At 71.6% G+C, this 95,056-nt stretch carries 83 protein-coding genes, 1 tRNA gene and 2 pseudogenes; 51 read left to right on the top strand and 35 right to left on the bottom strand.

Annotated elements, in window-relative coordinates:
• Positions 1-1,032 precede the first annotated feature (1,032 nt).
• The 3 genes from D3A59_RS13160 to D3A59_RS13150 all read left to right on the top strand — a co-directional run bounded on the left by D3A59_RS13160 (position 1,033) and on the right by D3A59_RS13150 (position 5,259).
• The gene (locus D3A59_RS13160) at positions 1,033-1,710 is read left to right on the top strand and encodes a nucleotide-binding protein (protein ID WP_119155391.1); all 678 of its coding nucleotides are present in this window, start codon (positions 1,033-1,035) and stop codon (positions 1,708-1,710) included.
• On the top strand, positions 1,707-2,741 hold the full coding sequence (locus D3A59_RS13155; protein WP_119155390.1) for a ParB/RepB/Spo0J family partition protein: 1,035 nt from the start codon (positions 1,707-1,709) through the stop codon (positions 2,739-2,741). The genes D3A59_RS13160 and D3A59_RS13155 overlap by 4 nt, the downstream gene beginning before the upstream one ends.
• A gap of 1,162 nt (positions 2,742-3,903) precedes the next feature.
• Complete coding sequence (locus tag D3A59_RS13150) at positions 3,904-5,259, top strand: replication initiation protein (protein ID WP_119155389.1); 1,356 nt, start codon at positions 3,904-3,906, stop codon at positions 5,257-5,259.
• A 71-nt stretch (positions 5,260-5,330) separates the two neighbouring features.
• On the opposite strand, the gene D3A59_RS13145 is transcribed toward D3A59_RS13150, so the two are convergent.
• On the bottom strand, positions 5,331-6,797 hold the full coding sequence (locus D3A59_RS13145) for a sensor histidine kinase (RefSeq protein WP_240636048.1): 1,467 nt from the start codon (positions 6,795-6,797) through the stop codon (positions 5,331-5,333).
• Complete coding sequence (locus D3A59_RS13140; RefSeq protein ID WP_119155388.1) at positions 6,794-7,477, bottom strand: response regulator transcription factor; 684 nt, start codon at positions 7,475-7,477, stop codon at positions 6,794-6,796. Before D3A59_RS13140 ends, D3A59_RS13145 begins: the two co-directional genes overlap by 4 nt.
• 201 nt (positions 7,478-7,678) lie before the next feature.
• Between D3A59_RS13140 and D3A59_RS13135 the strand changes: the two genes are divergently transcribed.
• The 3 genes from D3A59_RS13135 (at position 7,679) to D3A59_RS13125 (ending at position 10,733) form a co-directional block, all read left to right on the top strand.
• Complete coding sequence (locus tag D3A59_RS13135) at positions 7,679-8,638, top strand: Bug family tripartite tricarboxylate transporter substrate binding protein (RefSeq protein ID WP_119155387.1); 960 nt, start codon at positions 7,679-7,681, stop codon at positions 8,636-8,638.
• Between the two features lie 77 nt (positions 8,639-8,715).
• A complete protein-coding gene (locus D3A59_RS13130; protein ID WP_119155386.1) occupies positions 8,716-9,204 on the top strand; it encodes a tripartite tricarboxylate transporter TctB family protein in 489 nt (162 codons plus the stop codon).
• 35 nt (positions 9,205-9,239) lie between these two features.
• Entirely contained in the window at positions 9,240-10,733 is a 1,494-nt protein-coding gene (locus tag D3A59_RS13125; protein ID WP_119155385.1) for a tripartite tricarboxylate transporter permease, read from the top strand.
• 55 nt (positions 10,734-10,788) lie between these two features.
• Here the strand turns inward: D3A59_RS13125 and D3A59_RS13120 are convergent, their stop codons facing one another.
• Positions 10,789-14,118 (bottom strand): EAL domain-containing protein, encoded by a 3,330-nt coding sequence (locus tag D3A59_RS13120; RefSeq protein WP_170162344.1) that lies wholly within the window; start codon positions 14,116-14,118, stop codon positions 10,789-10,791.
• 217 nt (positions 14,119-14,335) lie between these two features.
• On the opposite strand from D3A59_RS13120, the gene D3A59_RS13115 reads away from it, so the two are divergent.
• Positions 14,336-14,545 carry an oxidoreductase-like domain-containing protein gene (locus tag D3A59_RS13115; protein ID WP_119155383.1) on the top strand — a complete coding sequence of 70 codons (210 nt, stop codon included), beginning with the start codon at positions 14,336-14,338 and terminating at the stop codon, positions 14,543-14,545.
• Between the two features lie 96 nt (positions 14,546-14,641).
• Here D3A59_RS13115 and D3A59_RS13110 read toward each other — a convergent pair whose 3' ends face one another.
• Positions 14,642-15,076 carry an Hsp20/alpha crystallin family protein gene (locus tag D3A59_RS13110; protein WP_119155399.1) on the bottom strand — a complete coding sequence of 145 codons (435 nt, stop codon included), beginning with the start codon at positions 15,074-15,076 and terminating at the stop codon, positions 14,642-14,644.
• Positions 15,077-15,108: 32 nt separating this feature from the next.
• Complete coding sequence (locus D3A59_RS13105) at positions 15,109-15,573, bottom strand: Hsp20/alpha crystallin family protein (protein ID WP_119155382.1); 465 nt, start codon at positions 15,571-15,573, stop codon at positions 15,109-15,111.
• A gap of 203 nt (positions 15,574-15,776) precedes the next feature.
• On the opposite strand from D3A59_RS13105, the gene D3A59_RS13100 reads away from it, so the two are divergent.
• Positions 15,777-16,094 carry a hypothetical protein gene (locus D3A59_RS13100; protein ID WP_119155381.1) on the top strand — a complete coding sequence of 106 codons (318 nt, stop codon included), beginning with the start codon at positions 15,777-15,779 and terminating at the stop codon, positions 16,092-16,094.
• 123 nt (positions 16,095-16,217) lie between these two features.
• Positions 16,218-16,436 carry a hypothetical protein gene (locus tag D3A59_RS13095; RefSeq protein WP_119155380.1) on the top strand — a complete coding sequence of 73 codons (219 nt, stop codon included), beginning with the start codon at positions 16,218-16,220 and terminating at the stop codon, positions 16,434-16,436.
• A 49-nt stretch (positions 16,437-16,485) separates the two neighbouring features.
• On the opposite strand, the gene D3A59_RS13090 is transcribed toward D3A59_RS13095, so the two are convergent.
• Complete coding sequence (locus D3A59_RS13090; RefSeq protein ID WP_119155379.1) at positions 16,486-16,989, bottom strand: Lrp/AsnC family transcriptional regulator; 504 nt, start codon at positions 16,987-16,989, stop codon at positions 16,486-16,488.
• Positions 16,990-17,119: 130 nt separating this feature from the next.
• Between D3A59_RS13090 and D3A59_RS13085 the strand changes: the two genes are divergently transcribed.
• The 4 genes from D3A59_RS13085 (at position 17,120) to D3A59_RS13070 (ending at position 25,832) form a co-directional block, all read left to right on the top strand.
• Positions 17,120-20,704, top strand: a complete 3,585-nt coding sequence (locus tag D3A59_RS13085; RefSeq protein WP_119155378.1) for an indolepyruvate ferredoxin oxidoreductase family protein — start codon at positions 17,120-17,122, stop codon at positions 20,702-20,704.
• 207 nt (positions 20,705-20,911) lie between these two features.
• Complete coding sequence (locus tag D3A59_RS13080; RefSeq protein WP_205665192.1) at positions 20,912-22,300, top strand: glycosyltransferase family 2 protein; 1,389 nt, start codon at positions 20,912-20,914, stop codon at positions 22,298-22,300.
• The gene (locus D3A59_RS13075) at positions 22,297-23,199 is read left to right on the top strand and encodes a hypothetical protein (protein ID WP_119155377.1); all 903 of its coding nucleotides are present in this window, start codon (positions 22,297-22,299) and stop codon (positions 23,197-23,199) included. The genes D3A59_RS13080 and D3A59_RS13075 overlap by 4 nt, the downstream gene beginning before the upstream one ends.
• Before the next feature lie 134 nt (positions 23,200-23,333).
• Positions 23,334-25,832 carry a hybrid sensor histidine kinase/response regulator gene (locus D3A59_RS13070; protein ID WP_119155376.1) on the top strand — a complete coding sequence of 833 codons (2,499 nt, stop codon included), beginning with the start codon at positions 23,334-23,336 and terminating at the stop codon, positions 25,830-25,832.
• A gap of 7 nt (positions 25,833-25,839) precedes the next feature.
• Here D3A59_RS13070 and D3A59_RS13065 read toward each other — a convergent pair whose 3' ends face one another.
• From D3A59_RS13065 to D3A59_RS13050, 4 genes are all read right to left on the bottom strand, one after another.
• On the bottom strand, positions 25,840-26,445 hold the full coding sequence (locus tag D3A59_RS13065) for a peroxidase-related enzyme (RefSeq protein ID WP_119155375.1): 606 nt from the start codon (positions 26,443-26,445) through the stop codon (positions 25,840-25,842).
• A 394-nt stretch (positions 26,446-26,839) separates the two neighbouring features.
• Positions 26,840-27,247 (bottom strand): hypothetical protein, encoded by a 408-nt coding sequence (locus D3A59_RS13060; protein ID WP_119155374.1) that lies wholly within the window; start codon positions 27,245-27,247, stop codon positions 26,840-26,842.
• Between the two features lie 53 nt (positions 27,248-27,300).
• Complete coding sequence (locus tag D3A59_RS13055) at positions 27,301-28,263, bottom strand: Bug family tripartite tricarboxylate transporter substrate binding protein (protein ID WP_119155373.1); 963 nt, start codon at positions 28,261-28,263, stop codon at positions 27,301-27,303.
• A 23-nt stretch (positions 28,264-28,286) separates the two neighbouring features.
• The gene (locus tag D3A59_RS13050; RefSeq protein ID WP_119155372.1) at positions 28,287-29,138 is read right to left on the bottom strand and encodes a helix-turn-helix transcriptional regulator; all 852 of its coding nucleotides are present in this window, start codon (positions 29,136-29,138) and stop codon (positions 28,287-28,289) included.
• Positions 29,139-29,254: 116 nt separating this feature from the next.
• Here D3A59_RS13050 and D3A59_RS13045 point away from each other — a divergent pair, with 116 nt between their 5' ends.
• Positions 29,255-29,743 (top strand): DUF3237 domain-containing protein, encoded by a 489-nt coding sequence (locus D3A59_RS13045; protein ID WP_119155371.1) that lies wholly within the window; start codon positions 29,255-29,257, stop codon positions 29,741-29,743.
• Between the two features lie 17 nt (positions 29,744-29,760).
• On the opposite strand, the gene sugE is transcribed toward D3A59_RS13045, so the two are convergent.
• Positions 29,761-30,081 carry a quaternary ammonium compound efflux SMR transporter SugE gene (gene sugE / locus D3A59_RS13040; RefSeq protein ID WP_119155370.1) on the bottom strand — a complete coding sequence of 107 codons (321 nt, stop codon included), beginning with the start codon at positions 30,079-30,081 and terminating at the stop codon, positions 29,761-29,763.
• Positions 30,082-30,283: 202 nt separating this feature from the next.
• Complete coding sequence (gene fdhA / locus D3A59_RS13035; protein ID WP_119155369.1) at positions 30,284-31,486, bottom strand: formaldehyde dehydrogenase, glutathione-independent; 1,203 nt, start codon at positions 31,484-31,486, stop codon at positions 30,284-30,286.
• A 238-nt stretch (positions 31,487-31,724) separates the two neighbouring features.
• Here fdhA and D3A59_RS13030 point away from each other — a divergent pair, with 238 nt between their 5' ends.
• Positions 31,725-32,585, top strand: coding sequence for a pirin family protein (locus tag D3A59_RS13030; RefSeq protein ID WP_119155368.1), 861 nt, complete (start codon positions 31,725-31,727; stop codon positions 32,583-32,585).
• A 96-nt stretch (positions 32,586-32,681) separates the two neighbouring features.
• Entirely contained in the window at positions 32,682-32,942 is a 261-nt protein-coding gene (locus D3A59_RS13025; protein ID WP_119155367.1) for a hypothetical protein, read from the top strand.
• Between the two features lie 130 nt (positions 32,943-33,072).
• On the opposite strand, the gene D3A59_RS13020 is transcribed toward D3A59_RS13025, so the two are convergent.
• Both D3A59_RS13020 and D3A59_RS26785 read right to left on the bottom strand, forming a co-directional pair.
• Positions 33,073-33,534, bottom strand: a complete 462-nt coding sequence (locus D3A59_RS13020) for a LysR substrate-binding domain-containing protein (protein ID WP_336470418.1) — start codon at positions 33,532-33,534, stop codon at positions 33,073-33,075.
• Between the two features lie 47 nt (positions 33,535-33,581).
• Positions 33,582-33,698, bottom strand: a complete 117-nt coding sequence (locus tag D3A59_RS26785) for a helix-turn-helix domain-containing protein (protein ID WP_336470417.1) — start codon at positions 33,696-33,698, stop codon at positions 33,582-33,584.
• A 454-nt stretch (positions 33,699-34,152) separates the two neighbouring features.
• Here D3A59_RS26785 and D3A59_RS26365 point away from each other — a divergent pair.
• Positions 34,153-34,263: pseudogene (locus D3A59_RS26365) on the top strand (transposase); the annotation flags it as partial.
• Positions 34,264-34,292: 29 nt separating this feature from the next.
• Here D3A59_RS26365 and D3A59_RS25405 read toward each other — a convergent pair.
• From D3A59_RS25405 to D3A59_RS13005, 3 genes are all read right to left on the bottom strand, one after another.
• A complete protein-coding gene (locus D3A59_RS25405) occupies positions 34,293-34,901 on the bottom strand; it encodes a hypothetical protein (RefSeq protein ID WP_157991523.1) in 609 nt (202 codons plus the stop codon).
• 218 nt (positions 34,902-35,119) lie between these two features.
• Positions 35,120-35,527, bottom strand: a complete 408-nt coding sequence (locus D3A59_RS13010) for a TRAP transporter small permease (protein WP_119155365.1) — start codon at positions 35,525-35,527, stop codon at positions 35,120-35,122.
• Between the two features lie 156 nt (positions 35,528-35,683).
• Entirely contained in the window at positions 35,684-36,571 is an 888-nt protein-coding gene (locus D3A59_RS13005; RefSeq protein ID WP_119155364.1) for a LysR substrate-binding domain-containing protein, read from the bottom strand.
• Positions 36,572-36,709: 138 nt separating this feature from the next.
• On the opposite strand from D3A59_RS13005, the gene D3A59_RS13000 reads away from it, so the two are divergent.
• From D3A59_RS13000 to D3A59_RS12965, 8 genes are all read left to right on the top strand, one after another.
• Positions 36,710-37,729, top strand: a complete 1,020-nt coding sequence (locus tag D3A59_RS13000) for a Bug family tripartite tricarboxylate transporter substrate binding protein (RefSeq protein ID WP_119155363.1) — start codon at positions 36,710-36,712, stop codon at positions 37,727-37,729.
• A 67-nt stretch (positions 37,730-37,796) separates the two neighbouring features.
• A complete protein-coding gene (locus tag D3A59_RS12995; RefSeq protein WP_119155362.1) occupies positions 37,797-38,558 on the top strand; it encodes an SDR family NAD(P)-dependent oxidoreductase in 762 nt (253 codons plus the stop codon).
• Positions 38,559-38,575: 17 nt separating this feature from the next.
• Positions 38,576-40,219: a (2,3-dihydroxybenzoyl)adenylate synthase gene (locus D3A59_RS12990; protein WP_119155361.1), complete on the top strand. Its 1,644-nt coding sequence runs from the start codon at positions 38,576-38,578 to the stop codon at positions 40,217-40,219.
• 38 nt (positions 40,220-40,257) lie between these two features.
• Positions 40,258-41,100, top strand: coding sequence for an amidohydrolase family protein (locus D3A59_RS12985; protein WP_119155360.1), 843 nt, complete (start codon positions 40,258-40,260; stop codon positions 41,098-41,100).
• A gap of 10 nt (positions 41,101-41,110) precedes the next feature.
• On the top strand, positions 41,111-42,319 hold the full coding sequence (gene pcaF / locus D3A59_RS12980; protein WP_119155359.1) for a 3-oxoadipyl-CoA thiolase: 1,209 nt from the start codon (positions 41,111-41,113) through the stop codon (positions 42,317-42,319).
• Positions 42,320-42,336: 17 nt separating this feature from the next.
• Positions 42,337-43,158, top strand: a complete 822-nt coding sequence (locus D3A59_RS12975) for a crotonase/enoyl-CoA hydratase family protein (RefSeq protein ID WP_119155358.1) — start codon at positions 42,337-42,339, stop codon at positions 43,156-43,158.
• Positions 43,155-43,964, top strand: coding sequence for an enoyl-CoA hydratase-related protein (locus tag D3A59_RS12970; RefSeq protein WP_205665191.1), 810 nt, complete (start codon positions 43,155-43,157; stop codon positions 43,962-43,964). Before D3A59_RS12975 ends, D3A59_RS12970 begins: the two co-directional genes overlap by 4 nt.
• 100 nt (positions 43,965-44,064) lie before the next feature.
• Positions 44,065-45,741 (top strand): putative bifunctional diguanylate cyclase/phosphodiesterase, encoded by a 1,677-nt coding sequence (locus D3A59_RS12965; RefSeq protein ID WP_170162343.1) that lies wholly within the window; start codon positions 44,065-44,067, stop codon positions 45,739-45,741.
• Between the two features lie 19 nt (positions 45,742-45,760).
• Here the strand turns inward: D3A59_RS12965 and D3A59_RS12960 are convergent, their stop codons facing one another.
• From D3A59_RS12960 to D3A59_RS12940, 5 genes are all read right to left on the bottom strand, one after another.
• Positions 45,761-46,675, bottom strand: a complete 915-nt coding sequence (locus tag D3A59_RS12960; RefSeq protein WP_119155356.1) for an AEC family transporter — start codon at positions 46,673-46,675, stop codon at positions 45,761-45,763.
• Between the two features lie 240 nt (positions 46,676-46,915).
• On the bottom strand, positions 46,916-47,833 hold the full coding sequence (locus tag D3A59_RS12955; RefSeq protein ID WP_119155355.1) for a dihydrodipicolinate synthase family protein: 918 nt from the start codon (positions 47,831-47,833) through the stop codon (positions 46,916-46,918).
• A 10-nt stretch (positions 47,834-47,843) separates the two neighbouring features.
• The gene (locus D3A59_RS12950; RefSeq protein ID WP_119155354.1) at positions 47,844-49,040 is read right to left on the bottom strand and encodes an L-rhamnonate dehydratase; all 1,197 of its coding nucleotides are present in this window, start codon (positions 49,038-49,040) and stop codon (positions 47,844-47,846) included.
• Positions 49,041-49,170: 130 nt separating this feature from the next.
• On the bottom strand, positions 49,171-50,205 hold the full coding sequence (locus D3A59_RS12945; protein ID WP_119155353.1) for a 4-hydroxythreonine-4-phosphate dehydrogenase PdxA: 1,035 nt from the start codon (positions 50,203-50,205) through the stop codon (positions 49,171-49,173).
• A 45-nt stretch (positions 50,206-50,250) separates the two neighbouring features.
• Positions 50,251-51,210 carry a Bug family tripartite tricarboxylate transporter substrate binding protein gene (locus tag D3A59_RS12940; RefSeq protein ID WP_119155352.1) on the bottom strand — a complete coding sequence of 320 codons (960 nt, stop codon included), beginning with the start codon at positions 51,208-51,210 and terminating at the stop codon, positions 50,251-50,253.
• Positions 51,211-51,316: 106 nt separating this feature from the next.
• Here D3A59_RS12940 and D3A59_RS12935 point away from each other — a divergent pair, with 106 nt between their 5' ends.
• From D3A59_RS12935 to D3A59_RS12890, 10 genes are all read left to right on the top strand, one after another.
• A complete protein-coding gene (locus D3A59_RS12935; protein ID WP_119155351.1) occupies positions 51,317-52,321 on the top strand; it encodes a LysR family transcriptional regulator in 1,005 nt (334 codons plus the stop codon).
• A gap of 304 nt (positions 52,322-52,625) precedes the next feature.
• On the top strand, positions 52,626-53,051 hold the full coding sequence (locus tag D3A59_RS12930) for a GlcG/HbpS family heme-binding protein (protein ID WP_119155350.1): 426 nt from the start codon (positions 52,626-52,628) through the stop codon (positions 53,049-53,051).
• A gap of 15 nt (positions 53,052-53,066) precedes the next feature.
• Complete coding sequence (locus D3A59_RS12925; RefSeq protein ID WP_119155349.1) at positions 53,067-54,095, top strand: amidohydrolase family protein; 1,029 nt, start codon at positions 53,067-53,069, stop codon at positions 54,093-54,095.
• Positions 54,096-54,118: 23 nt separating this feature from the next.
• Entirely contained in the window at positions 54,119-55,024 is a 906-nt protein-coding gene (locus tag D3A59_RS12920; RefSeq protein ID WP_119155348.1) for a VOC family protein, read from the top strand.
• 39 nt (positions 55,025-55,063) lie between these two features.
• Complete coding sequence (locus D3A59_RS12915) at positions 55,064-55,930, top strand: fumarylacetoacetate hydrolase family protein (RefSeq protein ID WP_119155347.1); 867 nt, start codon at positions 55,064-55,066, stop codon at positions 55,928-55,930.
• Positions 55,931-55,950: 20 nt separating this feature from the next.
• Positions 55,951-57,498, top strand: a complete 1,548-nt coding sequence (mhpA, locus tag D3A59_RS12910; protein ID WP_119155346.1) for a bifunctional 3-(3-hydroxy-phenyl)propionate/3-hydroxycinnamic acid hydroxylase MhpA — start codon at positions 55,951-55,953, stop codon at positions 57,496-57,498.
• Between the two features lie 114 nt (positions 57,499-57,612).
• A complete protein-coding gene (locus tag D3A59_RS12905; protein WP_119155345.1) occupies positions 57,613-58,596 on the top strand; it encodes a Bug family tripartite tricarboxylate transporter substrate binding protein in 984 nt (327 codons plus the stop codon).
• Positions 58,593-59,246, top strand: a complete 654-nt coding sequence (locus D3A59_RS12900; RefSeq protein WP_119155344.1) for a glutathione S-transferase family protein — start codon at positions 58,593-58,595, stop codon at positions 59,244-59,246. The genes D3A59_RS12905 and D3A59_RS12900 overlap by 4 nt, the downstream gene beginning before the upstream one ends.
• A 46-nt stretch (positions 59,247-59,292) precedes the next feature.
• Entirely contained in the window at positions 59,293-60,525 is a 1,233-nt protein-coding gene (locus D3A59_RS12895; protein WP_119155343.1) for an amidohydrolase family protein, read from the top strand.
• Entirely contained in the window at positions 60,522-61,508 is a 987-nt protein-coding gene (locus tag D3A59_RS12890; protein ID WP_240636047.1) for an alpha/beta hydrolase, read from the top strand. Before D3A59_RS12895 ends, D3A59_RS12890 begins: the two co-directional genes overlap by 4 nt.
• Before the next feature lie 26 nt (positions 61,509-61,534).
• Here D3A59_RS12890 and D3A59_RS12885 read toward each other — a convergent pair whose 3' ends face one another.
• The 7 genes from D3A59_RS12885 to D3A59_RS12855 all read right to left on the bottom strand — a co-directional run bounded on the left by D3A59_RS12885 (position 61,535) and on the right by D3A59_RS12855 (position 68,496).
• Complete coding sequence (locus tag D3A59_RS12885) at positions 61,535-62,470, bottom strand: LysR family transcriptional regulator (protein WP_119155342.1); 936 nt, start codon at positions 62,468-62,470, stop codon at positions 61,535-61,537.
• Between the two features lie 426 nt (positions 62,471-62,896).
• Complete coding sequence (cynS, locus tag D3A59_RS12880; protein ID WP_119155341.1) at positions 62,897-63,340, bottom strand: cyanase; 444 nt, start codon at positions 63,338-63,340, stop codon at positions 62,897-62,899.
• Entirely contained in the window at positions 63,337-64,227 is an 891-nt protein-coding gene (locus tag D3A59_RS12875) for an ABC transporter ATP-binding protein (RefSeq protein WP_119155340.1), read from the bottom strand. The genes cynS and D3A59_RS12875 overlap by 4 nt, the downstream gene beginning before the upstream one ends.
• Positions 64,217-65,110 (bottom strand): nitrate ABC transporter permease, encoded by an 894-nt coding sequence (gene ntrB, locus D3A59_RS12870; protein ID WP_119155339.1) that lies wholly within the window; start codon positions 65,108-65,110, stop codon positions 64,217-64,219. Before ntrB ends, D3A59_RS12875 begins: the two co-directional genes overlap by 11 nt.
• A 3-nt stretch (positions 65,111-65,113) precedes the next feature.
• Positions 65,114-66,529, bottom strand: coding sequence for a CmpA/NrtA family ABC transporter substrate-binding protein (locus D3A59_RS12865; RefSeq protein WP_119155338.1), 1,416 nt, complete (start codon positions 66,527-66,529; stop codon positions 65,114-65,116).
• Positions 66,530-66,685: 156 nt separating this feature from the next.
• The gene (locus tag D3A59_RS12860) at positions 66,686-67,354 is read right to left on the bottom strand and encodes a response regulator (RefSeq protein ID WP_119155337.1); all 669 of its coding nucleotides are present in this window, start codon (positions 67,352-67,354) and stop codon (positions 66,686-66,688) included.
• Positions 67,351-68,496: a PAS domain-containing sensor histidine kinase gene (locus tag D3A59_RS12855; RefSeq protein WP_119155395.1), complete on the bottom strand. Its 1,146-nt coding sequence runs from the start codon at positions 68,494-68,496 to the stop codon at positions 67,351-67,353. The genes D3A59_RS12860 and D3A59_RS12855 overlap by 4 nt, the downstream gene beginning before the upstream one ends.
• 630 nt (positions 68,497-69,126) lie before the next feature.
• Here D3A59_RS12855 and nirB point away from each other — a divergent pair.
• The 4 genes from nirB (at position 69,127) to D3A59_RS12835 (ending at position 74,648) form a co-directional block, all read left to right on the top strand.
• Positions 69,127-71,643 (top strand): nitrite reductase large subunit NirB, encoded by a 2,517-nt coding sequence (gene nirB / locus D3A59_RS12850; protein ID WP_119155336.1) that lies wholly within the window; start codon positions 69,127-69,129, stop codon positions 71,641-71,643.
• Positions 71,644-71,654: 11 nt separating this feature from the next.
• Entirely contained in the window at positions 71,655-72,002 is a 348-nt protein-coding gene (nirD, locus tag D3A59_RS12845; RefSeq protein WP_119155335.1) for a nitrite reductase small subunit NirD, read from the top strand.
• Positions 72,003-72,040: 38 nt separating this feature from the next.
• On the top strand, positions 72,041-72,853 hold the full coding sequence (locus D3A59_RS12840) for a formate/nitrite transporter family protein (protein ID WP_119155334.1): 813 nt from the start codon (positions 72,041-72,043) through the stop codon (positions 72,851-72,853).
• 61 nt (positions 72,854-72,914) lie between these two features.
• Positions 72,915-74,648 carry a bifunctional protein-serine/threonine kinase/phosphatase gene (locus D3A59_RS12835; RefSeq protein WP_119155333.1) on the top strand — a complete coding sequence of 578 codons (1,734 nt, stop codon included), beginning with the start codon at positions 72,915-72,917 and terminating at the stop codon, positions 74,646-74,648.
• A gap of 18 nt (positions 74,649-74,666) precedes the next feature.
• Here the strand turns inward: D3A59_RS12835 and norR are convergent, their stop codons facing one another.
• Positions 74,667-76,199 (bottom strand): nitric oxide reductase transcriptional regulator NorR, encoded by a 1,533-nt coding sequence (gene norR, locus D3A59_RS12830; protein ID WP_119155332.1) that lies wholly within the window; start codon positions 76,197-76,199, stop codon positions 74,667-74,669.
• 161 nt (positions 76,200-76,360) lie between these two features.
• Between norR and hmpA the strand changes: the two genes are divergently transcribed.
• The 8 genes from hmpA (at position 76,361) to D3A59_RS12790 (ending at position 84,866) form a co-directional block, all read left to right on the top strand.
• The gene (gene hmpA / locus D3A59_RS12825; RefSeq protein WP_205665190.1) at positions 76,361-77,554 is read left to right on the top strand and encodes an NO-inducible flavohemoprotein; all 1,194 of its coding nucleotides are present in this window, start codon (positions 76,361-76,363) and stop codon (positions 77,552-77,554) included.
• Entirely contained in the window at positions 77,551-78,753 is a 1,203-nt protein-coding gene (locus tag D3A59_RS12820) for an HPP family protein (protein ID WP_419187256.1), read from the top strand. The genes hmpA and D3A59_RS12820 overlap by 4 nt, the downstream gene beginning before the upstream one ends.
• A 260-nt stretch (positions 78,754-79,013) precedes the next feature.
• On the top strand, positions 79,014-79,307 hold the full coding sequence (locus D3A59_RS12815) for a DUF2249 domain-containing protein (RefSeq protein WP_119155331.1): 294 nt from the start codon (positions 79,014-79,016) through the stop codon (positions 79,305-79,307).
• Between the two features lie 36 nt (positions 79,308-79,343).
• On the top strand, positions 79,344-81,620 hold the full coding sequence (locus tag D3A59_RS12810; RefSeq protein ID WP_119155330.1) for a nitric-oxide reductase large subunit: 2,277 nt from the start codon (positions 79,344-79,346) through the stop codon (positions 81,618-81,620).
• 31 nt (positions 81,621-81,651) lie between these two features.
• On the top strand, positions 81,652-82,137 hold the full coding sequence (locus D3A59_RS12805) for an Rrf2 family transcriptional regulator (protein ID WP_119155329.1): 486 nt from the start codon (positions 81,652-81,654) through the stop codon (positions 82,135-82,137).
• 73 nt (positions 82,138-82,210) lie between these two features.
• Entirely contained in the window at positions 82,211-82,552 is a 342-nt protein-coding gene (locus tag D3A59_RS12800) for a metal-sulfur cluster assembly factor (RefSeq protein ID WP_119155328.1), read from the top strand.
• 5 nt (positions 82,553-82,557) lie between these two features.
• Positions 82,558-83,670: a hypothetical protein gene (locus D3A59_RS12795; protein WP_119155392.1), complete on the top strand. Its 1,113-nt coding sequence runs from the start codon at positions 82,558-82,560 to the stop codon at positions 83,668-83,670.
• Positions 83,670-84,866, top strand: a complete 1,197-nt coding sequence (locus D3A59_RS12790; RefSeq protein WP_119155327.1) for an NnrS family protein — start codon at positions 83,670-83,672, stop codon at positions 84,864-84,866. The genes D3A59_RS12795 and D3A59_RS12790 overlap by 1 nt, the downstream gene beginning before the upstream one ends.
• A gap of 59 nt (positions 84,867-84,925) precedes the next feature.
• Here the strand turns inward: D3A59_RS12790 and D3A59_RS12785 are convergent.
• The 3 genes from D3A59_RS12785 to D3A59_RS12775 form a co-directional block, all read right to left on the bottom strand.
• A tRNA-Gly gene (locus D3A59_RS12785) sits at positions 84,926-85,001 on the bottom strand.
• 260 nt (positions 85,002-85,261) lie between these two features.
• A complete protein-coding gene (locus D3A59_RS12780; protein ID WP_119155326.1) occupies positions 85,262-85,534 on the bottom strand; it encodes a hypothetical protein in 273 nt (90 codons plus the stop codon).
• Positions 85,535-85,719: 185 nt separating this feature from the next.
• A complete protein-coding gene (locus D3A59_RS12775; RefSeq protein ID WP_119155325.1) occupies positions 85,720-86,745 on the bottom strand; it encodes a LacI family DNA-binding transcriptional regulator in 1,026 nt (341 codons plus the stop codon).
• A gap of 219 nt (positions 86,746-86,964) precedes the next feature.
• Between D3A59_RS12775 and ptsP the strand changes: the two genes are divergently transcribed.
• Genes ptsP through D3A59_RS12760 form a run of 3 tightly spaced genes read left to right on the top strand, consistent with a single transcriptional unit; the run spans position 86,965 to position 92,333 of the window.
• Positions 86,965-89,535, top strand: a complete 2,571-nt coding sequence (gene ptsP, locus D3A59_RS12770) for a phosphoenolpyruvate--protein phosphotransferase (RefSeq protein ID WP_119155324.1) — start codon at positions 86,965-86,967, stop codon at positions 89,533-89,535.
• Between the two features lie 17 nt (positions 89,536-89,552).
• Complete coding sequence (locus D3A59_RS12765) at positions 89,553-90,524, top strand: 1-phosphofructokinase family hexose kinase (RefSeq protein WP_119155323.1); 972 nt, start codon at positions 89,553-89,555, stop codon at positions 90,522-90,524.
• A 42-nt stretch (positions 90,525-90,566) separates the two neighbouring features.
• The gene (locus D3A59_RS12760; protein WP_119155322.1) at positions 90,567-92,333 is read left to right on the top strand and encodes a fructose-specific PTS transporter subunit EIIC; all 1,767 of its coding nucleotides are present in this window, start codon (positions 90,567-90,569) and stop codon (positions 92,331-92,333) included.
• A 66-nt stretch (positions 92,334-92,399) separates the two neighbouring features.
• Here D3A59_RS12760 and D3A59_RS12755 read toward each other — a convergent pair whose 3' ends face one another.
• Positions 92,400-93,770 (bottom strand): esterase-like activity of phytase family protein, encoded by a 1,371-nt coding sequence (locus tag D3A59_RS12755; protein ID WP_119155321.1) that lies wholly within the window; start codon positions 93,768-93,770, stop codon positions 92,400-92,402.
• Positions 93,771-94,099: 329 nt separating this feature from the next.
• On the opposite strand from D3A59_RS12755, the pseudogene D3A59_RS26360 reads away from it, so the two are divergent.
• A pseudogene (locus D3A59_RS26360) lies at positions 94,100-94,441 on the top strand (transposase); the annotation flags it as partial.
• A gap of 9 nt (positions 94,442-94,450) precedes the next feature.
• Here the strand turns inward: D3A59_RS26360 and D3A59_RS12745 are convergent.
• A partial coding sequence (locus D3A59_RS12745; protein ID WP_157991522.1) for an ATP-binding response regulator occupies positions 94,451-95,056 on the bottom strand: 606 nt, incomplete at its 5' end.

Here is a 95,056-nt window from a genome sequence, read left to right as displayed (position 1 = left end):
CTGTCTCCCTCACCTGTCTCCCTCACCTGTCTCCCTCACCTGTCTCCCTCACCTGTCTCGAACAAGTCTGCATTTGCTCCTTGTCGCTGCATCCGACCTTGCCGGCGACATCGAACGAACATGGGCGGCGGCCTTTCTCGCTCGGCAAGCGTGCGCTCCATCGCCGGGCCCGCAAGTCGCGGCCAAGGGCTACACAGTCCGGGATCGCGCGACTGATGAAGAAGGTTGCACCTGAGCCCCGTTCCTCGCGCCCGACAGGACCCTGCCGCCCAGACGAAAGCTGCCGCGCAGGCGCCGCCTTCCCGGGCCACGGCCAGCCCCGGATTCAATCTGCACCCGAACGGTGGCGGTGCGATGGGGCGCATGCGTCGACCCGGGACCGACCGCCCTGCCTGGAGCATGCACCCCGAGGCCAAGGAGCATGCCTACTCGGACCCAAACAGGGCCGCGATCCCGGCTGATCCGCGCCACTGACGACAGGCGCCCTCGGCATGCGAGCTGCAAGCCCAACTCCTTCGCCTCCGCAGAACGGCGCCTACCTGCCGCCCCCACCTCATCCGAACACCTCACGCCCGAGCCCCCTCGACCCGCGAGTCGCCCCCATGTTGCCCCGCGGTATGCCTTGACACCCACTGCCGAAGCCGAGGACCCGTCAACCTCCGCCACCCACCGGGAGAGCGTCGCCCCAAGCGACGTCGGCCCTCCCAAAGACGGTGCAGCAGCCAGACCCCCGAACTCGCTTGGCGATCGGGCAATGCGCTCGGACCAGCCCGGCATGCGGGGGCGCAAACGACCGTGACGAATCCGAACGGAACCCACCCCTCCGCGTCACTGTCAGGCGGAAAGTTCAACGCGTTGAACTCCCCCAATCCTCAAGACCTCCCTGTCAGAAGTCCGAAAAGCACCACGCGGGAATCTCCCACAAAAACAGCAATTCAATCGATATTTACTCGCAAGTCGACGTTGATATGTCATCCGGAATCAAAGATAATCCCTGTTTCATTCTTATCTAGGCAAGGCGAAGAACATCCTATGATCATCGTCGTCGGACACGAGAAAGGCGGGGTGGGCAAGTCCATGCTGGCCGTGAACCTCGCCTGGCGCATCCGCCAGGAGGGCGCGAGCGTGATGCTGGTGGACACCGACTCCACCGGCACCTCCTCCGGGTGGTACGCGATCCGTCAGGCCCACGGCGTCGAGCCGCAGATCCCGGTGATCAAGGCCCCGGACAATCCGGGCCCGGTGATCGTCGACCTGGCAGGAAAGTACGACGCGGTGATCATCGACGTCGGCGCACGCGACTACGGCAAGCTCGGGCAACTCGCGCGCGTGGTCGACTTCTGGCTCGCGCCGACCCAGGTCTCGCAGGGCGACCTCGACTCGACGCTCGGGCTGCACGCGGCGGTGCGCGCCACCGACAAGTTCCACAAGAACGGGCGCGTGCCCTTCTACGTGGTGCTCAACCGCACGCCGAGCGGCTGGAACTCCAGCGAGGACCAGGATGCGCGCGAGTACCTCGAGGAGCTCGCCCCCGGCATCGAGATCCTGCGCACCGGGCTGAAGGACCGCAAGAGCTGGCGCGACGTCGGCAAGACGGGCAAGAGCCTGTTCGAGCTGCCGCGACGCGACGCGGTCAAGGCCGTCGAGGAGTTCGAGGACGTCTACCAGGAAATCGTCGAGCGCCTCGAGGCGAAGGCGGCAGTGCAATGAGCAGCAAGGTCAAGCCCGCACGGGTCTTCCAGCGCACCGATGCGGCGGATGCCGACAAGCTCGCCCGCGCGCTGCTCGGCGCCGTCCCCGACGCCCGGCCGCCCGCGCCCGGCATGCCGACCGCAGCCGCGGCGGCCGCGCCCGCGATCGCCCCTTCGGCCCCCCCTTCCGAGAACGTCGCCGACTACCCGGTGGGCAGCACGGTGCAGGTGCCGCTGCACCTGATCGGCGAGAACCCCTTCAACGCGCGGGTGTTCTACGTCGCCTCCGAGATCGACGACATGGCGCTGAGCCTGCAGGCGCACGGCCAGGACGTCAGCGCCGAGGGCTGGGTCGAGGATGGCCGCGTGCTGCTGATCGACGGCGGCAAGCGGCTGCGCGGCGCCCGCGCCGCCGGCCTGCCGTCGCTGCGCGTGGAGATCAAGCGCAAGCCCGCGAACTCGCGCGACCTCTACCTCGCGTCGCGCCGCATCAACCTCGAGCGCAGCGCGCACACGGTGCTCGACGACGCGGTGCGCTTCCAGGCGCTGCTGAAGGCCGGGGTGTTCGAGAGCCAGGACGAGATCGCGCAGCGGCTGCAGATCTCGAAGTCGGCGGTGTCGCAGGTCATGGCGATCAACCTGATCCCCGAGCGGCTGCTCGCCCGCATGAAGGAGCATCCGCAGACCTCCTCGCACGGCGCCGCCTACGAGCTCAGCCGCATCTTCGTGGCCGAGCTCGCCAGGACCGACCCAGACCGCGCCGAGCAGCTCGCCGCCGAGGTGATCGACGAGGTGGTGCGCAAGGAGATGACGCGCCAGCAGGTGCGCGCGCTGATCGAATCGCGCCTGCAGGGCCCGCAGCGCCGCGTGCGCTCGGAGATCCGCGAGCTTCGGCTCGGCGCCGCGAAGGGCCAGCTCAAGGTGGTCGAGGAGCGGGGCCAGCTCGAGTTCTCGATCCGCGCGCTGCCCGCGGAAGACCTGCAGCGTCTGGTCGCGGCGGTCGAGCGCCTGTTCCACGCCGACGCCGCGCCGGCCAGCACCGAAAGGTGAGCCGCATTGGGAGAGCGGCCCGCCCGCCCTCCCGATCGCGGCCTGCCCGCCCCCCTGCCGCCTGTCCGCCCTCCCCCCCGGGACTCCCAATCGCCCTCACCTTTGCGCCCCCTGCAGGGGGAATTCCGGGCAGGAATCCCAAACCGGCTCACCGAAGCTCCCGTCCCACCCGGCAATGCGACCGGCGAGAGGCCCGGCGAGCGCCTGCCCGGCCCCCCACCTCCCAAAGCTCCTCACCTTTGCCCCCGCCCGGCCGTGCCCGACACCGTGCACGGCGCGCCACCGCACCACGACCCCTCCCAAAACCGCTCACCGATGCCCGCAGCGCGGCCACCGCGGCAAGGTGAGCCTCTCTGGGAAAGCCCGGGATGCCGGCCGACCGGCCTCGAGGTGAGCCCGATTGGGAGACTTTCGGTGAGCGCGATTGGGAAGCGGCAGGGTTCAGGTGAGCGGGATTGGGATTTCCCCCGGCCGCCCCGCCTGCGGTGAGCTTTCTTGGGAGAGCAGGGCCTCTTTTCCCGGCGGCGCGTCCCCAACTCGAGCCGCAAACGTGAGCCGGATTGGGAGAGGGAGGCGGCGCGGGCGGCAAAAGGTGAGCCCGGTTGGGAGACGGCGCGCCGAAATGCGCGGCAAACCGCTGCCGTAACACTCGGAAGCCCGTCCAGTCCGAGTCCCGCAGGCCCTCAGGTGAGACGAATTGGGAAAAGCAGGCCGGATCGCAGCGTCTTCGCCGGCCCCGCACCCGCTCCGGCGGGTGAGTTCTCCTGGGAAACCCCATATCCACTCACCCGGAATCCCAATCCCGCTCACCCCGAAATGGGTCGGCCTCCCATATCCACTCACCGCGCCTCCCAGCACCGCTCACCAACTGTCCCAAAAGCGCTCACGCAACCGATCGCAAGTCCTTGTCGCACAACGACTTTTCGGAGTGTTAATGTAATTCAAATGTTTTAAACAGCGTTCCTCAAACACTCTCAACGCGCACCCGAGAGCCGGCTGCAACAGCCTCCGCCCGCTTCGCTTCGAAGGTGAGCCGATATGGGAAACCCGGGTGAGAACCCGCTCGTTCGCCCCGAAACGGGCGGTGAGACCACGAAGGTGAGCTTCGATGGGAAAGGTGATTGCCAACGCTCACCTCAGCCCTTAGGATGGCGCCCGAATCATGCCTCCGACCTCGAAAAAGCCCGTCCGGAGCCTCGCCACCGTCCCCTCGGCCAAGGACAGCCAGGAGATGCGCAAGGCCGTGGAGGCCATCGCCGTCACGCCGCGCTCCGGCCGCATCACGCTGCTCGCGCGGCGGGTCTTCAACATCCTGCTCTACCACGCTCAGCTGCAGGGTGCGCACCGCGAGACCTACCGGCTGCCGCTGAGCCAGCTGCTCACCGACAGCCGCTTCGAGTCGAACAACACCGAGATCCTCAAGGAGCACCTGCGGCAGATGGTGGCGACCAACGTCGAGTGGCACAGCCCGGGCCGCAGCTGGGAGGTGGCCTCGCTGCTCGCGTCGGCGAAGCTCGAGAAGGGCGAGGACGGGCACAGCGTCTGGATCGAGTGGGCCTACGCGCCGACGATCCGCGACAAGCTGGTGAAACCCGAGGTCTACACGCGCATGACGCTCGAGATGATCACGCTGCTGCGGACCTACGCCGGCGCGGCGCTCTACGAGATCGCGCTGCGCTACCGCACCAGCCCGCAGGGCTACACGATGCGCGAGGACTGGCAGTGGTGGGTGCCGGTGCTCACCGGCAACCCGGACATCGACACCGACCGCCTCGAGTACAAGTACTTCAAGCGCGACATCATCAACCCCGCGATCAGCGAGGTGAACACGCTGCAGGACGAGCTCAAGGTCACCCTGCTCGAGCACAAGGAAGGCCGCCGCGTCAAGCAGCTGCAGTTCCACATCGCCGCGAACTCGCAGCCCTCGCTCGCGCTCGGCGCGGGCGGCCCAGTCGACGACCTGATCGACATGCAGCTGCTCGGCCGCATGATGAAGCTCGGGCTGCCGCAGGAGGACGCCCAGCAGCTCTACGTCAAGCACGACGAGAACCTGCTGCGCAGCGCGCTCGACCACGTCGAGCAGCGCATGGCCGACGGCTCGCTGCAGCCGCTGAACAACCCGGTCGCCTACTTCCGCGACGCGCTGCGCAAGGGCTACGCGCGCAAGCCCGCGGCCGCGAAGAAGCCGGCGCTCGCCGCGGCGCCGCCGGTCTCGGCCAAGGACCACATGCAGCGCATCCGCGACGCCTACGCCGACCACCAGCTCGCGATGGCGCGCGATCTGTTCAACGAGCAGGACGCCGCGGCGCGCGAGCGCGACGTGCGCCGCTTCGAGGAAGGCCCCTTCCGCGAGCTCGCGCCGGCGATCGCCAAGCACTGGCGCGCCAAGCGCCTGGACAGCAAGCCGGCCGCGACGGTGTTCTTCCGCTGGCTCGCGAGCGAGACCTGGCCGGAGCCGCCGACCGACGCGGAGCTGCTGACCTTCGCGCTCGAGAAGGGCCTGCTGAAGGCCGGCTGAACCGCCACGGGCAGGCGGCAGCCCCGCGGCCCGTCCCTGCGGTTCGCAGCGACGCCGCGCCGGGCGCGGCCTCAGCGCATCGTGCCGCCTTCCGTTCCCGTCGTCTCGTCCACGAGCGGCATCGTCACCACCGCGTCCAGCCCGGCGACGCGCCCCCCGTCGTCGAGTCTGTCGAGCAGCTCGAGCCTCGCGCCGAGCCTCTCGCAGGCCTCGCGGCAGATCGCCAGGCCGAGCCCGGTGCCCGAGCTGGGGTGCCCGGTGTGGAAGGGCTCGAACAGGCGCTCGCGCTGCGCCGGGGCCAGCCCCGGGCCGCTGTCGCGCACGAGCAGGCGCGCCAGCGGCGCGCTGCCTGCGCCTTGCGGCAGGACATCGACCGCGAGCGTCAGCGGTGCGCCGGCCGGCGTCTCGCGCACCGCGTTGTGCAGCAGGTTGCGCGTCACCTCGCGCAGCATCCAGTCGTGACCGAGCACGCGCACCGGCGTGTCCGCGACGAGCTCGAAGTCGATGCCCTTGTCGGCGATCAGCGGCGCGAGGTCGAGCGCGACCTCGCGGGTCAGCCCGGCGAGGTCCAGCGGCTGCGGCTCGTCCTGGTGGTGCACCTGCTCGAGCTTGGCGAGCGCGAGCATCTGGTTCGCGAGGCGCACCGCGCGCTCGATCGTGTCGTGCATCCGCTCGAGCGTCTCGCGCGGCGGCGCATGCCCCGACAGGCCGTTCTGCGCCTGCGTCTTCAGCACCGCCAGCGGCGTGCGCAACTGGTGCGAGGCGTCGCGCACGAACTGGCGCTGGTGGCCGATCAGGTGCCCGAGGCGCTGCATCAGCTCGTTGACCGCGGCCTCGACCGGCTGCAGCTCCGCCGGCAGCCCCGGCGTCGCCACCGGCGACAGGTCGCGCTCGTTGCGCGCCGACAGCGCGCTGCGCAGGCCCTCGAGCGGCCGCAGCGCATGCGCCACCACCACGGTGACGACGAGCAGCACCACGCCGAGCATCGCGGCGCGGCGCAGCAGCATCTCGACGAGCAGCCGCCGCGTGTGCCGCTCGCGGATCCCGAGCGTCTCTGCGACCTGGATCAGCGCGACGCCGCGCACCTGCGCTCCCGCCACCGGCTGGTAGAGCGCCGCCATGCGCACGCGCTCGCCGCGGTACTCGCCGTCGTAGAAGTCCACCAGCGCCGCGTAGTCGCTACGCCGCGGCAGGGCCCGCGTGTAGGCCGGCAGGTCCTCGTAGCCCGACAGGAACTCGCCGTCGAAGCCGTTGATGCGGTAGTAGATGCGGCCCTCGTTGCCGGCATCGAAGACCTCGAGCGCGGCGTAGGGCACCTCCACCCGCAGCCGCCCGCCCGCGGGCTGCAGCAGCTCGCCGATCGAGCGCGCGGAGGCCAGCAGCGAGCGGTCGTAAGCGGTGTTGATCGACGCGAGCGCGCTGCGGTAGGTGCTCGCCGCGTCGAAGGCGACGAACAGCGCGATCGGCAGCACGATGCCCGCGACCAGCCGCCAGCGCAGCGAGCGCGGTGCCGGCAGCCCGGGCGCCGCGCGGCTCACGGCAACGGCGCCGTGTCGGCGCGCAGCAGGTAGCCGAGCCCGCGCAGCGTGATCAGCGACACGCCGGCGCCGGCGAGCTTCTTGCGCAGCCGGTAGGCGACCACCTCGATCGCCTCGAACTGGATGTGCTCCTCCATCGGGAACACGACGCGGAACAGCTTCTCCTTCGGCACCGCGTGGCCGGGTCGCGCGATCAGCGCCTTGAGCAGCGCGTGCTCGCGCGGCGGCAGCTCGAGCAGCGCGTCGCCGAGCTGGAAGGCGCCCGACTCGCGGTCGAGCCGCAGCGGCCCGCAGGCGATCGGCGCCTCGGCCTCGCGGCCGTGGCGGCGGCGCAGCAGCGCGCGCACCCGCGCCTCGAGCTCGTCGAGATCGAAGGGCTTGGACAGGTAGTCGTCCGCGCCAGCGTTGAGCCCCAGCACCCGGTCGCCGACCGCGCCTCGCGCGGTCAGCACCAGCACCGGCACCGCGATGTGCTCCGCGCGCAGCCGGTGCAGCACCTGCAGCCCGTCCATGCCCGGCAGCGTCAGGTCCAGCAGCGCGGCGTCCGGCGGCGTGTGCCGCAGCCGCGCCAGCGCCTGCGCGCCGTCGCCGCAGTGATCCACCTCGAAGCCGCGACGCTCCAGCGCCAGGCGCAGCGCCTGCGCCATCGCCGCGTCGTCTTCCACCAACAGCAGTTTCATGAGGCCGCAGTGTGCACCCCGGCGCGCACCCCTCGGGTCCCGGGGGGACCCGCCCCGACAGCCGTCTGACAGCCTCGCGAGCCGCGTTGACAGCAGATTGACAGCTTCGGCGCACCGATCAGGGTTGCCCCCCAGGCCGGGCGCCGGCTCGCGGCGGCACCATCGCGCACCTTGATTCAAGTCATTCGAAGGAGACCTCCCATGCGTCGTCAAGCCCTCAAGCTGCTGGCCCTGCCCGTGCTGCTCGCCGCCCTCGGCACCGGGCCCGTCCAGGCCGCGGAGAACTTCAAGATCATGGCGCCGGCCAACCCGGGCGGCGGCTACGACCAGGCCGCGCGGGCGCTCGGCAAGGCGCTGCAGGAGGCGGGCATCGCGGGCAACGTCAACTACGAGAACAAGGGCGGCGCCGGCGGCACGATCGGCCTCGCGCAGTTCGTCAACTCGTCCAAGGGCGACCCGAACGCGCTGATCGTCGTCGGCGGCGTGATGATCGGCGCGATCGTGCAGAACAAGCCCCCGGTGACGCTCGCGAACGCGACGCCGGTGGCGCGCCTGATGGCCGAGTACAACGTCTTCGTGGTGCCGGCCGCCTCGCCGATCAAGACCTTCAAGGACGTGGTCGCGCAGATGAAGAGGGACCCCGGGAGCGTCAAGTGGGGCGGCGGCTCCAAGGGCTCGATCGACCACATCAGCGTCGCGATGATCGCGCGCGAGACGGGCGTGGACGTCGCCAAGGTCAACTACGTGCCCTTCAAGGGCGGCGGCGAGGCCACCGCCGCGGTGCTCGGCGGCCATGTCACGGTCGGCACCAGCGGCTGGGGCGAGCTGCAGGAGTTCGTGACGAGCGGCAAGCTGCGCGCGATCGCGATCACGGCGCCCTCGCGCGTGCCGGGCGTCAACGTGCCGACGCTGAAGGAGGAGGGCGTGGCGGTGGACATCGGCAACTGGCGCGGCGTCTACGGGGCGCCCGGCATCTCGCCCGAGCAGCGCAAGGCGCTGGCCGACGCGGTGGTGAAGGCGACCAAGACCAAGAGCTGGGCCGAGACGCTGCAGAAGAACAACTGGACCGGCAGCGTGCTCACCGGCGCCGAGTTCGAGCGCTTCGTCGAGGACGACCTCGCCCGCACCCGCGCGCTGATGGTCAAGCTCGGGATGCTGTGATGGCGGCGCGGCTCCGTGCGCTCGAATCGTCCCGGGAGGCCGCGCCGGGTGCGGCCCCCGCCGCGGAGGGCCAGTCCATGAAGAACCGCGGCTTCGCGGCGATCGGTGCCGGCGTGCTGGCGATCGCCGCCCTGATGGCGCTCGGCGCCGCGCAGATCGGCGGTGATGCCGGCTACGGCGGCGTCGGCCCCGCCTTCCTGCCCTGGCTGGTGTCGGGGGCGCTCGCCGTGCTCGGCGCGGCGCTGATCGTCTCGGCACTGCGCCACGCGGCGCCGCTGGTGGAGGCGCCCGCGTTCCCGCCGCGCTGGCGCGCGATGGCCTGGGTCTCGCTCGGGCTGCTGGCCAACGCGGCGCTGATCGAGCACGTCGGCTTCGTCGCCTCCTGCGCGCTGCTGTTTGCGCTCGGCGCGCGGGGCTTCCGCATCGGGCAGGACCAGACGCCGTCCCGGACCGTGACGCTGCGCGACGCGGCGCTCGGCGCGGCGATCAGCGCGCCGGTGTTCTGGATATTCACCAAGGTCCTCGGCCTGACGCTGCCCGCGCTCACGCGCGGCGGCTGGATCTGACAGAAGACGGATAGAGAAGAAAAGGAGCCGGGACGATGGATGTCTGGCAATCCCTGATGGGCGGCTTCGCCGCCGCCCTCACGCCGATGAACCTGCTGTGGGCGCTGCTCGGCTGCACGATCGGCACCGCGGTCGGCGTGCTGCCCGGCATCGGCCCGGCGCTGACGGTGGCGATGCTGCTGCCGCTGACCACGCAGGTCGACGTGACCGCGTCGATGATCCTCTTCTCGGGCATCTACTACGGCGCGATGTACGGCGGCTCGACCACCTCGATCCTGCTGAACACGCCCGGCGAGACCGCGACGATGGTCACCGCGATGGAGGGCAACCTGATGGCCAAGAACGGCCGCGCCGGTGCGGCGCTGGCCACCGCGGCGATCGGCTCCTTCGTCGCCGGCACCATCGCCACCGTGCTGCTGACGCTGTTCGCGCCCTGGCTCGCGGACGTGGCGCTGCAGTTCGGCCCGCCCGAGTACTTCGCGCTGATGGTGCTGGCCTTCATCACGGTGGCCGCGGTGCTCGGCAGCAGCGTGCTGCGCGGGCTCACGGCGCTGTTCATCGGCCTGGCGATCGGCCTGATCGGCATGGACGAGATCTCGGGCCAGGCGCGCTACACGCTCGGCGTGCCGGAGCTGGTCGACCGCATCGAGGTGACGCTGATCGCGGTGGGCCTGTTCGCGGTCGGCGAGGCGCTCTTCTACGCGCTCTACGAGGGCCGCGTGAAGGAGACGGCCAACAGGATGAGCAGCACGCACATGACGCGCCTGGAGTGGAAGCGCTCCTGGCCGGCGTGGCTGCGCGGCACCTTCCTCGGCTTCCCCTTCGGCACCGTGCCGGCCGGCGGCACCGAGGTCCCGACCTTCCTGTCCTACGCGATGGAGAAGCGGCTGTCCAAGCACAAGGAGGAGTTCGGCACCACCGGCGCGATCGAGGGCGTCGCCGGCCCCGAGGCCGCCAACAACGCCACCGCCTCGGGCGTGCTCGTGCCGCTGCTCACGCTCGGCATCCCGACCTCGACCACCGCCGCGGTGCTGCTGTCGGCCTTCCAGAACTACGGCATCACCACCGGCCCGCAGCTGTTCCAGAGCTCGGGGCCGATGGTGTGGGCGCTGATCGCCTCGCTCTACATCGGCAACGTGATGCTGCTGGTGCTGAACCTGCCGCTGGTGGGCCTGTGGGTGAAGCTGCTGAAGGTGCCCCGCCACTGGCTCTACGCCGGCATCCTGGTGTTCTCGACCGTCGGCGTCTACGGCATGCGCCAGTCGAGCTTCGACCTGTTCCTGCTCTACGGCATCGGCCTGATGGGCATGCTGATGCGCCGCTACGACTTCCCGACCGCGCCGGTGATCGTCGGCATGATCCTCGGGCCGATGGCCGAGGCGCAGTTCCGCAACGCGATGTCGATCGGCGAGGGCAATCCGGCCGTGTTCTTCGAGCGCCCGCTCGCGGCCGCGGTGCTCGCGGTCTGCGCGCTCGCGGTGATCGTGCCGCCGCTGCTGAGGCGGCGCGGCCGGCCGGCCGCCGCGTAAGCGAAGCGAGCCTCCCGCCGGGAGGCTTTCTTTCGCCTTCGCCGGCCGCGGCTGGCTAGCGCTCGTCTGCCTTCCGGCGGTACCACGCCGCGAACTCCTGCGGCGGCAGCGGGCGGCTGAACAGGTAGCCCTGGCCCTGCTCGCAGCCGTGCTCGCACAGGTAGGCGCGCGCGCTGTCCGACTCGATCCCCTCGCCCACCACCTCCATGTCGAGCGTGCGGCCGAGCGCGATCACCGCGTCGGTGATCGCGCGGCTGGCACGGTCGTGCTCGAGGCGCCTGACGAAGGACTGGTCGACCTTGAGCTTGTCCAGCGGCAGCTGGCTCAGGTGGCTCAGGCTCGAGTAACCGGTGCCGAAGTCGTCGAGCGCGACGCGGATGCCGGCGGACTTCAGCGCCTGCAGCGTCTCGATCGCCTCGGGCACGCTGTCCATCACCGTGCTCTCGGTCACCTCGACCTGGAAGCAGGCCGGGTCGATGCCGTGCTCGCGCACGATCGCCACCAGCCGCTGCGCGAAGGCGCGCTGGCGGAACTGCAGCGGCGAGACGTTGATCGCGATCGTGACCGGCGGCAGCCCCTCGGCGCGCCAGGCCGCGTGCTGCCGGCAGGCCTCGGCCGCCACCCACTCGCCGAGCGGGCCGATCAGGCCTGCCGCCTCGGCCACCGGGATGAAGCGGTCCGGCCCAACGGGTGCCGAGTCCCCGTCGGCGATGCGCAGCAGCGCCTCGGCGCCGGTGGGCCGACCGCTCCTCATGTTCACCACCGGCTGGTAGTGCAGCACCAGCTCGCGGCGCTGCAGTGCCCGCTTGAGCCTCGCCTCGAGCGAGGACATGCGGTCCGCCTGCAGCGCGAGCTCGGGCGTGTAGATCTCGTAGCTGCCGGCACCCCCCTGCTTGGCACGGTACATCGCCAGGTCGGCGGCATGGACCAGCGCATCGGCATCCAGCCCGTGCTGCGGGAAGCAGCTGATGCCCACCGAGGGCGTGACCGACACGCTCAGCTCGCGGATGCGTACCGGCTGCGAGATCCGGTCGATCACGTGGTGCGCGACGGCGGCGGCGTGGTGCGCCGCGTCGAGGTGCGGCAGCACGATCAGGAACTCGTCGCCGCCGAGCCGCCCGACCAGGTCCTCGTGGCGCACGCAGCCGAGCAGGCGGCGCGCGACCTCCTCGAGCAGCCGGTCGCCGACCTCGTGGCCGTAGAGGTCGTTGATCGGCTTGAAGCGGTCGAGGTCGATGAACAGGAAGGCGCCCTGGCGGTGGTGGCGCGAGGCTGCGGCGAGCACGTGCTCGGCGTACTCGAACACCAGGCGGCGGTTCGGCAGCCGCGTCAGCGGGTCGTGCAGCGCGGCGTCGCGGGCGCGCTGCTCGGCCTCGCGGTGGGCGGTGATGTCCTCGACGATCGAGACGTTGTACTTGAAGCAGCCGGTGTGCGGGTCGGACACCGCCGACGCGGTGATGCGCACCCAGATGAGCGCCTGGTCGCGCCGCCGGTAGCGCTTCTCGGCGGTGAAGGCCGCGATCTCGCCGGCCACCATGAGGCGGAAGTCCTCGAGGCCCGCGTCGCGGTCCGTCTCCGGCGTCAGGTCGAGGAAGCGCATCGCGCGCAGCTCCTGCGCCGAGTAGCCGGTCATCTCGCAGAACTTGCTGTTGGCACGCAGGAAGCGGCCGTCGGCGCCGACGTGGACGATGCCGACCGCGGCCTGCTCGAAGGTCGCGCGCAGGCTGGCCTCGCTGTCGCGCAGCGCGGTCTCGACCTGCTTCTGCATCGTCACGTCGCTGAAGAGCGCGATCACCTCGCCGCGCTTGGGGCTGTAGGCGTAGATCGACAGCCACTGACGCGTCGGCGGGTAGTAGACCTCGAAGCTGCCCTCGCCGGTCTCGAGCGCGACGCGGCCGAACTCGGCGATGAAGTCGAACTCGAGCTCGCGGATGCCCGCGAACACCTCGGTGACGCGCCGGCCCTCGACGCGGTCGCGGCGCACGCCGGCCATGCGCTCGTAGGTCTGGTTGACCTTCTCGATCACGTAGTCGACGGGCCTTCCCTGCGCGTCGCAGAGGATGCGGTGGTGGGCGATCGCCGTGGTCTGGTTCGCGAACAACGCCTCGTAGTGCTGCTGGCTGTCGCGCAGCGCGAGCTCGGCCTGCTTGCGCTCGGTGATGTCCTGCACGATGCCGAAGCCCGAGCGCAGCCGCCCTTGCGCGTCGAACTCCAGCTCCGCCTTCTCGCGCACCCACTTGACCCCGTCGCCCACCAGGATGCGGTGCTCGATGTCGTAGGCCGGGCCGCCTGCCAGCGCCGCCTGCCAGCGCCGCTCCACCTCGGCGCGGTCCTGCGGATGCACGCAGGCCAGGAACGCCTCGTAGTCGATGACGGCGCCCGGGAGCCGCCCGAAGATCCGGTACACCTCCTCCGACCACGCCAGGCTCTGCCGCTGCAGGTCCAGGCGCCAGCTGCCCACTCGCGACATCGCCTGCGCGCGCTTCATGTCCTCGGCGGCCTCGTGCAGCGCCTGCTCGATGCGCTTGCGCTCGGTGATGTCGGCCGTGGTACCCACACACACCCGCCGCGGCCCGGCGTCGCCCGACTCGAGGAAGACCTTGGCCTCGATCGACAGCCAGCGCACGCTGCCGTCCGGGTGGATCACGCGGTACTCGATGCCGCGGACCTGCTCGCCGGGCTGCATCCGGTTCACCACCGCGATCTCCGCCTCCAGGCGGGGGATGTCCTCCGGGTGGACCCGGTCGACCTGCGCCTGCGAGGGCACGCTCTCGGTGTCGAAGCCGAAATGGGCCTGCGCACGCAGGTCCATGTGGAACTCGTCGGTCTCGAGGTCGCGCCGCCAGGTGCCGAGCCGCCCGGCGTCGAGCGCGAGACGGTGCTGCTCCTCGCGCCGGCGCAGCGCCCGCTCGGTGCGCAGCCGCTCCCAGGCGAGCGCGATGAAATGGCTCAGCATCTGCAGCAGCCGGACGTCCTCCGGCGTGAAGTCGCTGCGCCGTGTGCTGGCGAGCGAGAAGGTGCCGAGCAGCTGCCCCTCCCCGTTCAGCAAGGGATGGCTGGCATAGGCACGTATCCCGAGCAGGTGCATCGGCGAGTCCGGCGCCTCCGCGGCAATCTGCACCGCGTCTGCCACGAGGCGCTTGCGGCTCGCCGCCACGAGACCGCAGTAGGCCTGGCCGGGCACGAGCCGCTGGACCGCCTGCCGGTGCTCCGCAGGGATGCCGAAGCCTGCCAGCAGGCTCAGCTCGCCGGTCTGCGGGTCGGCCCGGTAGTTGAAGCAGAGGTCGGCGTCGAGGTAGGGGCCGACCTTCTCGAACGCCAGCCGCGCGAGCGTCTGCTCGTCCTGCCCGTCCTGCATCAGGCTGCGCGTGAGGTCGAGCAGCACGGCCTGGTGCCCGGCATGGCGTGGTAGCGGATCCGATCGGTCCGCATCGTGCCGCAAGCCTGACGGCATGCCGTTCATGGTGTCCTGAGGGCGAGAGAGGATCCCGCGGGCGCTGCAAGCGGCGTGCCTCCCGGGCGGCGCACAAACCCCCGGGCGCGGCGGGCGCCCGCCCGCGGCCCTATGCTCCCGGTCCCTGCCTGCCGCCGTCTCGCCCCCCATGGACCTGCCCCTCACCGACCGCGCCTCCGCCCACGCCCTCTTCAGCCGGCTGCAGCAGCGCGCGCTCGAGCAGGGCGTGGAGCTGCGGCCGCCGCCGCCCGATCCGGTGGGCTGCTGTGGCCGGGGCTGCAACGGCTGCGTCTGGGAAGGCTGGTTCGCCGCGGTGGCCTACTGGCGCGACGAGGCGCTGCTGCGGCTGGCGGACTGAAAGCGAAAGCGCCGCGGGGCGGGGCCCGCCGAACAGGACCCGCCCCGCGGCAGGCAAGGCCGGCGGACCGCGACGGTCCGCGCGGGTCTCGCGGCCTCAGCCGAGCTGCACCTGGATGCGGCGCGGCTGCGCGTGCTCCTGCTTCGGGATGCGCAGGCTCAGCACGCCGTCCCTCAGCTGCGCGTCGATGCGCTCGGCGTCGAGCTCGCGGCTGAGCGTGAAGGCGCGGCGGTAGCGCGGCACGCGCACCTCGGCATAGACCGGCTCGAGCTGCCCGGGCGTCAGCGGCGCGATCGTGCCCTCGATCGTCAGCGTGTCGCCCTCGACGCGCAACTCCAGCGCATCCCGGGGCACGCCCGGCAGGTCGGCCAGCAGCGTGATGCCGGTCTCGTCCTCCAGCACGTCGACGCGCGGCAGCAGCGCGCGCTGGCTGTCCTGCGTCTGGGCCTGGGCCGGCTGCGAGCCCTTGGCCTGCAGCTCCTGGCGGCGGCCGTCCTGCGGGGTGGTCTGGACCTGTTGCCTGTCGTTCATGATGTCGTCCTCCTTTGCGTCGTCCGTGGACTTCACTGGATCGCGATGCGGCGCGGCTGGGCCGAGGCGCGGCGCGGGATGCTCACCCGCAGCACGCCGTCGCGGTAGCTCGCCTGCACCTGCGCCGTGTCGAGGTCCTCGGGCAGGCTCACCGCGCGCCGGAAGCTGCCGCCGCTGCGCTCGCGGCTGTAGACATTGACCTTGCCGTCCTGGCCGTCCTTGTCGTTCGGCAGCACCGAGGGCCGCTCGCCGGCGATCGTCAGCACGCCGCGGTCGACCGTGACGTCGATCTTCGACGGGTCGAGCCCCGGCGCGAAGGCGTAGATCTCGACGCTCGACGGGGTGTTGCCGATGTTGAGCGCGGGGAAGGTGCCCGGTGCCACCGAGCGGATGCTCGCCGGCAGGCCGGCCTGGCCGAAGAAGTCGTCGAATTCGCGGCGCAGGCGCTCGAGGTCGCCGAACACGCTGTCCGGAAAGTTCAGCAGGGATCCGTACATGGCTGTTCCTCCTGGTTCGATTCCGGGCCCTCCGCCACCCCGCCTTGCACCGGGCGGCGCTCGGGCCCTCAGACCCGAGATAGTGGCCGGCGCGAGCGAGTTCAAGAGGCGCGCGCGCCTGGGCCGCGCGCGGATTTCGCCGCCCGGCCTGCGCCCGGCCCCCCCGCGGGCTACGATGCGCGGCTTCGCCTCCGCGCCCCGCCATGTCCGACGACTACCAGATCCACATCCCGCCCTCGTTCTTCGCGCTCTACACCGACGCGCGGCAGCGGCTGACCGAGCCGCTGGCGCTGGTGCGGCAGCGCTACGAGGTCTGCGAGGACCTCGCGAACCACCTCGTGGATCACGTGATGAACCGCACCTTCCACGTGCAGGGCTCCGAGCCCGACCTGCTGTGGCGCTACCACCAGGGGCTGCGCTCGCCCGACTCCGGCGTGTCGCCGGCGGAGGCCACCTGGGTGGTGCGGCGCCTGGCCGAGCTGCTCGGCTGGGACTGCCCGGCGCTCGACGAGGGCGAGTAGCGGGCCGCGCCGGCGGCCGCGCGCCGCGCCCGCCGGCGGGCACCCGGATTGCCGCGTCCCTAGCGAAAGCGGCGGGCCCTGCGTTGCGCCGTACACGATGGCAAACCTTCGAAAGGACGCACGATGATCTGGTCGCTGTTTCACTCGCTCAGGCGGTACGACCGCAGCCGCCGCGGCTTTGCCGGGGAGCACCTCGGCACCGCCGGGCTCGGGCTGACGCTGTTGCGCTCGGCGGGGCGCCGCCGCTCGATGTTCGGCCGCCTGCTCTCGATGCTCGCCGGCGGGGCGCTGCTCTACCGCGCGGCGAGCGGCCGCAAGGGCGTGCGGCGCTTCATGCGCTGAGCCGCCCGGGCGCGCCCGTCCCCGGCCTGCCCCCGCCGGGGCGGCCGCCTCAGCGCCGCCGCCCCCGGCCCTCCGCCGGGTCCGCCGCCGCCTCGATCGGCAGCCGCACCTCGGCCTTGACCTCCTTGAGCACCACGCTCGAGCGCACGTGCGTCACGCCCGGCAGCCGGAAGGCGGTCTCGTGCAGGAACTGCTCGTAGCCCTTGATGTCGGGCACCAGCACCTTGATCACGTAGTCGGCCTGGCCGGTGGTGGCCCAGCAGCTGACGATCTGCGGCGCGTCCATCACCGCCTGCTCGAAGCGCCCGACGTCGTCGCCGCTGTGGCGCGTCAGGTTCAGTTCCGCGATCACGCACAACTGCAGCCCCACCTTCTCGCGGTCGACCAGCGCGGTGTAGCCGCGGATCACGCCCGCCGCCTCCATCTCCTTGACCCGCTTCCAGCAGGGCGTGCCCGAGAGCCCGACGCGCTCGGCGAGCTGCTGCACGGTCTGGCGGGCGTCGCGCTGGAGCTCGTTGAGCAGCGCGACATCGTGTCGATCGAGCGATTCCATTCGCGTTGTCTCCTGTTTGCTAGAACAGTTTTCTGTTGGACTGTTTGATGTGGAGAAAAGAAGAAGCACATTCTCGCACTGCAGGCGTACGATTTCCCGCATACCAGAGCAGCCCGACCAGGAGCGCGCCATGCAAGAGACAAGCACTTCCTCCCCGGTGGTCCGCCCGGACTACCGCCTCTCCGACAGCCTGTGGGCCCGCGACGGCCAGGTCTTCCTGACCGGCACGCAGGCGCTGGTGCGACTGCTCGTGATGCAGCGCCAGCGCGACGCGGCCGCGGGCCTCGACACCCGCGGCTTCATCAGCGGCTACCGCGGCTCGCCGCTCGGCATGGTCGACCAGGCGCTGTGGAAGGCCGGCAAGAAGCTGGACGAGTCAGGCATCCGCTTCCTGCCCGCGATCAACGAGGAGCTGGGTGCGACCGCGGTGCTCGGCACGCAGCGCGTCGAGGCCGACCCGGAACGCACCACGCAGGGCGTGTTCGCGATGTGGTACGGCAAGGGCCCCGGCGTGGACCGCGCCGGCGACGCGCTCAAGCACGGCAACGCCTATGGCGCCTCGCCGCACGGCGGCGTGCTGATGGTCGCGGGCGACGACCACGGCTGCGTGTCCTCGTCGATGCCGCACCAGAGCGACCAGGCGTTTCAATCGTGGCACGCGCCGGTCGTCTCGCCGGCGAGCGTCGCCGAGTACCTGGAGTTCGGGCTCTACGGCTGGGCGCTGTCGCGCTTCTCGGGCAACTGGGTCGGCTTCACCGCGCTGTCCGAGGTGGTCGAGAGCGGCTCGACGGTCGACCTCGACCTCGTCAACGCGCGCGTCGCGGCCTGGGCAGACGCCGACACCGTGCGCCGCATCACTGGCTACGAGCCGCCGCCCGACGGCCTGCACTACCGCTGGCCGGACCTGCCCTCGCTGAAGATCGAGGAGCGGCTGCACGCCAAGCTCGAGGCGGTGCGCGCTTTTGCGCGCGTCAACAGCATCGACCGGCACGTGGTCGAGAGCCCGCAGGCGACGATCGGCATCGTCACCGCCGGCAAGGCCCACCTCGACTTCATGGAGGTGCTGCGGCGCCTGGACGTCTCGCCGGAGACGCTGGCGCGGCACGGCGTGCGCATCTACAAGCTCGGGCTGACCTATCCCCTGGAGCCGACGCGCATGGCCGAGTTCGCGCGCGGCCTGAAGGAAATCCTCGTCATCGAGGAGAAGGGGCCGGTGGTCGAGCAGCAGATGCGCGACCTGTTCTACAACGCCGCCGAGCGTCCCGCGATCGTCGGCAAGCGCGACGCGGCAGGCGTGCCGCTCGTGAGCGAGCTCGGCGAGCTGCGGCCCTCGCGGCTGATCGCGCTCGTCGCCGACTGGCTGGCGAATCACTTCCCCGACCTCGACCGGCGCCACCTGGTGCGCGATTTCACGCCGCCGGAGCTGCTGAGCAATGCCGCCGACGCGGTGAAGCGCCTGCCCTACTTCTGCGCCGGCTGCCCGCACAACACCAGCACCAAGGTGCCCGAGGGCTCGCACGCGCAGGCGGGCATCGGCTGCCACTTCATGGCGAGCTGGATGAACCGCGACACCGAGGGCCTGATCCAGATGGGCGGCGAGGGCGTGGACTGGGTCTCGCACGCGATGTTCACCAACGTGCCGCACGTGTTCCAGAACCTCGGCGACGGCACCTACTACCACTCGGGCTACCTCGCGATCCGCCAGGCCGTGGCCGCGAAGGCGACGCTCACCTACAAGATCCTCTTCAACGACGCGGTGGCGATGACGGGCGGCCAGCCGGTCGACGGCATCATCACGGTGGACGCGATCGCGCGCCAGGTCGAGGCCGAGGGGGTGAAGCAGGTGGTGGTGCTGAGCGACGACATCGCCAAGTACGACGCGATCAGGAACCGCTTTCCCGCCGGCACCGAGTTCCACGACCGCGACGCGCTCGACGCGGTGCAGCGCCGCCTGCGCGAGATGCCGGGCGTGACCGTGCTGATCTACGAGCAGACCTGTGCTGCTGAAAAACGGCGTCGCCGCAAGAAGGGCGAGATGGCGGACCCGGCGCGGCGGCTCTTCATCAACGAGGCGGTCTGCGAAGGCTGCGGCGACTGCACCGTGCAGTCCAACTGCGTCGCGGTGCAGCCGCTCGAGACGCCGCTCGGGCGCAAGAGGAAGATCGACCAGAGCAGCTGCAACAAGGACTACTCCTGCGCCAAGGGCTTCTGCCCGAGCTTCGTCGGCGTCGTCGGCGGCAAGCCGCGCAAGCAGGCCGGCGCGCTCGCGGGCGGAGCCGGGGACTTCATGCGCCGTGTCGACGCCCTGCCCGCACCGGCGCTGCACCACTGGAGCGGCCCCTACGACCTGCTCGTCACCGGCGTCGGCGGCACCGGCGTGGTCACGGTCGGCGCGCTCGTCGCGATGGCCGCGCACCTGGAGGGCAAGTCCGCGAGCGTGCTGGACTTCATGGGCTTCGCGCAGAAGGGCGGCGCAGTGCTCAGCCACGTGCGCCTGGCCGACATCCCGGCTCGGCTGAACCAGGTGCGCATCGACACGCAGCAGGCCGACGTGCTGCTCGCCTGCGACCTCGTCGTCGGCGCCTCGCCGGACGCGCTGCAGACGGTGCGGCACGGGCGCACGCGGGTGCTGGCCAACACGCACCAGGTGCCGGTGGCCGAGTCGCTGCGCAACCCGGACGCGAGCCTGAAGGTGCCGCAGCTGCTCGAGAAGCTGCGCTTCGCGGCCGGCGCGGAGCGCGTCGCGACGCTCGACGCGCAGGCGCTCGGCGAGGGCTTCCTCGGCGACTCGATCGTCTCGAACATCGTGGCGCTCGGCTGCGCCTGGCAGCATGGGCTGGTGCCGCTGAGCCTCGCGGCGATGCTGCGCGCGATCGAGCTCAACGGCGTCGCGGTCGACGACAACAAGCTCGCCTTCGCCATCGGGCGGCTCGCCGCCGCGGAGCCGGCGACGATCGCGAGGCTGCTCGCCGAGCACGAGGGCGGCGCGACGACCGGGGCGGACGACTCGCTCGACGCGCTCGTCGCGCGCGGCACGGAGTTCCTCACCGCCTACCAGGACGCGGCCTATGCGGCGCGCTACGCCGCGGTGGTCGATGCGGCGCGGCGGCGCGAGGCCTCGCTCGGCGCCGACCCGGCACTGCCCTTCAGCCGCGCGGTGGCGCGCAGCCTGCTGAAGCTGATGGCCTACAAGGACGAGTACGAGGTCGCGCGGCTCTACACCGACGGCCGCTTCGCCGAGAGATTGAAGCAGCAGTTCGACGGCGACTTCGCGCTCGAGTTCTACATGGCGCCGCCGCTGCTGTCGCGCGCGAAGGACGGCGCCGCGCCGCGCAAGCTGCGCCTGGGAGCCTGGATGCTGCCGGCGATGCGCCTGCTCGCGAAGGGCCGCATGCTGCGCGGCACCGCCCTCGACCGGTTCGGGCGCACCGCCGAGCGGCGCATGGAGCGCGAGCTGGTCGAGCGCTACGTGCAGCGCATCGAGTCGCTGCTGCCGGAGCTCGATGTCGCGCGGCTCGCGCTCGCAACCGAGATCGCGGCGCTGCCGCTGTCGATGCGCGGCTTCGGTCACGTGAAGATCGCCAACGTGGCGCTGGCCCGTGCCCGCGAGGCCGAGCTGCTGCACCGCTTCGACCCGGCGCGCCATCCGCGCCCGCCCGTGTCGCGCGAGGCCGGCCAGATCCGCGGCATCCGCGTCAGCGCCGTCTCGCGCTGAGCCCGGCGGCGCCGTCCTCCCTGCCCGTCCGGGCAAGGACCCGGCCCGCTTCGCGGGCAGGGCGTCACATTCGCGTACCCGTGCCCCCCGGATGGGGGTCGCGAGACGCCCGCATCCGCGGGGGGTGCTGCCGCCCGTTTCTCATTTCAAGTTCTTACACTGTTTCCACTGGTACAACTTCCGTACGGGTGGACACAAGTGCGACGCTTGAGCGAGTTCGTGGGCCGGAATGTGCAGCCCTTCGTCGCGCAGGCGCCTGCTGCACCGCCGGGAGTGATCGGCGAGCAGCGCTCCGGCCTCTATCTCCCCGTGCGCTGGAAGTTCGGCATCGCCACGACGGCCGGCCTGCTGTGGGCCGCCTTCGCGCTGCTCGGCGCCCGGCTCTGGATCGAGGAGCTGTCGGGCGTCACGGGACCGGTGCTCGCTCACATCGTGATCTTCGGCATCGCGGTGATGCCGGGCTTCATGAACGCCTTCCTGATCGTCAGCCTCGCGCTCGACCGCCGCCCGGGCCTGAGATCGACGGCCCAGTCGCTGCCGGGCCTCACGATCCTCGTGGCCGCCTACAACGAGCAGGACAGCATCGCCTCCACGGTGGAGAGCATCGCGCGGCAGAACTACCCGGGCGCGCTGCAGGTCGTCGTGATCAACGACGGCTCCACCGACGCCACCGCCGCGCGGCTCGCGGCGCTGGACTACCCGTGGCTGGAGGTGCTGAACCTCGAGCGCAACGGCGGCAAGGCGCGCGCGCTCAACCTAGGCCTCGAGCGGGCGCGCTTTCGCCTCACGCTCACCGTCGACGGCGACTCCTGCCTCTACCGCAACGCGCTGCGCAACCTTGTGGGCCGCTACCTGAGCGACCCCGGCTCGACCAAGGCGGTGGCCGGTGCGGTGCTGGTGCGCAACTCGCGCAGCAAGCTGCTGACGCGCGCGCAGGAGTGGGACTACTTCCACGGCATCGCGGCGATCAAGCGCGTGCAGAGCCTCTACCACGGCACGCTCGTCGCGCAGGGCGCCTTCTCGCTGTACGAGACCGAGCTGTTGCGCCGACTCGGTGGCTGGCCGGAGACGGTCGGCGAGGACATCGTGCTGACCTGGAGGATCCTCGAGCAGGGCCACCGCGTCGGCTATGCCGAGAACGCCTGCCTGTTCACCAATGCGCCGGACACCTGGCGCCAGTTCATCCGCCAGCGCCAGCGCTGGTCGCGCGGACTGATCGAGGCCTTCAAGGCGCACTGGCGGCTGCTGTTCCGGCTCGAGATGCGGACCATGTTCATCTGGTGGAACCTGTTCTTTCCCTACCTCGACCTCGTCTACACCTTCGCATTCCTGCCGGGGCTGCTGCTCGCCTGCTTCGGCATCTACTGGATCGCCGGGCCGATGACGCTGCTGGTGCTGCCGCTGGCGATGGTGGTCAACGCAGTGATGTACCGGGTCCAGTCGCGCATGTTCGAGCAGCAGGGGCTCAAGGTGCGGCGCAACCGCGTCGGCTTCGTCTTCTACGCGCTGTTCTACAGCCTCGTGCTGCAGCCGGCCTGCGTGGTGGGCTACATGGAGGAGATCCTCAACCGTCGCAAGCGCTGGGGCACCAAATGACGCGAAACAGGCACTTCCGCACCGGCGCGCTGCTGCTCGGGCTCTGCGGCGCGGCGCACGCGACGCTCGACGCCGAGTTACGCGTCACCCGCGACTCGGACGACTTCTCCGAGCGCATGCAAGCGCTCGAGTGGCGGGCCGCGGACAGCGGCTTCGGCCTGCGCGTCGGCGCCCTCCGCTACGAGGCCCCGGGCTGGCGCGCCGACGGGCGGCTGCTCGCGGGCGTCCTCGAGCGGCGCGGCGAGCGCTCCCGGCTGCGCGCGAGCGCCGGCGTCCTCGATCTCGAGGGCCGCACGCATGGCGTCGGGGCCCTCGACTACCTGTGGCAGGTATCGGAGGGCAGCGCGCTCGGCGTGAGCGCGGAGCGCAGCCACGTCGGCGCGGTCAGAAGCATCGAGCGCGGCATCACTTTCGATCATCTCGCGCTCGTCGGCGAGCACCGCTTCGGCCCGCGCTTCGAGGTCGGCGTGGCGGCCGGCGTGGCGCGCTTCTCGAACGACAACACCCGGCGGCAGTTGCGCACGCGCTGGACCCGCGCGCTCGCCGGGGACGGCGGCCTGCATCTCTACCTCAAGACCCGCAACCACTGGAACTCCGATCCCTACCGGCCCGAGTACTTCTCGCCCGATCGCCTGCACGAGGCCTCGCTCGGGCTGTCCTCGCGCCTGCGGCTCGGACCCTCGGTGGTGTTCTCGGCCGAGGCGGACGCGGGGCGGCAGCGCACCGAGCTCAGCTCGAAGCCGCTCTGGGGCTACTCGGTCGGACTGGCCTCGCCGCACACGAGCCGCGTGAGCTGGCGCGTCGCGCTGCAGGCCACCAACGCCGCCGCCTCCTCGTCCGCCAGCGCCGACGGCTACCGCCATGCGGGGCTGACGGCGCGGCTGAGCCTGCCCTTCTGAACCCGGCGGCAGGCCGTTTCGCCGCGGCCCCGCGCAGGGCGCCACGATTGCAGCGCAGCATCCCGATGGCGGGAATGCGTCGTGCAGGTTAGAGTTTTCTTCTGGAAACATTTCTAACCGTCAGGACAGAGTGCATGATCGCTGAGCACCGTGAGCCGGCCGAGCCGATCGCCAAGGGGGAGGGGGGCCCGGGCCGGGGGCTTTCGCGCGCTGCCGGACTGCAGGCGCTGCTGCTCGATGTCGGCCGCCGCCTGCTGCGCGCCGCGCCCGACGAGGCCGCGAGTGCGCTCGGGATCCTCGAGCGGCTGGCCGAGCCGCTCGGCGTCGATCTCTGCCTGCACTACCGTCACGAGCCGGCGTCGGGACGGCTCGAGCAGGTGGCCGCCGTCGGCGTGCCGCCGGCGCTCGCCGGGGGACTGCGGCGGCTGGACAGCGGCAGCGCCCGCGGCGCGCAGGCGCTCGTGGACGCGCAGCAGGCGGCGCTGGCCGGGCTCGGCCTGCTCGGTCCCGGGGGCCTGCTGCAGGGCTGGGCCTGCCATGCGCTCGAGGACGCCGAAGGACGCGTGACCGGCACCTTCGCGCTCGGTCGCCGCCATGGCGGCGCGTTCGCCGAGGACGAGGCCGGGTTCATCCGCTCGCTGTGCGAGTGGGTCGCGCTCGAGTGGGAGCGGGCCGGCGCCGAGCGGGCGCTGGCACGGCGCGAGGCGCAGTTGCGCGTCGCGCTCGACGCCGGGCGGCTCGGCACCTGGTGGCGCGACCTGGAGACCGGCGAGTTCCACATGGACGAGCGCGCGCGGCTGCATTTCGGCTTCGACGTCGCGTCAGTGAGCCTGCAAGAGCAGCTCGCCCGCGTGCACCCGCTCGATGCGCCCCGGCTCGAGGCCGAGGTCGCCGCGGTCGAGCGCATGGCGCCCGGTGCACAGCTGCGCGGCATCGAGTACCGGGTGCTGCGGCCCGACGGCGGCGTGCGCTGGCTGTCGGTCGAGGCCAAGGTCTTCCTGCAGCCCGGCAGCGGCAGCCGGCGGATGTGCGTCGGCACCAGCGCCGACATCACCGGGCGCAAGCGCATCGAGCGGGCGCTGCGGGAGACCGCCGACGACCTGGAGCGGGCCCAGGCGGTGGCGAGCATCGGCAGCTGGCGCTTCTATGCGCCGAGCGGCCGGCTCTACTGGACCACCGAGGTCTACCGCATCTTCGGCCTGCCCCTGGGCACGGAGGTCGATTACGAGCGTTTCCTGGCTGCCGTGCACCCGGAGGACCGGGCGATGATCGACGAGCACTGGCAGGCGGCGCTCGCCAGCGGCGGGCCCTACGAGGTGGAGCACCGCATCGTCGTCGGCAGCGAGGTGAAATGGGTCAGCGAGCGGGCCGAGCTCGAGTTCGGCCCCGAGGGGCAGTTCCTGTCCGGTTTCGGCACCGTGCAGGACATCACCGCCCGCAAGGCGCAGGAGGCGGCGCTGCGCCGCATCGCCGAGGAGCTCGCCGAGGCCGACCGGCGCAAGGACGAGTTCCTCGCCACGCTCGCGCACGAGTTGCGCAACCCGCTCGGGCCGCTGCGCAACGCGGCGCAGCTGCTGCGCATGGAGGCCGGCGACCCGGCGCTGCTGCAGCGCACCGGCGCGGTCGTCGAGCGGCAGGTGAGTCATCTCGCACGGCTGATCGACGACCTGCTCGACGTCAGCCGCATCACCCGCGGCAAGCTCGAGCTGCGCTGCCAGGGCGTCACGTTGCGCGAGATCGTCGACGGCGCGCTCGAGGGCAGCCTGGCGCTGATCGAGAGCCACCGGCACGCGCTGACGGTCCACCTGCCCGCGGAGGAGCTGCCGCTCGAGGGCGACCCGGTGCGGCTGGTGCAGGTGTTCCAGAACCTGCTGGACAACGCCGCGAAGTACACCCCGGCGGGCGGGCGCATCGTGCTGTCGGCCCGCGTCGACGGCACCTGCGTGGAAGTGAGCGTGCGCGACAACGGCATCGGCATCCCGCTGGCGAGCATCGGGCGGCTCTTCGAGCTGTTCTACCAGGTCGACCGCTCGATCGAGCGCGCGCGTAGCGGCCTGGGCATCGGCCTGACGCTGGTGGAGCGGCTGGTGCGCATGCACGGCGGCACGGTCGAGGCGCGCAGCGCGGGCAGCGAGCTGGGCAGCGAATTCCTCGTGCGGCTGCCGCTCGCGGAGCCGCCTTCCGCAACACGGACCGCGCAGCCGGGCGCAATGGCGGCGCCGGCATCGGCTCACCGCATCCTGGTGGCCGACGACAACGTCGACTCCGCCGAGAGCATGGCGCTGCTGCTGCAGCTCTCCGGCCACGAGGTGCATGTCGCCTACGACGGGCAGCAGGCGCTGCAGATGGCCGAGCGGCTGCGGCCGACGATGCTGCTGGTCGACATCGGCATGCCCCGGCTCAACGGCTACGAGGTCGCCCGGCGCATCCGCGCGAGCGACTGGGGCCGCTCGGCGCGGCTCGTCGCGCAGACCGGCTGGGGCCAGCAGGAGGACATGCGGCGCTCGCGCGAGGCGGGATTCGACGCGCACCTGACCAAACCCGTGGACATCGACGCGCTGATGCGGCTGCTGGCGCAGGCACCCGCGCCCGGCCCGCTCGCCACGCAGGCCCTGCCTGCGAGCGAGCCCTGAGGCGGGCTCAGGCCTTCGGCAGCCGCCCGAGCAGGTAGAACTCCTCGTTCGGCGCGAGGCCCGTCAGGTTCGCGAGCCGGTTGCTCATCGCGAAGAAGGCGGTGATCGCGCCGATGTCCCAGATCTCCTCGTCGCCGAAGCCCTGCGCGCGCAGGGCCGCGAGCTCGGCCTCGTCCACCTCGGCGGGGCGCTGCGCGAGCTTCAGCGCGAAGTCGAGCATCGCGCGCTGGCGCGGCGTGATCTCGGCGCGGCGGAGGTTGGTGGCGAGCTGGTCGGCCAGGCGCGGGTTCTTCGCGCGGATGCGCAGGATCGCGCCGTGCGCGACCACGCAGTACAGGCAGCCGTTGGCCGCGGAGGTGGCAACGACGATCATCTCGCGCTCGGCCTTCGTCAGCCCGCCTTCCTTCTCCATCAGCGCATGGTGGTAGGCGAAGAAGGCGCGGAACTCGTCGGGCCGGCGCGCGAGCAGCAGGAACACGTTCGGCACGAAGCCGGACTTCTCCTGCACCGCGAGGATGCGCTCGCGGATGTCCGCGGGCAGGTCCTGCAGCGCAGGCAGCGGGAAGCGGGCGAGCGGGCGCTGCGCGGCGTCGCCGGCCTTCGGGGTCTCCATCGTCGTTCTCCTCGTCGCGGGAATCGCCCGATTGTGGGTGCGCGGCGCTGCCTGCGGACCCGGGAAAGGCCGGATCGTGCCAGGCGAGCGGGGCCACCGGGAGCTCCCGCCCGCGTCCCCGGGGATCGACGCGCCCCTGCGGTGCCTCCCGAACGCGAAGCGGCGCGCGCTGCGCGAGCAGGGAGCCGGCTCCCCGCGGACAGGGGGGGACGGTCATCCCCGCGCAGACCGAGTTATCCACCGAAGTGGTGGGCAAGCTTGTGGACAACTTGGGCGCAAGCAGGGCAAGTCCTTGTCCCGCGGGGAAAAACACCCGCTGCTGCATCTCCGCACGATATTGCCGTGAAGACGCGCACCGGGCACCGGCGTGGTGCGCCTGCGGCACGGCAGCTGCTCAGGCGCCCGGGGCCTCGCGGACCAGCAGTTCGGGCGCCAGCTCGCGGATGCGCGGCTCGACGTAGTAGCCACCGTACTCGGTGTAGCGCAGGAAGGCGCGTGCGCATTGCACGCACTGCCAGACTTCGCAGCGGTTGTACGGGAAATGCCGGGGGGCGATCGGTGCGTCGGGCGACCAGAAGCGGGTGCCTGCGGGGTGGTATTCGTCGAGCGTCGGCTCGTCGTCGCCTTCGGCCTGCAGCGTGCCGAGCGGCCGCAGCCGGGAGGCGTCGAAGCTGCTCGGCAGCGCCTCCCAGCCGCGGCAGGCGAGGCCGGCGCAGGAGGGGCAGGGGGCACGGGCCGCCGACTCGAGGGCGAGCCGTTCGAGCTCGTCATCGGACAGGCGGGGCAGGGGGGATGCGTTCATCCCCCGAGTGTGTCACGGCGCCGCGCGGAAGGCGGCGCACCCTCGGGGAGGTTTCAGTCGCCGCGGAAGCCGCTGGCCTTGACGATCGCGGCCCAGCGCGGCGCCTCCGCCTTCACCATCCGCTCGGCGTCGGCGCGGGAGCTGCCGAGCACCGTGAAGCCGGCGTCCTGGAGCTTCTGCTTCACGTCGCTCGACTGCATCGCGGCGACAACGTGGCGGTTGAGCGTGTCGAGCGCCGCGGCCGGCGTGCCGGCCGGCGCGAACACCCCGAACCAGGCCGAGAAGTCCACCTTCGGCCAGCCGGCCTCGGCGAAGGTCGGCACGTCGGGCAGCAGCGGCGAGCGCGTCTGCGCGGTGGTCGCGAGCGCGCGCATCTTGCCGCTCTTGAGCTGCGGCACGGCGAGCGCGGTCGAGACGAAGGCCCCGTGCATGTCGCCCGCGATCAGCGCGGTGATCGCGTCGCCGGTGGCGCGGTAGTGCACCGGCTCGACCTTGAAGCCGGCCTGCTCGGCGAACACCTCGGCGCCGAAGTGGCCGGGCGTGCCGGCGCCGAAGGTCGCGAAGTTCAGCCGGTCGCGCTGCGCGCGGGCGTGTTCGACGAAGCCCTTCACGTCGCGCGCGGGCGAGGTGGCGGGCACGACCAGCACGAAGTCCGAGCGCACCACCTCCGACACCGGCACCAGCTCCTTGGCCGGGTCGTAGGGCAGGCGGCTGTAGGCGGCCGGCGCGATGCTGATCGAGCCGACCTCGCCGAGCAGCAGCGAGTAGCCGTCGGCCGGGCTCTTGGCCACGGTCTGCGCGGCGATCTGGCCGCCAGCGCCGGCGCGGTTGTCGACCACCACCGACTGCTTCGCGAGCTGCTCGATCTTCTGCCCGAGCACGCGCGCGACGATGTCGGGGCCGGTGCCGGGCGGAAAGCCCACCGTGAGCTTCAGGGGCCGGTCGGGATAGGACTGGGCCAGCGCGAGGAGCGGGGCGGCGAGCAGCGTGGCGGCGAGCAGCGTGCGGCGAAGCATGTCGGTGTCTCCGGAAAGGATGGTTATGGCGCCGAGTGTCTGCGCCGCGGCGTGGCGCCGCTGTCATCCGAGAGGTGGACAGCGTCCGCCGGCGTGGCGACGAAGCTCGCGAACAGCTCGCTCTTGAAATGGATGCCGAGCCGCTCGAAGGCGCGGCCGCGGTAGGTCTTCACGGTCGCCACGCTCAGGCCCATGTCCGCGGCGATGCCGTCGTAGCTCATGCCCCGCAGCAGCCGCTCGAGCACGTCGAGCTCGCGGCTTGTCAGCGCCGGGCAGCGCCGGCGCAGCGCCGCGCGGTGGTCGGGCGCGGGCGGGGGCTCGCCCGACTGCCATTCGAGGTGGCGCGCGACGCCGGCGAGCAGCAGCGGCGCGAGCTCGGCGAAGTGCGCGAGCTCGCCCTCGCCGAAGCGGCCCTGGTGCGCATGGTGGTAGAGGTTCACCGCGAGCAGCGAGCCGTCCGCCTCGAGCCGCGCCACCGACAGCCGCTCGAGCACGCCGTGGCGCAGGTAGATCGCCTCGCGATGGTCGGCGTTCGGCGCCTCGCTCGCGCTCATGCGCAGCATCACCGCGTGGCCCGGGCGCGGCAGCGCGCGCACCGCGTCGAAGCTGTGGTCGCGCCGGTACAGGCCGCGGTCGCGGTAGGCGGCGAAGCAGTCCGAGGTGGTGTCGGGAACGCCGTGGCTCGCCGATAGGTGCAGCACCGGCGGTCGGTCGTGCCAAAGCCGGTAGACCGACCAGGAGCCGGCGGCCAGCGCCCCGTTGAGGTGGCCGAGCGCCCGCGCGGCGAAGCCCGGGCGGCCGACGGCGTCGATCACGCCCGCGAGGCTGCCTTGCGTGGCGCGCTCTCCGGGCGACTGCAAAGCCCAGGTGTCCATGCTTGTCTCCTGTGCACCGGCGCGTCATCCTCTGGGATGACGCCGGCGCCTGCCTTGTCGGACTAATGTGGACGGATCGTAGCGGCGGCTGCTCCGCCGCGCAGCCCGTGGATGCCATGACCCAGCAGAACGACACCTTCTCCCTGCCCCCGCCGCCCGCGCTCGTGCCGATGACGCGCGTCGTCTGCGAGGTGGGTGCCCTCGTCACCCTCGGCCTGGCCAAGCACGGCGAGCGGCGCTACGTGCCGCTCGGCGGCGGCACCGTGCAGGGGCCCGAGCTCAACGGCCGCATCGTCGAGGGCGGCGTGGACTGGCAGGTCCAGCGCAGCGACGGCGTGCTCGAGATCGCGGCGCACTACGTGATCCGCGCCGACGACGGCGCGCTGATCGAGGTGCAGAGCGAGGGCCTGCGCCACGGGCCGGCAGAGGTGATGGCGCGACTCGCACGCGGCGAGGCGGTGCCGCGCGAGGCCTATTTCTTCCGCACGCTGATGCGTTTCACGACCGGCGCCGAGGCCTGGCTGCACCTGAACAAGGTGATGGCGATCGCCTGCGGCACGAGGGAGGCGGGCCGCGTGCTGCTCGACGTCTACCGGTTGACCTGAGGCGGCCGCGGCCCGCGTCAGGCCGGCGTCACGAGCTTGAGCCCGACCACGCCGGCGAGGATCAGCCCGACGCAGGCGAGCCGCGCCGCAGTGGCCGGCTCGCCGAACAGCGCGATGCCGAGCAGCACGGTGCCGGCCGCGCCGATGCCGACCCACACCGCGTAGGCGGTGCCGACCGGCAGGCTGCGCATCGCGATGCCGAGCAGCAGCACGCTGGCGACCATCGCCGCGACGGTGGCGACGGTGGGCAGCGGGCGGGTGAATCCTTCGGTGTACTTCAGGCCGATCGCCCAACCAATCTCGAGCAGGCCGGCGAGCACGAGCAGCAGCCAGGGCATTGCCGCATCTCCAGGGCAGTGCGGGGCCGTCCCCGCATCGACAAGGCGCCGGTCGCAGTCGTCTGCGCCGCGCGCACCGCGCCTCGTGTCGATGGGGCGGGTGCGGGCGGCAGTCTAGGCCATGGAGGTGCGCGCCGGCAGGCGCCGGCGCGCAGGCCCGCCGCGGCATGCGGTCATCGCCCCGCCGCGCCGCGCTGCGGCTTCAGGCCGCCTTGCGCAGCAGGTCGTGCGGGTCGAGCACGAACTTGCGCGGCGCGCCGGCGTCGAACTCGGCGTAGCCCTGCGCCGCGTCGGCGAGCGGGATCACCTCGACGCCGACGATCTCGGCGACGTTGATGCGGTCCCACAGGATCGCCTGCATCAGCTGGCGGTTGTACTTCATCACCGGGGTCTGGCCGGTGAAGAAGCTGTGCGACTTGGCCCAGCCGAGGCCGAAGCGGATGCTGAGGCTGCCGCGCTTGGCCGCGGCATCGACCGCGCCCGGGTCCTCGGTCACGTAGAGGCCGGGGATGCCGATCCTGCCGGCCGCCCGGGTGATCTCCATCAGCGAGTTCAGCACGGTGGCCGGCGCCTCGTGCTGCGCGCCCTCGTGGCCGTGGCCGCGCGCCTCGAAGCCCACCGCGTCGACCGCGCAGTCCACCTCGGGCGTGCCCAGCGTCTGCGCGATCTGCTCGGCGAGGCTCGCGTCGAGCGACAGGTCGGCGGTGTGGAAGCCGACCTTGCGCGCGTGCTCGAGCCGCTTCGGGTTGACGTCGCCGACGATCATGACCGCGGCGCCGAGCAGCCGCGCCGAGGCCGCGGCGGCGAGGCCGACCGGGCCGGCGCCGGCGATGTAGACGGTGCTGCCGGGCCCGACGCCCGCGGTGACGGCGCCGTGGTAGCCGGTGGGCAGGATGTCGGACAGGCAGGTCAGGTCCCGGATCTTCTCCATCGCCTGCGCCTTGTCCGGGAACTTCAGCAGGTTGAAGTCGGCGTAGGGGACCATCACGTACTCGGCCTGCCCGCCGATCCAGCCGCCCATGTCGACGTAGCCGTAGGCGCCGCCGGCGCGCGAGGGGTTGACGTTCAGGCACACGCCGGTGTGCTGCTCCTTGCAGGTGCGGCAGCGCCCGCAGGCGACATTGAAGGGCACCGACACCAGGTCGCCGACCGCGAGCGTCTCGACGTCGGCGCCGGCCTCGATCACCTCGCCGGTGATCTCGTGGCCGAGCACGAGGCCCGCCGGGGCGGTGGTGCGGCCACGCACCATGTGCTGGTCCGAACCGCAGATGTTGGTCGAGACGACCTTGAGGATCACGCCGTGCTCGATCTTGCGGCCGCGCGGGTCGACCATCCCCGGCGCGTCGATCGCCTGCACCTCCACCTTGCCCGGACCGATGTACACCACGCCTCGATTGCTCGCCATGCCGTGTCTCCTGTCTTTCAGTGAGGGAAGGGCGCCGTGCGGGCGCCCCGCGGAATAGCCCTTCACGTTAGAACGAAGCCTGGCGCCTGGAAAGCGGGGTCGCGGCGATTCGCGCGACGCAGATGTAAGGGACTGTGCCGGCGCGGCCCGGGTGCCGCGCCGCGACGAGCAGGGCCGGCGCCGCGCCGCTAGAGTGGGGATGGGGCCGCGCGCAGGCGCGGCGACACGAAGGAGCGAGATGAGCGAGAGAACCTTGCGCCGGCTGCACCCGGCATTGCGCGACGACATCGGCGACCTGCAGACGCGCCGCCCGCTGCCCGGGCCGCAGCTCGAGCTGCTGGGGCCCTTCCTGTTCCTGAACCGCCACGGCCCGCAGGTCTATCCCCCCGGCAACCGCGGCCTGCCCTTCGGGCCGCACCCGCACCGCGGCTTCGAGACCGTCACCTTCATCCTGGACGGCGAGCTCGCGCACCGCGACACCGGCGGCCACGAGAGCGTGATCCGCGCCGGCGGCGTGCAGTGGATGACGGCCGGGCGGGGCTTGGTCCATGCGGAGCTGTCGCCCGAGGACTTCAAGCGCCGCGGCGGGCCGCTCGAGATCCTGCAGCTCTGGGTCAACCTGCCGTCGCGGCTGAAGATGAGCGAGCCGCGCTACGTCGGGCTGCAGCGCGAGCAGATTCCGGAGATCGCCACCGCCGACGGGCGCGGCCGCGTGCAGCTGATCGCGGGCCGCTGGCAGGGCCGGGACGGGCCGGTCGACTCGCTCACCGGGGCGTTCATGTCCGTCGTGACGCTGTCCGCGGGCGGGCGGGTCGGCTTCGACGGGCTGGGCGGCCGGGTGGTGTTCCTCTACGTGGTGCGCGGTGCGATCCGCGCCGGCGGCGGCGAGGTGCCGGCCTTCACGCTGGCCGAGCTCGGCGACGAGGGCGACGCGCTGCAGATCGAGGCGAGCGAGGACGCGGTGCTGCTGTTCGGCCACGGCGAGCCGATCGACGAGCCGGTGGTCGCGCACGGGCCCTTCGTGATGACGACGCGCGACGAGATCGTGCAGGCGATCCGCGACTACCAGTCCGGGGCCTTCGGCGCGATGCCCGATTGACGGAGCAGCCGCCCGCCGGCGCGCTTTCACGCTGCTGTCACGGCCGCTCCCTACGCTGCGCGGATCGTGTTTTTACGAACGCAGCGAGGTTCTCACATGGTCACGACGGGCAACATTGCGGAGATCAGCCGTTGCGCCGGGCGCGTCGGCGTGCGGCTCAGCGGCGGGCGCTACGCGGTATGCCGGCTGCTCGACGGCCGGCGCGGCGAGATCCGGCTCGGCGAGCCGGTGGCAGGGGCGCTCGAGCGCACTGGCGCCGGCATGATGGAGACGCCCAGCTCCGGCGCCCGCTCCCGGGTGCTGGTGCTTGCGCTCTACGACAGCGCGGAGGCGGTGCGCGAGATGGTGCACAACTGAGGCCGACCGCGGACGCTGCCGGGGCGTGGCCGACCTGCCGATGCCGCTGCGCGCCGCGACCCCGTCCGGGCGCCGGTGACCCGGCCCTCCGCCCGCCGGGGCAGGGCTGAGTCCCGGCACCGCCCGGGGCTCAGCGCGTGCCTGCGTCCGCCTCCCACGGGGGTGTGCGGAAGACCTGGCTCAGGTAGTCGACGAAGGCGCGCACGCGCGGCACCAGCCGGCGTTCGGGCATGAACAGCACATGGATCGCGGTGTCGTCGGTCGCCTGATCGTCGACCAGCAGCGGCACGAGCACCTCGCTGCGGATCGCCGGCAAGGCCAGGTGCTCCGCCAGTCGCATGATGCCGACGCCGGCCACGCACATCTGGAACAGCGAGGTGCGGTCGCTGCTGCAAAAGCCGCCGCGCACCAGGATGTCCTGCCGCTGGCCGCCGATCATGAAGGGCCAGCGGTTCAGGTGATCCATCGGCGGCTGCCACAGCAGGCAGTCGTGGCGGTCCAGCCCCTGCAGCGTGACCGGCACCCCGTGCCGTTCGATGTACTTCGGTGCCGCGACGACGATGCGCTGCAGGTTGCAGAGCTTGCGGCTCATCAGCGAGGAGTCCTGCAGCCGCACCTCCAGGCGCCGCTCCAGGTTGGTCAGCGTCTGGCTGACAAGGACTGGCTCACGCCCAGCTGGTGCGCCGCCGCGGTGAAGCCGCCGGCCTCGGCCACCGCGCGGAACACGCGCATCTCGAGCAGTCGGTTGTCCTTCATCGGGCGCGGCGCAGCGGCTGCCGGGACGGGGGGCCGGACTCGTCGGGACGCCGCGCGGGAGGCGTCAGCCCGGCGCCGGCGAACCGCCGCCGATCGCGTCGACGCAGTCGGGACGGGATCTCGGCGAGGGATGCAGGCATGAGAGCGACTTCGTGGGTGGCCCGGCGACCCGCGCGTCGCGGTCGGTCCCGGCATCCGTTGGCGAAGGCGGGTGCCGCCATCGCCGGGCAGCACCGGCAGGCCGGGACGCGCTCCGCGCCGTCCCCGGGGCGGACACCGGAGGACACGGGTGTCTTGCGGCACTCGCGGGACCTCTCCTGCCAGGGGGCGGGAGACTTCGCCATGGTGAATTCATTGAATCCACCGCACAGCCTGCCGAATGCGGCCCCGGCTCGTGCGGGCCGCTGCCGGTTTATGGGCACCTCGTGAAGGTGGGGGATGAGACCGGAGGTGGCTGCCGGGATCGAGACGGCGGTTCAGCCGCGACGTCAAGCGTGAGGCGGTCGCGTCGGTGAAGGGGCAGGGCGTGGCAGTCGCGCGAGCGGCCCGCGACCCGGGCGTGCACGCGGGCAGTCCGTTTCGGCGGCGGCTTTCTCAACCCTTAGACGGCCCCTGTTCGTCTGCCGCTCCGGATGGCGAAGGATTGGCGGAGAGGGGGCGCGCCGCACGCGTGACGCTCTGATGCGCCTGCCACCGGCCGAAGTCGAGCTGGCGGCGCATCTGACCGGCCTGGTAATCGTAGCGCAGTGCCGGCGCGGAGTCGATGAACTCGAACAGTACGCGCCCGCCGTCCACGCGCACCTTGGGAGTCATGCGGCAGTTGCCGAGGTCCCAGAGCGCGGGCTGGGAGCCTTGGACCGCGAGCACGAGCGTCCGGTGAGGGCACAGCCGGGTCCCGGCATCCAGCACGGCGATCGTGCGGCCCTGGACCTGGCGCGTCTCCTGGATGCGCACGCGGGTCAGGTTGCCGAGATCAATGATCCTGCCGGTGTTGTGCAGCTTGACCGAGTGGCGACCGTTGTGGAATCGCAGGCTGGCGGAGGAGCCGTCGGCCAGGGGGAAGTTGCCGAGTTGAACGCCCTGGATCGCCCCCCAGTCGAGGAGGGGGCCGCGGGAATCGTTCTGGGTTGCGCATCCGGCAAGCAGCGCCAGCGTGACTGCGGCGGTGACTGGGGCGTGATGCAAGGCATGGAGTTTGGGCATGGGACTGCTGATGACTCGACTCGACGACCAAGCAAAGGCCAATCTACGCGCAGGCAGTGGGAGGCGAGCCTTGTGCCAGCAACTTCTCGCTCCCGCAGTCAGGGGTGTTTTCGCGCACGCCTTGTCTCGCGCACCGGTCGCACGCACGAAAAAAACCGCCCGGCACGCCGCGGTGTCGGCCACCGCCGAGCCGGAGAGCGCCGCCATCAGGCAGGCCGCTAGGACAGCACCCCGGCACCGTAGAGCACCGCGACCGGAAAGCCGGTGACCGGCGACTTCACCTGCAGGTTGATGAGGGCCTGGTGCCAGCTCTCCTGCAGGAACAGCAGGGTGGCGCCGAGCATCAGCAGGTGGCCTGCGACGAAGCAGGCCTTGCGGGCGGCGTGCGGCAGGCGCCGCACCACCATATCGGTGCCCAGGTGCAGGCGCTCGCGCATCGCTACGATCGCGCCGCAGAAGCTCAGGTAGACGAAGAACAGGCGGGCCAGCTCCTCGGAGACCGTGATGCCGGAGTTGAAGCCGTAGCGCAGCAAGACCTTGCCGAACACCAGCACCACCAAGGCGGCGAGGCACAGCACCGTGACGATCTTCAGCGCACGGAAATAGGCTTGCGCGATTCTCTTCAAGCTTTTCTCCTCCGCACAGGTCGCCGCCCTGCCGGGAGGCGCCCGCGTCTGTCGGGGTTCGGGCCGCGGGGCCGGCCAGAGGGGCGTTTGCCCACCCGGACGACGGGGGGCGGCGGGCCGGACGCCGGCCGTCGGCCGTGCCCGGCGGGCGTCGCTTCAGGGCAGGCGGCGGCGCAGCAGGTCGCCGAAATGTTCGGCCGCGGGCGTCAGCGGCAGGTCGGGGCGGCGGATCATCACGATGCCGGGGGCGGCCAGCACCTCCTTCACCGGGATCTCCTGCAGCGCCTCGCGCATCAGCGCGAGGTCGCGCCACTGCACCGGCAGCAGCGCCAGCAGATCGGTGTGGGTCAGCGCGACGATCAGCGACATCGCCGAGCGCACCTTCAGCATCACGCGCGGCGCGTCGAGGCCCTGGCGCCCGAACAGCCGCCCCAGGTCCTCCTCGCTGTTGTAGTCCACCGAGGTGGTGGCCCATTCCGCGTCGGCGAGCTCCTTCAGCGAGCCGGCCCGCCCGAGCGGGTGGCCGCGGCGGGCGACCACCGCGCGGGTGTTCTCGAACAGCGGCTCGACGACCAGGCCCGGCGCCGGCGGCGCCGATGGCGAGGCGCCGAGGTAGAAGTCGATCTCGCCGCTGCGCAGCGCGCCCTCGACGTCGGGGAACAGGCCCTCGATGATCTGCAGCCGCACCTTCGGGTAGCGGCGCCGGAAGGCCGGCAGCGCGTAGGGCAGCATGCCCACGTGCGGCATGATCGACAGCGCCACGGCCACCGTGCCGCTGCCGTCCCCCGCGCTCTGCGCGATGTCGTCGTGCGCGCGCCGGATCTCGTTGACCACCGCGCAGGCGCGCTGGTGGAAGAGCCTTCCCGCCGCGGTCAGCGTCATGCCCCGCGCGTCGCGCTCGAACAGCGGCACGCCCAGCTCCTTCTCCAGAGTGCGCACGCTGCGCGTGAGCAGCGGCTGCGCCACGTCGAGGTGGCGCGCGGCGGCGCGCAGGCTGCCGTGCTCCACGATCGCCACCAGGTCCCTGAGTTGGTTCAGCTTCATAGGGGGATATCAAAAGCGTATCGCTTCGACGATTCTGGCATCTTCTGCGAATCACTTCACCTCTCTACATTGGTCCACGTCCGCCCCCTGCGGGCGCACACCACCGGGTCCCACGAGGCCCATCGAGAGGAGACAACGATGCAGATCCTGTTCCGCCGCCGCCCGGCGCGGCCCTTCTTGCCGCTCCTGCAACTGCTGGCCGCGCTGCTCGCGCTGCTCGCGCTGCTGGCCCTGCTGCCCTCCCCACTGCGCGCCGCATCCCCCTGGCCGGCGCAGCCGGTGAAGATGGTGGTGCCCTTCCCGCCCGGCGCCGCGCCCGACGTGGTGGCGCGCCTGGTGGCCGAACGGCTCCAGAAAGCCTGGGGGCAGACCGTCCTGGTCGAGAACCGGCCCGGCGCCGGCGGCATCGTCGGCATGTCGGCGCTGACGCGCGCCACCGCCGACGGCCACACCATCGGCTTCGTGCCGGCGGCGGTCGCGACGCTCACGCCCCACCTCTACAAGAACCCGCAGTTCAACCTCGACACCGACGTCGTGCCGGTCGCCGCGATCGGCACCAGCCCGATGATGGTGGTCGTCAACGCGAAGTCCGACATCCGCTCGCTCGCCGACCTGGTGCGCCATGCGAAGGCCAATCCCGGCAAGGCCAACTTCGCCGCCGCGCAGCCGAACTCGGTGCCGCACCTGACCGGCGAGATGCTCAGCCGCGCCGCCGGCCTCGGCCTCTTCGTCGTGCCCTACTCGGGCTCGCAGACGGCGGTGACCGCGGTGCTGTCCGGCGACGCGCTGCTGACGGTCGACGGCCTGCCGGCGCTGGTCGAGCACGTGAAGGCCGGCAAGCTGCGCGCGCTCGCCGTCACTTCCGACAAGCGCCTGCCCGGCTTCGAGGACGTGCCCACCGTGGCCGAGAGCTATCCCGGCTTCGAGTCGATCGGCTGGTTCGCGGTCTTCGTGCCCAAGGGCGTGCCGCCGGCGGTGGTCGAGCAGCTCAACCGCGACGTCAACAGGATGCTGCAGGAGCCGGCGCTGGTCGCGCGCCTGGCCGAGCTCGGCGTCTACCCGCGCACCGGCTCCCCCGCCGCGATGAACGACTTCCTGCAGCAGCAGCGCGCGGCCTTCAGGAAGGTCGTCAACGAGCTCGGGCTGCAGCCCCAGTGAACCCGCGGCCCGCGCCGCCGCGGGCCGCCCCCTCATCACGACATCCCATTCCATCAGGAGACAGCAAATGACGGATCGAAAGAAGGCCCTGGTCACCGGCGGCGCCACCGGCATCGGCCGTAGCGCGGTGCTCGCGCTGGCGAAGGCCGGCTACGACGTGGCGATCAACTACGGCTCGAGCGCCCAGGCGGCGCAGGCCACCGCCGAGGAGGCGCAGGCGCTCGGTGCGCGCACGCTGCTGGTGCAGTGCGACGTCAGCGACGATGCGGCGGTGCGCGCGATGATGCGCCAGGTCGACGAGGCCTTCGGCCGGCTCGACGCGCTGGTCAACAACGCCGGCACCACCGCGACCTGGAAGGTCAAGGATCTCGAGAGCCTCGACATGGCCGAGTGGGACCGCACCTTCGCGGTCAACGTGCGCGGCACCTTCCAGGTGACGCGCGCGGCCGTGCCGCTGCTGAGGAAGGGCCAGGCGCCCGCGATCGTCAACACTGCGAGCATCGTCGGCCTGCGCCCCGGGCCGCAGCCGCTGCCCTATGCGGCGAGCAAGGCCGCGGTCGTGAACCTCACCAAGACGCTGGCCTGGAACCTCGGGCCCGACATCCGCGTCAACGCGGTCGCGCCGGGCTGGATGGAGGGCGACTGGATGGAGCGCATGCTCGGCGACAGGTACGAGGACCTGATGGGCAAGCGCGCGAAGCAGACGCCGCTGCGCCGCTGCGTCACGGCCGACGACGTGGCCGAGACGATGCTGAACCTGCTGCAGTCCAACCGTTTCGTGACCGGCGAGATCGTCGTGATCGACGGCGGCTTCACGAGCTCGACCTGAGGCGGGGGAGGACCATCATGCTCGAAGGCTTCGTCCCCTTTCCCCCCGAGTTCGCGCAGCGCTACCGCGAGCGCGGCTACTGGCAGGACCGCTCGCTGGCGCAGGAGTTCTCCGTCGTGTTCGAGCGCTTCGCCGAGCGCGTGGCGCTCGTCGACGGCGAGCGCAGCTACACCTATGCCGAGGTCGACCGGCTGAGCGACAACCTCGCGCTCAACCTGCTGGACCTCGGGCTGCGACCGCTGGACCGCGTCGTGCCGACGCTGCCCAACGTCGCCGAGTTCGTGCTGCTGTACTTCGCGCTGCAGAAGATCGGCTGCATCCCGATCGCGGCGCTGGTCACGCACCGCTACCAGGAGATCCGCCAGTTCGTCGCGCTGTCGCAGGCGCGGGCCTGCGTCTACCCGGCGAAGTCGGGCGATTTTCGTTTTGCACCGGTGATCGAACGCATCCAGGCCGAGCAGCCGAGCCTGACGCTGCGTCTGGTGCTCGGCGAGGCGGGCCCCGGCGAGCACTCGCTGCAGGCGCTGATCGAGCGCCCGGCGCGCCAGAGCCGCGCGGCGCTCGACGCGATCCGCATCGAGCCCACCGACCCCTGCATCTTCCAGCTCTCGGGCGGCACCACCGGCATCCCCAAGCTGATCCCGCGCACCAACAACGACTACGCCTACAACTCCAAGGTCGCGGCCGACGTCGCGCAGGTGGACGCCGACTCGGTGCTGCTGCTGGTGCTGCCGATCGCGCACAACCTGCCGCTGGCCTGCCCCGGCATCCAGGGCTTCATGGTCCGCGGCGCCAAGGTGGTGCTGCACGCCAACACCCGGCCGGCCGAGATGTTCGCGCTGATCCAGAAGCACCGCGTCACGCACCTGAAGGTCGTGCCGGCGCTGCTGATCCGCCTGATCAACGACCCGGCGGTGCGAGACTTCGACCTGGGCTCGATCCGCCAGATCCAGAGCGGCGGCCAGCGCATGCAGCCCGAGGTGCGGCTGAGGACGCGCGAGCTGTTCACCTCGGCCTTCGTGCAGGAGAACTTCGGCATGTCCGAGGGCCTGCTGATGTTCGTGCGCCACGGCGACCCGGAGGAGGTGCAACTGGAAACCTGCGGCCGCCCGGTGTGCGCGGACGACGAGGTGCGGCTGATCGACGACGAGGGCCGCGAGGTGCCCGACGGCGAGGTCGGCGAGCTGGCCTGCCGCGGCCCCTACACGCTGCGCGGCTACTTCGGCGTGCCCGAGTACAACGCGCGCCAGTTCACGCCCGACGGCTTCTACCGCTCCGGCGACCTGATGCGCCGCCACCCCTCGGGCAACTACATCGTCGAGGGCCGCAAGAAGGACCTGATCAACCGCGGTGGCGAGAAGATCAGCGCCGAGGAGGTCGAGAACCTGATCCTGATGCACCCGGCGGTGCAGAACGTCGCCTGCGTGCCGATGCCCGACGCGGCGATGGGCGAGAAGATGTGCGCCTGCGTGGTGCTCAAGCCCGGGCGCGCGCTGACGCTCGCGGAGCTCGTCGCCTTCCTGCACACGCACGAGATCGCCAAGTTCAAGCTGCCCGAGCGGCTCGAGCTGCTGCCGGACTTCCCGGTCTCGACCTTCGGCAAGGTCTCCAAGAAGGCGCTCGGCGAGATGGTCGCCGCCCGACTCCCGGCCGCCGCCTGAGCGCGGCCTGCCTCCCGACTCTCCCAAGGAATCTCACCATGCGCATCATCGACCTGCACTGCTACCCCGGCACCCAGACCTGGATCGACGCCCAGGGCCCCTATCCCGCGGAACTCGCCCGCTACTGGAAGCGCGACTGGGTCGCGAAGAGCGAGGAGGACGTGATCAAGGAGTTCGAGGGCGCCGGCGTCGAGGCCTGCCTCGTCGCGCTGGACCTCGAGACCACCGTCGCAACGCCCCCCTGCACCAACGAATACGTGCACGCCATGTGGAAGCGCCACCCGGACCGCATCCTGCAGTGCTGGGGCGCGGTGGAGCCGGCCAAGGGCGAGATCGCGATCCGCCAGGTGAAGAAGGCGGTACAGGAGCTGGGCTTCATCGGCTTCCACTTCCACCCGATCATGCAGCACTTCGCCGTCAACGACCGGCGCTACTACCCGCTGTTCGAGGAGATCGACGCCTTGGGCGCGGCGGTGATGATCGACGTCGGCACCACCGGCATGGGCGCCGGGATGCCGGGCGGCAACGGCGCGCGCATCCGCCATGCGCACCCCGGCGCGATCGACGACCTCGCGGCCGATTTCCCGAACCTGAAGATCATCATGGCCCACCCCGGCTGGCCCTGGGTGGACGAGACCACCGCGGTCGCGCTGCACAAGGGCAACGTCTACTGGGAGATGTCGGGCTGGGCGCCCAAGCACTTCCCCGGCAACCTGAAGGTGGACATCCGCGGGCGGCTGCAGGACAAGATCATGTTCGGCAGCGACTATCCGAGCCTGCCCTACGAGCGCATCCTTCGCGAGTGGAGCGAGCTCGGCTACTCGGATGCCGTGATGGAGAAGGTCATGCACGGCAACGCCGAGCGCGTGCTGGGACTGTGAGGCTCGCGCGATGAACCACGCATTCATCTGCGACGGCGTGCGCACGCCGATCGGCCGCTACGGCGGCGCGCTCTCCGGCGTGCGCGCCGACGACCTCGGCGCCGTGCCGCTGCAGGCCCTGATGGCGCGCCATCCCGGCCTGGACTGGGAGCGCGTCGAGGAGGTCTATTACGGCTGCGTCAACCAGGCCGGCGAGGACAACCGCAACGTCGCGCGCATGTCGGCGCTGCTCGCGGGCCTGCCGGTGACGGTTGCTGCGGCGACCGTGAACCGGCTGTGCGGCTCGGGGCTGGAGGCGCTGGCCAGCGCGGCGCGCGGCCTCGGTCTCGGCCAGCTCGACCTCGCCATCGCCGGGGGCGTCGAGAGCATGAGCCGCGCGCCGCTGGTGATGCCCAAGGCGACCAGCGCCTTCTCACGCCACGCCGAGATCCACGACTCGACCATCGGCTGGCGCTTCGTCAACCCGCGCATGGCGGAGCTGCACGGCGTCGACACGATGGGCGAGACCGCCGAGAACGTCGCCGCCGAGCACGGCATCTCGCGCGCCGACCAGGACGCCTTCGCCTGGCGCAGCCAGCAGCGCGCGGCGCGTGCGCAAGGGGAAGGCTTGTTCGCCGAGGAGATCGTGCCGGTCAGGGTCACCGGAGCGAAGAAGGGCGCCGTGGTCGAGGTGGCGATGGACGAGCATCCGCGCGCCGACACGACGCTGGAGTCGCTCGCGCGGCTGAAACCGAGCTTTCGCGCCGGCGGCAGCGTCACCGCGGGCAACTCCTCGGGCGTCAACGACGGCGCCGCGGCGCTGCTGCTCGCGAGCGAGGCGGGCGCGGCGCGACACGGGCTCGTGCCGCTGGCGCGCGTGATCGGCGTCGCCACCGCCGGCGTCGCGCCGCGCGTGATGGGCATCGGGCCGGTGCCCGCGGTGCGCAAGCTCCTCGCGCAGACGGGCCTCACGATCGGCGACTTCGACGTGATCGAGCTCAACGAGGCCTTCGCCGCGCAGGGACTCGCGGTGCTGCGCGCGCTCGGGCTGCCCGACGACGGCGAGCACGTCAACCCGAACGGCGGCGCGATCGCGCTCGGCCATCCGCTCGGCATGTCGGGCGCGCGGCTCGCGCTGACCGCGATCCGCCAACTGCACCGCACCGGCGGCCGGCGCGCGCTGTGCACGATGTGCGTCGGCGTGGGGCAGGGCATCGCGGTGGCAATCGAGCGGGTTTGAGGACAGCAGAGGAAACCATGCAAGAGGAAGCGATCCTGTTCGAGCGCCGCGGCCCCGTCGCGGTGCTGACGCTCAACCGGCCGGAGACGCGCAACGCGCTGTCGGGCGAGGACATGTTCTCCGCCTTCGAGACGCTGTTCGCGCGGCTGAACGACGACGCCACGGTGCGCGCCGCCGTGCTGACCGGCGCCGGCAGCGCCTTCTGCTCCGGCGGCAACATCGCCGAGATGCGCTCGCGCAGCGGCATGTTCGCCGGCAGCGCCGCCGAGATCACCGAGCGCTACCGGCAGGGCATCCAGCGCATCCCGCGCGCCTTCCAGAAGCTGCAGGTGCCGATCGTCGCGGCGGTCAACGGAGCGGCCATCGGCGCGGGCTGCGACCTCGCGTCGATGTGCGACATCCGCATCGCCTCGCGCAGCGCGCGCTTCGCCGAGAGCTTCGTCAAGGTCGGCATCGTGCCGGGCGACGGCGGCTGCTGGCTGCTGCCGCGCATCGTCGGCCCCTCGCGCGCCGCAGAGCTCGCGCTCACCGGCGACACGATCGATGCCGCGGAGGCCGAACGCATCGGGCTGGTGTCGCGGGTGGTCGAGCCCGAGGCGCTGATGGACGAGGCGCTCGCGCTCGCGCAGCGCATCGCCGCCAACCCGCCGCAGGTGCTGCGCTGGACCAAGCAGCTGCTGCGCCAGGCACAGACCGGCACGCTCGACGAGGCGCTCGAGCAGGCCGGCCGGCTGCAGGGCCTCGCGCACCACACCGCGGACCATGCCGAGGCAGTGGCGGCCTTCTTCGAGAAGCGCGCGCCGGTGTTCGGCAAGAACCTGGGGGAGGGCGGGGCGTGAGCGACGAGATCCTGATCGAGGAGCGCCCGCAGCCCGGCGTCGCCCTGCTGCGGCTGAACCGGCCCGCGGTGCTCAACGCGCTGAACCTCGAGCTGCGCCGCCGGCTCGCGGAGGCGATGACGCGGCTCGACGCCGACGACGCGGTGCGCGTCGTCGTGCTCGCGGGGGGCGAGCGCGCCTTCTGCGCCGGCGCCGACCTGCACGAGTACGTCGACGCGACGCCGACCGAGATCGTCGGCCGCGAGATGGACCGGCTCTGGGGCGCCGTCGGCGGCTGCCGCAAGCCGGTGATCGCCGCGGTGCGCGGCCACGCGCTCGGCGGCGGTTGCGAGCTGGCGATGCATGCGGACGTCATCGTTGCCAGTGAAACGGCGCGCTTCGGCCAGCCCGAGGTGCTGATCGGGCTGATGCCCGGCGGCGGCGCGACGCAGCGGCTCACGCGCGCGGTCGGCAAGTTCCGCGCGATGAAGCTGCTGCTGACCGGCCGCCCGATCGGCGCGGCCGAGGCGCTCGCATCCGGCCTCGTCAGCGAGGTGGTGGCCGACGCCGAGGTCGAAGCCCGTGCGCTGGCGCTGGCCGGTGAAATGGCGGCGCTGCCGGTGCTGGCGCTGCGCTTCGTCAAGGAGGCGGTGCTCGAGAGCATGAACGTCCCGCTCGACCGCGGCCTGCAGTTCGAGCGCAAGTCGTTTCAACTGCTGTTCGACACCGCGGACAAGCGCGAGGGCATCCGCGCGCGGCTGGAGAAGCGCGCGCCGCGTTTCGGCGCGACGGTCGAGGGAGCGCCCGGGCCGCTCGCAGGGGACTGACCCGCGGGCAGCGTGAGGAAATCACGCCGGGGGGCAGGGAACGGCCGCTAGCATGGCGGTCCCCGCAACACCGCTGCCGCGGCCTCCGCCCGTTCCCCCCATGTCCTCTTCCGACACCTTCGCCAGCCTCGCCGCGCTGCAGCCGATCCTCGACGCGCTGGCCTCCCCGGTGGTGGTGGAGGACAGCCGGCACCGCTGCGTGCTGATGAACCGGGCCTTCCGCCAATTCATGCACTTGCCGCCTCATGCGCCGCTCGGCCTGCGCGTGAGCGATGTGCTTCCCCAGGCGCAGGCGCGGCGGATCCTGGCCGCCAACGAACGCGTGCTGGCGAGCGGCGAGGACTGCCGCAACGAGGAGGAGATCACCGATCCCGGAGGCCGCCTGCGCTGGCTGCTGACGCACAAGCGGCGCATCGAGATCGGCGGCGAGCCGATGGTCGTGTCCGTGGTCACCGACATCACCGCGCTGCGCGAGGCCGAGGCGCACAGCCGCTACCTCGCGCTGCACGACCCGCTGACGGGGCTGCCGAACCGCGCGCTCTTCGCCGACCGGCTCGACCAGGCGCTCGCGCGGCTGCAGCGCAAGCGCACGGCCCACGCGCTGCTGTCCCTCGACCTCGACCGCTTCAAGCAGGTCAACGACACGCTCGGGCACCATGCCGGCGACGAGCTGCTGCGCGAGTTCGGCCGCCGCGTCGCGGCGCTGCTGCGCCCGGGCGACACCTTTGCCCGCTTCGGCGGCGACGAGTTCGCGTTCCTGCTGGGCGAGCTGTCGCCGGACTTCGGGCTCGACCGCTTCTGCGCCCGCATCCTGGACGCGGCCGCGGAGCCCTTCAGCATCGGCGGCCATCCCGTCTTCGTCGGCGCGTCGATCGGCGTGGTGTGCTTCGAGGATGCGAACGCGGGCCGCGGCGAGCTGCTGCGCCGCGCCGACATCGCCCTCTACCAGGCCAAGCTCGAGGGCCGCGGGCGCTACAGCATCTTCCACGAGGCGCTCGACGAAGGGCGGCGCCACCGCGCGCGGCTCGAGGCCGAGCTGCGAGAGACCCTCGCCGGCGGCGGCCGGGGGCTGGAGCTGCGCTACCAGCCCTTCGTCGGCAAGGCCGAGGGCCAGGTGGTGGGCGTGGAGGCCCTGGTGCGCTGGATGCACCCGCGGCTCGGGCTGCTCGGGCCGGCGCAGTTCCTCGGCGTGGCGGAGGAGAGCGGCCTGATCGCGGCGCTGCAGGACTGGGTGCTCGCCACCGCCTGCACGACGCTGGCCCGCTGGCCCGCGCTGCGCCTCGCCGTCAACGTGTCGCGCGCCTACCTGCGCGACCCGCAGCTCGCCAACCGCGTCGTCACGCTCCTCGCCAAGACGGACTTCGCGCCGCAGCGGCTCGAGCTGGAGCTCAGCGAGACCACGCTCGCCGCCGCCGACGCGACGGTGCTCGGGCAGCTGCGCGCGCTGCGGCAGCAGGGCATCCGCATCTCGCTCGACAACTTCGGCACCGGCTACTCGACGCTCGCGCACATCCGCTCGCTCGAGATCGACAAGATCAAGATCGACCGCTCCTTCATCCACCAGATCGAGCGCTCGGAGGACTCCGGCGCGATGGTGCGCGCGATCTCGCACATCGGGCAGGCGATGCACGTCGAGGTGGCCGCCGAGGGCGTGGAGACGCTCGCGCAGCGCCGCTTCCTCGAGACGGTGGGCTGCAGCGAGCTGCAGGGCTTCTACTTCTTCGAGCCGGTGAGCGAGGCCGACCTGGCGCAGGCGATCGGATCGGCGCCCCGGTGAGGCGGCCGCAGCGCCCGGCTCAGGGCCGCGGCACCGCCCCGGCCAGCCACAGCAGCGCCGGCGACAGCAGCACGAGCGCGAGCGTCGACACGAGCACGCCGCCGGCGGCCACCTCGCCGTGCGGGGTCAGGCGGTCGGCGTAGAGATAGCTCGCCACCGCCACCGGCATCGCCAGCTGCAGCAGCATCACGCCCGCGGTCAGCGGCGCGAGGCCGGGCAGCTGGCCCACCGCCAGCCCGGCCAGCGTGCCGACGCCGAGGCGGATCGCCCCCAGCCGCGCGCCCTGCCTCAGCCCGCCGTGCGACACGGTGACGAGCGCGTAGCCGAGGCTCAGCAGCATCAGCGGCACCGTGAGCGATCCCGCCAGCCGGGCGCTCTCGAGCACCGGCGCCGGCACGCTCGCCTCGCTCCAGCGCAGCAGCAGCGCCGCGCCGCAGGCCAGCACCACGCCGTAGGGCATGCGGGTGCGCTGCGGCGAGCTGCGGCTGAGGATCCACACCGCCACCGTGTGCTGCGTCACCGAGGTGACGGCGAAGGCGGCCACCGCGAGCGCCAGCCCGTGCTCGCCGAAGGCCAGCTGCGCCATCGGCAGCCCGAGGTTGCCCGCGTTGGGCAGCACCGCCGCCGGCAGCAGCGCCAGCACCGGCAGCCCCGAGAGCCGCAGCGCCAGCGCCGCGAGGAGGCCGCTGAGCACGAAGCCGGCCACCGTCGCCAGCCCGGCCTGCGCCAGCTCGAGCCCGCCGAGCGGCGTGGTCAGCAGCGTGTGGAACACCAGCGCGGGCGTCGTGAACGAGGTCGCCAGCGTCGAGACGAACTCGCCCGGGAAGCTGCGGCGGCGCAGGCCCCAGTAGGCACCGATCGAGGCGCAGGCCACGATGGGCAGCAGCAGTGCCGCGATGCGCAGGTAGAGCGCCAGGCCGTCCGTGAGGTTCATGCGCGGGTGTCGGGAAAGGGGAGCGGAGGCGGGGGCGAAACGAAAACGGCTCCCGCGAGGGAGCCGGCCGGGAGGCGGCAAGCCGATGCCCGCGAGGGCGCCGGACTGCAGCCTAGGGCGCTGAAGTATCCCCGTTTCAGGCAACCCGTGCCCGCACGGGCATCGAACGGAGCATCGGCGGTGATCCTTCAACGGAAAACGGGCGGTCAGGGCGCGGGCCGCCCCGCCGGGCCGCTTTCTTCATCGTGCCCAGCGCAGCACCAGCGGATCGAGCCGTCGGGCGATGTCGATCAGGCCGGCTCGGGTCGACGGATGCATCGGGGGCCAGGGATGGCGCGGCGCGTCGCAGGCGATGACGCCGCCTTCCTTCATCAGCGCCTTCGCGGCCAGGAAGCCGGCCTGCCGGTTCTCCCAGTTGATCAGCGGCAGCCAGCGCTGGTACAGGCTGAAGGCCTCGTCGCGCTGCCCGGCCGCGTAGGCGTCGACGATGGCACGCATCCCGTCCGGGAAGCCGCCGCCGGTCATCGCGCCGGTGGCGCCGGCCTCGAGGTCCGCCCACAGCGTGATGCCCTCCTCGCCGTCCCACGGCCCCTCGACCGCCTCGCCGCCGAGCGCGATCAGCTCCTGCAGCTTCACGGCTGCCTGCGGCGTCTCGATCTTGAAGTAGGACACCTGCTCGATCTCGCGCGCCATCCTCGCGAGGAAGGCTGCCGGCAGCGGCGTGCCGGCCACCGGCGCGTCCTGGATCATGATCGGGATCGAGATCGCGTCCGACACAGCGGAGAAGAAGCGGAAGATCTCCTCCTGCGGCACGCGCAGCGTCGCGCCGTGGTAGGGCGGCATCGCCATCACCATCGCCGCGCCCATGTCCTGCGCGCGGCGGCTGCGCTCGGCGCACAGCCGGGTGCCGAAGTGCGTGGTCGTGACGATCACCGGCACGCGGCCGGCCACGTGCTCGAGGATGGTGCGCGTCAGGACCTCTCGCTCCTCGTCGGCGAGCAGGAACTGCTCGGAGAAGTTGGCGAGGATGCACAGGCCGTTCGAGCCCGCGTCGATCATGAAGTCGACGCAGCGCTTCTGGCTCGCGAGGTCGAGCTCGCCGGTCTCGGTGAAGGTGGTGGGCACCACCGGGAACACGCCTCGGTAGGGTCGCTTCATGTGAGCCTCCTCACTCGATGATGTGGAACTGGTCCAGGAACTCGGTCTTGAGCGACAGGCCCAGGCCCGGCACGTCGTCGCGCAGCTGCAGGAAGCCGTTCTCGGCCACCGGCTCGCCGTCGAAGATGTAGTAGAACAGCTCGTTGCCGACCTCGACGTCGAACATCGGGAAGTACTCGCTCATCGGGCAGTTCAGGCTGCTCATCGTCAGGTGGTAGTTGTGCATCTGCCCGGCGTGCGGGATCACCGGCACGCTGTAGGCCTCGCACAGCGCGTTGATCTTGTGCGCCATCGTGATGCCGCCGACGCGGTTGGTGTCGTACTGCACCACTGAGACCGCCTTGCGGTCGAGCAGCTGCTTGAAGCCGTAGAGCGAGAACTCGTGCTCGCCGCCGGAGATCGGGACGATGTTCATCGCGTTGAGCTCGGCGTAGCCGTCGATGTCGTCGGCGATCACCGGCTCCTCCAGCCAGCGCGGCTGGAACTTCGCGAGCTTCGGGAGCATCCGCTTGGCGTACTCCAGGTTCCAGCCCATGTAGCACTCGAGCATCAGGTCGTTGTCGTAGCCGATCACCTCGCGCACCGCCTCGACCGCCTTGAGGTTCTCGACCACGCCCTGCTGGCCGTGCGCCGGGCCGTGGCCGAAGCGCATCTTGAAGGCGCGGAAACCCTGTTTCAGGAAGGTCTCGGCCTCGGCCTGCAGCTCCTTCAGCTCCGTGCGGTAGAGCTTGCTGTAGTAGCAGGGGATCTTCTCCTTGGTGCGCCCGCCGAGCAGCTTGAAAACCGGCTTGTTCACCGACTTGCCGAGGATGTCCCAGATCGCGATGTCGACCGCCGAGATCGCCGCCATCCCGACGCCCTTGCGGCCCCAGGCGTGCGTGGCGCGGTACATGCGCTGGTTCAGGTACTCGTAGTCCCAGGGATCCTGGCCGAGCAGCAGCGGCGTGAGGTACTCGTCGATGACGGCCTTGGCGATCTTCGGCGCCAGCGCCACGTTGCCGTAGCCGACGATGCCGTCGTCGGTCTCGATCTCCACCACCGTCCAGCCGTGGAAGCGGAAGGTGTTCATCGTGTCCTGGCCGGACGCGTGCCGGTTGGCCTTGTTGTCGTAGACCAGGTCCATCGCGTTGGAGCAGAAGTTGCCCTGCGGCGGGACGGTCTTGCCCTTCCATTCGAAGACGCGGGCGCGGACGTGTTTGATCTTCATGGTGTGCTTTCGTGCAGGACTGCGGTTGAGTGGGTCGTCGGGGTGTGGCGGGCAGGGCTCCGCCGGGCCGGGGTCCTCTGCGGCCCCGGCATCGTCGTGGAGGGAAACGGGCAGGCGCCGCCGGTCGTCGTCAGGTGGCGGGGGGGCGGGCCTCGCGGCCCGCGAGGCCCATGCGGCAGGCGATCGCGAAGGCGTTGGCGGTCGCGCCGACGTTCGCCCGGCCGAGGCCGGCGATGTCGTAGGCGGTGCCGTGCGCGGGCGTGGTGATCGGGATCGGCAGCCCGCCCTGCACCGTCACGCCCTGGCTGAAGCCGAGCAGCTTGAGCGCGATCTGGCCCTGGTCGTGGTACATCGTGACGATGGCCTGGAACTCGCCGGCGCGCGCCTTCAGGAAGATCGTGTCGGCCGGGAAGGGACCCTCGACCGGCAGGCCCTCGGCCTGGAGCTGGCGCACCGCCGGCTCGATGATGTCGATCTCCTCGCGGCCGCAGGTGCCGCCGTCGCCGTTGTGCGGGTTGAAGCCCGCCACCGCCACCTTCGGCTGCGCGACGCCCGCGGCCTGCAGCGAGCGGTGGATCAGCCGCGCGGCCTCGGCGATGCGCTCGCGGCTCAGGTAGCCCGCGGCATCCTTCAGCGGGATGTGCGAGGACACGCGCGAGGTCCACAGCCCGTCGAGCGTGTTGAACTCGCAGAAGTAGCCGTCCACGCCGAGGTGCTCGGCGAAGTGGTGCAGCTCGTCCTCGTGCTTCAGGCCGCCGAGCTTCATCGCGTGCTTGTTCAGCGGCGCGAAGCAGATCGCGTCGATCTCGCCGGCGCGCGCCGCGTCCATGCAGCGGTCCAGCACCGCGAGCACCGAGGCGCCGCCCGCCGCGCCGACCTGCCCGCGCTGCACCTGCTCGCGCCGCACCGTGTCCATGCGCAGGAAGGCCGGGCGGGAGGTGTCGGCGCGGCCGCGCACCTCGGCGAAGGAGGCGACGGGGTCGCACGCGACCGCGGTGCCGGCGATCGTCTGCCCGTCGTCCCAGAGCCAGGGATCGCCGACCAGCACGACGTTGGCGCCGCGGGTCGTCTCGGGAAGCGCCAGCAGGCGGGCGATCAGCTCGGCGCCGATGCCGGCGGGGTCGCCGAGCGTCAGCGCGACGACTGGCAGGGGGCTTGCATTCACTTCGGGTCCTTTCGTGGGGCTGCGGCGGCGGGAAGGGCGCGTGCCTCAGTCGATCCTGATGTTGCGGCGCTTGATCAGCTCGCCGTAGCGCTGGTTCTCGGCCGTGTGGAAGGCCTGGAACTGCGCCTGGGTCATCGGCGTGACCTCCATGCCGACCGATTCGAGCCGCGACTTCGTGTCGGGCAGCTGGACCAGTTTCTGCACCTCGTCGTGCACGCGTTCCTGCACCGCCTTCGGCGTGCTCGCCGGCATGTAGATGCCGTACCAGGCGCTCATCTCGACGCCCTTCACGCCGGCCTCGGCCATCGTCGGCACGTTCGGCAGCTGCGGGCTGCGCTTGGCGCTCGCGACCGCGAGCGCCTGCACCTTGCCACTCTTGATGTGGGGCAGCACCGACGCCATCGTGTCGAAGCTCATCTCGACGTTGCCGGCCATCAGGTCGATCAGCGCTGGCGAGCTGCCGCGATAGGGCACATGGGTGATGGTGGTGCCGGTCGCCTCCTTGAACATCTCGGCAGCGATGTGCTGGGTGCTTCCCGCGCCGCTGGAGGCGAAGTTCATCTTGCCAGGCTGCTTGCGCAGGAGCTCGAGCAGGCCGCCGACGCTGTTGACGCCGAGCTGCTGGCCGACCACGAGCACGTTGGGCACCGCGCCGACGAAGGCCACCGGGACCAGGTCCTTGTTGTTGTCGTAGCTCAGCCGGATCAGGTGCGGCGCGATCGCGTGAGCGGTCGACACGCCCATCACCAGCGTGTGGCCGTCGTTCGAGCGGGCGGCCTCCGCCGCCGCCAACGTGTTCGAGGCGCCGGGCTTGTTCTCGACCATCGTGGTCGTCTTCAGGGCTGGCCCCAGCTTGTCGGCCACCGCGCGCGCCGCGGCGTCGGTGCCGCCGCCGGGCGAGGAGCCGACCAGGATGCGGATCGGCTTCGTGGGCCACTCCTGCGCATGTGCGGCGGAGGCCAGGCCCAGCACCAGGGCGGGCAGCACGGTCCAGCGGATCTTCATCGTTGTCTCCTTGTATTGGGATGCTCGTCGTGCTTCGCATCCTAGGGCTGCCGATCATTAACCGTAAAATTAAAAGTCGTGATCAACTGATACACCAGGCTTATACATGGCGCAGACCCTCTCGGCCGAGACGCTGCTGAACCGGCTCCGGCTGCGGCAGGTCGCGCTGCTGCTCGAGCTGCAGGCCCGGGGCACGCTGCGGGCCGCCGCCGCGGAGCTGGGCATGACGCAGCCTGCGGCGACGAACATGCTCAAGGAGCTGGAGTCCTCGCTCGACCTGCGGCTGTTCGAGCGGGACGGGCGCAGGCTGCGGCCCACTGCCGCGGGCACCGCGGTGCTGGACCACTTCGGCGGACTGAAGGGGTCCCTCGCGGCGCTGGCGCGCGACCTCGAGGACCTTAGGGCGGGGGAAGGGGGGACGCTCGCGATCGGCAGCATCCTCGCGCCGTCGCCGACCTACCTGACGCGCGCCGTCGCGCGGCTCAAGGGCGAGCAGCCCCGCCTGCGCATCAGCGTGCTGACCGAGACGAGCGATCACCTGCTCGACCTGCTGGACCAGGGCAAGCTCGACGTGATGGTCGGGCGCGTCACGGACGGCCATGCGCCCCAGGACTACCTCACGCGCGTGCTGGAGGACGAGCCGCTGAGCGTGGTCGTCGGGCCCGCGCACCCGCTCGCGCGGGTCCGCCGCCTGTCGCTCGCCGACCTGGTCGGGCAGCCCTGGGTGCTGCAGCCGCGCGAGTCGCCGATGCGCGAGGCGCTCGAGCAGGAGTTCCGGCTCCAGGGCGTGGAGCGGCCGCAGAACCTGGTCGAGACCGCGTCGATCCTCACCACGCTGTTCCTGATCGCCGAGGCGCCGATGGTGGCGGTGGTGCCGGCCTCGCTGGCCGGCAGCTATGCGGCCCGGCACCTGCTGCGGGTGCTGCCGGTGCGCTTGAGCAGCCAGCTCGAGCCCTACGGCTCGATCGTGCGGCGCGGCCGCCCGCTCAGCCCGTCCGCGCGGCGCTTCCTGGACCTGCTTCACGCGCAGACGGCGGCGCTCGTCCCGCAGGAGCCCGCGACGCCGCCGGCGGCCGCGCCGGTGCGCGGACGCCGGCCTCGCACGGCCTGAGACCCGCCTCGTCCGGGCGCCCGAGCGCCCGGACCGAGGGGCGGCGACCGGCGCACCCCGCCGCGCGACCGCCATGACCGTCGCCCGCAGGCTCGACCCGGTCGCCCCGGCGAGCGCAATCCCGAGGTGCCCGGCCCAGGGCTCGTGAAGCGAGGGACCGGTTCAGGTCCGCACCCACGAAATCCATTTTGTGGATTTCATGTATCCATCGAATCGTCTAGATGGATATCAAGGCGCTCCCTAGACTTTGTGCCAGATCAAAGAACAGCCCCGCCACTGCGGCGGGCGCAATGGAGACGAGATCATGGCCTCACTGACCCTGGCACAAGCCAACACCATCCTTCAGGCGGCGCTCACCGCATCCCGGCAGGCAGGCTACAGGCCGATGGCGGTCGTCGTGCTCGACGAGGCCGGCCATCTGAAGGCGGCGCAGCGCGAGGACGGGGCGAGCATGTTCCGCATCGACGTCGCGACCGGCAAGGCCTGGGCGGCGGTCGGCATGGGCGCGTCGAGCCGCGTGCTCGGCGAGCGCGCCCAGGGCAATCCCAACTTCTTCGTGAGCCTGGCCGCCACCGCGCAGGGCCGCTTCCTGCCGCAGACCGGCGCGGTGCTGATCAAGGACGCGCAGGGCCGGGTGCTCGGCGCGGTCGGCGCTTCCGGGGGCACCGGTGACGAGGACGAGGCGATCTGCATCGCCGGCGTCGAGGCCGCCGGCCTGCAGCACGGCTGAACCCCGGGGGTTTCCATGTCCGTGATGTCGTGCCGCTGCTGCGGCATCGACGTGCATGCGCACGTCGTGCCGGAGCACTTCCCCGCCTGCCTCGGGCGCCGCATGCCGGCGCTCTGGCCCTCGACGGCGCCGGCGCATGAGTGCCACCGGCACGTGATGATCGCGGACAGGGTCTACCGCACCGTCTCCGACAAGTGCTGGAGCCCGTCGCGGCGCCTCGCCGACCTGCCGGCGATGGGCCTGTCGCACCAGGTGCTCTCGCCGATGCCCGAGCTGCTGTCCTACTGGTTCGAGCCGGCCGACGGGCAGCAGCTCTCGCGCTACCTCAACGAGCAGATCGCGGCGATGGTGGCCGAAGGAAACGGCGCGCTGATCGGGCTGGGCACGGTGCCGCTGCAGGACACGGACCTCGCGATCGCCGAGCTGGAGTTCGTGGTGAAAACGCTGGGTTTCCCCGGCGTCGAGATCGGCAGCAACGTCAACGGCCTGCCGATCGGCCACGAGCGTTTCGAGCCCTTCTTCGCGGCCTGCGAGGCGCTCGGCGCCGCGGTCTTCGTGCATGCATTGAAACCCGCCGGCATGGAGCGCCTGGTCGGCCCGGCGCCGCTGCAGCAGGTGCTGGCCTATCCCGGCGAGGTGGGGCTGGCGGCCGCCTCCGTCATCACCAGCAACCTGCTCGTGCGCCACCCGCGGCTGCGCATCGCCTTCAGCCACGGCGGCGGCACGCTCGGCCTGCTGCTGCCGCGCCTGCAGCAGGGCTGGCAGGTGTTCCCGGCGCTGAAGGAGCAGCTGCAGGCCTCGCCCGTCGAGCAGGCGCGCCGGCTCTACTTCGACACGCTGGTCTTCGACACCCCGACGCTGCGCCACCTCGTCGACACCTTCGGCGCGGACCGGCTGATGCTCGGCACCGACCACCCCTTCAACTTCCACGACCGCACCCCGGTCGCGCGCGTCGAGGCCGCCGGCTTCGACGCGGCGGTGGTGCGGCAGCTCCTCGACGGCAACGCCCGGCGCTTCCTGGCGCTGGACGCCGCCACGACCTGAACTTTCCCAAAGAGGCTCACCCTATGAGTTCCCCCTGGATTGCCGGCCTGCGCAGCGTGGCGCTGAACGTGCCCGACCTGGCACGGGCCGAGGACTTCTACACCCGCGTCTGGCACCTCGACGTGGTCGCGCGCACCGACGGCGCGATCTACCTGCGCGGCACCGGAGCCGACCACCACCTGCTGGCGCTCCATCAGGGCAGCCCGCGCGCCGAGATCCGCCACGTGACCTTCCGCGCCCGCAGCGCGCAGGCGCTGCACGACATCGCGGCCGCCACCGAGCGCGCGGGCGGCCGGCTGCAGGTTCCGCCGGGCCCGCTCGACGAGCCGGGCGGCGGCACCGGCCTGACGATCCGCGACCCGCACGGGCGGCTGCTGCAGGTGGTGCACGGGGACGCGCGGCACGCCGACGCGCACGAGGCCAGGGACCGACCGCAGCGCCTCGCGCACGTCGTGCTCAACAGCCACGACGTCGCGGCCACGCAGCGCTTCCTCGAGCAGGCGCTGGCTTTCAGGCTCTCGGACCGCACCCGGATCATGGCCTTCATGAACTGCGACCGCGACCACCACAGCGTGGCGCTCGGCGACGCGGACAACGATGCGCTCAACCACATCGCGTTCGTGATGCCGGAGCTCGACTCGGTGATGCGCGGGGGCGGGCGCATGCGCGACGCCGGCCACGCCATCGAGTGGGGCCCGGGCCGCCACGGCCCTGGCAACAACGCCTTCAACTACTTCATCGACCCCTTCGGCGTGGTCATCGAATACACGGCCGAGGTCGAGCAGATCGACGAGAGCTACCGCGTCGGCGGCCCCGAGGACTGGAAGTGGCCGGCCGGGCGGGTGGACCAGTGGGGCATCTCGCAGCCGCCCTCGGCGCGGCTCAAGGAAGCCCAGCGCGCCGTGTTCTTCATGCCGACGTCCGACTGACACACCGTCCCCTTTCTTCTCTCTTCGAGCATCGATCCCATGAAATTCACCACCTTTCTGCAAGCCGGCCAGCCCCGCCTCGGACTCGTCGACGGCGACGCCGTCATCGACCTCAACGCCGCGCAGCCCCAGGTGCCGGCCGACCTGCGCGCCGCGCTTGCCGCGGGCGTGGACCTCGACAGCGCAGCGCGTGCCGCGCTGGCCTCGGACGCGCCCCGCCTGCCGCTGGCCGACCTGCCGCGCGCGCCGCTGGTGCCGCAGCCGGGCAAGATCGTCTGCCTGGGCCTGAACTACTTCGACCACGCGAAGGAAGGCGGCCGCGACAAGCCCGAGTACCCCTGGTTCTTCCTGCGCGGCGCGAGCTCGCTGATCGGCCACGGCGACGCGGGCCAGGTGCCGCGCGTGTCGTCGAAGTTCGACTACGAGGCCGAGCTCGCCGTCGTGATCGGACGTCGCGTGCCGCGCCATGTGTCGCAGGACGAGGCGCTGCAGTACGTGTTCGGCTACAGCTGCTTCAACGACATGTCGGTGCGCGACTACCAGAAGCGCACGCCGCAGTGGACCATCGGCAAGAACTTCGACGCCACCGGCAGCTTCGGCCCGGTGCTCGTCACCGCCGACGAGCTGCCCGCTGGCGCCACCGACCTGCGCATCCAGTGCCGCCTCAACGGGCAGGTGATGCAGGACGCCAACACGAGCGACATGATCTGGGGCGTGGCCGAGACCATCACGCTGCTGAGCGACTGCCTGACGCTCGAGCCCGGCGACGTGATCGCGATGGGCACGCCCGCGGGCGTGGGCCAGGCCCGCACGCCGCCGGTGTGGATGAAGGAGGGCGATGCCGTCGAGATCGAGATCGAGCGCATCGGCACCCTGTTCAACCCGATCCGCAACGAGATCGCGTGAGAAGCGGCGCGAGGTCCCCGATGGCACAGAACCACGACACCCTCTACGACGTCGCGATCGTCGGCTTCGGCCCCTCGGGGGCGGTGGCCGCCGCGCTGCTCGGCCAGGCGGGCCTGCGCGTGCACGTCTGCGACCGCATGCACGGCGTCTACGAGATCCCGCGCGCCATCGCGCTGGATCACGAGATCATGCGCGTGTTCCAGCAGATCGGCATCAACGACGCCATCGCGCCTTACTTCGAGCCCTTCACGCCCTCGGAGTACTTCGGCGCGGACGGCCGGCTGATCAAGCGCATGACGATGATCGAGCCGCCCTACCCGCAGGGCTACACGCCTTCGCTCGTGTTCACGCAGCCGCCGGTGGAGCGCGCGCTGCGCGAGCGCGTGGCGCAGATGCCCAACGTCACCGTGGCGCTGGGTACCGAGATGCGCGCGCTGGCGCAGGACGGGGAGGGCGTGACGCTGTCGCTGCAGGCCGACGACGGGGCCGGGAGCACCGTGCGGGCCCGCTACGTGATCGCCTGCGACGGCGGCTCGAGCCCGACCCGCGCGATGGTCGGCATCGAGCTGGAGGACCTGGACTTCGACGAGCCCTGGCTGGTGGTGGACGTGCTGGCCAATGAAAAGGGCCTCGCGAAGCTGCCGAAGACCAGCGTGCAGTACTGCGAGCCGGACCGGCCCTGCACCTACGTGATCGGCCCGAAGAATCACCGCCGCTGGGAGATCTCGCTCAAGGAGGGGGAGGATCCGAAGCAGGCCGCCACGCCCGAGGCGACCTGGAAGCTGCTCGCGCGCTGGATCGGGCCCGAGGACGGCGAGCTGTGGCGCCAGGCGAGCTACCGCTTCCATGCGCTGGTCGCCTCCGAGTGGCGGCGCGGGCGCGTCTTCGTCGCGGGCGACGCCGCGCACATGCAGCCGCCCTTCCTGGGCCAGGGCATGTGCCAGGGCGTGCGCGACGTGAGCAACCTGAGCTGGAAGCTCGCCGCGGTGCTCAAGGGCGAGGTGGCGGGCGAGGCCGCCGAGCGGCTGCTCGACAGCTACGGGGTCGAGCGCAAGGCGCATGTGCGCGAGCTCACGAGCCGCATCAAGGCCGTCGGCGCGGTGATCTGCGAGCGCGACCCGGCCCGGGCGCGCGAGCGCGACGCGCGGCTGCTCGCCGAGTGCGGCGGCACGGTGCGGGACACGCCGCGCCAGGACGTGCTGCCGCGCCTGGAGCAGGGCCTGCTGCAGCGCGAGCCGAACAGCGCGCGCGGCACGCTCTTCCCGCAGCCCTGGGTGCTGCAGGGCGGCGAGAAGCAGCGGCTCGACGCGGTCGCCGGCCACGGCTGGCGCCTGGTGCTCGACGAGCGGCTGGCGTCCTTGGAGCCGCGGCAGCCCGCACCGGGCTGCGTGCGCATTGGGTCGGCGGCAGGTTCGCTCGCGGAAGCCGAGGGCGTGCTGGCCGCCTGGTTCCGGCGCCACGAGTGCCATGCCGCGCTGGTGCGGCCGGACCACTACGTGTGGGGCGTCGCGGCCGATGCCGGGGCATTGCAGCGCTTGCTCGACGAGTGGATGGGGCAGCTGGGCTGAACGCCGCCCGGCCACGACACGCGGCAAGAACAGGAGGCGGCTCGTGCACCGGCGGATTCCCGCGGGGGCGCGCGAGACCGGCCCGGTCCATTTCCCCCAAGAGGAGACAGAGTGATGAATCGACGCAGCTTCAATGCATTCCTGGGCCTGGGCCTGCCGCTCGGCCTGCTGAGCGCGGCCCCCGGCGTGCGCGCCCAGGGCTGGCCGGACAGGCCGGTGCGGCTGGTGCTGTCGCAGCCGGCAGGTTCCGGCCCCGACAACGTGGCCCGGATCCTGAGCGACCACCTCACGAAGGGCTGGGGCCAGGCCGTGGTCATCGAGAACAGGCCGGGCGGCCAGAACACGATCGGCGCACAGGCCGCGGCCCGCTCGCCCGCCGACGGCCACAGCTTCTACTTCGCCACCACCGCGGCGCTCGTCACCAACCGCTTCCTGTTCAAGCAGCTGCCCTACGACCCGGTCAAGGACTTCACGCCGGTGGCCTTCGTCGGCCGCAGTCCCTTCGGCATCCTGGTCGCGGCCCAGTCGCCGGTGCGCACCCTCGACGACCTGATCGCGCGCTCCAGGGCGGAGCCGGGCAAGCTGGCGCTCGGCAACGAGGGGCCGCGCACCTTCAGCGGCATGATCGCCCGTCTGCTGAACGCACGGGCCGACATGAAGGCCAACCTCGTGTCCTATGCGTCGGTGGGCGTGTCGATGCAGGACCTCATCGGCGGGCATGTCGATGCGGTGGTGGGCGATCTCGCCTCCTCGGCGCAGCTGATCCGCCAGGGGCGGCTGCGCCTGCTGGCCACGACCTCGGCGGAGCGGATTCCGGGATGGGAGAACGTGCCGGCCCTGGCCGAGCGGCTGCCGGGCTTCGAGATGGTCGGCTGGTTCGCCGTGGTGGCGCCCGCCGGCACCCCGCCCGCGGCCGTCGCGCGCTTCAGCGCCGATCTGCGCAAGCTGCTGGCCGAGCGCGATGTGGCCGAACGCATCGCGACCATCGGCCCGATCGCCGATCCCGGCATGGACGCCGAGCAGCTGGGCAGCTTCCTGCGAGCCGAGCATTCGCGCTGGGCCCAGATCACCCGGGAGATCGGGGTGCTGCCGGAATGAGCGACAGGTCCGATCCGGGTGCTTTGCTCACCCTGTACTTCTCCCCGGGCGCCTGCTCCCGGGTGAGCCTGATCGCGCTGGAGGAGGCGGGCGCGACCTACCGCGCGCAGCCGGTCGTGCTCGCCCGCGGCGAGCACAGCACGGCCGAGTTCCGCAGCCTCAATCCCAAGGGCCGGGTGCCGGTGCTCGTGACGGGCGAGGGCGTGCTGACCGAGACGGTGGCAATCCTCGCCTGGCTGGCGCAGCGCTTCCCGGCGGCCGCCCTGCTGCCGGCGTCCGACCCCTGGGCGCAGGCCCAGGCGCTGTCGCTGCTGTCCTGGTGCGCCTCGGGGCTGCACCCGCTGATCTTCCGCGCCCGCATGCCGCAGCGCGTCTGCGACCTGCCGGACGCGGCCGGGCGCGTGCAGGCGCTGGCCTGCGCGGAGCTGGCCGCGCAGCTGCAGGTCGCCGAGGACCGGCTGGAGTGCGGGCCCTGGCTCGCGGGCGCGCGGTGGTCGGTCGCCGACGCCTACCTGTTCTGGGCCTGGGGGCGGGCGTGCGACGCCGGCATCGCCCCCGAGGCCTTCCCGCGACTCCGCGAGCATGCCGGTCGCATGGCGCTTCGCCCGTCTGTGCAGCGTGCGCTGCTGCGCGAGGCGACGCCGGACTGAGCCCGCCCGCCCCTCCATTCCATCCAGGGTTTCCGAGGACACATCGATGAGTCCCACCGTGTTCACCAACGTGCGCGTCTTCGACGGCAGCGGCGCCGAGCCCTTCGAGGGCGAGGTCCGCGTCGAGGCCGAGCGCATCGTGCAGCTCGCCCGCGACGGCGAGCGCGTCTCGCGCGAGGGCGCGCTCGTCATCGACGGCCGCGGCGGCACGCTGATGCCCGGCCTGGTCGAGGCGCATGCCCACCTGACCTGGCCGAGCAGCGTCGAGAAGTTCGTGCCCGGCATGCACCTGCCGCCCGAGGAGCTGGCCCTCACGGCCGCGCGCAACGCCCGCATCCTGCTCGACCACGGCTTCACCAGCGCCTACTCGGCCGGCGCGCTGAGCAAGAAGCTGGAGATCGTGCTCAAGCGGCACATCGACGACGGCGGCTTGCCCGGGCCGCGCCTGGTGGCCTCGTCGGTCGAGCGCGTGCCGCCGGTGGACGACGCGCAGCTCGACCCCGGCGAGATCGACGAGCACGGGCGCGGTGCCGACAGCGTGCGTGCCTTCGTCAAGGGCTGCGCCGCGATCGGCGCGAAGTCGGTGAAGTTCCTGATCTCGGGCGAGAGCGCGCTGCAGCCCGGCGCCTCCCACCGGCTGCTCTACACCGAGGACGAGCTGCGCGCCGCGGGCGAGCAGGCGCGCGAGAGCGGGGTGTGGCTCACGGGCCACGCCCACGCGGCCGAGGCCGTGAAGCTGGGCGTGCGCCACGGCTTTCGCGTGCTCTACCACTGCACCTATGCCGACGACGAGGCGCTGGAGCTGCTGGAGCAGGCGCGCGAGCGCATCTTCGTCGCCCCCACCATCGGCATCGTGCAGGCCACGCTCGACGCCAGTCCGCCGCCGCACTTCGACATGCGCCACATGAAGGAGGACGCCGCGATCGTGCTGGAGCGCCAGCGCGCGCTCGTGCCGGAGTTGCGCCGCCGCGGCGTGAAGCTGCTGCCGGGCGGCGACTACGGCTTTCCCTTCAACCCCAACGGTCGCAACGCCCGGGACCTGGAGCTGTGGGTGCGGCACTTCGGCTACACGCCGGCGGAGGCGCTGCACGCGGCGACGCAGCTCGGCGGCGAGCTGATGGGGATGGAGCTCGGGCAGGTCCGCCCCGGCTTCCTCGCCGACCTGCTGCTCGTCGAGGGCGATCCCTGCCGCGACATCGCCGTGCTGCAAGACAAGAACAAGCTGAAGGCCATCATGAAGAACGGCCGCTTCCACAAGCAACCTGGAGATCTGCAATGAATCGTGCCTGGCGACGCTGGTGGCGCACTCTCGCCTGCGGCATGCTGCCGCTCGGCATGGGTGCCGCGATGGCGACCCCGAACGGCGTGCCGCCCGGGATCGAGGCCCGGGTGCGGGCGCAGGGACCGGTGATCGACGTGCCCGGCACGAAGACGCTCTACGAGCCACTGCTCGCGAAGCAGCCGCGCGAGGGCGTGCGCCGCACCACGGGCCTTGCCTACGGCAGCGACGAGCGCCACCGCCTGGACGTCTATGCGCCCGAGGCCGCCGCCCCCGGCCCCCGGCCGGTGCTGGTCTTCGTGCACGGGGGCGGCTTCGTGCGCGGCGACAAGGCCGATCGCGACAACGCCGGCTACTTCTTCGCCCGCGAGGGCTTCGTGACGGCGGTGCCGAACTACCGGCTCGGGCCCAAGCACCGCTGGCCCGCCGGGGCCGAGGACATCGCCTCGGTGCTGCGCTGGCTGCGCCAGAACGCCGCGGAGTTCGGCGGCGATCCGCAGCGCATCGTGCTGATGGGCGAGTCCGCCGGTGCGGCGCACGTGGCGGCGGCGACGCTGGTGAAGCGCTTCCATCCGCCCGAGGGCCTGGAAATCGTCGGCGCGGTGCTGGTCTCCGGCGTCTACAACGCCCGGCTGGAGGCGCTGGCGCGCCGGCAGTTCGGCATCGCCACGCCCGACCCGCGCAACGAGGCCTACTTCGGCCCGGACACCTCGGCCTGGGGCGCGATGTCCACGGTGGACCTCGTCGACGCGGCCCCTTTCCCAATCCTTCTCACCTATGCCGAGATGGACCCGATGCAGATGCAGGTGCAGGCCGGCGAGCTGTTCGCGCGGCTCGTGTCCAGGCACGGCTTCTCGCCGGATCTCCATGTCGTGCGCGGCCACAACCACCTGACCCAGGTCTACTCGATCAACACCGGCGACGAGTCGCTCACCCGGCCGGTGCTGGAGTTCCTGCGGGGACGCACGAGGCCGGCCGAATAAGCCCCGGCTCCTCTCGCGCAGCGAGGCTAGGGCCGCGCCCCTGTCCCGGCCTCGCCGCCATCCTGGGAGAACAGCGAGCGCACCACGCCGCGCAGCCAGGCGTTGGCCGGATCCTTGTGGAAGCGCGAATGCCAGAACTGGTGCACCGCGATCACGGGCACCTCGAGCGGGATGTCGAGGATGTGGAGGTCCGCGTAGCGGCTGCAGACGTCGGCCAGGTCGCGCGGCACCGCGGCCACCAGGTCCGAACTCTCGATGACCGGCAGCAGGCTCATGAAGTGAGACATCTCCACCAGCACCTTGCGCCGCAGCCCCCGCTCCTGGAGGAACTGCTCGAAGACATGTTCCCGGCCGTCCGGGTGGACCACGGCATGCGAGGCGGCGAGGTATTCGTCGAGCGTCATGCCCGGCCCCACCGTCGGATGCCCCCGCCGCACGATGCAGACGTGGGGGTTGTCGAAGAGCTTCTGCTGGTAGAAGCCCGCCTTCTGCAGGTCGGGGAAGTAGCCGATGGCCAGCGAGGCCGCGCCCGACTCCAGCGCCTCGGCCGCCGCCAGCCTGGGTTTCGCGATCGTGCGCAGATGCGCCGAGGGCGCTTCCCGTGCGAAGTGCTCGAGCAGCCGGGGCAGGAAATGGATCTCGCCGATGTCGGGCGTGAGGATGGTGAAGATCCGGTCGGTGGTCGCGGGCACGAAGCCGGAGCGCTGCAGGACCTCGCAGCGGATCATCTCCGTCACCCGCTTGATCGGCTCGGCCAGCTCCAGCGCCCGTGGCGTGGGCTTCATCTCCGCCCCGGACCGCACGAACAAGGGGTCGTCGAACAGGGCGCGCAGCCGGGCCACCGCGGCACTCATGGCCGGCTGGCTCAGGCCCACCATCTCCCCGGCGCGCGTGACGCTGCGGCAATCCATCATCGCGTCGAAGACCACCAGCAGGTTCAGATCGATCGTTCTCAGATCCATCTGATGGATTGTATTTGTCCAGGAAATCTACTGAATGGATAGGGGCGGCTTGCCTGGACCTCGCGACATGTCGAACAAGGGGCTGCGACATGCCGGACCCCGAAGGAGGCAAGCTCGTGGTCACGCGAACAGGGACCCGGGACCGGTCCCCTCGTCCTGCCCGAGGGCCGAATGCTCCGTCCTCGGGGCACGTCCCCCGAAGGCCCGCACCGGCGGTCCGGGCGGAAGCGTCGCGAAGCAGCCCTCTTCCGGCGGCCGTCCGGTTCGGCATCGGCGGTGTCGCCCGCAGGGTGCGGGTGCAGACGGCGGCACCGGCGCTGACCCAATCGGTGACGCCGGTGCCGTTCGCGGCCTCCGCCGCCGTCCTCAGGCGCGGCAGTCCCGGCGGGGAAGGGCGGCAGCGGCGGGCGCGGCTGCCTCGGCGGCTCAGTAGGTCTTGTAGGGCAGGAACTTGCCCGACATGACGATGCTGACCCGGTCGCCGGCCGGGTGGGGCTCGCGCTGCAGGTCCATCCTGAAGTCGATCGCGCTCATGATGCCGTCGCCGAACTCCTCGTGGATCAGCTCCTTGAAGGTGGTGCCGTACACGCTCACGAGCTCGTAGAAGCGGTAGATCAGCGGGTCGGTCGGCACGCTGGTCGGCAGCGAGCCCTTGTAGGGCACCACCATCAGCCACTTCTTCTCCTCGTCGGTGAGCCCGAAGATCTCGGCGAGCACGCCCGCCTGCTCGGCGTCGAGCGTCATCTGGCCCAGGCAGGCGGCCGTGACCCATTCCTTGCTCAGGCCGACCTTCGCGGCGACATCGGCCCACTTCAGGCCCTTGGCCACCTTGGTGGCGACGATCTTCTCGGTGACTTCCAGACGGCTCATGCGATTTTCCTCAGAGGGATGGTGGGGAGGGGGGAGGAGGCATCGGCCTCGGGCTGGGCCTCCAGCCCGGGGCAGACCTCGGGGGGCACCTGGGGCGCGCGGCCATGCGACAGCGTCTTGCTGCGCGTGACCAGGAAGTCCACTAGGTGGTTGCGGATGCGGTAGTACTGCGGGTCGTGGTGCAGCGTGGCGCGCTGGCGCTCGCGCGGCATCGTGTTCCTGACGATCTCGGCCACGCGTGCCTGCGGTCCGTTGCTCATCAGGAGGATGCGGTCGGCCAGCAGGATGGCCTCGTCCACGTCGTGCGTGATCATGAAGACGGTCTGGCGCGTCTCGGCGCAGATGCGCAGCAGCTCGTCCTGGATCGTGCCGCGTGTGAGCGCGTCCAGCGCGCCGAAGGGCTCGTCGAGCAGCAGCATGCGCGGCTCGATCGCGAAGGCCCGCGCGATGCCCACGCGCTGCTTCATGCCGCCCGACAGCGCCTGCGGCTTCTTGTCGATCGCGTGCGCCAGGCCCACCAGCGCGACGTACTTCTCGACGTGCTCGTTCACCTGCGCGGCAGGCCAGTGCGGCCACTTGCTGCGCACCGCGAAGGCGATGTTGGCGCGCACCGTCAGCCACGGCATCAGCGCGTGACCCTGGAACACGACGCCGCGCTCCAGGCCCGGGCCGCGCACCTCGCGCCCGTCCATGAAGACGTAGCCCGAGCTCGCGCTCTCCAGGCCCGCGAGCACGTTGAGGATGGTCGTCTTGCCGCAGCCGCTGTGGCCGATGATGCAGACGAACTCGCCTTCCCCGATGCCGAAGTTGACGTCCTCGAACACCGGCTCGGGGAAGCCGGGATAGGCCTTGGTGAGTGCCTCGACCTTCAGGAATTCAGTCGACATAGGTGACCGCCTTTTGCAGCTTGGCGAAGGCCAGGTCCAGCAGCATGCCGACCAGGCCGATGACCAGGATCGCGAAGATCACGTTGGGCAGCGAGAGGTTGTTCCACTCGTTCCAGACGAAGTAGCCGATGCCGGTGCCGCCCACGAGCATCTCGGCCGCGACGATCACGAGCCAGGCGATGCCCATGCTGATGCGCATGCCGGTGAGGATGGTCGGGGCCGCCGCGGGCAGGATCACCTGCAGCGCGCGCCGCACCGGCCGGACCTCGAGCGTGCGCGCCACGTTGAGCCATTCGCGCCGCACGCCGGCCACGCCGAAGGCGGTGTTGATCAGCATCGGCCAGACCGAGCAGATGAAGATCACGAAGATGCCGCTGATCGACGAGTCCTTGATCGTGTAGAGCGCCAGCGGCATCCACGCCAGCGGCGAGATCGGCTTGAGCACCTGGATGAAGGGGTCCAGCGCACGGTGGAGCAGCGGGCTCATGCCGATCACGAAGCCCAGCGGGATCGCCACCAGCGCCGCGAGCAGGTAGCCGAGCCCGACGCGCCCGAGCGAGTGGGCCAGCTGCAGCCCGATGCCCTTGTCGTTGGGGCCCTTGTCGTAGAAGGGCGAGGACAGGTGGTGCACCACCGCCGCGCCCATCTGCGCCGGCGTCGGGAAGCCCGACTTGGCGGCCTGCGCCGCACCGGCCTCGGCGCCCGGGTCCTTGCCCATCAGCTTCGCGTACTCGAGCTGCTCGGCCGTCAGTGCGGGTGCCGCCGGGGCCGTGGCGCCGCCCGCGGGCCGCGTGGCCACGTGCCACACCATCAGCAACCCGAGCAGCAGCGCCATCGACAGCAGCCCGGCGCGAAAGCCCTGGGCCTGCATCGCGGTGTTCATCGCTCAGGCCCTCCGGATCGCGAAGCTCGAGGCGTAGGCCTCGGCCTTCTCGGGATCGAACACCTTGCCCATGATCGTGAACTTCGGGTAGGCGCCGTCGGGCACCTTCATGTCCAGCGCCTTCATGTGCTTCTTCGCGTCGGTAAGCAGGAACACCTGCTCCGCGATCTGGCGGTAGTTCACGTCGCCCTTGACGTAGCCCCAGCGCTTCATCTGCGTGAGCATCCACACCGCCATGCTCTGCCACGGGATCGGGTTGAAGTCGGCGCGGTCGGGCACCGTCCTGACGTTGCCGAGCCCGTCGGCGAAGCGGCCCGTGAGCACCTGGCTCAGTACCGTCTCGGGCTGGTTGAGGTAGGCCTGCGGCGCGACGACCTTGGCGATCAGCTCGCGGTTCTTCGGCTCGCGCGCCATCGCGGCCGCGGTCAGCACCGCGCGGTACAGCGCCGCGAAGGTGTTGGGATGGGCGCGGATGAACTCGGCGCTGGTGCCGAAGGCGCAGCAGGGGTGGCCTTCCCACAGCTCCTTGGTCAGCAGGTGCAGGAAGCCCACCTCCTCGAACACCGCGCGCTGGTTGAAGGGGTCGGGGCCGAGGTAGCCGTCGATGTTGCCCGCGCGCAGGTTGGCCACCATCTCGGGCGGGGGCACGACGCGGATCTGGATGTCGCGGTCCGGGTCCAGCCCTGCCTCGGCCACGTAGTAGCGCAGCAGGAAGTTGTGCATGCTGTACTCGAAGGGCACCGCAAACCTGAAGCCCTTCCACTGCCGCGGGTCGCGCTTGTCCTTGTGCTTGAGCGCGAGCGTGATGGCCTGGCCGTTGGTGTTCTGGATCGTCGCGACCCGCATCGGCTGCGGGTTGGAGCCCGCGCCGAGCGTGATCGCCAGCGGCATCGGCGACAGGAAGTGCGTGGCGTCGTACTCCCGGTTGATCATCTTGTCGCGGATCAGCGCCCAGCCCGCGGTCTTGACCACCTCGACGTCCAGGCCCTGCTTCGAGTAGAAGCCCAGCGGGTGGGCCATGATCAGCGGCGTCGCGCAGGTGATCGGGATGAAGCCGATCTTCAGCTCCTTCTTCTCCAGCGTGCCGGGCTTGCCGGCCTCCTGCGCCAGGGCCTGCAGCGGGGCCACCGGCAGCACGCTGCCGATCGCGGCCATCGCGGTGCCGCGCCCCACGGCGCGCAGGAAGCGCCGGCGCAGCGCGTCCTGCGGGAACAGCGCCTTGACGAGCGTGGCCTCGACGAAGGCGTTCGAGTAGGCCTCGAACTCGGCGCTCTCGCTGCGGCGGCGCAGCTCGGCGGCGGCGCCTTGCGCCGACAGCTCGGCATCGTGCTCGGCCGCCGAGGCGTGGCGGCCGCAGCTGCAGCGCATCAGCAGCGGGCGGTCGGCGTCGTAGGGGTCGAAATGGCGGTCGGCTGGCATCGGCGGTCCCTCAGGTTCGATGGGACCGATGCTAGGCAGGGGGTGCCGCGCGCGGAATCGCGGATGCCGTGGATCTCGTGTAGGGCTGGAACTACACGGCTGTAGGGAAGGCAGGCTTCGCCCGCTCGCGCCCCGGGGCGGCCCGGCGAGGCAGCCTCAGGCCTGCAGCCCATCCTGCCGCACCGCGTAGAGCGCGAGCTCGACGTCGTTGCGCACGCCGGTCTTCTCGAGGATGCGCGCGCGGTAGGTGCTGACGGTGTTGGGCGACAGCGCGAGCTGCTCCGCGATCTCGCCGACGCTGCGCCCGGTGGCGAGCAGGCGGAACACCTGGTACTCGCGGCGCGAGAGCCGCTCGTGCAGCGGCAGGGCCTCGTCGGCCGGGCCGCCGCCGGCGCCCATCGCGCTGGCGAGCTGCTCCGCGACGCTCGGCGTGATGAACAGCCCGCCGCCGGCGACCTTGCGGACCGCGTCGATCATCTGCTCGCTGTCGGCGCTCTTGTTGAGGTAGCCGGCGGCGCCGAGCTTGAGGCTGCGCACCGCGTACTGCCGGTCGGGGTAGGTGCTGAGCATCAGCACCGGCAGCTTCGGGAACTCGCCCTTGAGCTGCTTGAGCACGTCGAGCCCGTCGCGCAGCGGCATCGCGATATCCATCAGCACCACGTGCGGCGGCGTGCCGGCGGCCGCCGCCGCGCGCACCTGCGCGACCGCCTCCGGCCCGCTGCCGGCCTCGCCCGTGACCGCGATGTCGCCGGCGTCGGCCAGGATCTGCCGGATGCCCTGGCGCACGATGAGATGGTCGTCGCAGACCAGCACGCGGATCCTCATGTCTTCCCTCCCTCCTGCGCGATCGGCATCACCAGCCGCACCTGTGTTCCCCGTCCCGGCGCGCTGTCGATGCCCAGGCGCCCGCCGAAATGCGCGGCGCGCTCGCGCATGCCCAGCACCCCATAGCTCGTCGGCGCATGCAGCGCCCCGGCGCTCGTGCCGACGCCGTCGTCCCGCACGTGCAGGTAGAGCGTGGGGTTCGGGGGCGCGTCCACGTCGATGCGGATCCACAAGTGGCGCGCGCGCGCATGGCGGGCGACGTTGGAGAGGATCTCCTGGAAGATGCGGAACACCGCGATCGACAGGCCGCCCCCGGGCGGCTCGACGCCGGCCTCGATGAACATCTTGAAGTCCACGCGCAGCTCCTCGGCGCTGCGCTGCCACTCCTGCGCCTGCCACTCCAGCGCCGCCCACAGGCCCTGGTGGTCGAGGATGCTCGGGCGCAGGTCGGTGATGATGCGCCCGACGTTGTCCACCGCGGCGTCCACCAGGGCGCCCATGCGCTGGCACTTGGCGGTGAGCTCCGGGCGGGCCGGGTCCACCCGGCGCTCGAGCCAGTTGACGTCCATCTTCAGCGCCACGAGCAGGCTGCCGAGCTCGTCGTGGATCTCGCGCGCGATGCGCTTGCGCTCGGCCTCGCGCACGCCCTCGAGGTGGGCGGCGAGCTCGCGCAGCTCGCGCGTGCGCTCGGCCACGCGCGTCTCCAGCATCTCGTGGCTGCGCCGCAGCAGCTCCTCGGCGCGCTTGCGCTCGGTGATGTCCACCAGCGTCACCACCGCGCCCTGCACCACGCCGTTCTCGAGCACCGGGTGGCTGGAGTACTCGGCCGCGAAGGCGCTGCCGTCGGCGCGCCAGAACACCTCGTCGGCGTGGCGGCAGGGCAGCCCGCGGCGGAAGGCATGGAAGATCGGGCAGTCGCACTCCGGGTAGGGGCGCCCGTCGGCGTGCGAGTGGTGGATCAGATCGTGCATGTTGCGCCCGAGCACCTGCTCCGCCGGCCAGCCCAGCATCTGCGCCGCGGCCCGGTTGATGAAGGTGCAGCAGCCGTCCATGTCGATGCCGAAGATGCCCTCGCCGGTCGATTCGAGCAGCAGGGTCAGGCGGTCGGTGGAGGTGTTCGTCACGGCGGCAGGCGGCGGCATGGACGGATTGATGCCGAGGATCACCCCGCCTCGCAGGGGCGCGGATGCGGCGATGCCGACGCAGGGAGAGGCCCGCGGCGAGGGGCGGGAGGCCTTCCCCGAAGCCGCGACGGCCGTTCGCACTGTCCGAGTGCGCATGCACCAAGTCGCGACTCCGCGATGGCGCATGACACCCGGCCTTGGTGCATTCGCCGGCCTTCCGGCACGAAACGCGGCGGTCCGGGGCTGGCACGGTCGTTGCGTCTGATCTGCATCAACCGGTCGCCTGCTGGCAGGCCGGTATCGAGCGATGAGCTCCGGGCGCGTCTCCCGAGAGGCGCGCTGCGACGGCTCATCCTGCCCGGTTCACCGGGGCGACAACGAGGTCGCCCATGGAGGCTGAAGTCTGCCTCCGCGTGAACCCCGGTCTGCATCCCGGTGGTGCCGCGTCGCGGCGGCATCAATGCCGCGCCTCGTGAAGCTCACGGGGCCGGCGCGGACCCGCGACAACCCGTTTTCCTGTTGACGAGCCGGCCGGCGCGCCGGCAACCCGGGGTGGCAGCGTGCGCTGTCCACCCGAGGCTGCCGCATGCCTGCCGCCGCACGGCACAGACCCCCGACCTCATCCGACCTCACTGAACCGGAGCAGCTATGAAGATCGTCCTTATCGGCCACGGCATGGTGGGCCAGAAATTCCTGGAGAGCCTGGACGCGGCCGGCATGCGCGACGCGGAAGTCACGGTGCTGTGCGAGGAGCCGCGCCCCGCCTACGACCGGGTGCACCTGTCCGAGTTCTTCTCAGGCAAGTCGGCGCACGAGCTGTCGCTGGTGCCGCCGGGCTTCTTCGAGCGCGACAATCTGCTGCTCAAGCTCGATACCCGAGCCACCGCAATCGACCGCGCGGCCAAGACCGTCACCACCTCCGCCGGCGAGGTGCTGCCCTACGACAAGCTCGTGATCGCCACCGGCTCCTATCCCTTCGTGCCGCCGGTGCCGGGCAAGGACCGCCCGGACTGCTTCGTCTACCGCACCATCGAGGACCTCGAGGCGATGCTCGAGTGCGGCGAGCGCTCGAGCAGCGGCGTGGTCGTCGGCGGCGGCCTGCTCGGCCTGGAATGCGCCAAGGCGCTGCGCGACATGAAGCTGCAGACGCACGTGGTCGAGTTCGCGCCGCGCCTGATGGCGGTGCAGGTCGACGAGGCGGGCGGGCGCGTGCTGCGCACCAAGATCGAGGAACTGGGCGTGAGCGTGCACACCCAGAAGAACACGCTCGAGATCGTTGACGGCACCGAGGCCCGCCACCGCATGGTGTTCGCCGACGGCAGCCATCTCGAGACCGACATGATCGTGTTCTCGGCCGGCATCCGCCCGCGCGACGAGCTCGCGCGCCAGTGCGGCCTGGAGACCGGTGCCCGGGGCGGCATCGCCATCGACGAGCGCTGCCTCACGAGCGACCCCGACATCCACGCGATCGGCGAATGCGCGGCCTGGAACGGGCAGGTCTTCGGCCTGGTCGCGCCGGGCTACGAGATGGCGCGCGTCGTCGCGCGGCACCTGGCCGGCGAGGCGGCGGCGTTCGGCGGCGCCGACATGAGCACCAAGCTCAAGCTGATGGGCGTGGACGTGGCGAGCATCGGCGACGCGATGGGCAAGACCCCCGGCAGCCGCTCCTACCAGTTCACCGACGAGCGCAAGCAGGTCTACAAGAAGATCGTCGTCTCGGAGTGCGGCAAGAAGCTGCTGGGCGCGGTACTGGTCGGCGACGCGGCGGAGTACGGGACGCTGCTGCAGATGGCGCTCAACGGCATCGAGCTGCCCGAGGCGCCCGAGTTCCTGATCCTGCCGCAGGGCGACGGCAAGGCCCGGCCGGGCCTCGGCGTCGACGCGTTGCCGGCCTCGGCACAGATCTGCTCGTGCAACAACGTCTCGAAGGCGCAGCTGTGCGAGGCGGTCGCGGGCGGTGCCGCCGACATCGGCGCGCTCAAGTCCTGCACCAAGGCCGGCACGGCCTGCGGCGGCTGCGTGCCGCTGGTCACGCAGGTGATGAAGGCCGAGATGAAGAAGCAGGGCCTGGCGGTGAACAACCACCTGTGCGAGCACTTCGCCTACTCCCGCCAGGAGCTCTTCCACCTGATCAAGGTCGAGAAGATCAAGACCTTCGAGGAGCTGCTGGCGCGCCACGGCAAGGGCCTGGGCTGCCATGTCTGCAAGCCGGTGGCCGCGAACATCTTCGCCTCCTGCTGGAACGAGTTCGTGCTCAAGCGCGACCATGCCGGCCTGCAGGACTCCAACGACTACTTCCTCGGCAACATCCAGAAGGATGGAACCTATTCCGTCGTGCCGCGCATGCCGGGCGGCGAGGTGACGCCGGACGGCCTGATGGCGGTCGCGCAGGTGGCCAAGAAGTACGGCCTCTACACCAAGATCACGGGCGGGCAGCGCGTGGACCTGTTCGGCGCGCGCGTCGAGCAGCTGCCGGCGATCTGGGAGGAGCTGATCGCCGCCGGCTTCGAGTCGGGCCACGCCTACGGCAAGTCGCTGCGCACCGTGAAGAGCTGCGTGGGCTCGACCTGGTGCCGCTACGGCGTGGACGACAGCGTCGGCCTCGCCGTCGAGCTGGAGAACCGCTACAAGGGCCTGCGCGCGCCGCACAAGATCAAGTTCGGCGTCTCGGGCTGCACCCGCGAGTGCGCCGAGGCCCAGGGCAAGGACGTGGGCGTGATCGCCACCGAGAAGGGCTGGAACCTCTACGTCTGTGGCAACGGCGGCATGAAGCCGCGCCACGCCGAGCTGCTGGCCTCGGACCTGTCGAAGGCCGAGCTGATCCGCTACATCGACCGCTTCCTGATGTTCTACGTCCGCACCGCGGACCGGCTGCAGCGCACCAGCGTCTGGCGCGAGAACCTCGAGGGCGGCCTCGACTACCTCAAGGAGGTCGTGCTGGACGACAAGCTGGGCATCGCCGCCGAGCTGGAGGCCGACATGCAGCACGTGGTCGACACCTACGAATGCGAGTGGAAGGCCGCGGTGACCAACCCGGAGACGCGCAAGCGCTTCCGCCCCTTCGTCAACAGCGACCTGCCCGACCCGAACGTGGTCTTCGTGAAGGAGCGCGGCCAGATCCGGCCCGCCACGCCCGAGGAACGCGAAACCGTCCAACCCGCCTGAAGGAGCACGCCATGAGCCACGCCAACGAAGACAAGTTCTGGAGGGCCGTCTGCGCCCTCGACGACATCCTGCCCAACACCGGCGTCTGCGCGCTGGTGGAGGGCCGGCATGTCGCCGTGTTCCACCTCGCCGGCGAGGAGCCGCGCCTGTTCGCCATCGACAACGTCGACCCCAACGTGCAGGCCAGCGTGCTCGCGCGCGGCCTGGTGGGCAGCCTGGGCGAGCGCCTCGTGGTCGCCTCGCCGATCTACAAGCACCACTTCTGCCTGGAAAGCGGCGAGTGCCTGGAGGCGCCCGAGAACTCGGTCAGGGCCTATTCCGTGCGCGTCGAGGACGACACCGTGCTGGTGGCCGTCTGAGCCGCAGCGACTGATTCATCGAAGACTGGAGATACTCAGTGGCCTACCTCATGCCCTCCGAGTTCGTGACCAAGATGGTCGATGCGGGCGAATCGAAGATCTACATGGCCCCGCGCGACGCGCTGATCCGTGCCTACATGGCCGGCGCCATCCTGGCGCTGGCGGCCGTGTTCGCGGTGACCGTCTCGGTGCAGACCGGCTCCTCGCTGCTGGGCGCGGTGCTGTTCCCGGTGGGCTTCTGCATGCTCTACCTGCTCGGCTTCGACCTGCTCACCGGCGTGTTCGTGCTCACGCCGCTGGCCTGGCTGGACAAGCGCCCGGGTGTCACCATCCCGGCCATCCTGAAGAACTGGGGCCTGGTCTTCGTCGGCAACTTCGCCGGTGCCTTCACCGTCGCGGTGCTGATGGCGATCATCTTCACCAACGGCTTCGCCACCGAGGTGAACAAGGTGGGCGAGGCCATCTCCGTCATCGGCGAGAGCCGCACGCTCGGCTACGCGCAGTACGGCGCGGCCGGCATGCTGACGCTGTTCGTGCGCGGCATGCTGTGCAACTGGATGGTGTCCACCGGCGTGGTCGGCGCGATGATCTCCACCACCGTCAGCGGCAAGGTGATCGCGATGTGGATGCCGATCATGGTGTTCTTCTACATGACCTTCGAGCACTCGGTGGTGAACATGTTCCTGTTCCCCTTCGGCCTGCTGACCGGCGCGAACTTCTCGCTGATGGACTACATCATCTGGAACGAGCTCCCGACCGTGCTGGGCAACCTGGTCGGCGGCCTGACCTTCACCGGCCTGACGCTCTACACCACGCACGTGCGCACCGCGCCGAAGCGCACCTTCGGCTGATCGGCACCCCCCTGAAACGGGCCCCGGCCGCATCGACGGCCGGGGCCTTTCCGCATGCGCCATGGCACGACAGCTGAAGATCTCCGCGGGTCAGTATTCCGACAAGGGGCGCAAGCCCTCGAACCAGGACTTCCACGGGCTGTGCGTGCCCCCCGGGCCGCAGCTCCGCACCAAGGGCATCGCGGTCGCGCTGGCCGACGGCATCAGCAGCAGCGACGTCAGCCACGTCGCGGCCGCGGCGGCCGTGAGGAGCCTGCTGGAGGACTACTACTGCACCTCGGACGCGTGGTCGGTGCGCACCTCCGTCGAGCGGGTGCTGGTGGCGACCAACTCCTGGCTCTACGCGCAGACCCAGCAGGGCCAGGGGCGCTACGACAAGGACCGCGGCCACGTCTGCACGCTGAGCGCGATGGTGCTCAAGTCCGCCACCGCGCACCTCTTCCACGTCGGCGACGCGCGCATCTACCAGGTGCACGACGCCACGCTCGAGCAGCTGACGCAGGACCACCGCGTGCGCGTGTCGGCGCAGCAGAGCTACCTCGCCCGGGCGCTGGGCATCGACCGCCACGTCGAGATCGACTACCGCTCGCTGCCGGTGGAGCCCGGCGACGTGTTCCTGCTGGCGACCGACGGGGTCCACGAGCACGTGAGCCCGGGCTTCGTCGCAGCGGTGATCGCCGCGCACTGCGGCGACCTCGAGGCGGCCGCGCGGGAGATCGGGGAGGAGGCGTACCGGCAGGGCAGCCCGGACAACCTGACCGTGCAGATCGTGCGCATCGACGAGCTGCCGGACGCCGAGGCCGGCGAGCTCCACCGCCGGCTCGGCGCGCTGCCGCTGCCGCCCCTGCTGGAGCCCCGGATGGAGTTCGACGGCTTCCGCATCGTGCGGGAGCTGCATGCCAGCCACCGCAGCCACCTCCACCTGGCGCGGGACGTCGGGACGGACGCCCTGGTGGTCCTCAAGACGCCGTCGGTGGCGATGCGCGACGACGCGGCCTACCTGGACCGCTTCCCGATGGAGGAATGGGTCGCGCGGCGCATCCGCAGCGCGCACGTGCTGCAACCCTGCCTGTCGACGCGGCCGCGCCGCTTCCTCTACGGCGTGATGGAGTACGTCGAGGGCCGCACGCTGGCGCAGTGGATGATCGACCACCCGAGTCCCGACATCGAGACGGTGCGCGGCATCGTCGAGCAGATCGCCCGCGGGCTGCGCGCCTTCCACCGGCTCGAGATGCTGCACCAGGACCTGCGGCCGCACAACGTGATGATCGACACGACGGGCACAGTGAAGATCATCGACTTCGGCGCGGCGAGGGTCGCCGGCATCGCCGAGGCCTCGCCCGCCGGGCAGCAGGAGCTGCCGGGAACCCCCCAGTACATGGCGCCGGAGTACCTGCTCGGGGAGGAGGGGACGCCGCGTTCGGACCTGTTCTCGCTCGGTGTCATCGCCTACCAGATGCTGTCGGGGCGCCTGCCCTACGGCATGCAGGTCGCGCGCATCCGCACCGAAGCCGACCGCAGGAAGCTGCGGTACGACCCGGTGCGCGATCACCGCCGCGAGATCCCGGTCTGGATCGACGAGGCGCTGCGAAAGGCCGTGCACCCCGAGCCGGGCCGGCGCTACGAGGACCTGTCGGAGTTCGTGTTCGACCTGCACCATCCGAACAAGGCCTTCCTCGCGCGCAGGAGCCTGCCGCTGATCGAGCGCAATCCGGTGATGTTCTGGAAGGGGGTCTCGTTCGTGCTGGCGATCGTGGTGCTGATGCTGCTGGCGTTCCGCACGACGGCGCGGTAGCTCGCCGCGGCCGCCGCCTCAGCCGCGGGGCGCACGCGGCTTCGCGGCCGCCGAGAGGCGGCGCGCGAGGCGGTGGAAGTTGCTGCGGTCCATGCCGGCGTCTCGCGCGGCCGCCGCGAAGCATCCGTCATGGCGCGCGAGCGCTGCGTCGATCCAGCGCCGCTGGAAGTCCTCGGTCGCCTCGCGCAGCGTCTGCCCCGCTGCCTGCACCTCGGTGGCGGCCGGGGGCGACGAGGAGGGGGCCTCGTCGGCCGTCAGCCCCAGGTGGCGGGGCTCGATCGCGAGCCAGCGGGCCTCCCGGCCCTGCTCGGCGCGCGCGCGCAGCGCGGCCCGGCTGACCACGTGCTCCAGCTCGCGCACGTTGCCCGGCCAGGACTGCTGCAGCAGCACCGACTTGGCCGCCGGCGACAGGCGCAGGTTGCGCGCGCCGAGCCGGTGCTGGTTCTCCTCGAGGAAGCCGCCGGCGAGCGCGAGCACGTCGCGGCCGCGCTCGCGCAGCGGCGGCACGCGCAGCGGGAACACCGACAGGCGGTGGTAGAGGTCGGCGCGGAAGCGCCCCGCCGCCACCTCGGCGGCCAGGTCGCGGTTTGTGGCGGCGATCACGCGCACGTCGACGTGCAGCAGGGCGTCGCTGCCCGGGCGCTGCACCTCGCCGCCCTGCAGCACGCGCAGCAGCTTGGCCTGCACGGACAGCGGCAGCTCGCCGACCTCGTCGAGGAACAGCGTGCCGCCGTCGGCGAGCTCGAAGCGCCCGGCCCGGTCCTGCAGCGCCCCGGTGAAGGCGCCCCGGCGGTGGCCGAACAGCTCGCTGTCGGCCAGGCTCTCGGGCAGCGCCGCGCAGTTGACGTGCACCATCGGCTGCTCGCGCCGCAACGAGTGCGCATGCAGGCGCTGTGCCGCCAGCTCCTTGCCGACGCCCGTCTCGCCGACGACCAGCACCGTGAGATCGGAGGCCGCCACCGTGTCGATCTCGCGCCGCAACTGCTGCATCGCGGCGCTCTTGCCGAGCAGCTCGCGCCGCGCGGCGCCGCCCGTCTGCAGCATCCGTGCGAGGGCCTGCTCCTGCGCCGCCCGCTCGGCGAGCGCGCGGATCGTCTCGGCCGCCTCGATGCCCGACTCGACCAGCGCCACCAGCGCCTGCAGTTGTGCAGGCTCGACGCGCTCGAAGCAGCCCGCCTCCAGCGCATCGAGCGTGATCAGGCCCCAGGCCCGGCCCGCCACCGTGAGCGGCGCGCCCATGCAGTCGTGCACCGGCAGGATCTCGGGCAGGCCCTCGATCAGGCCGTCGTAGGGGTCGGGCAGGCCGCAGTCGGCGGGAAAGCGCAGGCCGCCGGGGCTCGCCAGCAGGCGCTGCAGCCGGGGGTGGGCCTCGACCGGGAAGCGGCGACCCAGCGCGTCCTCGCTCAGGCCGTCCACCGCGACCGGCCGCAGCACCGCGCCCTCCAGGCGCAGCAGCGCCACCGCGTCGCAGCGCACCATCCGCCGCGCCGCGGCCAGCAGCTGGCGCAGGCGCGCCTCCTCGTTCGTCGCAATGGGGGAGTTGGTGGTCATCGGGACCGCATTGTGGTCGTTTCGACGACGGAAGGTCCGTGGTGAGAAAGACCACCCCACGCCGTGTGGGCCGAAGAATCAAGGACTTGGAAGCGTGCGGCTGCTGGCCCGGATCTTGATGCAGGACAAGTCGTCATTCATCCGAACCGGAGCCGTTCCTCATGCTGTCGTCCCAGACCATCGCCCTCGTCAAGGCCACCGTGCCCGTGCTGCAGCAGCACGGCGAGGCGATCACGCGCCACTTCTACCCGCTGATGTTCCGCGAGCATCCGGAGGTGAAGGCCTTCTTCAACGAGGCGCACCAGGCCGAGGGCACCCAGCCGCGGGCGCTCGCCGGCGCGGTGCTGGCCTATGCGGCGCACATCGACCGGCTGGAGGCGCTGGCCGGGGCGCTGCCTCGCATCATCCAGAAGCACGCCGCGCTCGGCGTGCTGCCCGAGCACTACCCGATCGTCGGCAAGTGCCTGCTGCAGGCGATCAGGGAGGTGCTCGGCGAGGCCGCCACCGACGAGATCATCGCCGCATGGGGCGAGGCCTACGGGGCGCTCGCGAGCCTGCTGATCGCGGCCGAGGAGGAGGTGTACCGGGCCAATGCCGCGGTTCCGGGCGGCTGGCGCGGCGAGCGGGCCTTCCGCATCGCACGCAAGGAGGCCGAGAGCGAGATCGTCACGTCCTTCTACCTGGAGCCGGTGGACGGCGGGCCGCTGCTCGCGTTCCGGCCGGGCCAGTACCTGACGCTCGTGCTCTCGATCGACGGCGAGCCGGTGCGCCGCAACTACTCGCTGTCGGACGCGCCGGGCAAGCCCTGGTACCGCATCAGCGTCAAGCGCGAGGCGGGCGGGCGCGTGTCGAACTGGCTGCACGACCACGCGGCGGTCGGCACCGGGCTGCAGGTGCTCGCGCCCTGCGGCGACTTCGTGCTCGACGCCGAGGCGCCGGCCTCGCGGCCGCTGCTGCTGGTGACGGGCGGCGTCGGCATCACGCCGGCGATGAGCATGCTCGAGGCCGCGGCGCCGAGCGGGCGGCCGATCCGCTTCGTGCACGCGGCACGCCACGGCGGCTTCCACGCCTTCCGCGATCGCGTGCAGGCGCTCGCGGCCGAGCACCGCAACGTGCGGCCCGTCTTCCTCTACGACGAGCCGCGCGCGGGCGGGGAGCTGCCGCACGTCGGGGGCCGCATCTCGGCCGAGCTGCTCGCGCAGCAACTGCCGGCGGACCGCGATGTCGACCTCTACTTCCTCGGCCCCAAGCCCTTCATGCAGGCGGTGTACGCCGCGGCCCTGTCGCTCGGCGTGCCGGCCGAACGGATGCGCCACGAGTTCTTCGGGCCGCTCGAAGCCCTGCAGCCCGCGTGAGCGTCGCGCCCCGCAAGGGCGGGCGCGCGCCGCGCGGACGGCTGGCAAAGGCGCTGCGGGAGACGCTGCGCTCGCTGAGGCCGGTGCGGCAGGAGGTCGACCGGGGCGAGCGGCTGCGCGCCGCGTGCGGCGCGCTGCTCGGCATCCTGCTGACGGGGCTCGCGGGCCATGCGCTGCTCGGGACGGACGCGGGCGTGCTGATCGCGCCGATGGGCGCGTCGGCGGTGCTGCTGTTCGCGCTGCCGGCGAGCCCGCTGGCCCAGCCCTGGCCGATCCTCGCCGGCAACACCGTGTCGGCGCTCATCGGCGTGAGCTGCGCGCTCGTGCTCGGCAGCACGCCGCTCGCGGCCGCGGTGGCGATGGCCGGCGCGCTCGTCGCGATGTTCGCGCTGCGCTGCCTGCATCCGCCCGGCGGTGCGATCGCGCTCAGCGCGGTGCTCGGCGGCCCGGCGCTGCAGGCGCTGGGCTACGGATTCGTGCTCGCGCCGGTGGGGCTGAACTCGCTGCTGCTGCTGTGCGTGGCGCTGGCATTCAACAACGCGACGCGGCGGCCCTACCCGCACCGCCAGCCGCCGTCTGCTCCGGGACACGGCACGGGCGATGCGGCGCCCAACGAGCGCCTCGGCTTCACGCGCGCGGACCTCGACGCGGTGCTGCGGCAGTACAACCAGGTGCTCGACGTCAGCCGCGACGATCTCGACGCACTGTTCTGCCAGACCGAGATGCAGGCCTACCGGCGCCGCTTCGGCGAGATCACCTGCGGCGACATCATGTCGCGCGACCTCGTCACCGTGGAGTACGGCACCGGGCTCGAGGACGCCTGGGCGCTGCTGCGGGATCACCGCATCAAGGCGCTGCCGGTGGTCGACCGCGCCCGCCGCGTGATCGGCATCCTGACGATGGTCGACTTCATGAAGCACGCGGGCCTCGGCCGGCACGAGGGCTTCGAGCACAAGCTGCGCGCGTTCCTGCGGCGCAGCGGGCGCACGCACGGCGACAAGCCGGAGGTGGTCGGGCAGATCATGACCGCGCCGGTGCAGACCGCCGGCGTCGACCGGCACATCGTCGAGCTGGTGCCGCTGCTGTCCGACCTCGGGCTGCACCACATCCCGGTCATCGACCACGAGCGCCGGCTGGTCGGCATCGTCACGCAGTCCGATCTCGTCGCCGCGCTCTATCGCGGACGGCTGACGGGCTGAGGGGCCGAGCCCCGCGCTCCTTCCCTGCGTTCCCGGTCCGGTCCGGACCGCGGCCGTCCGGCCCGGTGCGTGGCATCGCGCAGGCCGGGCGATCCGCTCTTCAGGCCTTCAGGCGCAGTTCGTCGGGGTGATGCGCAGGGCACCGCGCGCGGTCGCGAGAGCGCGATTCCGGCGAAGTTGATTGCAATCAAGGCCAGACGGCGGCCGGGTTCCTAGCATAGGTGCATATGAAATACACCTTTCGACCCACGGAGCCCTCCATGACGATCCCCGCCGCCTCCATTGCCGCCACCGTCGACGTCCGCGACATCCCGCCGCGCGAGCGCCATCCCCGCATCTTCTCGACCTTCCGCGGCCTCGCGGCCGGTCAGGCGATGGAACTCGTGAACGACCACGACCCCCGCCCGCTGTACCACCAGTTCCAGGCCGAGATGCCGGGCAGGTTCGCCTGGGACTACCTGGAGGCCGGCCCCGACACCTGGCGCGTGGCGATCACGCGGGTCGCCGATCCCCAGGCGCAGGGCAGCTGCTGCGGCTGCTGCGGCGGCGCCTGAGTCCGACCCTCCGTCACTCCCTTCGAGGACCTTCCCATGAACACCACCCACCGGCTGTGGCGCTGGCTCGGGCTCATCTTCGTGCTGTCCTTCGGTGCGCTGGGCTACCTGGGCTACCAGATCTACCTGAGCGCGCCGCCCATCCCGAGCGCCGTCGTCAGCACCGACGGCGAGACCCTCTTCACCGGCGAGCAGATCCAGCGCGGCCAGCAGGCCTGGCTGGCCGCCGGCGGCCAGCAGCTCGGCACCGTCTGGGGCCACGGCAGCTACGTCGCGCCCGACTGGTCGGCCGACTGGCTGCACCGCGAGGCGGTCGCGCTGCAGGACATCCGCACGCGCCAGCTGAACAAGGACGCCTCCAGTCTCGGCGCGGCCGACCGCGGCGCGATCGCCGCCGCGCTCAGGGAGGAGATGCGCCGCAACACCCATGACGAGGCCACCGGCATCGTGAAGGTGTCGGCCGAGCGCGCGCAGGCCATCCGGCAGGTCGCCGCCCACATCGACGGCCTCTTCGGCACCGATCCCTCGCTCGCGACGCTGCGCGAGCAGTACGCGATGACCGAGGGCGCGCTGCCGTCGAAGGAGGACCGCCAGGCGCTGACCGCCTTCTTCTTCTGGAGCGCCTGGGCCGCCGCGACCGACCGCCCCGGCGAGCAGGGCCTCTCCTACACCAGCAACTGGCCGCACGAGCCGCTGGTCGGCAACACGATGACGAGCTCGGCCGCGGTGTGGTCGATGGTCAGCATCGTGCTGCTGATCGCCGGCATCGCCGCGATGCTGTGGTTCCACGGCGGCCGCACGCACGGTGACGATGAGGTGACGCCGCCGAAGACCGACCCGCTTGCCGCCATCGTCGCCACGCCGTCGATGAAGGCCGTGCGCAAGTACTTCTTCGCGGTCGTCGGCCTGATGCTGCTGCAGATCGTGATGGGCATCGTCACCGCGCACTACGCGGTCGAGGGCGACGCCTTCTTCGGCCTGCCGCTGGCTCAGGTGCTGCCCTACACCGTCAGCCGCACCATCCACACCCAGGTCGGCATCTTCTGGATCGCCACCGCCTGGCTCGCCACGGGCCTGTACATCGCGCCACTGCTCGGAGGGCGCGAACCGAAGCTGCAGAAGCTCGGCGTGGACATCCTCTTCTGGGCGCTGATCGCCATCGTCGTCGGCTCGACCGTCACCGGCTGGCTCGGCACGCTGCAGCACCGCGGCCTGGACTTCAGCTTCTGGATCGGCAACCAGGGGCTGGAATTCACCAGCATGGGCCGCGTGTGGCAATGGCTGCTGTTCGGGGGCCTGCTGTTCTGGGCCGTCCTGCTCGGGCGCGCGCTGTGGCCGGCGCTGGTCAAGCCGTCCGAGACCCGCGGCCTGATCGCGATGGTCTTCCTGTCGGCCACCTGCATCGGCGGCTTCTACGCGAGCTCGCTGACCTGGGGCCAGCACACGCACTACTCGATGGTCGAGTACTGGCGCTGGTGGCTGGTGCACCTGTGGGTCGAGGGCTTCTTCGAGGTCTTCGCCACCGCGGTCGTCGCGCTGATCTTCACGAAGCTCGGCCTGGTGCGCGCCGTGAGCGCCAACCGCGCGATCGTCGCCGAGACCATCGTCTTCCTCTTCGGCGGCATCCTCGGCACGCTGCACCACCTCTACTTCACCGGCACGCCCACCTCGATCATCGCCGTGGGCTCGGTCTTCTCGGCGCTCGAAGTGGTGCCGCTGACGCTGATCGGGCTGGAGGCGCTCGCCACCTGGCGCCGCTCGCGCGACCTGCCCTGGATGGCGCACTACAAGTGGGTCGTGCTGTCCTTCGTCGCGGTCGGCTTCTGGAACACCGTGGGCGCGGGCGTGCTCGGCTTCGCGATCAACCCGCCGGCCGCGCTGTACTACGTGCAGGGCCTGAACACGACGGCCGCGCACGGCCACGCCGCGCTCTTCGGCGTGTACGGCATGCTCGGCATCGGGCTGATGCTGTTCTGCCTGCGCGGCCTCTACGAGCGCCAGCTGCACGCCGACCACCTGCTCAAGCCCGCGTTCTGGGGCCTGAACATCGGCCTGGCGATGATGGTCTTCATGTCGCTGCTGCCGGCCGGCCTCTACCAGGCCTGGGCCAGCATCACGCGGGGCCTGTGGTACGCCCGCTCGCCGGAGGTGATCCACAGCCCGGTGATGGAGGCGCTGGTGTGGCTGCGCGTCCCCGGAGACATCGTCTTCGCGGCCGGTGCGGCCTTCCTCGCGCTGTACGCTGTGCGGCTGCTGCGCCGCCCCGACGCGCGGCTCACCGCCGCGGCACTGCCGGTCGCCGCCCGACCCTGAGCCTTCTGCCACCGTCCGCCCTTCGACCGCCATGAAACTGACCGCCTTCACCGACTACAGCCTGCGGGTGCTGATCTACCTGGCCGCGCAGCCCGGGCGCCGCGCCACCATCGCCGAGGTGGCAGCCTCCTTCGACGTGAAGGAGAACCACCTCACCAAGGTGGTCCACGCCCTGGGCAAGGCCGGCTGGCTGCAGAACGTGCGCGGCAAGGGCGGCGGCATGGAGCTCGCGCGGCCCGCCGCCGAGATCGTCGTCGGCGAGGTCGTGCGCCGCACCGAGGACGGCGACGAGCCGACCGGCTGCTTCGCCGACAGCAAGGGCGACTGCTGCATCACGCACCTGTGCCGGCTGCAGGGCGTGCTGCGCGAGGCGGTGCAGGCCTTCTACCTCGTGCTCGACGGCTACACGCTCGCGGACCTGGTGCACAACCGCGACGCGCTCGCCGAGGTCATCTTCACGCGGCGGCCGCCCGGCGTCGCGGCTCCCGCGCCCCACCCGAAAGGACACGGCGCGTGAGAGTGTCGCCGGGCAGCCCCGAGACGCGCGACGTCCCTCCCGGAGGGACGGCGCACAGCGAGAGAGTGCACACATGAATACCCCTGCCGACACCCTTTTCCCCTACGAGGGCCCGGACGCGCTGCGCCGGCCGGTCCTCGAAGCGCTCACCCGCGTCGTGGATCCCGAGATGGCGCTCACCATCGTGGACGTGGGCCTGGTCTACGGCGTGAAGGTCGCCGGCGAGCAAGTCGACGTGCGGCTGACGATGACCTCCGCCGCCTGCCCGGTGGCGGACGTGATCGTCGATGACGTGGAGGCCGAGCTCGCCCGGGTGCTGCCCGGCGCGCCGGACATCGCGGTCGAGCTGGTCTGGGAGCCGCCCTGGACGCCCGAGCGCATGAGCGAGCGCGCCCGGCGCTTCATGGGCTGGTGAGCGGCATGAGCGCGCGCCTCGCCCGGCCGCTGCTGCTCGCCGCCGTCGCGCTCTCGCTCGCGGGCGGCGTGCTCGGCGGCCTGCTGCGCGCGGGTGTCACGGTCCCGGGTGCCGCTTCCGGCGCCTGGATCGGGCCGGCGCTGCTGTCGCACGCGGCGCTGATGATCTGCGCCTTCCTCGGCACCGTGATCGGCATCGAGCGCGCGGTGGCGCTCAGGCGCCGCTTCGCCTTCCTCGCGCCGCTCGCCTCCGGCCTCGCCGGCGTGGGCCTGCTGGCGGGCCTCGACGCGGCGGCGCGGCTGCTCCTCGTCGCGGCCGCGCTCGTCTTCGTCGCCGTCAACCTCGTCATCGTGCGGCGCCAGCGCGCGGCGCACACTGTGCTGCTGCTCGTCGCCGCGCTGGCGTGGCTCGCGGGCAACCTGCTGCACGCGCTGCGCGAGGCGGGCCCCGCGACGCTTGCCTGGTGGTTCGGCTTCCTGGTGCTGACGATCGCGGCCGAGCGGCTCGAGATGACGCGGCTGATGCGCCGCCCCCCGGCGGCGCAGGCCGCCTTCCACGCGATCGTGGCGGCGCTGCTGCTCGGGGCGGCGGCGAGCCTCCCTTTCCCCCGCGCCGGCGGCGTGCTGTTCGGCGCGGCGCTCGGCGCGCTCGCGGCGTGGCTCGTCGCGTTCGACATCGCGCGCCGCACGGTGCGGGCCGGGGGACTGAGCCGCTACATGGCGACCTGCCTGCTCGGCGGCTATGCATGGCTCGCGGTCGGCGGCGCGGCCTGGGCCGCGACGGCGCTGAGCTGGCCCGCCCGGGACGCCGCGCTGCACGCGATCGGCCTCGGCTTCGTCCTCAGCATGGTGATGGGCCATGCGCCGGTGATCCTGCCGGCCGTCGCGCGGGTGAAGGTGCAGTACGGCCGGCCGTTCTACCTGCCGCTCGCGGCGCTGCACGCCTCGCTCGCGATCCGGCTCGGCCCGGGCGCCTTCGACGCCGGCTGGCGCGCTGCCGGCAGCCTGCTCAACGCGGTCGCGCTGCTCGCCTTCGCGCTGACCGTCCTCGGCGGCATCCTGGCCTGGCGCCTCGCGCGCCGGCCCCGCCCCCTTCCGAATTCCCTGGAGACGAACTGATGTTTGCGTTCATCAAGATCGAGGAACCGGCGCACGCGCCGCCGCGGCACGAAGGCTTCGCGCTGTGGCGGCTCGGCTTCCGGCCCTTCTACCTGCTCGGCAGCGCCTTCGCCGCGCTGTCGGTCGCGCTGTGGGCGCTGCAGTTCTCCGGCCACCTCGGGCAGGCTTACCTGCAGGGGCCGGCTTGGCACGCCCACGAGATGCTGTTCGGCTTCACGACGGCGGTGATCGTCGGCTTCCTCTTCACCGCGGGCCGCAACTGGAGCAACCGGGCGACGCCCACCGGCCTGCCGCTGGCCGCGCTCGCCGCGCTGTGGGTGGCGGGCCGGGTGCTGGTGCTGACGCCCTTCGGCACGGCCGCGGCGCTCGTCAACGTCGCCTTCCCGCTCGCCGCGGCCGCCGCGCTCGCGGTGCCCTTCGTCGCGGCGCGCAACCGGCGCAACTACTTCTTCGTCGGTCTGCTCGTGCTGATGGGCGCGGCGCAGGGCCTGTTCCACCTCGCGCAGCTCGGCGCCGTCCGTGCGCCCGGCGCGGTGGGCCTGCAGGTCGCGATGGACGTCGTGCTCTTCATCATGGCGGTGATGGGCGGCCGGGTGATCCCGATGTTCACGAACAACGGCATCCCCGGCGCGAAGGCCGCGCGGCACCCGGCGGTCGAGCGGCTCGCGCTCGGCTCGGTCCTCGCGCTCGTGGCGGCCGACGCGCTGCAACTCGACGGCCTGCCGCTCGCCGCGCTGCTCGGCGCCTGCGCGCTGGCTCATCTGCTGCGCTGGGGGCTGTGGCAGCCCTGGGCGACGCTGCGCACGCCGCTGGTCTGGGTGCTGCACGCCGCCTACCTCTGGATCCCGGTCCACCTCGCGCTGCGAGGCGGCGCCGCGCTCGGCGCGCTGCCGCCGTCGGCGGCGATCCACGCGCTGGCGGTGGGCGCGATCGGCGGGCTGGTGATCGGCATGATGACGCGCACCGCGCGGGGACACACCGGGCGCCTGCTGCGCGCCGGCCGCAGCGAGACGGCCAGCTATGCGCTGATCCTGGGCGCCGCGCTGGTGCGGGTCTTCGTGCCGCTGCTGGCCCCGGGCTTCACCGTCGAGGCGGTGCTGCTGTCGGCAGCCGGCTGGTCGCTCGGCTTCGGGCTGTACGCGGTGAGCTACTGGCCCGTGCTGAGCCGGCCGCGGCTCGACGGCAAGCCGGGCTGAGGCCCCGGCCCGGGACGCCGCGTGGCGGTGGCTCGCGCAGCGAGCCAATGAGGGGGAAATGGAGCGGGAAACGAGGCTCGAACTCGCGACCTCAACCTTGGCAAGGTTGCGCTCTACCAACTGAGCTATTCCCGCGTGGAGCCTGCCGGGGACCGGCAGGAACCGATGTTGGATGGTGGAGCTAGGCGGGTTCGCGCACGAACCGACCAAAATGTATCCAGCAGCCTTGGCCGACAGGGACTTAACTTTGTCCAGAAGGTCCTTTGACACCGGCAAGCACAACAAATTGGAGCGCGTCACAGCCAACTTGTCCAGTTCTACTTCCCCATGCCCCCAACAAGACAGTTGACCGTTGTTGCAGGGAGGGCGGGTGTTTGGTGCGGGTCTGGGGCTCCTTACACGACTGGCACGCGTCGGTCGCGCCGCGACAGCCAGTGCACTGCCGGGCAGAGCAGCAGCAGGTACAAGGCCGACGCCAGAACGATCGGCGACGGGTTGTAGACCAGCGACTGCGCGTCGCGGGCGTTGCGCAGCAACTCGGGCATCGCGACCACGCTGGCGATGGTGGTGAGCTTGACGATCTCGACGGCACTGCTCACCAGATCGGGGGTCGTGATGCGGAACACCTGCGGCAGCAGCACGTGCCGCAGTACCTCGCTGACGTCCATCACTGAGCCCAGCGTGGTGTTCTGGACGATGGACAGCAGACCAGTGCAGGGGAGCCGGTTTCGGCGCGACAGGACCGATCCTCGACCAGTTGCGGGGGGAGTGGGAGATGGCGTGGCCGCAACTCTTCCCCGTGCCCCGGGAATGCTCCAGGCAAGGAAGGCGCAGGCGGCGCGGCGACCGCGCCTCAAGCGCAGGACAGCGGGGTACCCGGGAGAGGGACTGTGCCGCGTGGCGCGGTCGAGCCCCTGACGATCAGCTCGCCGTCGAGCACGATGCGCCGCGGCCGGCGTTCCGGGTCGGCAATGCGCTGCCGCAGCAGCTCGGCCGCGGTGCAGCCGATGTCGTAGGTCGGCTGCGCGATCACCGTCACGCCGGGCTGGGGCAGGGCGGTCCACTCGTTGTTGTCGAAACCCGCAAGCGCGATGTCGTGCGGCACCTGCAGCCCGCCTTCCCGGATCGCCTGCATTGCGCCGAGCAGCAGCAATCCGTTGGTGGCCAGAACCGCCTCGGGCCGCGCGGCCGGGTTGGCGAGCAGCTGCTGCACCGAGAGACGGCCCTGCTCCACCGTCGGGCGCACCGCGACCACCTGCGTGGCGCAGCCCTGCGCGCCCATCGCCGCCTCGTAGCCGGCGATGCGGTCGCGGCCCGTGCTGCTGCGTGAGCCGGCCAGCGCGACGATGCGCCGGCGACCGCTCTCCAGCAGGTGCTGCGTCAGGCGCCGGGCGGCGCCGGCGTTGTCGAGCAGCACCATGTCGGTGGGCGTGGTGTCGGGCGCCCGGTCCACCATCACCACCGGGAAGGGCCAGCGTCCGGCGCGGAACTGCCCTACCTGCTCCAGCGTGGGCGAGATGATCACGCCGCTGGCCTGCTCGTCGGCCATCAGCTCCAGGTAGGACTGCTCCTTGGCCGGGTCCTCGTCGGCGTTGCACAGGATCAGGCGCAGGCCCTGGCGATAGGCCATGTCCTCCACGGCGCGGCTGATGTCGGTGAAGAAGGGGTTGCGGATGTCGGAGACGATCAGCCCGATCAGCGAGGCGCGGCGCTGGCGCAGGCGCCGTGCCGCGAGGTTGGGGCGGTAGTCGAGCCGGGCGATGGCCTGCTGCACGCGCTCGCGCAAGGCGGGGCGCACGGCCTCGGGGTCGGTCAGCACGCGCGACACGGTGGTGGTGGACACGCCGGCCAGTTGCGCCACGTCTTTGATGCTCGCCACACGGACTCCTGCTTCTACAGCATCGCCTGTAGGGATGCTCTTTGATATCGATTCCAGATTTTCCTTGATCCCCGAAGTGCTGGGCTTCAAGCAAGGAGGTCTCCAGATCGGTGTTATCCCTAGGTTTCGCCCACGTCGATGTATTTTCTTGGGCGAAGTGCCAGGAGAGCAGGGTGATAATCTGATTTGGAATCGATACCAAATCCAGGAGACATCCGCATGTCCATCCCTGTCGAAGTCCGGCTCGGAGCCGTCCCCCACGATCGCGAGGACGCCGTGCGGGTCGCCGGCGCACTGCTGGTGCAGGCCGGCTTCGCGCAACCCGCCTACGTCGAGAGCCTGCTGCAGCGCGAGCGGGTCGCCACCACCTACCTGGGGCAGGGCGTGGCCATCCCGCACGGCATGGTCGAGGACAAGCACCTCGTGCGGCGCACCGGCCTCGCCGTGCTGCAGGTGCCTGCCGGCGTGCGATGGCACGGCGACGAGCAGCGCGCAACGCTGGTGGTGGCGATTGCCGCCTCCTCCGACGAGCACATCGAGGTGTTGCGCCGCCTCACCCGGCTGATGCGCGACGGCGAGCGCCTGGAGCGGCTGGCCCGCACGCAGGATGGGGCCGAGATCGTGCGTGCTCTCACCGGCGACGAGTCCGCCGCATCGGCCGCCGCCCCCGGGCTGCAGGACTTCGACCTCGGCATGGACGTGGCCATGAACTACCCGAACGGCCTGCATGCCCGGCCGGCCGGGCAGTGGGCGCAGCTCGCGGGCCGCTTCGCCGCCTCGGTGCACGTGCGCTGCGGCGAAACGGTGGCCGACGCGAAGAACGTCGCCTCGCTGCTGAGCCTGGGCGCGGGCCGCGGCGCCTGCCTGCGCATCTCGGCGCAGGGGGCGGACGCGCCGGCCGCGTTGAGGGCGCTGCGCGAGCTGATCGTGCGCCTCGGCAACGAGGAGACGCGCCAGGCGGAACTCGCCGCCGCCCGCCAGGTGCAGGCCCAGGGCCTGGGCCGCGAGCTGGGCGACTGGCAGCCCGAGGCGCGCCAGACGCTCACCGGCATCGCCGCGAGCCCCGGCCTGGTCGTCGGCACCCTGGTGCGCGCCGAGCAGGCGGTGCTTGAGGTGGAGGACCGGCATGCCGGCGTGGCCGCAGAGGCTGCGGCGCTGGAGCAGGCGCTGGCTGCCGCCGAGGCGAGGCTCGGCGAGTTCGCGGCGCAGGCGCGCCGCGCGGGCCGCAACGAGCAGGCCGGCATCTTCACCGCCCATGCCGGGCTGCTGCACGATGCCGCGCTGCTGCGCGAGGTCAGCCGCCTCGTGGTGCAGGGCCACGGCGCCGCCTGGGCCTGGCGCCATTGTGTCGCCGAGCGCGTCAAGGCCCAGCAGGGACTGGCCGACGCCACGCTCGCCGCGCGGGCCGCCGACCTGCAGGACGTGGGCCAGCGCGTGCTGCGCCACCTGCTCGGCCGCGGCGACGAGGCGAGCGGTCCCGGGGACTGGCCGGACGATGCCATCCTGCTGGCCGACGACCTGTCGCCCTCGGTGACGGCGCAGATCGACACCCGCCGCGTGAAGGGCTTCTGCACCGCGCGCGGCGGCCCGACCGCGCATACCGCGATCCTCGCGCGCGCGCTCGGCCTGCCGGCGGTGGTCGCGGCTGGTCCCGGCGTGCTGGCCCCTGCGGCGGCCGAGGGCGCGCGCGCCATCCTCGACGGCTACCGCGGCCGGCTCTACATCGCGCCGAGCGAGACCGCGCTGCTGCAGGCCGGCGAGATGATCGCCCGCCTAGAGCGCCGCCAGGACGAGGAGCGCCAGTCGCGCCTGCAGCCCGCCGTCACCACCGAGGGGCACCGGGTGGAGATCGCGGCCAACGTCAACCGCGCCGACCAAACGCTGCGCGCGCTGGAGGCGGGCGCCGAGGGCGTGGGGCTGATGCGCACCGAGTTCCTGTTCCTGGAGCGCGACCACGTGCCCGGCGAGGACGAGCAGTACGAGGTGTACCGCGAGATGGTGGCGGCGCTCGCCGGCCGGCCGCTGATCGTGCGCACGCTCGACATCGGCGGCGACAAGCAGGTGCCGCACCTGGGGCTGCCGGTCGAGGAGAACCCCTTCCTCGGCGTGCGCGGCGCGCGGCTGTGCCTTCGCCGCAACGACCTGCTGGTGCCGCAGCTGCGCGCGCTCTGCCGCGCGGCTGCGCACGGCCCGCTGTCGGTGATGTTCCCGATGATCAGCACCGTCGAGGAGCTGCGCGAGCTGCGCGAGCGCATGGAGTCGGTGCGCCGCGAGCTGCAGGCGCCCGAGGTGCCGGTGGGCATCATGATCGAGGTGCCCTCGGCGGCGCTGATGGCCGACCGGCTGGCCCGCTACGCCGACTTCTTCTCCATCGGCACCAACGACTTGACGCAGTACGCGCTGGCGGTGGACCGCCAGCATCCGGAGCTCGCCGGCATGGCCGACAGCCTGCACCCGAGCGTGCTGCGCCTGATCGAGCGCACCGTGGCCGGCGCGCGCCGCCACGGCCGCTGGGTCGGCGTGTGCGGCGGTCTGGCGGGCGAGCCGCTGGGCGCGGCGCTGCTCACCGGCCTGGGAGTGCAGGAGCTGAGCATGGCACCGAGCGACATCGGCACCGTCAAGGCGCTGCTGCGCCGCCACTCGCTGGCGGAGCTCGAGGCGCTGGCGCGCCGCGCGCTCGACGTCGACACCGCCGACGAGGTGCGCGCGCTCGGCACCGAGCTGCGGCCGGCCTCCGCCCCCGAGGGCGGGGCGCCCGCGCAAGCCGCGGTCAGGCCGGCGTTCGCCTGAGCGCACGAGGACCTGCCATGACCCGCGTTCACACCATCACCCTCAACCCCGCCATCGACCAGACGGTGCGGCTCGACCGGCTGGAGCCCGGCGCGGTGCACCGCGCGCTCGGCCAGCAGAGCGAGGCCGGCGGCAAGGGCGTCGGCGTCGCCTCGGTGCTGGCCGCGCTCGGCGTGCCGGTGTCGGCCTGCGGCTGGCTCGGCGCCGACAACGCCGACCTGTTCGAGGCCGCCTTCGCGCGGCGCGGCATCGAGGACGCCATGCTGCGCATCCCCGGCCTGACGCGCACCAACATCAAGCTCGCGGTCGCCGACCGCGGCGACACCACCGACCTCAACCTGCCCGGCATCGTGCTCCCGCCCGAGGCGCTCGCCCGCGCCGAGGCGGAGCTGCTGGCGCGGCTCGCCGCGCGCGTGCGGCCCGGCGACTGGTGCGAGTTCGCCGGCAGCCTGCCGCCGGGCGCCGAGGTCGGCACCTGGGAGCGGCTGGCGCGCCGGCTCGTCGCGCTCGGCGCCCAGTTGCTGGTGGACACCGGCGGCAGCGTGCTGCGCGAGCTGCTGCAGCGCCTGGGCGAGTCCGGCCCGTCGGCGATGCCCGCCTTCATCAAGCCCAACCGCGCCGAGCTGGAGGAGCTGGCGGGCCGCCGCCTCGACACGCTCGACGCGGTGGCCGAGGCCGCCGCGGCGCTGTGCGCGCAGGGCGTGCGCCAGGTGGTGGTCTCGCTCGGCGGCGAGGGCGCGGTGATCGTCTCGGCCGGGGAGCGCTGGCATGCCGCGCCGCCGCGCGTGCCGGTGGCGACCACCGTCGGCGCCGGCGACGCGCTGGTGGCCGGCACGCTGGCCGCGCTCATCGAGGGCCGTCCTTTTCCGCACGCGGCGGTGTTCGGCATGGCCTGCGCCGCCGCCCGCATCCAGCGCATCGCGCCCGAACTGCCCCCGCGGGAGGACATCGAGCGCCTCGCCGCACAGATCCGCCTGCAGCCGCTGTAGGCGAGCGGCACCTTCCACAGCACCGCCAGGAGACAAACGACCATGGCCCAACTTCTCGCCATCGCCGCCAGCAAGGCCGGCCCGGCGCACAGCATCATGATCGGCGAAGCCCTGCAGGCCGCCGCCGCCCGGCTCGGGCACACGCTCAAGCTGAAGGTCGAGAGCCGCCTCGGCACGCAGGGCGGCTTCGACGCCGCGGACCTGGGCGCGGCCCAGGCCGTGATCGTCGCGGCCGACACCGCGGTGGACCGCAGCGGCCTGCCGGCCGGGCGCATCCACGAGGCCTCGCCGGACGAGGTGTTCAGCGATGCCGGCGCGGTGCTAGGCCGCGCCCTCGCGGCCGCCGGGACGCTCCAGGCTGCTGTCGCGCCGCAGGCGGCGGCGCCGGCCCGGGGCCTGGACATCGTCGCCATCACCTCCTGCCCCACCGGGGTCGCCCACACCTTCATGGCGGCCGAGGCCCTGCAGCAGGGCGCGCAGGCGCTCGGTCACCGCATCAAGGTCGAGACGCAGGGCTCGGTCGGCGCGCAGAACACCCTCACGCCCGAGGAGATCGCCGCCGCCGACCTGGTGGTGATCGCCGCCGACACCCAGGTGGACCGCAGCCGCTTCGCCGGCAAGAAGCTCTACGCCACCAGCACCAAGGCGGCGATCCGCGACGCAGGCGCCCTGTTCGGCGAGGCGCTGGCGCACGCCGCCGTCTGGGACGGCGCGGCGCCGGCCGCCGCGGCCGGCTCGCCGGCTGCGCCCGCCAGGGCGGCGCGCGGCACGGCCAGCGGCCCCTACAAGCACCTGATGACGGGCGTGTCCTTCATGCTGCCCTTCGTGGTGGCGGGCGGCCTGCTGATCGCGCTGGCCTTCGCGCTCGGCGGCATCTACGTCTACGACGACGCGCACCAGGGCACGCTCGGCTGGACGCTGTTCCAGATCGGCGCCAAGGGCGGCTTCGCGCTGATGGTGCCGGCGCTCGCGGGCTACATCGCCTTCTCGATCGCGGACCGCCCCGGCATCGCGCCCGGCATGATCGGCGGCCTGCTCGCCACCACCGTGGGCGCGGGCTTCCTCGGCGGCATCGCGGCCGGCTTCATCGCCGGTTACTCGGTCGCCTGGCTCAATCGCGCCATCCGGCTGCCGCGCAACCTGGAGGGCCTCAAACCGGTGCTGCTGCTGCCGCTGCTGGGCTCGGCCATCGTCGGCGTGATGATGATGATGGTGATCGGCACGCCGGTCGCCGCGGTCATGAACGCGCTGACCGAGGGCCTCAAGGGAATGCAGAGCAGCAGCGCGGTGCTGCTGGGCGTGACGCTGGGCGCGATGATGGCCTTCGACATGGGCGGGCCGGTCAACAAGGCGGCCTACGTCTTCTCGACCTCGCTGATCGCCAGCGGCGTGGCCTCGCCGATGGCCGCCGCCATGGCCGCCGGCATGGTGCCGCCGCTCGGCATCGCGCTGGCCTGCTGGGTGTTCCGCAGCCGCTTCAGCGAGGAGGAGCGCGAGGCCTCCCGCGCCGCCGCGGTGCTGGGCCTGGCCTTCATTACCGAGGGCGCCATCCCCTACGTGGCGCGCGACCCGCTGCGCGTGATCCCGGCCTGCGTGCTGGGCTCGGCCACGGCCGCCGGCCTGTCGATGCTGTGGGGCGTGGGCCTGCAGGCGCCGCACGGCGGCGTGTTCGTGCTCGCCATCCCGAACGCGGTCAACCACGTGCTGCTGTACGCCGCGGCGATCGCCATCGGCACGGTCGTGACCTGCCTGGCGCTGGGCGTGCTGAAGAAGCGGGTGGCGGAGCCCGCGCCGGCCGTGGCCGCGTGACGCGCCGCTCCGGCAGGGACACGCGGCTGTGCATGTCCCTGTCGGGGCTGCCCCTGCCCTGCGGCTTCAGCGCGCCTCGAGCAGCTCGCGAACCTCCAGCAGGACCAGCTCGTTGTCGTCGGCCTGGCGGGGGGCGCGGCTGCTGGAGAAGGGCAGGTTGTTGTCGTTGCCCACCACGATGTGCGAGGCGTCCACCACGTCCACGTTCTCGATCGTGAAGAAGGGGAAGGAGAGCACGCCGCCGCTCAGCGGCTTGCGTGCGCGCCGCTGCGGGTCGGCGATCTTCAGCAGGTCCACATGGCCGATCTTGCGCAGGGCCCCGCCCACGTTCGCCTCGCTCATCTCGACCTTGTAGACCCGCTTGAAACGCGGGAGGTCGTGGAAGCAGTCGGGGCGTTTCTGGCCCTGCGGGCAGGCCTGCTCCGGCACGCCCTCGCCGTTGTCGCGCTCGATCACCAGGCCGGTCGTGCCGTCGATCATGTTGAAGTCGCCGATCGCGTGGCCGTTGGCCTCCAGCGGATACATCCAGGAGCGGCCGCTCCACTGCCCCGCCTTGACGTCAAACTCCAGCACCCGCAGCGCCTCCTTGCCGCCGACCGTCTCGTAGGCCTGCCGGGCGGCGTTCCACAACGGGCCTTCGAGCATCGCGTAGAGCTTGCTGCCGTCCGGGGAGACCGCCATGCCCTCGTAGCCCTTGGACCGCTTGAGCTGGAACTCGACCTGCCCGCCCGGTGCAGCGGGCGTCGTCAGGGCGGGGTGGTCGGGGGAGCGCACAGGCTTGCCATCCACCAGGGTCTCGTACACCGCCAGCACCCGGCCCTTGAGGTCGGCCTTGATCAGCCAGGGGCCGAACTCGTCGCCGATCCACAGCGCGCCGCCAGCGAACTGGAAGCTCTCGGGGTCGAAGTCCGCACCGGTCAGATAGCGCTTCTTCGTCCCCTCGTGGACGATGCGGAAGGGCACTTTCCTGTCCGGGTCGTGCAGGAACACGCTCTCCAGGCGCTGGAAGCCGCCCGAGGCGAAGTCCACCCGGTAGCGGTTGAGGAACAGCATCGCGTCGGGCGAATTGACCTTGGAGCCGAAGCCGTTGTCGGTGAGGATCCAGAAGCTGCCGTCGGACATCCTCTTGATGCCGGAATGGCCCTGCAGGGGCTGGCCCTGGAAGGGCAGCGACACGCCGGTGGGGCGTCCCGCCGACTTGCCCTCGACGGTACCGGGCGCTTCCACGCGGCTGCCGGTGGTGAACTTGCCGCTGATAAGCAGGTCCCTCGGCGCGTCCTGGGGCGCGGGCAGGAAGGAGCGGGCCGGCAGCAGTGCATGCCCGGCCAGCACTGCCGGAAACTCGCGCGGCTGCGAGGCCGGGGGCGGATCGTCCTGGGCGACGGCAGGCAAGGCGGCAAGCAGGGCGGCGGTACATAGCGCGGAACGGAGAAGCATCGGAAGGTTCTGCCCGGAAACGAAGGGCCGGCCAGATTGGGGGAGGCGTGTGACATCGGCGTGAAGCGGCTCGGCCGAGGCTGCCGGCAGCCGAAGGTGCCCCGGTAGGGCCGGGGCGATTCGTTCTCGGCAGCGAGCAGCTCTCGCTTGATGTCGGCGCGCTTGAGCTTCCTCCGCGGCCAGCAGGGCGAGACCCTCCGGCACCGATCCATGGCGGCGAAGGTTGTGGCGGTCACGCCGCCAGAAGGCGGCATGCAACAGAACGCCCGAGGCGAGAGCAAGTCTCACTGGCGGGTTCGCAGCCGTTCGCCTACGACTGGACTCAAGGCCTGGAGACGCTGCTCGATGCCGTCAGGCCGGTACACGGCCAACAAGAAGGCAAGCTATGGCGGTGGCCGCACAAGCTGCACGCCGACAAGGGCTACGACCATGCTCGCTGCCGGAAAGCCTGCGAGGAGCGGGACATCGTTGCTCGCATAGCGCGCCGTGGCATCGAAAGCAGCCAGAGGCTGGGACGGCACCGCTGGGTGGTGGAGCGCACCTTCGCCTGGTTGGGGTGGTATCGCCGGCTCGTTATCCGTCATGAACGTCGAGCCGAGCTCCGCCTCGCATTCCTCACCTTCGGCTGTGCGCTGATCTGCCTGCGATTCCTCAGTATCGAACGCTTATGAAATGCACTTTCAGGCGCGGTGGCCGAGCCGCGGCTGCAACGCCATGACTGCCATCAGCAGTTCCCGGGGGTCCAGGGGCTTGGTACGGTGCAAGTCGAAGCCCGCCTCGCGTGCCAACTGCCGATCCTTTTCCTGCCCCCAGCCCGTCAGGGCCACAAGCAGCACCCTTGGCTTCATGACCTGAAGTCGGCGTGCCACCTCGTAACCGTCGATGTCGGGAAGCCCGATGTCCAGAATCACGACATCCGGGCGGAGCTGCGCGGCAGCCTCCAGCGCTGTCCGGCCGTCGTAGCGCACGCTCACCTCCTGCCCCAGGAGCTCCAGGGTCTCGGCAAGCGTGTCCGCCGCTTCGATGTTGTCGTCGACGACCAGAATCCGTCCCAAGCGAAGGCCTTCCTCGTCAGGAAGACTTTTCACCGCTTCCTCGGTCAGCGCCGGTCGGTCCTCTGCCACCGGCAGCCACACCGTGAATTCGCTGCCGGCCCCTCGGCCCTGGCTGTAAGCCTCGATGCTTCCGCCATGCAATTCGAGCAGTTGCTTCGCCAGGGGCAGTCCGATGCCCAGACCGCCTTGCACGCGTTCCCCACTGCGATGCCCTTGCACGAACATCTGGAA

It is taken from the genome of Caldimonas tepidiphila (assembly GCF_003569765.1).
In the GTDB taxonomy this organism is placed as follows: domain Bacteria; phylum Pseudomonadota; class Gammaproteobacteria; order Burkholderiales; family Burkholderiaceae_C; genus Caldimonas; species Caldimonas tepidiphila.
This window is presented reverse-complemented; position numbering and strand designations above follow the sequence as displayed.

Bases quoted from the DNA above. Each gene is read 5' to 3' on its own strand.
- D3A59_RS12755 (WP_119155321.1), bottom strand. From the start codon at position 93,770: ATGCTTCTCCGTTCCGCGCTATGTACCGCCGCCCTGCTTGCCGCCTTG.
- D3A59_RS13075 (WP_119155377.1), top strand. From the start codon at position 22,297: ATGACGCGAAACAGGCACTTCCGCACCGGCGCGCTGCTGCTCGGGCTC.
- D3A59_RS12865 (WP_119155338.1), bottom strand. From the start codon at position 66,529: ATGCCAGCCGACCGCCATTTCGACCCCTACGACGCCGACCGCCCGCTG.
- D3A59_RS13030 (WP_119155368.1), top strand. From the start codon at position 31,725: ATGAGCGAGAGAACCTTGCGCCGGCTGCACCCGGCATTGCGCGACGAC.
- mhpA (WP_119155346.1), top strand. From the start codon at position 55,951: ATGGCACAGAACCACGACACCCTCTACGACGTCGCGATCGTCGGCTTC.
- nirD (WP_119155335.1), top strand. From the start codon at position 71,655: ATGAGCCACGCCAACGAAGACAAGTTCTGGAGGGCCGTCTGCGCCCTC.
- D3A59_RS12990 (WP_119155361.1), top strand. From the start codon at position 38,576: ATGCTCGAAGGCTTCGTCCCCTTTCCCCCCGAGTTCGCGCAGCGCTAC.
- cynS (WP_119155341.1), bottom strand. From the start codon at position 63,340: ATGAGCCGTCTGGAAGTCACCGAGAAGATCGTCGCCACCAAGGTGGCC.
- D3A59_RS13130 (WP_119155386.1), top strand. From the start codon at position 8,716: ATGAAGAACCGCGGCTTCGCGGCGATCGGTGCCGGCGTGCTGGCGATC.
- fdhA (WP_119155369.1), bottom strand. From the start codon at position 31,486: ATGGCGAGCAATCGAGGCGTGGTGTACATCGGTCCGGGCAAGGTGGAG.
- D3A59_RS13065 (WP_119155375.1), bottom strand. From the start codon at position 26,445: ATGGAGACCCCGAAGGCCGGCGACGCCGCGCAGCGCCCGCTCGCCCGC.
- norR (WP_119155332.1), bottom strand. From the start codon at position 76,199: ATGACCACCAACTCCCCCATTGCGACGAACGAGGAGGCGCGCCTGCGC.
- D3A59_RS13020 (WP_336470418.1), bottom strand. From the start codon at position 33,534: ATGAGCCGCAAGCTCTGCAACCTGCAGCGCATCGTCGTCGCGGCACCG.
- D3A59_RS13115 (WP_119155383.1), top strand. From the start codon at position 14,336: ATGGACCTGCCCCTCACCGACCGCGCCTCCGCCCACGCCCTCTTCAGC.
- D3A59_RS12760 (WP_119155322.1), top strand. From the start codon at position 90,567: ATGGCCCAACTTCTCGCCATCGCCGCCAGCAAGGCCGGCCCGGCGCAC.
- D3A59_RS25405 (WP_157991523.1), bottom strand. From the start codon at position 34,901: ATGCCCAAACTCCATGCCTTGCATCACGCCCCAGTCACCGCCGCAGTC.
- D3A59_RS12890 (WP_240636047.1), top strand. From the start codon at position 60,522: ATGAATCGTGCCTGGCGACGCTGGTGGCGCACTCTCGCCTGCGGCATG.
- D3A59_RS12810 (WP_119155330.1), top strand. From the start codon at position 79,344: ATGAACACCACCCACCGGCTGTGGCGCTGGCTCGGGCTCATCTTCGTG.
- D3A59_RS12905 (WP_119155345.1), top strand. From the start codon at position 57,613: ATGAATCGACGCAGCTTCAATGCATTCCTGGGCCTGGGCCTGCCGCTC.
- D3A59_RS13085 (WP_119155378.1), top strand. From the start codon at position 17,120: ATGCAAGAGACAAGCACTTCCTCCCCGGTGGTCCGCCCGGACTACCGC.
- D3A59_RS12875 (WP_119155340.1), bottom strand. From the start codon at position 64,227: ATGTCGACTGAATTCCTGAAGGTCGAGGCACTCACCAAGGCCTATCCC.
- D3A59_RS13050 (WP_119155372.1), bottom strand. From the start codon at position 29,138: ATGGACACCTGGGCTTTGCAGTCGCCCGGAGAGCGCGCCACGCAAGGC.
- D3A59_RS12895 (WP_119155343.1), top strand. From the start codon at position 59,293: ATGAGTCCCACCGTGTTCACCAACGTGCGCGTCTTCGACGGCAGCGGC.
- D3A59_RS26785 (WP_336470417.1), bottom strand. From the start codon at position 33,698: ATGAAGGACAACCGACTGCTCGAGATGCGCGTGTTCCGCGCGGTGGCC.
- D3A59_RS12915 (WP_119155347.1), top strand. From the start codon at position 55,064: ATGAAATTCACCACCTTTCTGCAAGCCGGCCAGCCCCGCCTCGGACTC.
- D3A59_RS13000 (WP_119155363.1), top strand. From the start codon at position 36,710: ATGCAGATCCTGTTCCGCCGCCGCCCGGCGCGGCCCTTCTTGCCGCTC.
- pcaF (WP_119155359.1), top strand. From the start codon at position 41,111: ATGAACCACGCATTCATCTGCGACGGCGTGCGCACGCCGATCGGCCGC.
- D3A59_RS13105 (WP_119155382.1), bottom strand. From the start codon at position 15,573: ATGTACGGATCCCTGCTGAACTTTCCGGACAGCGTGTTCGGCGACCTC.
- D3A59_RS12935 (WP_119155351.1), top strand. From the start codon at position 51,317: ATGGCGCAGACCCTCTCGGCCGAGACGCTGCTGAACCGGCTCCGGCTG.
- D3A59_RS12955 (WP_119155355.1), bottom strand. From the start codon at position 47,833: ATGAAGCGACCCTACCGAGGCGTGTTCCCGGTGGTGCCCACCACCTTC.
- D3A59_RS12765 (WP_119155323.1), top strand. From the start codon at position 89,553: ATGACCCGCGTTCACACCATCACCCTCAACCCCGCCATCGACCAGACG.
- ntrB (WP_119155339.1), bottom strand. From the start codon at position 65,110: ATGAACACCGCGATGCAGGCCCAGGGCTTTCGCGCCGGGCTGCTGTCG.
- D3A59_RS12930 (WP_119155350.1), top strand. From the start codon at position 52,626: ATGGCCTCACTGACCCTGGCACAAGCCAACACCATCCTTCAGGCGGCG.
- D3A59_RS13155 (WP_119155390.1), top strand. From the start codon at position 1,707: ATGAGCAGCAAGGTCAAGCCCGCACGGGTCTTCCAGCGCACCGATGCG.
- D3A59_RS13055 (WP_119155373.1), bottom strand. From the start codon at position 28,263: ATGCTTCGCCGCACGCTGCTCGCCGCCACGCTGCTCGCCGCCCCGCTC.
- D3A59_RS12800 (WP_119155328.1), top strand. From the start codon at position 82,211: ATGAATACCCCTGCCGACACCCTTTTCCCCTACGAGGGCCCGGACGCG.
- D3A59_RS13090 (WP_119155379.1), bottom strand. From the start codon at position 16,989: ATGGAATCGCTCGATCGACACGATGTCGCGCTGCTCAACGAGCTCCAG.
- D3A59_RS13095 (WP_119155380.1), top strand. From the start codon at position 16,218: ATGATCTGGTCGCTGTTTCACTCGCTCAGGCGGTACGACCGCAGCCGC.
- D3A59_RS13070 (WP_119155376.1), top strand. From the start codon at position 23,334: ATGATCGCTGAGCACCGTGAGCCGGCCGAGCCGATCGCCAAGGGGGAG.
- D3A59_RS13100 (WP_119155381.1), top strand. From the start codon at position 15,777: ATGTCCGACGACTACCAGATCCACATCCCGCCCTCGTTCTTCGCGCTC.
- D3A59_RS12795 (WP_119155392.1), top strand. From the start codon at position 82,558: ATGAGCGCGCGCCTCGCCCGGCCGCTGCTGCTCGCCGCCGTCGCGCTC.
- hmpA (WP_205665190.1), top strand. From the start codon at position 76,361: ATGCTGTCGTCCCAGACCATCGCCCTCGTCAAGGCCACCGTGCCCGTG.
- D3A59_RS13060 (WP_119155374.1), bottom strand. From the start codon at position 27,247: ATGAACGCATCCCCCCTGCCCCGCCTGTCCGATGACGAGCTCGAACGG.
- D3A59_RS12960 (WP_119155356.1), bottom strand. From the start codon at position 46,675: ATGAACCTCACGGACGGCCTGGCGCTCTACCTGCGCATCGCGGCACTG.
- D3A59_RS12805 (WP_119155329.1), top strand. From the start codon at position 81,652: ATGAAACTGACCGCCTTCACCGACTACAGCCTGCGGGTGCTGATCTAC.
- D3A59_RS12950 (WP_119155354.1), bottom strand. From the start codon at position 49,040: ATGAAGATCAAACACGTCCGCGCCCGCGTCTTCGAATGGAAGGGCAAG.
- ptsP (WP_119155324.1), top strand. From the start codon at position 86,965: ATGTCCATCCCTGTCGAAGTCCGGCTCGGAGCCGTCCCCCACGATCGC.
- D3A59_RS12965 (WP_170162343.1), top strand. From the start codon at position 44,065: ATGTCCTCTTCCGACACCTTCGCCAGCCTCGCCGCGCTGCAGCCGATC.
- D3A59_RS13110 (WP_119155399.1), bottom strand. From the start codon at position 15,076: ATGAACGACAGGCAACAGGTCCAGACCACCCCGCAGGACGGCCGCCGC.
- D3A59_RS12985 (WP_119155360.1), top strand. From the start codon at position 40,258: ATGCGCATCATCGACCTGCACTGCTACCCCGGCACCCAGACCTGGATC.
- D3A59_RS13160 (WP_119155391.1), top strand. From the start codon at position 1,033: ATGATCATCGTCGTCGGACACGAGAAAGGCGGGGTGGGCAAGTCCATG.
- sugE (WP_119155370.1), bottom strand. From the start codon at position 30,081: ATGCCCTGGCTGCTGCTCGTGCTCGCCGGCCTGCTCGAGATTGGTTGG.
- nirB (WP_119155336.1), top strand. From the start codon at position 69,127: ATGAAGATCGTCCTTATCGGCCACGGCATGGTGGGCCAGAAATTCCTG.
- D3A59_RS12835 (WP_119155333.1), top strand. From the start codon at position 72,915: ATGGCACGACAGCTGAAGATCTCCGCGGGTCAGTATTCCGACAAGGGG.
- D3A59_RS12975 (WP_119155358.1), top strand. From the start codon at position 42,337: ATGCAAGAGGAAGCGATCCTGTTCGAGCGCCGCGGCCCCGTCGCGGTG.
- D3A59_RS12885 (WP_119155342.1), bottom strand. From the start codon at position 62,470: ATGGATCTGAGAACGATCGATCTGAACCTGCTGGTGGTCTTCGACGCG.
- D3A59_RS12780 (WP_119155326.1), bottom strand. From the start codon at position 85,534: ATGGACGTCAGCGAGGTACTGCGGCACGTGCTGCTGCCGCAGGTGTTC.
- D3A59_RS13135 (WP_119155387.1), top strand. From the start codon at position 7,679: ATGCGTCGTCAAGCCCTCAAGCTGCTGGCCCTGCCCGTGCTGCTCGCC.
- D3A59_RS13125 (WP_119155385.1), top strand. From the start codon at position 9,240: ATGGATGTCTGGCAATCCCTGATGGGCGGCTTCGCCGCCGCCCTCACG.
- D3A59_RS12925 (WP_119155349.1), top strand. From the start codon at position 53,067: ATGTCCGTGATGTCGTGCCGCTGCTGCGGCATCGACGTGCATGCGCAC.
- D3A59_RS12790 (WP_119155327.1), top strand. From the start codon at position 83,670: ATGTTTGCGTTCATCAAGATCGAGGAACCGGCGCACGCGCCGCCGCGG.
- D3A59_RS12855 (WP_119155395.1), bottom strand. From the start codon at position 68,496: ATGCCGCCGCCTGCCGCCGTGACGAACACCTCCACCGACCGCCTGACC.
- D3A59_RS12860 (WP_119155337.1), bottom strand. From the start codon at position 67,354: ATGAGGATCCGCGTGCTGGTCTGCGACGACCATCTCATCGTGCGCCAG.
- D3A59_RS13045 (WP_119155371.1), top strand. From the start codon at position 29,255: ATGACCCAGCAGAACGACACCTTCTCCCTGCCCCCGCCGCCCGCGCTC.
- D3A59_RS13140 (WP_119155388.1), bottom strand. From the start codon at position 7,477: ATGAAACTGCTGTTGGTGGAAGACGACGCGGCGATGGCGCAGGCGCTG.
- D3A59_RS13150 (WP_119155389.1), top strand. From the start codon at position 3,904: ATGCCTCCGACCTCGAAAAAGCCCGTCCGGAGCCTCGCCACCGTCCCC.
- D3A59_RS12815 (WP_119155331.1), top strand. From the start codon at position 79,014: ATGACGATCCCCGCCGCCTCCATTGCCGCCACCGTCGACGTCCGCGAC.
- D3A59_RS12900 (WP_119155344.1), top strand. From the start codon at position 58,593: ATGAGCGACAGGTCCGATCCGGGTGCTTTGCTCACCCTGTACTTCTCC.
- D3A59_RS13025 (WP_119155367.1), top strand. From the start codon at position 32,682: ATGGTCACGACGGGCAACATTGCGGAGATCAGCCGTTGCGCCGGGCGC.
- D3A59_RS12995 (WP_119155362.1), top strand. From the start codon at position 37,797: ATGACGGATCGAAAGAAGGCCCTGGTCACCGGCGGCGCCACCGGCATC.
- D3A59_RS12920 (WP_119155348.1), top strand. From the start codon at position 54,119: ATGAGTTCCCCCTGGATTGCCGGCCTGCGCAGCGTGGCGCTGAACGTG.
- D3A59_RS13005 (WP_119155364.1), bottom strand. From the start codon at position 36,571: ATGAAGCTGAACCAACTCAGGGACCTGGTGGCGATCGTGGAGCACGGC.
- D3A59_RS12940 (WP_119155352.1), bottom strand. From the start codon at position 51,210: ATGAAGATCCGCTGGACCGTGCTGCCCGCCCTGGTGCTGGGCCTGGCC.